112 protein-coding genes and 1 tRNA gene are annotated in these 108,273 nt (G+C 63.9%); 47 read left to right on the forward strand and 66 right to left on the reverse strand.

Annotated features, from left to right (window positions below; translation table 11 throughout):
• Window positions 1-30: 30 nt before the first annotated feature.
• The 4 genes from AC07UX_RS17535 to AC07UX_RS17550 form a co-directional block, all read right to left on the reverse strand.
• Window positions 31-1,230, reverse strand: coding sequence for a hypothetical protein (locus AC07UX_RS17535; RefSeq protein WP_495193263.1), 1,200 nt, complete (start codon window positions 1,228-1,230; stop codon window positions 31-33).
• Window positions 1,231-1,423: 193 nt separating this feature from the next.
• Entirely contained in the window at window positions 1,424-2,377 is a 954-nt protein-coding gene (locus tag AC07UX_RS17540) for a phytanoyl-CoA dioxygenase family protein (RefSeq protein ID WP_495193264.1), read from the reverse strand.
• Entirely contained in the window at window positions 2,374-3,201 is an 828-nt protein-coding gene (locus AC07UX_RS17545) for a DUF5672 family protein (RefSeq protein WP_495193265.1), read from the reverse strand. The genes AC07UX_RS17540 and AC07UX_RS17545 overlap by 4 nt, the downstream gene beginning before the upstream one ends.
• Window positions 3,201-4,769 carry a glycosyltransferase family 2 protein gene (locus AC07UX_RS17550; protein ID WP_495193266.1) on the reverse strand — a complete coding sequence of 523 codons (1,569 nt, stop codon included), beginning with the start codon at window positions 4,767-4,769 and terminating at the stop codon, window positions 3,201-3,203. Before AC07UX_RS17550 ends, AC07UX_RS17545 begins: the two co-directional genes overlap by 1 nt.
• A gap of 200 nt (window positions 4,770-4,969) precedes the next feature.
• On the opposite strand from AC07UX_RS17550, the gene AC07UX_RS17555 reads away from it, so the two are divergent.
• The 3 genes from AC07UX_RS17555 (at window position 4,970) to AC07UX_RS17565 (ending at window position 6,991) form a co-directional block, all read left to right on the forward strand.
• Window positions 4,970-5,668 (forward strand): ParA family protein, encoded by a 699-nt coding sequence (locus tag AC07UX_RS17555; RefSeq protein WP_495193267.1) that lies wholly within the window; start codon window positions 4,970-4,972, stop codon window positions 5,666-5,668.
• A gap of 198 nt (window positions 5,669-5,866) precedes the next feature.
• Window positions 5,867-6,013, forward strand: a complete 147-nt coding sequence (locus tag AC07UX_RS17560; RefSeq protein ID WP_495193268.1) for a hypothetical protein — start codon at window positions 5,867-5,869, stop codon at window positions 6,011-6,013.
• 96 nt (window positions 6,014-6,109) lie between these two features.
• A complete protein-coding gene (locus tag AC07UX_RS17565; RefSeq protein WP_495193364.1) occupies window positions 6,110-6,991 on the forward strand; it encodes a UTP--glucose-1-phosphate uridylyltransferase in 882 nt (293 codons plus the stop codon).
• A 37-nt stretch (window positions 6,992-7,028) separates the two neighbouring features.
• Here AC07UX_RS17565 and AC07UX_RS17570 read toward each other — a convergent pair whose 3' ends face one another.
• The 3 genes from AC07UX_RS17570 to AC07UX_RS17580 all read right to left on the reverse strand — a co-directional run bounded on the left by AC07UX_RS17570 (window position 7,029) and on the right by AC07UX_RS17580 (window position 9,262).
• Window positions 7,029-7,304 (reverse strand): hypothetical protein, encoded by a 276-nt coding sequence (locus tag AC07UX_RS17570; protein ID WP_495193269.1) that lies wholly within the window; start codon window positions 7,302-7,304, stop codon window positions 7,029-7,031.
• A gap of 574 nt (window positions 7,305-7,878) precedes the next feature.
• The gene (locus tag AC07UX_RS17575) at window positions 7,879-8,910 is read right to left on the reverse strand and encodes a tyrosine-type recombinase/integrase (protein ID WP_495193270.1); all 1,032 of its coding nucleotides are present in this window, start codon (window positions 8,908-8,910) and stop codon (window positions 7,879-7,881) included.
• A gap of 260 nt (window positions 8,911-9,170) precedes the next feature.
• Window positions 9,171-9,262 (reverse strand) — tRNA-Ser (locus AC07UX_RS17580).
• Window positions 9,263-9,496: 234 nt separating this feature from the next.
• Here AC07UX_RS17580 and AC07UX_RS17585 point away from each other — a divergent pair.
• Window positions 9,497-10,312 (forward strand): DUF1134 domain-containing protein, encoded by an 816-nt coding sequence (locus AC07UX_RS17585; RefSeq protein WP_495193271.1) that lies wholly within the window; start codon window positions 9,497-9,499, stop codon window positions 10,310-10,312.
• Window positions 10,313-10,394: 82 nt separating this feature from the next.
• Here the strand turns inward: AC07UX_RS17585 and dinB are convergent, their stop codons facing one another.
• The 4 genes from dinB to AC07UX_RS17605 are packed head-to-tail and all read right to left on the reverse strand — an operon-like array spanning window position 10,395 to window position 13,095.
• Window positions 10,395-11,483, reverse strand: coding sequence for a DNA polymerase IV (gene dinB / locus AC07UX_RS17590; RefSeq protein ID WP_495193272.1), 1,089 nt, complete (start codon window positions 11,481-11,483; stop codon window positions 10,395-10,397).
• Window positions 11,484-11,524: 41 nt separating this feature from the next.
• Window positions 11,525-12,034, reverse strand: coding sequence for a hypothetical protein (locus tag AC07UX_RS17595; RefSeq protein WP_495193273.1), 510 nt, complete (start codon window positions 12,032-12,034; stop codon window positions 11,525-11,527).
• A gap of 9 nt (window positions 12,035-12,043) precedes the next feature.
• Window positions 12,044-12,568 (reverse strand): DUF177 domain-containing protein, encoded by a 525-nt coding sequence (locus tag AC07UX_RS17600; RefSeq protein WP_495193365.1) that lies wholly within the window; start codon window positions 12,566-12,568, stop codon window positions 12,044-12,046.
• A 2-nt stretch (window positions 12,569-12,570) separates the two neighbouring features.
• Complete coding sequence (locus AC07UX_RS17605) at window positions 12,571-13,095, reverse strand: ubiquinol-cytochrome C chaperone family protein (protein WP_495193274.1); 525 nt, start codon at window positions 13,093-13,095, stop codon at window positions 12,571-12,573.
• A gap of 164 nt (window positions 13,096-13,259) precedes the next feature.
• Between AC07UX_RS17605 and AC07UX_RS17610 the strand changes: the two genes are divergently transcribed.
• Window positions 13,260-13,772 (forward strand): outer membrane protein assembly factor BamE, encoded by a 513-nt coding sequence (locus tag AC07UX_RS17610; protein ID WP_495193275.1) that lies wholly within the window; start codon window positions 13,260-13,262, stop codon window positions 13,770-13,772.
• 58 nt (window positions 13,773-13,830) lie between these two features.
• On the opposite strand, the gene AC07UX_RS17615 is transcribed toward AC07UX_RS17610, so the two are convergent.
• The 7 genes from AC07UX_RS17615 to AC07UX_RS17645 form a co-directional block, all read right to left on the reverse strand.
• A complete protein-coding gene (locus AC07UX_RS17615) occupies window positions 13,831-15,231 on the reverse strand; it encodes an efflux transporter outer membrane subunit (protein ID WP_495193276.1) in 1,401 nt (466 codons plus the stop codon).
• Complete coding sequence (locus AC07UX_RS17620; protein WP_495193277.1) at window positions 15,224-16,132, reverse strand: efflux RND transporter periplasmic adaptor subunit; 909 nt, start codon at window positions 16,130-16,132, stop codon at window positions 15,224-15,226. The genes AC07UX_RS17615 and AC07UX_RS17620 overlap by 8 nt, the downstream gene beginning before the upstream one ends.
• Window positions 16,129-16,344 (reverse strand): DUF1656 domain-containing protein, encoded by a 216-nt coding sequence (locus AC07UX_RS17625; RefSeq protein ID WP_495193278.1) that lies wholly within the window; start codon window positions 16,342-16,344, stop codon window positions 16,129-16,131. Before AC07UX_RS17625 ends, AC07UX_RS17620 begins: the two co-directional genes overlap by 4 nt.
• Window positions 16,341-18,395, reverse strand: coding sequence for an FUSC family protein (locus AC07UX_RS17630; RefSeq protein ID WP_495193279.1), 2,055 nt, complete (start codon window positions 18,393-18,395; stop codon window positions 16,341-16,343). Before AC07UX_RS17630 ends, AC07UX_RS17625 begins: the two co-directional genes overlap by 4 nt.
• Window positions 18,392-18,841 (reverse strand): MarR family winged helix-turn-helix transcriptional regulator, encoded by a 450-nt coding sequence (locus AC07UX_RS17635; RefSeq protein WP_495193280.1) that lies wholly within the window; start codon window positions 18,839-18,841, stop codon window positions 18,392-18,394. The genes AC07UX_RS17630 and AC07UX_RS17635 overlap by 4 nt, the downstream gene beginning before the upstream one ends.
• 194 nt (window positions 18,842-19,035) lie before the next feature.
• Window positions 19,036-19,338 carry a hypothetical protein gene (locus AC07UX_RS17640; protein WP_495193281.1) on the reverse strand — a complete coding sequence of 101 codons (303 nt, stop codon included), beginning with the start codon at window positions 19,336-19,338 and terminating at the stop codon, window positions 19,036-19,038.
• Window positions 19,339-19,366: 28 nt separating this feature from the next.
• The gene (locus AC07UX_RS17645; protein WP_495193282.1) at window positions 19,367-22,270 is read right to left on the reverse strand and encodes a M16 family metallopeptidase; all 2,904 of its coding nucleotides are present in this window, start codon (window positions 22,268-22,270) and stop codon (window positions 19,367-19,369) included.
• 167 nt (window positions 22,271-22,437) lie between these two features.
• On the opposite strand from AC07UX_RS17645, the gene AC07UX_RS17650 reads away from it, so the two are divergent.
• Together AC07UX_RS17650 and clpB are read left to right on the forward strand one after the other, a co-directional pair.
• Window positions 22,438-24,099 carry a M28 family metallopeptidase gene (locus AC07UX_RS17650; protein WP_495193283.1) on the forward strand — a complete coding sequence of 554 codons (1,662 nt, stop codon included), beginning with the start codon at window positions 22,438-22,440 and terminating at the stop codon, window positions 24,097-24,099.
• A gap of 74 nt (window positions 24,100-24,173) precedes the next feature.
• Window positions 24,174-26,753: an ATP-dependent chaperone ClpB gene (clpB, locus tag AC07UX_RS17655; RefSeq protein ID WP_495193284.1), complete on the forward strand. Its 2,580-nt coding sequence runs from the start codon at window positions 24,174-24,176 to the stop codon at window positions 26,751-26,753.
• 64 nt (window positions 26,754-26,817) lie between these two features.
• On the opposite strand, the gene AC07UX_RS17660 is transcribed toward clpB, so the two are convergent.
• Together AC07UX_RS17660 and AC07UX_RS17665 are read right to left on the reverse strand one after the other, a co-directional pair.
• Window positions 26,818-27,066 (reverse strand): hypothetical protein, encoded by a 249-nt coding sequence (locus tag AC07UX_RS17660; protein WP_495193285.1) that lies wholly within the window; start codon window positions 27,064-27,066, stop codon window positions 26,818-26,820.
• A 163-nt stretch (window positions 27,067-27,229) separates the two neighbouring features.
• Complete coding sequence (locus AC07UX_RS17665; RefSeq protein WP_495193286.1) at window positions 27,230-28,498, reverse strand: aspartyl/asparaginyl beta-hydroxylase domain-containing protein; 1,269 nt, start codon at window positions 28,496-28,498, stop codon at window positions 27,230-27,232.
• Between the two features lie 105 nt (window positions 28,499-28,603).
• Between AC07UX_RS17665 and AC07UX_RS17670 the strand changes: the two genes are divergently transcribed.
• Entirely contained in the window at window positions 28,604-29,635 is a 1,032-nt protein-coding gene (locus tag AC07UX_RS17670; RefSeq protein WP_495193287.1) for a hypothetical protein, read from the forward strand.
• A 156-nt stretch (window positions 29,636-29,791) separates the two neighbouring features.
• On the opposite strand, the gene AC07UX_RS17675 is transcribed toward AC07UX_RS17670, so the two are convergent.
• The gene (locus tag AC07UX_RS17675; RefSeq protein WP_495193288.1) at window positions 29,792-32,746 is read right to left on the reverse strand and encodes a TonB-dependent receptor domain-containing protein; all 2,955 of its coding nucleotides are present in this window, start codon (window positions 32,744-32,746) and stop codon (window positions 29,792-29,794) included.
• 393 nt (window positions 32,747-33,139) lie between these two features.
• Here AC07UX_RS17675 and AC07UX_RS17680 point away from each other — a divergent pair, with 393 nt between their 5' ends.
• Window positions 33,140-33,688: a hypothetical protein gene (locus AC07UX_RS17680; RefSeq protein ID WP_495193289.1), complete on the forward strand. Its 549-nt coding sequence runs from the start codon at window positions 33,140-33,142 to the stop codon at window positions 33,686-33,688.
• A gap of 15 nt (window positions 33,689-33,703) precedes the next feature.
• Here AC07UX_RS17680 and AC07UX_RS17685 read toward each other — a convergent pair whose 3' ends face one another.
• The 3 genes from AC07UX_RS17685 to xseA are packed head-to-tail and all read right to left on the reverse strand — an operon-like array spanning window position 33,704 to window position 36,275.
• Entirely contained in the window at window positions 33,704-34,552 is an 849-nt protein-coding gene (locus tag AC07UX_RS17685) for a M23 family metallopeptidase (protein WP_495193290.1), read from the reverse strand.
• On the reverse strand, window positions 34,549-34,761 hold the full coding sequence (locus AC07UX_RS17690) for a DUF2093 domain-containing protein (RefSeq protein WP_495193291.1): 213 nt from the start codon (window positions 34,759-34,761) through the stop codon (window positions 34,549-34,551). Before AC07UX_RS17690 ends, AC07UX_RS17685 begins: the two co-directional genes overlap by 4 nt.
• A gap of 23 nt (window positions 34,762-34,784) precedes the next feature.
• Entirely contained in the window at window positions 34,785-36,275 is a 1,491-nt protein-coding gene (xseA, locus tag AC07UX_RS17695; protein WP_495193366.1) for an exodeoxyribonuclease VII large subunit, read from the reverse strand.
• A 7-nt stretch (window positions 36,276-36,282) separates the two neighbouring features.
• Here xseA and purD point away from each other — a divergent pair, with 7 nt between their 5' ends.
• Complete coding sequence (gene purD / locus AC07UX_RS17700; RefSeq protein WP_495193292.1) at window positions 36,283-37,566, forward strand: phosphoribosylamine--glycine ligase; 1,284 nt, start codon at window positions 36,283-36,285, stop codon at window positions 37,564-37,566.
• Between the two features lie 67 nt (window positions 37,567-37,633).
• A complete protein-coding gene (locus AC07UX_RS17705; protein WP_495193293.1) occupies window positions 37,634-38,245 on the forward strand; it encodes a helix-hairpin-helix domain-containing protein in 612 nt (203 codons plus the stop codon).
• Here the strand turns inward: AC07UX_RS17705 and AC07UX_RS17710 are convergent.
• A complete protein-coding gene (locus AC07UX_RS17710; RefSeq protein WP_495193294.1) occupies window positions 38,242-38,985 on the reverse strand; it encodes an acyltransferase family protein in 744 nt (247 codons plus the stop codon). The two genes, AC07UX_RS17705 and AC07UX_RS17710, sit on opposite strands and share 4 nt — an antisense overlap.
• On the reverse strand, window positions 38,958-39,203 hold the full coding sequence (locus AC07UX_RS17715; RefSeq protein ID WP_495193295.1) for an acyltransferase family protein: 246 nt from the start codon (window positions 39,201-39,203) through the stop codon (window positions 38,958-38,960). Before AC07UX_RS17715 ends, AC07UX_RS17710 begins: the two co-directional genes overlap by 28 nt.
• 119 nt (window positions 39,204-39,322) lie before the next feature.
• Here AC07UX_RS17715 and AC07UX_RS17720 point away from each other — a divergent pair, with 119 nt between their 5' ends.
• On the forward strand, window positions 39,323-40,024 hold the full coding sequence (locus AC07UX_RS17720) for a GDSL-type esterase/lipase family protein (RefSeq protein ID WP_495193296.1): 702 nt from the start codon (window positions 39,323-39,325) through the stop codon (window positions 40,022-40,024).
• A gap of 3 nt (window positions 40,025-40,027) precedes the next feature.
• Here the strand turns inward: AC07UX_RS17720 and AC07UX_RS17725 are convergent, their stop codons facing one another.
• From AC07UX_RS17725 to AC07UX_RS17750, 6 genes are read right to left on the reverse strand one after another with little or no spacing between them, the layout of a single operon-like run.
• On the reverse strand, window positions 40,028-40,645 hold the full coding sequence (locus AC07UX_RS17725; RefSeq protein ID WP_495193297.1) for a LutC/YkgG family protein: 618 nt from the start codon (window positions 40,643-40,645) through the stop codon (window positions 40,028-40,030).
• Window positions 40,642-42,036 (reverse strand): lactate utilization protein B, encoded by a 1,395-nt coding sequence (locus AC07UX_RS17730; RefSeq protein ID WP_495193298.1) that lies wholly within the window; start codon window positions 42,034-42,036, stop codon window positions 40,642-40,644. The genes AC07UX_RS17725 and AC07UX_RS17730 overlap by 4 nt, the downstream gene beginning before the upstream one ends.
• Complete coding sequence (locus tag AC07UX_RS17735; RefSeq protein WP_495193367.1) at window positions 42,033-42,791, reverse strand: (Fe-S)-binding protein; 759 nt, start codon at window positions 42,789-42,791, stop codon at window positions 42,033-42,035. The genes AC07UX_RS17730 and AC07UX_RS17735 overlap by 4 nt, the downstream gene beginning before the upstream one ends.
• Window positions 42,785-43,765, reverse strand: coding sequence for an alpha/beta hydrolase (locus AC07UX_RS17740; protein WP_495193299.1), 981 nt, complete (start codon window positions 43,763-43,765; stop codon window positions 42,785-42,787). Before AC07UX_RS17740 ends, AC07UX_RS17735 begins: the two co-directional genes overlap by 7 nt.
• A gap of 42 nt (window positions 43,766-43,807) precedes the next feature.
• Complete coding sequence (gene lra1, locus AC07UX_RS17745) at window positions 43,808-44,572, reverse strand: L-rhamnose 1-dehydrogenase Lra1 (protein ID WP_495193300.1); 765 nt, start codon at window positions 44,570-44,572, stop codon at window positions 43,808-43,810.
• A 21-nt stretch (window positions 44,573-44,593) separates the two neighbouring features.
• Window positions 44,594-45,442, reverse strand: a complete 849-nt coding sequence (locus tag AC07UX_RS17750) for an IclR family transcriptional regulator (RefSeq protein WP_495193301.1) — start codon at window positions 45,440-45,442, stop codon at window positions 44,594-44,596.
• A 188-nt stretch (window positions 45,443-45,630) separates the two neighbouring features.
• Between AC07UX_RS17750 and rhmD the strand changes: the two genes are divergently transcribed.
• The 6 genes from rhmD (at window position 45,631) to AC07UX_RS17780 (ending at window position 51,419) form a co-directional block, all read left to right on the forward strand.
• On the forward strand, window positions 45,631-46,815 hold the full coding sequence (gene rhmD / locus AC07UX_RS17755; RefSeq protein WP_495193368.1) for an L-rhamnonate dehydratase: 1,185 nt from the start codon (window positions 45,631-45,633) through the stop codon (window positions 46,813-46,815).
• Window positions 46,816-46,837: 22 nt separating this feature from the next.
• Complete coding sequence (locus AC07UX_RS17760) at window positions 46,838-47,695, forward strand: 2,4-didehydro-3-deoxy-L-rhamnonate hydrolase (RefSeq protein WP_495193302.1); 858 nt, start codon at window positions 46,838-46,840, stop codon at window positions 47,693-47,695.
• Window positions 47,692-48,441, forward strand: coding sequence for an SDR family NAD(P)-dependent oxidoreductase (locus AC07UX_RS17765; RefSeq protein WP_495193303.1), 750 nt, complete (start codon window positions 47,692-47,694; stop codon window positions 48,439-48,441). The genes AC07UX_RS17760 and AC07UX_RS17765 overlap by 4 nt, the downstream gene beginning before the upstream one ends.
• A gap of 199 nt (window positions 48,442-48,640) precedes the next feature.
• The gene (locus AC07UX_RS17770; RefSeq protein WP_495193304.1) at window positions 48,641-49,543 is read left to right on the forward strand and encodes an amidohydrolase family protein; all 903 of its coding nucleotides are present in this window, start codon (window positions 48,641-48,643) and stop codon (window positions 49,541-49,543) included.
• Window positions 49,540-50,601 (forward strand): L-rhamnose/proton symporter RhaT, encoded by a 1,062-nt coding sequence (gene rhaT / locus AC07UX_RS17775; RefSeq protein ID WP_495193305.1) that lies wholly within the window; start codon window positions 49,540-49,542, stop codon window positions 50,599-50,601. The genes AC07UX_RS17770 and rhaT overlap by 4 nt, the downstream gene beginning before the upstream one ends.
• The gene (locus tag AC07UX_RS17780) at window positions 50,601-51,419 is read left to right on the forward strand and encodes an alpha/beta hydrolase (protein ID WP_495193306.1); all 819 of its coding nucleotides are present in this window, start codon (window positions 50,601-50,603) and stop codon (window positions 51,417-51,419) included. The genes rhaT and AC07UX_RS17780 overlap by 1 nt, the downstream gene beginning before the upstream one ends.
• Before the next feature lie 21 nt (window positions 51,420-51,440).
• On the opposite strand, the gene AC07UX_RS17785 is transcribed toward AC07UX_RS17780, so the two are convergent.
• The 7 genes from AC07UX_RS17785 to AC07UX_RS17815 form a co-directional block, all read right to left on the reverse strand.
• A complete protein-coding gene (locus tag AC07UX_RS17785; protein ID WP_495193307.1) occupies window positions 51,441-52,490 on the reverse strand; it encodes a LacI family DNA-binding transcriptional regulator in 1,050 nt (349 codons plus the stop codon).
• Window positions 52,491-52,766: 276 nt separating this feature from the next.
• Window positions 52,767-53,282 (reverse strand): peptidoglycan-associated lipoprotein Pal, encoded by a 516-nt coding sequence (gene pal, locus AC07UX_RS17790; protein WP_495193308.1) that lies wholly within the window; start codon window positions 53,280-53,282, stop codon window positions 52,767-52,769.
• 117 nt (window positions 53,283-53,399) lie between these two features.
• Window positions 53,400-54,734, reverse strand: a complete 1,335-nt coding sequence (gene tolB, locus AC07UX_RS17795) for a Tol-Pal system beta propeller repeat protein TolB (protein WP_495193309.1) — start codon at window positions 54,732-54,734, stop codon at window positions 53,400-53,402.
• Window positions 54,731-55,744, reverse strand: a complete 1,014-nt coding sequence (tolA, locus tag AC07UX_RS17800) for a cell envelope integrity protein TolA (protein WP_495193310.1) — start codon at window positions 55,742-55,744, stop codon at window positions 54,731-54,733. Before tolA ends, tolB begins: the two co-directional genes overlap by 4 nt.
• An 18-nt stretch (window positions 55,745-55,762) precedes the next feature.
• On the reverse strand, window positions 55,763-56,221 hold the full coding sequence (tolR, locus tag AC07UX_RS17805) for a protein TolR (RefSeq protein ID WP_495193311.1): 459 nt from the start codon (window positions 56,219-56,221) through the stop codon (window positions 55,763-55,765).
• Window positions 56,222-56,288: 67 nt separating this feature from the next.
• Entirely contained in the window at window positions 56,289-56,993 is a 705-nt protein-coding gene (tolQ, locus tag AC07UX_RS17810; protein ID WP_150426320.1) for a protein TolQ, read from the reverse strand.
• Window positions 56,990-57,460, reverse strand: a complete 471-nt coding sequence (locus AC07UX_RS17815; RefSeq protein ID WP_495193312.1) for a YbgC/FadM family acyl-CoA thioesterase — start codon at window positions 57,458-57,460, stop codon at window positions 56,990-56,992. Before AC07UX_RS17815 ends, tolQ begins: the two co-directional genes overlap by 4 nt.
• A 163-nt stretch (window positions 57,461-57,623) precedes the next feature.
• Here AC07UX_RS17815 and AC07UX_RS17820 point away from each other — a divergent pair, with 163 nt between their 5' ends.
• A complete protein-coding gene (locus tag AC07UX_RS17820; protein ID WP_495193313.1) occupies window positions 57,624-58,502 on the forward strand; it encodes a 3-hydroxybutyryl-CoA dehydrogenase in 879 nt (292 codons plus the stop codon).
• 92 nt (window positions 58,503-58,594) lie between these two features.
• Here AC07UX_RS17820 and pspF read toward each other — a convergent pair whose 3' ends face one another.
• Window positions 58,595-59,626: a phage shock protein operon transcriptional activator gene (gene pspF / locus AC07UX_RS17825; RefSeq protein WP_495193314.1), complete on the reverse strand. Its 1,032-nt coding sequence runs from the start codon at window positions 59,624-59,626 to the stop codon at window positions 58,595-58,597.
• Window positions 59,627-59,809: 183 nt separating this feature from the next.
• On the opposite strand from pspF, the gene AC07UX_RS17830 reads away from it, so the two are divergent.
• From AC07UX_RS17830 to AC07UX_RS17865, 8 genes are all read left to right on the forward strand, one after another.
• A complete protein-coding gene (locus AC07UX_RS17830; RefSeq protein ID WP_495193315.1) occupies window positions 59,810-59,983 on the forward strand; it encodes a hypothetical protein in 174 nt (57 codons plus the stop codon).
• Between the two features lie 85 nt (window positions 59,984-60,068).
• Entirely contained in the window at window positions 60,069-60,737 is a 669-nt protein-coding gene (gene pspA, locus AC07UX_RS17835; protein WP_495193316.1) for a phage shock protein PspA, read from the forward strand.
• A 4-nt stretch (window positions 60,738-60,741) separates the two neighbouring features.
• Window positions 60,742-61,011 carry an envelope stress response membrane protein PspB gene (gene pspB / locus AC07UX_RS17840; RefSeq protein WP_495193317.1) on the forward strand — a complete coding sequence of 90 codons (270 nt, stop codon included), beginning with the start codon at window positions 60,742-60,744 and terminating at the stop codon, window positions 61,009-61,011.
• 1 nt (window position 61,012) lies between these two features.
• The gene (gene pspC, locus AC07UX_RS17845) at window positions 61,013-61,393 is read left to right on the forward strand and encodes an envelope stress response membrane protein PspC (RefSeq protein ID WP_495193318.1); all 381 of its coding nucleotides are present in this window, start codon (window positions 61,013-61,015) and stop codon (window positions 61,391-61,393) included.
• Window positions 61,394-61,431: 38 nt separating this feature from the next.
• Window positions 61,432-61,722, forward strand: coding sequence for a hypothetical protein (locus tag AC07UX_RS17850; RefSeq protein ID WP_495193319.1), 291 nt, complete (start codon window positions 61,432-61,434; stop codon window positions 61,720-61,722).
• A 26-nt stretch (window positions 61,723-61,748) separates the two neighbouring features.
• Window positions 61,749-62,060 carry a hypothetical protein gene (locus AC07UX_RS17855; RefSeq protein WP_495193369.1) on the forward strand — a complete coding sequence of 104 codons (312 nt, stop codon included), beginning with the start codon at window positions 61,749-61,751 and terminating at the stop codon, window positions 62,058-62,060.
• Window positions 62,061-62,089: 29 nt separating this feature from the next.
• Window positions 62,090-62,347 carry a hypothetical protein gene (locus tag AC07UX_RS17860; protein ID WP_311269435.1) on the forward strand — a complete coding sequence of 86 codons (258 nt, stop codon included), beginning with the start codon at window positions 62,090-62,092 and terminating at the stop codon, window positions 62,345-62,347.
• Window positions 62,348-62,376: 29 nt separating this feature from the next.
• A complete protein-coding gene (locus AC07UX_RS17865) occupies window positions 62,377-62,616 on the forward strand; it encodes a hypothetical protein (RefSeq protein WP_495193320.1) in 240 nt (79 codons plus the stop codon).
• Between the two features lie 198 nt (window positions 62,617-62,814).
• Here the strand turns inward: AC07UX_RS17865 and pheT are convergent, their stop codons facing one another.
• From pheT to hisN, 6 genes are all read right to left on the reverse strand, one after another.
• The gene (pheT, locus tag AC07UX_RS17870) at window positions 62,815-65,232 is read right to left on the reverse strand and encodes a phenylalanine--tRNA ligase subunit beta (protein WP_495193321.1); all 2,418 of its coding nucleotides are present in this window, start codon (window positions 65,230-65,232) and stop codon (window positions 62,815-62,817) included.
• The gene (gene pheS / locus AC07UX_RS17875; protein WP_495193322.1) at window positions 65,229-66,320 is read right to left on the reverse strand and encodes a phenylalanine--tRNA ligase subunit alpha; all 1,092 of its coding nucleotides are present in this window, start codon (window positions 66,318-66,320) and stop codon (window positions 65,229-65,231) included. Before pheS ends, pheT begins: the two co-directional genes overlap by 4 nt.
• A 70-nt stretch (window positions 66,321-66,390) precedes the next feature.
• The gene (locus AC07UX_RS17880; RefSeq protein ID WP_495193323.1) at window positions 66,391-67,011 is read right to left on the reverse strand and encodes a LysE family translocator; all 621 of its coding nucleotides are present in this window, start codon (window positions 67,009-67,011) and stop codon (window positions 66,391-66,393) included.
• Between the two features lie 174 nt (window positions 67,012-67,185).
• A complete protein-coding gene (rplT, locus tag AC07UX_RS17885) occupies window positions 67,186-67,548 on the reverse strand; it encodes a 50S ribosomal protein L20 (protein WP_224546488.1) in 363 nt (120 codons plus the stop codon).
• A 13-nt stretch (window positions 67,549-67,561) separates the two neighbouring features.
• Window positions 67,562-67,765 (reverse strand): 50S ribosomal protein L35, encoded by a 204-nt coding sequence (gene rpmI, locus AC07UX_RS17890; RefSeq protein WP_056690492.1) that lies wholly within the window; start codon window positions 67,763-67,765, stop codon window positions 67,562-67,564.
• A gap of 147 nt (window positions 67,766-67,912) precedes the next feature.
• Window positions 67,913-68,734: a histidinol-phosphatase gene (gene hisN / locus AC07UX_RS17895; protein WP_495193324.1), complete on the reverse strand. Its 822-nt coding sequence runs from the start codon at window positions 68,732-68,734 to the stop codon at window positions 67,913-67,915.
• A 68-nt stretch (window positions 68,735-68,802) separates the two neighbouring features.
• On the opposite strand from hisN, the gene AC07UX_RS17900 reads away from it, so the two are divergent.
• Window positions 68,803-69,225 (forward strand): VOC family protein, encoded by a 423-nt coding sequence (locus AC07UX_RS17900; RefSeq protein ID WP_495193325.1) that lies wholly within the window; start codon window positions 68,803-68,805, stop codon window positions 69,223-69,225.
• Window positions 69,226-69,275: 50 nt separating this feature from the next.
• Window positions 69,276-69,512 (forward strand): hypothetical protein, encoded by a 237-nt coding sequence (locus tag AC07UX_RS17905; protein ID WP_495193326.1) that lies wholly within the window; start codon window positions 69,276-69,278, stop codon window positions 69,510-69,512.
• 8 nt (window positions 69,513-69,520) lie between these two features.
• Here the strand turns inward: AC07UX_RS17905 and AC07UX_RS17910 are convergent, their stop codons facing one another.
• On the reverse strand, window positions 69,521-70,456 hold the full coding sequence (locus AC07UX_RS17910; protein ID WP_495193327.1) for a ribose-phosphate pyrophosphokinase: 936 nt from the start codon (window positions 70,454-70,456) through the stop codon (window positions 69,521-69,523).
• A gap of 131 nt (window positions 70,457-70,587) precedes the next feature.
• Between AC07UX_RS17910 and AC07UX_RS17915 the strand changes: the two genes are divergently transcribed.
• Together AC07UX_RS17915 and gltX are read left to right on the forward strand one after the other, a co-directional pair.
• Complete coding sequence (locus AC07UX_RS17915; protein ID WP_495193328.1) at window positions 70,588-72,249, forward strand: NAD+ synthase; 1,662 nt, start codon at window positions 70,588-70,590, stop codon at window positions 72,247-72,249.
• 28 nt (window positions 72,250-72,277) lie between these two features.
• A complete protein-coding gene (gene gltX, locus AC07UX_RS17920) occupies window positions 72,278-73,606 on the forward strand; it encodes a glutamate--tRNA ligase (protein ID WP_495193329.1) in 1,329 nt (442 codons plus the stop codon).
• 50 nt (window positions 73,607-73,656) lie between these two features.
• Here gltX and AC07UX_RS17925 read toward each other — a convergent pair whose 3' ends face one another.
• From AC07UX_RS17925 to hemC, 4 genes are all read right to left on the reverse strand, one after another.
• Entirely contained in the window at window positions 73,657-74,421 is a 765-nt protein-coding gene (locus tag AC07UX_RS17925; protein WP_495193330.1) for an esterase/lipase family protein, read from the reverse strand.
• A gap of 128 nt (window positions 74,422-74,549) precedes the next feature.
• Complete coding sequence (locus AC07UX_RS17930; protein ID WP_495193331.1) at window positions 74,550-75,431, reverse strand: hypothetical protein; 882 nt, start codon at window positions 75,429-75,431, stop codon at window positions 74,550-74,552.
• 28 nt (window positions 75,432-75,459) lie between these two features.
• On the reverse strand, window positions 75,460-76,131 hold the full coding sequence (locus AC07UX_RS17935; protein WP_495193332.1) for a uroporphyrinogen-III synthase: 672 nt from the start codon (window positions 76,129-76,131) through the stop codon (window positions 75,460-75,462).
• Window positions 76,128-77,069: a hydroxymethylbilane synthase gene (hemC, locus tag AC07UX_RS17940; RefSeq protein ID WP_495193333.1), complete on the reverse strand. Its 942-nt coding sequence runs from the start codon at window positions 77,067-77,069 to the stop codon at window positions 76,128-76,130. Before hemC ends, AC07UX_RS17935 begins: the two co-directional genes overlap by 4 nt.
• Before the next feature lie 44 nt (window positions 77,070-77,113).
• Here hemC and tsaD point away from each other — a divergent pair, with 44 nt between their 5' ends.
• Genes tsaD through AC07UX_RS17955 form a run of 3 tightly spaced genes read left to right on the forward strand, consistent with a single transcriptional unit; the run spans window position 77,114 to window position 80,691 of the window.
• Window positions 77,114-78,148: a tRNA (adenosine(37)-N6)-threonylcarbamoyltransferase complex transferase subunit TsaD gene (gene tsaD / locus AC07UX_RS17945; protein WP_495193334.1), complete on the forward strand. Its 1,035-nt coding sequence runs from the start codon at window positions 77,114-77,116 to the stop codon at window positions 78,146-78,148.
• Window positions 78,145-79,116, forward strand: coding sequence for an NAD(P)H-dependent glycerol-3-phosphate dehydrogenase (locus tag AC07UX_RS17950; RefSeq protein WP_495193335.1), 972 nt, complete (start codon window positions 78,145-78,147; stop codon window positions 79,114-79,116). The genes tsaD and AC07UX_RS17950 overlap by 4 nt, the downstream gene beginning before the upstream one ends.
• A 54-nt stretch (window positions 79,117-79,170) precedes the next feature.
• A complete protein-coding gene (locus tag AC07UX_RS17955) occupies window positions 79,171-80,691 on the forward strand; it encodes a lipopolysaccharide biosynthesis protein (protein ID WP_495193336.1) in 1,521 nt (506 codons plus the stop codon).
• A 45-nt stretch (window positions 80,692-80,736) separates the two neighbouring features.
• Here AC07UX_RS17955 and AC07UX_RS17960 read toward each other — a convergent pair whose 3' ends face one another.
• The gene (locus AC07UX_RS17960; RefSeq protein ID WP_495193337.1) at window positions 80,737-81,738 is read right to left on the reverse strand and encodes an adenosine kinase; all 1,002 of its coding nucleotides are present in this window, start codon (window positions 81,736-81,738) and stop codon (window positions 80,737-80,739) included.
• A 112-nt stretch (window positions 81,739-81,850) separates the two neighbouring features.
• Here AC07UX_RS17960 and AC07UX_RS17965 point away from each other — a divergent pair, with 112 nt between their 5' ends.
• On the forward strand, window positions 81,851-82,525 hold the full coding sequence (locus AC07UX_RS17965; RefSeq protein ID WP_495193338.1) for an EI24 domain-containing protein: 675 nt from the start codon (window positions 81,851-81,853) through the stop codon (window positions 82,523-82,525).
• Window positions 82,522-82,896 (forward strand): hypothetical protein, encoded by a 375-nt coding sequence (locus tag AC07UX_RS17970; RefSeq protein ID WP_495193339.1) that lies wholly within the window; start codon window positions 82,522-82,524, stop codon window positions 82,894-82,896. Before AC07UX_RS17965 ends, AC07UX_RS17970 begins: the two co-directional genes overlap by 4 nt.
• A gap of 315 nt (window positions 82,897-83,211) precedes the next feature.
• Here the strand turns inward: AC07UX_RS17970 and queG are convergent, their stop codons facing one another.
• Window positions 83,212-84,237 carry a tRNA epoxyqueuosine(34) reductase QueG gene (queG, locus tag AC07UX_RS17975; RefSeq protein WP_495193370.1) on the reverse strand — a complete coding sequence of 342 codons (1,026 nt, stop codon included), beginning with the start codon at window positions 84,235-84,237 and terminating at the stop codon, window positions 83,212-83,214.
• Between the two features lie 55 nt (window positions 84,238-84,292).
• On the opposite strand from queG, the gene AC07UX_RS17980 reads away from it, so the two are divergent.
• The 3 genes from AC07UX_RS17980 to msrB are packed head-to-tail and all read left to right on the forward strand — an operon-like array spanning window position 84,293 to window position 86,953.
• Window positions 84,293-85,270 carry an ABC transporter ATP-binding protein gene (locus tag AC07UX_RS17980; protein WP_495193340.1) on the forward strand — a complete coding sequence of 326 codons (978 nt, stop codon included), beginning with the start codon at window positions 84,293-84,295 and terminating at the stop codon, window positions 85,268-85,270.
• Window positions 85,267-86,457, forward strand: a complete 1,191-nt coding sequence (locus AC07UX_RS17985; RefSeq protein WP_495193341.1) for an ABC transporter permease — start codon at window positions 85,267-85,269, stop codon at window positions 86,455-86,457. Before AC07UX_RS17980 ends, AC07UX_RS17985 begins: the two co-directional genes overlap by 4 nt.
• A 19-nt stretch (window positions 86,458-86,476) precedes the next feature.
• Window positions 86,477-86,953 (forward strand): peptide-methionine (R)-S-oxide reductase MsrB, encoded by a 477-nt coding sequence (msrB, locus tag AC07UX_RS17990; protein ID WP_495193342.1) that lies wholly within the window; start codon window positions 86,477-86,479, stop codon window positions 86,951-86,953.
• On the opposite strand, the gene AC07UX_RS17995 is transcribed toward msrB, so the two are convergent.
• From AC07UX_RS17995 to htpX, 11 genes are all read right to left on the reverse strand, one after another.
• Window positions 86,940-88,697, reverse strand: a complete 1,758-nt coding sequence (locus tag AC07UX_RS17995) for a hypothetical protein (protein ID WP_495193343.1) — start codon at window positions 88,695-88,697, stop codon at window positions 86,940-86,942. The genes msrB and AC07UX_RS17995 overlap by 14 nt on opposite strands.
• Window positions 88,675-89,073, reverse strand: a complete 399-nt coding sequence (locus AC07UX_RS18000) for a GtrA family protein (RefSeq protein WP_495193344.1) — start codon at window positions 89,071-89,073, stop codon at window positions 88,675-88,677. The genes AC07UX_RS17995 and AC07UX_RS18000 overlap by 23 nt, the downstream gene beginning before the upstream one ends.
• A 5-nt stretch (window positions 89,074-89,078) precedes the next feature.
• A complete protein-coding gene (locus AC07UX_RS18005) occupies window positions 89,079-90,614 on the reverse strand; it encodes an NAD(P)/FAD-dependent oxidoreductase (RefSeq protein ID WP_495193345.1) in 1,536 nt (511 codons plus the stop codon).
• Between the two features lie 166 nt (window positions 90,615-90,780).
• Window positions 90,781-91,113, reverse strand: coding sequence for a UrcA family protein (locus AC07UX_RS18010; protein WP_495193346.1), 333 nt, complete (start codon window positions 91,111-91,113; stop codon window positions 90,781-90,783).
• A gap of 173 nt (window positions 91,114-91,286) precedes the next feature.
• Window positions 91,287-92,876 carry a bifunctional phosphoribosylaminoimidazolecarboxamide formyltransferase/IMP cyclohydrolase gene (purH, locus tag AC07UX_RS18015; RefSeq protein WP_495193347.1) on the reverse strand — a complete coding sequence of 530 codons (1,590 nt, stop codon included), beginning with the start codon at window positions 92,874-92,876 and terminating at the stop codon, window positions 91,287-91,289.
• Between the two features lie 170 nt (window positions 92,877-93,046).
• Complete coding sequence (locus tag AC07UX_RS18020; RefSeq protein WP_495193348.1) at window positions 93,047-94,813, reverse strand: heparinase II/III family protein; 1,767 nt, start codon at window positions 94,811-94,813, stop codon at window positions 93,047-93,049.
• The gene (rpe, locus tag AC07UX_RS18025; protein WP_495193349.1) at window positions 94,810-95,472 is read right to left on the reverse strand and encodes a ribulose-phosphate 3-epimerase; all 663 of its coding nucleotides are present in this window, start codon (window positions 95,470-95,472) and stop codon (window positions 94,810-94,812) included. The genes AC07UX_RS18020 and rpe overlap by 4 nt, the downstream gene beginning before the upstream one ends.
• 89 nt (window positions 95,473-95,561) lie before the next feature.
• A complete protein-coding gene (locus AC07UX_RS18030; RefSeq protein ID WP_495193350.1) occupies window positions 95,562-96,053 on the reverse strand; it encodes a diguanylate cyclase in 492 nt (163 codons plus the stop codon).
• A gap of 50 nt (window positions 96,054-96,103) precedes the next feature.
• A complete protein-coding gene (locus tag AC07UX_RS18035) occupies window positions 96,104-97,414 on the reverse strand; it encodes an RsmB/NOP family class I SAM-dependent RNA methyltransferase (protein WP_495193351.1) in 1,311 nt (436 codons plus the stop codon).
• Window positions 97,415-97,439: 25 nt separating this feature from the next.
• Entirely contained in the window at window positions 97,440-97,745 is a 306-nt protein-coding gene (locus tag AC07UX_RS18040) for a hypothetical protein (protein ID WP_495193352.1), read from the reverse strand.
• The gene (gene htpX, locus AC07UX_RS18045) at window positions 97,745-98,698 is read right to left on the reverse strand and encodes a zinc metalloprotease HtpX (RefSeq protein ID WP_495193353.1); all 954 of its coding nucleotides are present in this window, start codon (window positions 98,696-98,698) and stop codon (window positions 97,745-97,747) included. Before htpX ends, AC07UX_RS18040 begins: the two co-directional genes overlap by 1 nt.
• Window positions 98,699-98,788: 90 nt before the next feature.
• On the opposite strand from htpX, the gene AC07UX_RS18050 reads away from it, so the two are divergent.
• From AC07UX_RS18050 to AC07UX_RS18060, 3 genes are all read left to right on the forward strand, one after another.
• Window positions 98,789-98,962: a DUF1674 domain-containing protein gene (locus AC07UX_RS18050; RefSeq protein WP_495193354.1), complete on the forward strand. Its 174-nt coding sequence runs from the start codon at window positions 98,789-98,791 to the stop codon at window positions 98,960-98,962.
• Between the two features lie 158 nt (window positions 98,963-99,120).
• On the forward strand, window positions 99,121-99,588 hold the full coding sequence (locus tag AC07UX_RS18055; protein ID WP_495193355.1) for a hypothetical protein: 468 nt from the start codon (window positions 99,121-99,123) through the stop codon (window positions 99,586-99,588).
• 176 nt (window positions 99,589-99,764) lie between these two features.
• The gene (locus AC07UX_RS18060) at window positions 99,765-100,640 is read left to right on the forward strand and encodes a UTP--glucose-1-phosphate uridylyltransferase (protein WP_495193356.1); all 876 of its coding nucleotides are present in this window, start codon (window positions 99,765-99,767) and stop codon (window positions 100,638-100,640) included.
• Between the two features lie 15 nt (window positions 100,641-100,655).
• Here AC07UX_RS18060 and AC07UX_RS18065 read toward each other — a convergent pair whose 3' ends face one another.
• Both AC07UX_RS18065 and ssb read right to left on the reverse strand, forming a co-directional pair.
• Window positions 100,656-100,859, reverse strand: coding sequence for a hypothetical protein (locus AC07UX_RS18065; protein ID WP_495193357.1), 204 nt, complete (start codon window positions 100,857-100,859; stop codon window positions 100,656-100,658).
• 59 nt (window positions 100,860-100,918) lie between these two features.
• Window positions 100,919-101,518 (reverse strand): single-stranded DNA-binding protein, encoded by a 600-nt coding sequence (gene ssb / locus AC07UX_RS18070; protein WP_495193358.1) that lies wholly within the window; start codon window positions 101,516-101,518, stop codon window positions 100,919-100,921.
• A gap of 544 nt (window positions 101,519-102,062) precedes the next feature.
• Here ssb and AC07UX_RS18075 point away from each other — a divergent pair.
• The 5 genes from AC07UX_RS18075 to AC07UX_RS18095 all read left to right on the forward strand — a co-directional run bounded on the left by AC07UX_RS18075 (window position 102,063) and on the right by AC07UX_RS18095 (window position 108,069).
• A complete protein-coding gene (locus AC07UX_RS18075; RefSeq protein WP_495193359.1) occupies window positions 102,063-102,560 on the forward strand; it encodes an RNA polymerase sigma factor in 498 nt (165 codons plus the stop codon).
• Between the two features lie 84 nt (window positions 102,561-102,644).
• Window positions 102,645-103,613 (forward strand): FecR family protein, encoded by a 969-nt coding sequence (locus AC07UX_RS18080; protein WP_495193360.1) that lies wholly within the window; start codon window positions 102,645-102,647, stop codon window positions 103,611-103,613.
• A gap of 109 nt (window positions 103,614-103,722) precedes the next feature.
• A complete protein-coding gene (locus AC07UX_RS18085) occupies window positions 103,723-106,119 on the forward strand; it encodes a TonB-dependent siderophore receptor (protein WP_495193361.1) in 2,397 nt (798 codons plus the stop codon).
• A gap of 22 nt (window positions 106,120-106,141) precedes the next feature.
• Window positions 106,142-106,879: an energy transducer TonB gene (locus AC07UX_RS18090; protein WP_495193362.1), complete on the forward strand. Its 738-nt coding sequence runs from the start codon at window positions 106,142-106,144 to the stop codon at window positions 106,877-106,879.
• Window positions 106,879-108,069: a PepSY-associated TM helix domain-containing protein gene (locus AC07UX_RS18095; RefSeq protein ID WP_495193363.1), complete on the forward strand. Its 1,191-nt coding sequence runs from the start codon at window positions 106,879-106,881 to the stop codon at window positions 108,067-108,069. Before AC07UX_RS18090 ends, AC07UX_RS18095 begins: the two co-directional genes overlap by 1 nt.
• Window positions 108,070-108,273 lie beyond the last annotated feature (204 nt).

The raw sequence follows: 108,273 nt of genomic DNA on the forward strand, positions 1-108,273 counted from the left end.
GCCACCTCAGGTGTCAGGACAAGCGTCCGCTCAAGAACGGTGGTGCGCCAGATCGGAACGAGGGGGCCTGATGCGATGACCTTCGCGGCCGGTGGAACTCGACCTTTTAAGCGTCGTCATGTGCCGACCGAACCAGGTTAATCCCGCTATGGCAGACAATGCCGCCAGTGCCGCCAGTGCCCAGCGCGACTTGGTGGAGGGCTGCTCCATACTGGATTTGCCAACCGTAGCGACAACGGCTCCGGTTAGTTTTTCATCGGTCAATATGGATTGTTGCATCGTTTCGAAGGTTGCGAGGTCACACTCACCTTTTTCAGAATAGCGGGCTTGAGCAAATTGCATCATAACCTGACCAAAACCGATCGGCAGAACAGCAGGCGAAAGAGCAGCGCAAACTTTGCCGTTAGGATCATTTGACACTAACAGCCGTTCCGTTCCTGCCTGCCAATTCTGCCCTGTCTTCGACAGCGCGGCATATATGTCACCCGTGAGCCGTTTTGCGCCTGCCTTAGTATGATAGACGTTGAACAACAATATCCATTGGTCCGCTATCCTTTGTACTTCGGGATTGGCAACAAATCCCTCGCCAGGATAGGTATAGACAACCTTTTCCTGCCCAACCGCATCACGATTTCCAGACGACTGAATAGAAAATATTTCATTCGGACTTTGACTAGTATTTGAGTAATATATTGTCCACATATCAGCTCGTGGACTTTCCGCTATAACCGAAGGAACAGCAGCGCCATTCGTTTTTATAAAAATTTTTGGAAATAACCATCTTATTCCGTCTTCCGACACAGAAGACCATATTTGATTATCTTTATTAGTCTTGCACGGACTAACGCATACCGTGTAAAACATTGTATATTGGATCTTTTTCGTAATATTATTTATTATTCTTATGACTGATGGATCGTTAACATGATTGGCGGCCACCGGAAGTTCCGTTGGTTTTAAAACCGTCTTTGCTCTACTCCAGCTATTTCTGTCTTTTGAAGTCCTGTAATATATTTTGTCGAATGGGTAATCTGAATTGGTCTGCCAACCGCCATACCATGTCTGATACTCGCCATTTTTCGAGTCATAGGCAAGAGACGGTGAATAAATGTTGCGGCCACTGAAAGCTGTTTTATGCTGTATTGTCTCAGCCAAAATAGAAACTTCACTATTTGACAATAAAACTAGAAATATGCTGACCGACGAGAGATCATTGATAAGGCGAGCCATGATCTTTTTCCATTCATCTGCTTATTTTCGACACAGATTTTCAGCCATTGCCGACTTAGAAATCGGATCAAACCGGTTACGATCGACAACCGATCATATTATCGTATAGAGCGTTTCCAAGCGGATAGAATTATCTGCTGTTTAGATCAAAGAATAGAGCAAGAAAATCAATGCAGGTGGATCAGGGCCTGCTCTAACGCAGCAGGCGCTTGAGCTTACGAGCTAGCGATTTGCGCTGCGCCGGTGGCGATACCGACGCTTCAGGATTGGCAAACTCCTCGCCAAGATAACGGTTCGGTCGTGATTTTCCATCGCCGATCGAGACCAAGTTCCGCAGGTCGAGTTTTCCGATCGCCTCATCCGAAAAGGCCGGAGTATAATAGATGCAGTCATCGAAATAATAATGCGTTACCTGTGACCAACGGGTGAGCGTCGGGTCATTCTGACGGCTACCGCCGTGCAGCAAGTTCGCGCACCAGATCAGCGCTTGTCCCTTGCGGGGCAGGAATATTTCTTCCTGAGCGCGATGAACTTCGCACAGCGCTCGCCAAGCGGCCGCATAAGGATCCTGCGCCGAAGCCATTTCCCGGTCGCTGCCGCGGCGCCCAACCAACGCGTTGGTCATGGCAGGCCACCGATGCGAGCCGGGATAATAGAAGAGCGGCCCTGCATCCGGGCCGATATCCTCCATCGCGAGCCAGACACCGCACATAAAGCGTTCAGGCAAGCTGGAAAAATGGACGAAATCAGTATGCGCATCCTGTTGAGTGCCAACCGGGAAGTTGAGTGTTTGGAATGGGAAGGCCTTGCGTCCGTAAAGCTTACTCAGCAAATTCTGCACAATCTGGTTGGTAGCAATCGCGCGAACATCCTCGTCAAACCGCCAAGCATCCTGGATGCGACGCTCCCCAATAGTCTTGTCGCTATCCGATCGAGAAAAATCAATATCGTAGCGCGGACCAAGATGCGACTTGATCCGGTCTATCCGACTATTCAGGCCATGATCTGGAAAATCGAAAATCGCATAACCTTTTTCATGTAGGTCGTCTGCGATCCGTTCTTCTTCCGTAGTCAACCCCCATTCCGCCTTGATAGTAGGAAAGAGAGGAGATTCGATCAGAGGTAATCCCGGGAAGATATTGGTCAAGAGCATCGGTCCTTTTCAGCGGACAAATGGTGGCGGACAGCATTAACCCCTGCCCTTTGGGTAAGCCAGTCCAGAACGAAGCGCCAAGTTCGTGCCCAGCCACCACGACCCCGGCCTATCTGGTTCAAAATAGTAACAAAGTCATGTCGGATAGTGCCGCAATCGTCCAGTTCGCGATACAGGTTCCAGAACGGCTCCACCCCAATGGCGCCGGGCATCAGCCAAGCGCCATGATAACCAAAACTGTTCGATATATCCCCTGCCCGCTCGGCAGAGAAGAAGTCCGCCAATACGCGAGGCGCAAAGCGCATCCCCCTACTTTCCAGCCAGGCGCGGTTGAGTCGCCCAATAGCGACGTCTTCGGGGTGATCAGGCCGGAAGGCAGGATCGCGGCAGGCATCCATCAGCCGACGACTGCGCAGGGAAAAGCCGCCATTACCTACGTCATAGCCATCCGTGAATTGCGGCCAACTGGCACCAATATAGTCATAATCAAGAAAATCCGGGCGCCAACGCGCCGCGTCTAGAACATGTCCATCCCACTGAACAAGCATGCAATGAGATGTTTCGACATGATCGACCAGTTGTGTCAGGATAAAGTCGGAGTATAGTTTTGACGAGTTAATGCGTGCTATCGGTATCACATCAATTTCTGGATTATCAGGCATGAATGGACTGTCGGTAAAGAATTTACAGGCTGTGACGTCAATCTGCATCAAGCTGGTTTCAAGCGCTCGGATCGTGGCTGCGATATTGACGGAACTGACCGCGCACAGCGTTACTTGGGGCACAGCGATCCGGGAAGAAAGCGCAGATATCACCATCACAGCGCTACCGTAAATTGCTCGCTAGCGCGGCTGAGTTGCGGGTGATGATAGGGATCGCAAATTTCGTCGGTCTTCCAGATCCGCTTGAGCGCCGCCAATTCCCCGGCAAAACGCGCCGCGCCAACTGGATCCTGGTCCAGACCGCGCGACACCGATTCATGATGGACCAACGTGGCACGTGGTTCGTAAAACGACTGCCAGCCATGCCGATTGAGGCGCAAACACAGATCGACGTCATTGAACGCAACCGCAAAGTCCCGCTCGTTCAGGCCACCGACCGCCATGAACTTGGTACGCTCCACCACCAGACAGGCAGCCGTCACCGCGCTGGTGAACTGCGGCAGGTTGTGCCGATGGAAATAACCCTCCTCATCAGGCCGCAAGAAACGATGGGCGTGGCCTGCCGCATTGCCAACGCCGATCACGACGCCGGCGTGCTGGATGCGCCCATCGGGATAGAGCAATCGCGCACCGACAGCACCAACTTCAGGCCGCAGCGCTTGGGTAGCCAAGGTGGCGAGCCAGCGGGTGTCGATCATCTCGACGTCATTGTTGAGCAGGCAGAGCAATGTCCCCCGCGCCCGCTCCGCCGCCCGGTTGTTGATCGCCGAATAGTTGAAGGCGCCGCAATGACGCAAGACCTTGTGCTGTTCAGGGTCCAGTCCAGCCAAATAAGCGAGCGTTTCGGGATCGTCGCTGTCATTGTCCACCACGATGACCTCGACATCGGGATAGTCGGCCGCAGCAACGCCTTCGAGACAGGTACGCAGCAAATCGACCCGATTACGGGTCGGCACGATGATGGAGACGGGAGGTAGATTGCACGCTAACTCGAGTGGCATGGCAGGAAAACGCAGTGTCGGGCGCTGTCGCCGGTGATGGAGCATTTCGCGAAGATGGATCGGCGCACTCGTATCTGCGGCAATACCTATGACCAGTTGCTCGACCCAGTCGATTGTATCAGCTACGGCCTCAAGTTCCGCGCGCGTTGCATGGACTGCGCAGGCACCAGACAGATAATCGCTGTGCTGAAACAGTTCATCATTCCAGTCCGGCTTGAAATAGGGAGCGGAGCGTCGGCGTCCAATTAGGATATCATCGTCGGCATAGATTATCCGCGCCGCATTGTCGGCCATGGCCCGACGATAGGCCGCCGCCGTCCCGGGCGCGATCCTGTCGCCGGATCGAATTGGCAACAACCAGGGATCGCAGGCCCATTCGATCTGGGCAATCGCGGCCGCAACATTAGGCGTTTCCATGGAACCAACGACAACGGCTGTTAGACCTTCAGCCGCCAGGCTTTGGCACGTTGCGTCAAATTCCGTAAGATCGGCGTTGCTGCTCACATCGACAAGCGCAACGATCGAACGACTGGCGTCAAACGGACTATGATCTTGCCTTCCATACTCCTGACGCGTAGCCCAAAGCATATAGGCACGCGGCGATTGCCCAAGCAGGGCCGCAAACTGTCCCCGGGCGCGAACCCGCCTACGCTTTATCCACCACTTCGTCGCTACCATATAGGCGCGCGGATCAGACCAGAAAGCGTCGAAATGAACCGACATAACCAGCCAGGCATCGCCAACCTGCTTCCAACAATGATCTATAGATTTCCGGCGCATTGCGCTTGGCAAATAGCGGTTCTATTCGGGATAACAACGGAAATCCGCGTCTGACAAATGCAATTAGCATATATGGTATCAATAGGATACCATATATGCTATCGGATTGTCTTGCACTATCGGTTAGCGATACAGCTATCTCCATGCCTACCATCGCTTTCATCAGTCCCAAGAGGGGCATCGGAAAGAACACCGCCGCCCTCCTTCTGGCGTCGCAACTCGCTCGCGGCGCCAAGGTTTCGGTAATTGATGCCGATCCCAACCATCCCATCGCCGCATGGGGCAAGGACGCGCAGTTGCCAGCTAATCTGTCGATCGTGGCCGATTTAGACGAAGACAATATCCTGGACCGCATCGAGGAAGCGGCGGTGCAAACGCCCTTCGTCATCGTCGATCTGGAAGGAACGGCAGCCAAGATCGTGCTTCTGGCAGTCAGCCAAGCCGACCTGGTGGTGATCCCGATGCAGGGGTCGCAACTGGACGCCGAACAGGCAAGCCGGGCGATACGGGTGCTGACGCAGCATGAGAAGATGACCGGCAGGGCCGTGCCCTATGGCGTGCTGCTGTCGCGGACTAGCCCCATCATCCGTACCCGCACCATGGGGCATATCCAGGACGGATTGGTCAATGCGGGCGTACCGATGTTCAAGGTCCAGTTGCACAAGCGGGAGGCCTTTCGTGCAATCTTTTCCTTTCGCCAGGCGCTGGAGGAACTGGACCCGAAAGATGTGTCCAATCTGGACAAAGCGATCGCCAATGCCGAACAATTCGCCGTCGAGGTGATCGAGCAGTTGCGCGCCAACCAGAAAAGCGCCGTCAGGGCGGATGACGTGACGTCATGAGCAGGTCCAATCCCTCGGTGATCTGGACGATTTCGGATCGAACCATGCGGCCAACCCGGGCCCCCCGACGCGATCGAGAAAATCGCGCAAAGCAGCGGTTTTCCAAGCCGCGGGGCGGGCTTTGCCGCACCAAGTGAGACTGATGAAGCGCCACCACCCTCCCGAGCCCCGCCGCCGGTCCGGCAACCCCGACGCCATGTGACGGGACGCAACCGCCAGATCAACATCAAGGCGACCGAGGAAACGATTACTGAGCTATATCGGATCGCAGACGCTATGAACCTGCCGTTGGGTGCGGTGCTGGAACAGGCACTGGCGCCTTTGGAGCGGCAAAGCGTACAATAGGATATTCGATAGCTATCCTGTCATGTTCAAGCTTCTGTTGCATATGGGAAGATCATATGGTGTAGGCCCCGTTACAACCAGTCCGGGGGGATCATGATGTTTCGCGGCAAGTCTGTTCGTAAAGCCATTTTTCCTGTCGCCGGTCTTGGGACGCGATTCCTGCCCGCGACGAAGGCGGTGCCCAAGGAATTGCTGCCGGTGGTCGACCGTCCGCTGATCCAATATGCGGTGGATGAAGCGCGCGAGGCGGGGATCGAACAGTTCATCTTCGTCACCGGGCGCGGAAAGGGTGCGATCGAGGATTATTTCGATATCGCCTATGAGGCCGAAGCGACGCAGCGCGAACGGGGCAAGGACCTGTCGGCACTGGAAGGCACGCGGCTCGACCCCGGCAATGCGGTGTTCCTGCGGCAGCAGGAGCCGCTGGGTCTGGGCCATGCCATCTGGGTCGCGCGCGACATCATCGGCGACGAACCCTTCGCCATCCTCCTGCCCGACGAATTCATGAAGGGCACGCCGGGCCAGGGCTGCATGAAGCAGATGGTCGACGCCTATGAAAAGGTGGGCGGCAATCTGGTCTGCGCGCTGCAAATCCCGATGGACCAGACGCCCAGCTATGGCGTGATCGATCCGGGTGCGCGCGACGGCGCGCTGACGGAGGTGAAGGGGCTGGTCGAAAAGCCGGCGCTGGGCACGGCGCCGTCCAACCTGATCGTGCCAGGGCGCTATATATTGCAACCCGAAGTCATGAAGATCCTGGAAACGCAGGAAAAGGGCGCGAGCGGAGAGATCCAGCTGACCGACGCGATGGCCTCGTTGATTGGCAAGCAGCCCTTCCATGGCGTAACCTTCGATGGGCGCCGCTTCGATTGCGGGTCCAAAGCGGGCTATGTCGAGGCCAATTTGGCGCTGGCGCTGGAACGGGCCGACATTGGCGAGCATATTCGCGCCTTCGCCACTGAAGAACTGGCTCGTTGAAAGCGCATATCCCGATATAGTAGCCTGATTTCAGCTTTTAATTGTCGTCTGTCCGACGCAGCATATCGATCATGAAACGCCAGACATTGGCTGCGTCGCTTTGGTGTCCCGCGCTTGTCTCTTCGCTACCGACATGACGGATGATCTCGGATCCAGCCTCTTTCATGATTTGATTGGGTTCATGCAAAGCATCGATCACCAGTCGAACCTGCGCCCGATAGTTCGTCCATCGAGGTGCCCCGGATGATGCATTATCTGCATCTTCCCCTTGAAACAGACATAAGGCGCGAGCGGCTTTTTCGATCGGATCCATAGGGGGATGGTCTGGCAAAGCCGAAAAGTCGTCAAGTCCGATTCAAACTGATACCTATCAGATATTCAATAGCTATCGATCTTCGTCCATTTTCTATCGGCGATTATGAACGGCTCAAATTCGAACCGCTCAAGCCGCTTTCATCCGCTGGAGAGTACTGCGTCAGGTAGCGGCACTTCTTGCTTTGCGGTCCGAGTCGAATCAGTTGTGCAATCGAAGTGATGATGGCCTAAGGCCAAATCCGCACTGGCGGGATCGATCACGCCGATCGCTTTGTCGCTGCCTGGCAGGACAAAGCATGTCAGTTGAAGGCGCTGAAGCGGCATGGCGACACTAATGCGGTCTGGCGCGCAAAGCAGGATGTGCATGCCATGGCCACGGCGCTGCGTCGCGACCGAGCTCGGATCGCTGTTTCGTAATCGCACCAAGTGCCCCGGCCTGGCGTGCCAGAAGGGCGCGTCCATTCCCAAGGCCTCCACCAATGGCTCGACCGCTCCCGTAACCTAGGGATCGGGCTTTCGTGTCCGATCTCATCACCGATATGTCACCTTAATCCGCCGTCCCCAGTGCTGCTTCATTTCGGCCTTCCGCAATGGACCGCCCAGTCCTCCATCAGCTTACGCCGCTTTTCTAAAAGATTGCCGCGACGATAAGCTGCTTCTGTTTTGTCCTTGACCGCGTGAGCCAGCGCCGCCTCTGCGACATCGCCCTGATGGTCGGTTTCCTCGCTTACCCAATCTCTGAAGGCGGACCGAAACCCATGCGCCGTGTAGGGCTGCTTCATCTCCCTTAGCAGCTTCGTTAGAGCCATGTCCGACATAGGCTTGTCGCCACGCATGCCTGGGAAAATGATTGGGCAATGTCGAACCCTCAATTCTGCGCAGCGCTCGATGATACGGATAGCACGCATGCAGAGCGGGATGACATGCTCTCGATTAGCCTTCATACGATCCTTGGCGATCGTCCATAGCTTCTGGTCGAAGTCGATTTCTTTCCACAGCGCCCCTCGCACCTCGCCAGAGCGCGCGGCTGTAAGAATTGCGTATTCCAGCGCCAGACGGCTGTACGATTCTCTGGCCCGAAGCTGCACAAGGAACGCTGGCACCTGCGCGTAAGGCATGGCGGCGAAATGGCCGTCCTTCTTGGGCTGGCGTGGCAGTCCTTTGCTGATGGCCCGCATAGGGGCCTCAGTCTCGCGATAGCCGGAGGCATAGGCCCAGTCCAACACGGTCCCGATCCTCTGACGCACCCGCCGCGCAGTCTCAGGCTTTGCTAGCCAGATTTCCGATAGTACATTGCGGATCATAGGCCCGGTGATCTCGCTTACCTTCACGTCGCCAATCTGGGGGAAGGCGTAGCTGGTTAGGGTCTGAAGCCATTGGCTCTCATGCTTTTCGTTCCGCCAGCTTTTGCGATGAGCAGCAAGAACGTTAGCTGTCGCTTCCTTGAAAGTTGGTATGCCCTGCGCCTTCTTGCGCTCGAACAGAGGATCGAGGCCGGGCTCCATCCAAGTACGAATTTCACGCGCCCTATCGCGGGCCTGCGCAGGCGTCACCTTCGATGCGCTGCCTAGGCCGAAGTCACGCCTATTGTCGTTCTTCGGCACCCGGCAGACCTAACTTTTCGTGCCGCCAGGCTGCACGATGAGAAAGAGCCCGTCGCCGTCGCCTATTCGGCAGGTCGGGATGCGGCTTTGACGCCAGTTGCTGAAAGCTTTCCCATACCCACATTCTCCCACATTTTTTCCCATAAATCCAATCGGATGCCGTTGGAGAACTAAGGAAGAATGTGGACGCGAATCATCCCGAAAAGCCGCAGAAAGCCTAGGCTTTCTCGCCAAATTTAGGATGGTCCAGGATAGAGAATTGGCGGAGACGGAGGGATTCGAACCCTCGGTGGCCCCTTAAGGCCACGACGGTTTAGCAAACCGCTGGTTTCAGCCACTCACCCACGTCTCCGCACGAAATTTGTCCACCTTCACAGGGGGACAATGGCTGGGGAGGGGCTATAGCGGCGGCTTTGCGGCATGGCAACGGGCTGGATCACGAATTTTCTTCTCCGTCGCATTTTTCGTTCCGGCGCGGAATCGACTCGGGTCGCCGTTCGTTCATTGTCGTTTCAGCTTGCTGGTCGCAATGCCTGTACTTAGGCCTGTGTAGGCTATGACGCGCGCTTTTCGGGGAGTATCGGGCATGATCGGCATCAACGGGCAGATGGGCGCCCGCATCGCACGAGCCGGCGCGCTGGTCGCTGCGCTGGCAGCCATGCTGCTCACGCCGCTCGCGGCCTCGGCACAGGTGCGCACGATCGATCCCAACAGCGCGATCGATTCCGATCTCGCCCCGCCACCGCCGGCCAACGGCAATCCTACCGATCCGGGTGTCGATTCCAGCGTGCGTCAGGACGCCGGCCCCGGCACGACGCCCTATGAGCCGAACCTGGATGCCGGCGCGCCTGCCGGCGGGAACACTGCAACCGGTGCGCCTGTTACGCCCAACTCCCCGCCGGCCGCGATCGCGCCGGGCGATTCCTATCAGCAGGACGATCTGATCGGCGCGGCCGAGGGGGTATTCGGCAAGGGTGCCGAGGGGCTGGCCGGGCTCATCGAAAAGGTGCTGAAGGATCAGGGCCGTCCCAACGCCTATATCGCCGGGCGAGAGGCGTCTGGCGCGTTCGTCGTGGGCCTGCGCTACGGTTCGGGTACGCTCAACCACAAGGTGGAGGGCAAGCGCGAAGTCTATTGGACCGGCCCGTCGATCGGCTTCGACGTTGGCGGCAACGCGGCCAATACCTTCGTCCTTGTCTATAATCTCTACGATACGCAGGATCTCTACCACCGCTTCCCGGCGGCGGAGGGCACTGCCTATCTGGTCGGTGGTTTCACCGCTTCCTATCTGCGTTGGGGCAATGTGGTGCTGATCCCGATCCGCCTTGGCGTCGGCTATCGTCTTGGCGTCAACGCCGGCTATATGAAATTCTCCGAAAAGCGGAACTGGTTGCCGTTCTAATGGATGTGCATCCCCGCCTCCTGAGCTTCCCGGCGACGTGCGCTGGTCGCCGCGGGGAGGGGCTTTGGCGAGGCATAACGTTTCACAAACCCAAGGCCAGTTGCTCTCCCTGTTCCGTCTCTTCATCCCCTTCCAGATTATGCACGCCCAGCCCCAATAGCCGCGCGCCCATGCGGAGCGGCAGTTGCGCCAACAGCAATTCCCGCCCGGCCTGCGCCAGCAATTCGGGCGACCGCACCGGCGTTGAAAAGCTGCGCGAGCGCGTGATGATACGAAAATCGGCGAACTTCACCTTCAACACCACCGTTCGCCCCCAAGCCTCGGCCTTCTCGATCCGGGTCCAGAGCGACGTTGCGATTCGGTCTATTTCGGCGACCAGTGCCGCTTCCTCGATCAGATCATCGAAGAACGTATCCTCCACGCTCACCGACTTGCGCCCCTCCCGTTCGCGCACCGGCCGGTCGTCCTGCCCCCGTGCCGCGTGATAATAATAGTCGGCCGAACTGCCGAAATGCTTTAGCAGGAACGCCAGATCCCGGTCGCGCAGATCCGCTCCGGTTGCGATCCCCAGCTCCTGCATGCGCTTGGCCGTCACCGGCCCCACACCATGGATGCGCCGCACCGGCATCGCCGCGATGAAGGCCGGCCCCTCGTTCGGGCGTACCACGCACACGCCGTCGGGCTTGTTCTGGTCCGACGCCAACTTGGCAATCAGCTTGTTGTAGGACACGCCGGCCGACGCGGTCAGCCCCGTCTCCTCGCGGATCATCCGCCGTATGTCTTGGGCTACTTCGGTGGCCGACGCGATGCCCGGCTTGTTCACCGTCACGTCCAGATAGGCCTCGTCGAGCGACAAGGGCTGGATGATGTCGGTGAAGCGACTGAAAATCTCGCGCACCTGCCCCGATACCGCGCGATAGACATCGAATCGCGGCGGGACGAAGATCAGGTCGGGACAGAGGCGCCGCGCCCTTGCACCCGGCATGGCGGACCGCACGCCGAACTTGCGCGCTTCATAGCTGCATGTAGCGACCACCCCCCGCGGCCCGCCCCCGCCCACCGCGATCGGCAGGCCCCGCAGCGAGGAGTCGTCGCGTTGCTCCACCGACGCATAAAAGGCGTCCATGTCGATATGGATGATCTTGCGCAGCGGCGGCAGCGAGGCGTCCATGCGGGTCCCTATGCCATAGCCGGGAACGAAAAGGAAACAGATCAGTCCTGCAACCGCAGATTGTCCAGCAATATCTCCAGATGTGCCCGGCTGATCCGGCTCCACACATTATAGGTGCAGCCCTGACCTTCGACCCGCATGTAGGCGAGCGATTCCAGGCCCTTGCCCAACATATTATCCGCCGGATAGGGCTGCGCGCCGACCAGCCCATAGCCCGCAAATCCGGGGCCGGGCAGGGCGGGAAGATCGCGCCTGTGGGGCCATTGCCTGGTCAGGCGGAGCCGTTGCGCCGCCTCTGCCCCACCATCCATGGCGATGATCCCCGGCCCGGCGAAACCATAGGCGCTGCGCAGCCCCGGCAGATCGAACGCCACTGCCCATCCGCCGCTAAACTGCGCCGGTCGCGCCTTGCCTTTCACCCCACCGTCCGACAGCAAAGCCAGCGGCGCGCATTGGGCCCGATTCTCGGCCATGTCCCATTGCGTCCGTGCCACATCCTCGCCGATCATGGGGGCGGCCGCAGCGGCAACCAGCATCAGCGCGACGAACATGGGGGGCTCCTATGGCTTGTCCTTGAGGCCCAGCAACGCGGCAAAAGGACTGGCCTGCTCCTCGCTCAGCACGCCGGCCTCCTTCAAATACCGGTCTGCGTCCGGTGCGCGGGGGAAGGGCGTCATGGCCAGGGCCATCGTTTCGGCCACCGCCTCCCCCATGTCGATCACATGGCCATCATAGCCGATCGTGTCGCAATCCTCCGCGTCCAGCTCCAGTTCGTCGGCCTCCTGCGCGTCCTCCTTTTCGACTACGAAGCGCAGGACGAAATCGCTGTCGATCGTTTCGGGCACCGGCACGCCGGTCGCCACGCAGGGCTGGGCCAATGCCGCGCGCACCCGGCCGCGTGCGGTGATGGCGTCATCTTCGATTGCCAGGCCATAGACCGCCTCCAGCCGATCGAGCGCCGCCAGTCCAAACCGTTTGGCCAGAGCATCCCGCTCGTCCTGCTTGGCTGCGATCTGAAGTTCGGCGGCCAGACGGCCAATCGCGTCGGCCTTGTGGGTTCGGGAAAATTCCGGTGTCGTTGGCATGTTCATCCTAAATCTCCCGTCAGCAGCGCGTCGTGCGACAGGCAACCCAGCCGCGTCCAGCGCGTCCGCAACGCACCTTCGACATGCGCCAGTGCCGCGTTGCTCACCTCGGCGCCGCGATAGAGGTTGCGCCGCAACGCTTCCGCCAGGTCGGCATCATCCGTCAACGCCGCGCGATAGGCGCTGATCCGTCCGCCCAGCGCGCTCATCATACGGCCGACATGTTTGCCGACCACGACATCGCCCACGCCCTCCTGCCGCAACTGCCCGTCCATATCGTCGACGAACAATTCGGTGAGCCACACGCTCTCCTGCGCGCCATTCTGCTGCTCCAGCCGGATCAGCACCTGCGCCAGGATCGCGACGATCATGTCGAACCGTCCGTCCAGCGTGTCGGGCACCGCGCCTTCCACATACCAGTGCGGCTGGCGACCTTCCTGGATCACGGCATGATAGAGCGGTCGCAACCCCTCCCTGGGATTGGTACGCCGCAGCAGGCGCTGAAGGAAGGGGGGAGAGGCGGGCATGGGGTCACAGCTTTTCTAGTACGGATCGGACGATCATGCACCGTCCGATATTTGCGCCCCTTGCCGGGGCTTGCGCATTTCCATATTGATCGCTGCGTCGCCCAATGCAATGGCGGCATCAGGTTTCTTGAAGGTTCGCGGGCCTGCTCCCGCAGGAGAAGTTCATGCGTCAGTTCAGCCGTCATTCGCCAAGCGGGCGCATCCTGCTCGCCTTGGGCCTCAGTGCGCTGGTGCTGGGTGCATCGGGCTGCACCCGCCTCCGTACGCATCAGGGCTATTCGGTCGACAAGCTGTTGGTCGATTCGGTTCAGCCGGGCATCGACAACCGCGCTTCGGTGGAAGGGACGCTGGGCCGTCCCAGCTTCGTGTCGCAGTTCGGTGAGCAGGACTGGTATTATGTGTCGCGCGATATGCGCGCGCTGGCCTTCTCCAATCCCAAGCCGGTGGAGCAGACGGTTCTGCGCGTCCGATTCGATCCGGCAGGTAATGTGACGGCGATCGATCGCATGGGGCTGGAACAGGTCGCCCATATCTCGCCCATGGGTGACAAGACCCCGACGCTGGGCCGCAACCGCAGCCTGTTCGACGAGATTTTCGGGAATATCGGTGCGGTCGGTGCCGGTGGCATGGGCGGCGGCGGTGCCGGCCCGAACGGTGGCGGTCCCAACGGCAGCTAAGACGGCCTAAAAAAGGCGGAGCCTCCGGAGGCTCCGCTTTTTTTCTGCCTGCGAAATGTCAGTTCCAACCGCCGCCCAGTGCCAGGAACAGGGCAATCTGGTCCTGCACCAACTGCGTGCGGGCCGACGCGGCGCTGACCTCTGCACTGGCAAGGCTGCGCTGCGCATCCAGCAGCGACAGAAAATCGCCCCGGCCAAAGCGGAACAGTTTGCCGGCCTGATTAGCGGAGACCGCCGCGCTGTCGCGCGCTCGGCCCAGCGCCGCCGCCTGTTCGGCATCGCGGCGATAGGTTTCCAGCGCCGTCTCGGTCTGGCGCAGCGCCTCAAGCACGCTACCGTCGAATCCGGCCAGATCGCTCTGCACCTGCGCCTGCGCCTGCGCGATTTGCGCTCGCACCACCGGCCGGTTGGGGAAACTCCAACTGATAAGTGGCCCCAGGCTGAAGCCGAAGGCCGATCCCGATCCGAAATCCTTGAGCGGGCCGGACAGGCCGACCGATCCGCCGATGCTCACCTGCGGGTAAAGATCGGCGGTCGCCACGCCAAGCCGGGCCGTATCCCCGGCTATCGCCCGTTCGGCCTGCCTGATGTCGGGCCGGCGCCGGATCAACGCTGCGCCATCGCCCACCGGCAGAGGGGCATTCAACGTCGGTAGCGCCGCGCAACCTTCTACATCTCGCGGATAATCGGCAGGCGGTCGCCCCAATAGCGTCGCCAGCAGATAGAGGCCATTTTGCCGCTGCGCCTCGAACGCGGGCAGGGCCGCCGCGCTGCTGTCCACCGCTGCCTGTGCCCGGCTGACGTCGAACGCGGTGCCGCGTCCGCCCTTGGCCAGACGCTGCGTGGCGTTGGCGGTATCGCGCTGCAACGCCACCACCTTGCGGTTTACGGCCAAGCTGTAATTCGCGGCGCACACCTGTGCATAGGCCCTGGCGGTCGCCGCCGCCACGCTGACCCGGACATAGTCGCGCGCGGCCACACTCGCCTCGACATCGGCATTGCTCGCCTCGATCGCCCGCTTGATCCGGCCATTCAGGTCCAGCGGATAGGAAGCCGACAGGCCCAGATCATAGGCGACCGTGCCCGGTAAATGCTGGGTCACGCCCGAAGGGCGCGACAAAGTCTCGCCACCACTGATGTCCGTGGTGATGGCGCGCCCGGCCTCCGCTTCGCGCAGTACCGCCTGCGCCCTGGCCAGGTTGGCATCGGCCTGGCGCAGGTCGGCATTAGCCGCCAGCGCCTGCTCGATCAGGCTGTCCAGCTGCGGATCGGCATAGAGCTTCCACCAATGATCGGGCAGATCGGCCTGACTATATTGCCCGCCCTGCGCGGAATGAAAGGCGCCGGTCGCGCCCGGTGCCGTCGCGACGGACTTGTCGGGCAGATGGTAATCCGGCCCGGCCGTCGCGCAGGCCGCCAGCGCCAGCGCCAGCAGCGGCGCGCAGGACAGATTACGCATGGCGGCAATCTCCCGGCTTCCCGTTCTTGTCCTTCTGTGCCGGCTGTACCGTCACCGTCGCGGTCCGGCCGGAAATCAGCCGCAGGCCGGCCGGCACCTTCTCGATCTTCACCCGCACCGGGATGCGCTGGGCCAGCCGCACCCAGCTGAAGGTCGGTTCGACCGCGGGCAGCAAATTGCCGCTGTTGCTGCGGCTATCGTCATTGATGCCGAATGCGATGCTTTCCACCCGGCCATGCACATCCTGCGCTTCGCCCATCAACCGCACCGTCACCGGCGCGCCGATGCAGATCAGCCCCAGCTTGGTTTCCTCGAAATAGCCTTCGACGCGCACCGAATCGCTGTCGATCAGGGCCAGCGCCTGGCTGCCAGCGCCGACATAGTCGCCCGGATGCAGGTCCAGATTGGTGACGACGCCATTGACCGACGCCACCACTTTCGTGCGCTTCAGGTTGAGGGCGGCGGCGTCGCGGCTGCTCAGCGCTTCGGTCAGCGCGGCCTGCGCCGTTTCGACCTTGGCCAGATTCTGCTCATGCGTTTCCGCCGCGACCAGATCGCCCAGCGCCAAGTCGCGCCGCGCCTCGCGCCGGGCCTGCGCCAAAGTCGCCTGCGCGCTGGCAATGCGGGCGCTGGCTTCCTCCAACGCCATGGAATAGCGTGGCGTGTCGATCACGAACAACAGGTCGCCCGCCTTCACCGTCTGGTTGTCATGCACGGCCACGGACGTCACCAGCCCGCTGATATCTGGCGTCACCCGCACCACATCGGAACGGACCCGCCCATCGCGGGTCCAGGGACTGCGTTCATAATGATTCCACATCCAGACCGCGACCAGAGCCGCGGCTATGACGAGGATGATGGTGGCGGCGCTGCGGATCAGCGTCGTAGTCAGGCGGTTCATAGTCGGATTCCAAAGGTGGGGACGAGCAGGGCGAGGCCGCCCAGCAACAGGATGAAGAGGCTAAGGTCCACCGCCGCGCGGTAGGCGAGGAAGCGGTAGAGGCCAAAGGCGCCGATCAACCGGGTGAGGCCCCAGCTCAGGATCAGGGCGATCAGCCCGAGCAGAAGCAATGTGGGCATATAGACGCCGCCCAATGCGATTTCGCCGGTCATGCCGCGATCCTCCGGTAGGCGTCCGCGTCGGGAAAGAGGTTGCGGCGCAGGCTGACCAGCCCCAGCACACCGTCCCGGCGAATGGGCAGGCGCGGATTGGCGGACAGGTCCGCGATCGCGCTGTCGATATTGTCCAGCAATGTCGAGTCGGCCGGCGCAGGTGCATCCGGGTCAAGTCCACGATAATGGCGACTGACTCCGCCCAGAACGGCGGCGAGCGGGGCGCCTTCCTGCGCGGGCAGGTCGAGCCTGAGCTGCCGCAGTTCGCCGATCGCGACGCCGGTGCGGAGGTCGCGCAGGGCATCATAAAGCGGCTGCCCGCTGTCGGCACGGGTCGCCGCCAATCGCGGTGCAAGCAGGGCGATACGGTCCAGCATCCGGTTGATCCATCCCCGCACGTCGGGCGGGCTCATCAGTGTCGCGCGATTGGCGATATCGGTCCAGCCGGCACGCAGCGTCCGACGGATCGCGCGTTCCACGCCGGCCGACTGCAACAGCCCCGCCATCAGGATCGCAAACCAGATGCCCACGATCTGCGCCACCGCCCCGTTGGCATAGCTGGCAAACGCACTGATATAGCGGTCTGACAGCAATACCGGACTGCCCAGCCCCAACAGGGTTGGCAGCGCGATACCCATCCAGCGGGGTGACGCCATCATGGCGCCCAGCAGCAATAGCGGCGGGGAATAGGCCAACGCCAGTTCCGCGAAGCCATCCAGGCGCGGCATGATCGCATAACCATAAACTGCCCCCAACGCCGACGCGGCGACCGTGCCGATCATGAACCCCTTGAGCGGCGCGAGAGGATTATCGACCGCCGCGAACAGCGCCAGGAACACGCCGGCCAGCATGACTGCGCTGCCGCCATCCTTCCATCCGCTCAATATCCAGATGGTACAGCCCACTATGATCGTCGCGAAGGCACTGAACGCGCCGCGCGCCGCGCTGGCATAGTCGCGGTGCAGTTCGCGGTTGCGCCGGCCCTCCAGCAATTCGGCGACTCGTGGCGTCACGGCGGCACGGCTGTGAGTCGCCATCTGGTCATACAGGTCGCGGCAGTCGCGATGTACCGCGATCAATGTGGCAAGCCTGGCATAGAGGCTGAGGCGCATCATGTCGGACCATGACATATCGGGCGTCGCGGCCGGCTCCATCGCTACGCAGCGATCGATCAGCCGCCGGGCATTGTCCGCCCTCACCAGATTATCGCTCACCGGCGTGTCCAGCCACAGGCGCACATCGGCGATCAGCGTTTCCACCTGCGCCGGCACCATGTCGTCATTGGCGGCCTTCAGTTGCGCCAGCCGGTCCTCCGCCGCCGCGCCCAGCGGCAACAGCATGGACAATTGATCCTGCAAGGCCCGGACCGTCCGCACGCGCGGCGCCAGGCGACTGATGTCGAAGGGGAGATGGATCGACATCTGGTGCAGTTCGGTGACGTCCTGCGCCAGCCGTCGACGCTCGGCGTCCAGTCCTGCGACCGGCTCGGTCGCAATCGCGTCGTGGGTCCAGCGTTCGGCGTCGCGCAGCATCCCCTCCACCCGCGTCAGCAACACGCCGGTAATCGACCCCGGCAGGATGACGCCATGGATCAGGCTGCCGCAGGCAATGCCGATCAAAATCTCCTGCACGCGCAGGGAAGCGACAGTGAAGATGGTCTGCGGCGTATCGACGTCCGGAAAAACGATCAGGCAGGCGGTATAGCCCGCCAGCACGAACATATAGCCCCGCGGCGTCCGGTCGAGCAGCGACACGAACACGCACAGACCCAGCCAGGACGCCATGGCCAGCACCAGCAATTCCGGCGCATTGACCAGCGGCGGTACGATCGCCACGGCGAACGTCGCTCCGACCAGCGTGCCTATGGCGCGGAACACGGCCTTGGAAATCACTGCCCCGGCCATGGGCTGTGCGACGATATAGCTGGTCAGGAACGCCCAATAGGGTCGCTCCAGTCCAATGCTATAGGCCACGAACAGCGCCAGCATCGCAGCGGCAAGGCATTTGAGGGAAAAGAGCGCTGCGGGCACGCCATATCGCTCGCCGATCATGCAGCGCTCCGCTTCTCCGCGATCCGCACGCTCAACAGGTCGAGCAGCCAGACCGCCAGTTCGATCGCGTCTTCGGGGACGTCTTTCAGCAATTCGATGCGAAGCCCGTCCAGCTTGCCTTCGATCCGTCCGACCAGATCCTGTCCCGTCGGGGTCAGGCTGATGATGTTGGACCTCTTGTCATCGGGATGCGGGGTCCGCTGGACCAGCCCGCCAGCCTGCACCTGGTCCAGCGTGCGCACCAGCGAAGGCTGGGCGATGTCCAGCGACTCGGCCAGTTCGCTCTGCCTTACCTCGCCGCCCAGTCGATCGATATGGATCAGGCACCAGGCGGTACTGTTGGACACGCCGAATTCCGCCAAGGCGCTGTCGGCCAGCTGCCGCCAGCCGCGGGCGACGGGCGCCATTTTGTGCGCCAGTGCGCGCTTGGGTTCCGATAAAGGCATGTTAGTTAGATAGCTAACTAACGGAATTTGTCAACGGGATGTTGCTGTCCAACTCGCTGTTTCATCAGCGCGAATTTTTGCTGTCTTCTCGGGTCATTCGCTGGGGCAAACAAACAGCGAGGCCCGAATCACCAGGATACGGGCCTCGCCATAGCGACAAATATTTGCGATCCGGCCGATGCCGGACGCCGGGATCAGGCCCGGCGCGTACCGTTGAAGGCCGACGCGCCGAACGCACCCAGCTGCATCGTGCCGGTGATGGTATCGCCAGCCACCGCTGCCTCGCATTCCAGCGTCATCGGCATCGGCATGGTCATTTCCATCTTCCAGGTCAGCGTGCCGCCGTCGATCTTGCCATCGACCACGTCCAGCGATCCCATCATCCCGGCGAAGGTGCCGTTGAAGCGGTCGCCGCTGCTGACGACGGTGAACACGCCCTTCTGGTCGCCCATCGGCGTCTTGGCCACGCAATCATAAGCGCCATCCACTGCTGCCATATCCTGTCTCCTTACGTTTACGTCGGCGTCAATCAGCCAATGTGCCCATTTCCACCGGCAGCCCTACCGCGTCAAGCTGTGGCTTCACCAGCTTGACGTCGCCCACCACGACCCAGATCAGACGATCGGGGTTGATCGCCTCGCGCGCAGCCTTGTCCAGATCGGCAGCGGTCATGGCGCGATAGGTTTTGGGCAGCGTCTCGTAATAATCGTCGGACCGACCGATCAGCGCATTGCGCATCATCGCGCCAAGCAGGTCCGACGACGTCTCGAAACTGCCGGGCAGCGACAATATCTGGCTGTTGATCGTCTGGTTGCGTTCCGCTTCCGTCGTGCCCTTGCTGGTCAGAAACTCGGTCATATCCTTTCGGATCGCCTGGATCGATTCGCCGGTCTTGTCGGTCTGCACCGGGGCATAGACCAGCAGGGGGATGGTTTCCTTCACCCCCGACAGCGCCGTGCCCACGCCATAGGCCCAGCCTTTCGTTTCACGCAGGTCCATCCACAACCGCGAGGATGTCGCACCGCCCAGCACTTCGTTGGCGGTCTGCAACGTCACCGGATTGTCGGTGCCGGACTTGTTGGTCAGGGCGCCGGCCAGGATCAGCGATTGCGGGCTTTGCGGCTTGTCGATCAGAACGATCTTGGCCGGGCGCATCATCCGGTCCATGCGGAACGTCTTGACGCCCTTGGCCACCTTGGGCGCCTTCCAGTCGCCGAACCGCTTTTCCAGCAGCGGCAGCAACTCGGCCAGCGTTGTGTCGCCCGCTACGAAGATGGTCGCATTGTCGGGCCGCAACCATGTGTCGTGAAACGCCATAAGGTCCGCCCGCGTCACTGCCTTGACGCCGGTTTCGGTGCCGGACCCGGTGAAGGGGATGCCATAAGGGTGCGCCTGCCCATAGAGCATGGGCGGCAGCATGCGTTGGGCGATCGACATCGGCGACGTCTTTTCCGCCTGGATACCGGTCAGCACCTGTCCACGCAGCCGCTCCACTTCGGCCGGCGCGAAAGCCGGATTGCGGATCACATCGGCCAGCAGGCCCAGCGACGCATCCAGATTGGGCTTGAGCGCGAACAGGCCGACATTGGTGCGGTCCATGCTGTTGGCCGCGCTGATCGACGCGCCCAGCCGTTCCTGCTCCTCGGCGATCTGCACCGACGACCGGGTCGTGGTGCCTTCGTCCAGCAGCGCGGCGGTCAGGCCCGCCGTGCCCAGCTTCGCCTTGTCGTCGGCAGCATTACCCGCGTCGAAGGCGACCGACACCCGTACCGTCGGCACGGTCGAGCGATGCGCCAGCGCGACCTTGATGCCGTTTTTGAGCGTCGCATGCTCGATGTCGGGGAAGTCCAGATCCTTGACCGGCTCGATCGGCGGCTCGGCGATCTTGGTCGGGGCGGGCGGCGTCGCGGCTTTGGGCGCGGCGGCGTCGGGATCGCGGAAGAAGGCCGGCTTGTGCCCAGCGCCACCGATATTCCCGTTCTCGGCCGTCGCATTGCCTGCCAGCGCATTGTCGGCGGCGCTGCGCTCGCCCGGCGCCACGGTCAGGCGCAGCACCGGCCGGCCCAGCCATTTGCGCGCCGCCGCGGTCACGCTCTGCGGCGTGGCCGACGCATAAACGGCCAGATCCTTCTTATATTTGGCCGGATCGTTGGAATAGACCGCCCCTTCGGCCAGCGTCACCGCCTTGCCGCTGAAGCCGCCGACCTTCTCCAGCCCCGAAATGGTGCCGGCCGCCTGCGTCGTCGCCGCGCGCAGAACTTCATCGGCGCTCGGCCCCTTGGCGAGATAGTCGGCCAGCAGCGCGTCCAGCCGCTTGCCCACGGCCACCGGGTCGGCGCCCGGCTTCACGTCCACCGTGATTTCGGCGATGCTCAGTTTCTCGAACGGCTGGATGCTGGCCTTGACCGCCACGGCGACCTTCTCGTCGCGCACCAGCACATTGTCGAGCCGCGACGACCCTAGGCCGCCGAACACGGTCATGGCCAGATCCAGCTGCCGCAATTCGTCCGAATTGACGCCCGGCACGATCCAGTTGCGATAAAGGCGGGTCGCGGCGACATTGTCGTGCATGACCTTCTCGACATCCTTGTCGAGGGTCGGGACGGTCGCATCCACATCCTTGGGCGCGGGACCGGCGGCGATGTTGCCGAACCACTTCTCGACCTTCGCCTTGGCAGTGGCGACGTCGATGTCGCCCGCCAGCACCAGCACGGCATTGTTCGGCCCATAATGCGTCTTGAACCAGCTTTGTACGTCGGCCAGGCTTGCCGCATTCAGGTCCGCCATCGACCCGATCGTGGAGTGACGATAGGGGTGGCCCGCCGGCAGCATCGCGTCCAGCTGTGCATATTCGACCAGCCCGTACGGCTCATTTTCGCCCATGCGCTTTTCATTCTGCACCACGCCGCGCTGCGTATCCAGCTTGGTCTGGGTAACCGCGCCGAGCAGATGCCCCATGCGATCGGACTCAAGGAACAAGGCCCGGTCCAGCGCGCCGGTCGGCACCGTCTCGAAATAATTGGTGCGGTCGAACCAGGTCGTCCCGTTCCAGTCGGTCGCGCCGATATCCTCCAGCCGGCCGAAGAAGGGGCCATCGGCATTTTCCGAGCCGTAGAACATCAGATGTTCGAACAGGTGGGCAAAGCCCGTCTTGCCCGCCGGCTCGAAGCGCGACCCCACATGATACCAGACCGACACAGCGACCACCGGCGCCTTGCGATCCGTATGCACGATGACGCGCAGCCCGTTCTTCAGCGTGAATTCCTCATAGGGAATATCGACCTGCGACACGAGGCTGGCGACCGGCGCAGGTGCGGCGGCCGTTGCGGGTCTGGCGGCATGGGCCATAGGCGCCAGGACCGGGGAAAGCGCCAGGGCCGACAGGCCCAGCATCAGGGACAGGCGGCGCGACATCGGGGAAAGGGCCATGAGAACCTCATGAAAACGGGAAATTTGCGCATACCGACAGGCTGTCGGCGCGATGGATGGCGCAGCATAGCGGGCCGTTTTAGCATCGCAACACGCTTATTGCTGGACAGGGGCAGGGGGCGGAGGCAAATCGTGCCACATCCCGCAATCAGTGGACCTTATTTCCGATGAAAACCCCCATGGCTCTGGCAGCGATGACCGCGCTGCTCCTTCCCGCAGCCCTTGCCGCGCAGCAGGCGTCTGAACCGGTCTTCACCGCCGCCGCGATGCGCGCGCATGTCGAATTTCTCGCCGACGACCTGCTGCAAGGTCGCGACACGGGCAGCGAAGGGCATGAAATCGCCGCCCGCTATGTCGCCAGCCAGTTTGACGGCCTCGGCCTCAAGCCCGCCGGCGACGCCAATGCAAATGGGGGCAGCTGGCTCCAGCGCATCACTTTCCAGAAGACCGAGTTCGGCAAGACGCCCGCCACCCTGACCGTCAGCGGCCCTGCTGGGGCGAAGAGCTTCACCCATGCCGGTGACGTCATCGTCGGCATCAATGCCGACCAGCCGCATCTGGACGTCACGGCACCGCTCGTCTTCGTCGGCTTCGGCCTTGAAAATGCGCGGCTTGGCCTGAACGATTATGCCGGCCTCGACGTGAAGGGGAAGATCGTCGTTACCCTGCGCGGTTATCCCAAGGGGCTGCCGAGCGAGGAGGGCGCCCACCTCTCCGCCACCAAGGGCAAGATCGCCGAATCCCATGGCGCCATCGGCATGATCGCGCTCAACACGCTCCAGTCGGCCAAGGCTCGCCCCTGGGCGCGCATGGTGCAATTTGCCGACGAGCCGGATTTCACATGGGTATCGCCCCAAGGCGTTCCCTTCAACGCCGCGCCGGGCCTGCGCGCGTCCGCCATGCTGAACGATCCGGCGGCGCAGGCGGTGTTTGCCGGCGCCCCCACGACCATCGCCGCGATCCGCAAGACCGCGGACAAGGCAGGCGGCAAGCCTAAAGGCTTTGCGCTCAAGACCAGCGTGACGATCAAAGCCGATACGGTCAGCCAGCGCGTCACCAGCCCCAATGTCGTCGCCATCCTGCCCGGCAGCGACCCCAAGCTGAAGGACGAATATGTCGTCCTGTCCGCCCATCTCGACCATATCGGCATCAGCCCCGCCAAAGCCGGCGATGCCGCCGACAAGGACCGGATCAACAATGGCGCGCTGGACAATGGCGCCGGCATCGCAACCATGCTGGAGGTTGCCCGTGCCATGGCGCAATCGCCGGATAAGCCGCGCCGCTCGATCATTTTCCTGGCCTCCACCGCAGAGGAAAAGGGGCTGCTCGGCGCCGACTATTTCGCCCGCCACCCCACCGTCCCGGTCAAGCAGATCGTCGGCAATGTCGATCTCGACATGCCGTTGCTGCTCTATCCCTTCACTGACGTCATCGCCTTTGGCGCCGACCATTCGACCCTTGGCCCCATCGTGGCCAAGGCGGTCGACCCGATGGGCGTGAAACTCGCGCCCGATCCGATGCCGCAGGAGACGATCTTCGTGCGCTCCGACCATTATATGTTCGTGAAGCAGGGCGTGCCCGCCGTCTTCCTCGCCACCGGCTATGCCAATGGCGGCGAAAAGGCGTGGGGGGATTTCCTGGGCGGCGCCTATCATCATCCCGGCGACGATATGATGCAGAAGATCGACTGGAACGCCGGCGCCCGCTTTGCCGAGGCCAATTATCGCATCACCCGCGCGATGGCCGATGGCGACGCGCCGCCGCGCTGGTTTGCAAAGGACTTCTTCGGCGACATCTTCGCGCCGCAGGCGGAGAAGGCGACCAGATAAGGAAATTATAGACCGCCCCTTGTGTGGTTTTTGAGCAACACTACATCGCCAGCATCTAGTCTGAGTGGGATGTCATGAACCTCGAAAAATTCACCGACCGCGCCAAGGGCTTTCTCCAATCGGCGCAAACCGTGGCGATCCGCATGAGCCATCAGCGGATCGGCCCGGAACATCTGCTGAAGGCCCTGCTGGAAGACCAGCAGGGTATGGCGTCCGGCCTGATCAAGGCGGCGGGCGGATCGGCCGAAGTTGCGCTGCGCGACACCGATGCCGCGCTGGCCAAGGTGCCGGCCGTTTCCGGCAGCGGCGCGCAACAGACGCCGGGCCTCGACAATGATGCCGTGCGCGTGCTCGACAGTGCCGAGCAGGTCGCGACCAAGGCGGGCGACAGTTTCGTCACCGTCGAACGTTTGCTGCTCGCCCTGGCGCTCGCCACCACCACGACGGCGGGCAAGGCGCTGGCGGCGGCCGGCGTGAAGCCCGAAGCGCTCAACGCTGCGATCAACGCCTTGCGCGGCGGTCGCACCGCCGACACGGCCGGCGCGGAGGATCGCTATGACGCGCTCAAGAAATTCGCCCGCGACCTTACCGAAGCGGCGCGCGCGGGCAAGCTCGACCCGGTCATCGGCCGCGACGAGGAAATTCGCCGCACCATCCAGATTCTCGCTCGCCGGACCAAGAATAACCCGGTCCTGATCGGCGACCCCGGCGTCGGCAAGACCGCGATCGCCGAAGGCATGGCGCTGCGCATCGCCAATGGCGATGTGCCCGACACGCTCAAGGATCGCACGCTGATGGCGCTCGACATGGGCTCGCTGATCGCGGGCGCCAAATATCGCGGCGAGTTCGAGGAACGCTTGAAGGGCGTCCTCGACGAAGTGAAGGGCGCCGACGGTCAGGTCATTCTCTTCATCGACGAAATGCACACGCTGATCGGCGCGGGTAAGAGCGAAGGCGCGATGGACGCCGGCAATCTGCTGAAACCCGCCCTCGCGCGCGGCGAACTCCATTGCATCGGCGCGACGACGCTCGACGAATATCGCAAATATGTGGAGAAAGATCCCGCGCTCCAGCGCCGCTTCCAGCCCGTCTTCGTCGGCGAGCCGACGGTGGAGGACACCATCTCCATCCTGCGCGGCCTGAAGGAGAAGTATGAACTCCATCATGGCGTGCGCATCACCGACGGCGCGCTAGTCAGCGCAGCAACGCTCTCCAACCGCTACATCACCGACCGTTTCCTGCCCGACAAGGCGATCGACCTGATGGACGAGGCCGCCAGCCGCCTGCGCATGGAGGTGGAAAGCAAGCCCGAAGAGATCGAGAATCTCGACCGTCGCATCATCCAGCTCAAGATCGAGCGGGAGGCGCTGAAGAAGGAGACCGACAAGGCATCTGCCGATCGCCTCGACGCCTTGCAGGAAGACCTTGCCAATCTGGAGGAACAGTCGGCCGCGCTCACCACCCGTTGGCAGTCGGAAAAGGACAAGATCGCCGGCGAAGCCAAGGTGAAGGAGCAGCTCGACGCCGCCCGGCTGGAACTGGAGCAGGCGCAGCGCGCCGGCGACCTCGCGAAGATGAGCGAACTGTCCTACGGCACCATCCCCGCGCTCGAAAAGCGCCTGGCCGAAGCGGCGACCGCGTCGGAAGGTGCGATGTTGCGTGAGGAAGTGACGGCGGAGGACATCGCCGGCGTCGTCGCCCGCTGGACCGGCATCCCGGTCGAACGGATGATGACCGGAGAGCGCGAGAAACTGCTGGCGATGGAAGCGACGCTCGGCAAGCGTGTCATCGGGCAGGCGGATGCGGTCAAGGCCGTGTCCACCGCCGTGCGTCGTTCACGCGCGGGCTTGCAAGATCCCAACCGCCCGCTCGGCTCCTTCCTTTTCCTCGGCCCCACGGGCGTCGGCAAGACCGAACTGACCAAGGCGCTCGCCGGCTTCCTGTTCGATGACGATTCAGCGATGGTGCGCATCGACATGAGCGAATTCATGGAGAAGCACTCGGTCGCGCGCCTGATCGGTGCGCCGCCGGGCTATGTCGGCTATGAGGAAGGCGGCGTCCTGACCGAAGCGGTGCGTCGCCGCCCCTATCAGGTCGTCCTGTTCGATGAGGTCGAAAAGGCGCATGGCGACGTGTTCAACATCCTGCTTCAGGTGCTGGACGACGGCCGCCTGACCGACGGGCAGGGGCGCACGGTGGACTTCACCAACACGATCATCGTGCTGACATCGAACCTGGGCAGCCAGTATCTGACCGGCCTGACCGACGACGAACCGGTAGAGAAGGTCGAGGATCAGGTGATGGATATCGTGCGGGGTCACTTCCGCCCGGAATTCCTGAACCGTCTGGACGAAGTGATCCTGTTCCACCGTCTGGGCGCCGCGCATATGGCCCCGATCGTGGATATTCAGGTCGCCCGCATCGGCAAGCTGCTGAAAGACCGCAAGATCGTCCTCGATCTGACCGAAGGCGCGCGCGCCTGGCTCGGCCGGGTCGGCTATGACCCGGTCTATGGCGCGCGCCCGCTGAAACGCGCCGTACAGCGCTACCTGCAAGACCCGCTCGCCGACCTCATCCTGCGCGGCGACGTGCCTGACGGGTCGACGGTGAAGGTCGAGGATGGAGACGGCGCGCTGGCGCTGACCGTAGCCTGATAGAAAAAAGGCTCGCTGAGACGATCAGCGAGCCTTTTTCATCGATCGCTATGCGCGCAGGCTTTCAACCGCTGGGATTCATGCCTGCCCGGCTGCGCGTGATCATGTCATCCGCATCGCGATTCTGCTGTTCGCTGATGGCTCGCCATTCGGCGTTGGTCTTGCAAACGCGCTCCTTGCGCACCAGCGAACCCGTCACATCCAGACGGCGGCACCGAATCGCGCCCGGATCATTCCTGTCCAGCTTGGCAGCCGGCTGCGGCGTTTGCGCGGGAAGGTAGGCCGGGGCGGACAGGATCGAAAGGCCGATCATGATCTGGCCAATACGCAATTTCATTCAAACACTCCTAACGGATCAAAGCCATCTTTGCGGACCTTCAGCGTTCCGTTCCCCAGGAGAGCGGTCTGATCGGCAGGCTATTGCGCAATTGTGATATAAATATCGTGTCCGGGCAATGGCCAATAACTGTCGCAATTCAAGTTTCCGGCCGGTGCGCACTTTGGTCTGCAAACGCGAAATAGCGCCGAAGAAGCTCTTGCTCTCGTTCGGTAAGATACGGATTCCAAACGTCGAAGATCAACACGGCACGCATTGCGTCGCTATTGTTCCAGGCTTCATGCTCGATCGTATCGTCAAATGCGAAGGCCCGGCCTTCCTCCCATGCACGAGTCTCGCCGCCGACGCGGAACCCGCAGTCGGGCGGAACGATCAACGGCAGATGGACGATCGCGCGCATGTTGGTCACCCCGCTATGGGGCGGAATATGCGCCTTGGGCTTGAGCAGCGAGAAGAAGGCCGACGGCGCCCGGCCGTTAATGTCGCTGCGCGGCAGTGTTTCCAATGCCGCAGCGGTTTCGGGGCACAGATCGCAAACCGGATCGTTGCGCACGCCATATTCCCACAGAAAACAAGCCCCCCAGTCGAGCGACTGGTCCAGCGCGCTCCAAACATTGTCCGGAGTCCCGGCATCCAGCCGCACATAGGGACGCAACAGATCCTGCCCCTGCTTCAGCAGGTTGCGCAATTCGCTGCGGATGACATCGGTCTTTGCCTCCAGCTCCGCCATCCAGGGAAAATGTCCTCGGTCGAAAAATTCGTCCGCCGGCAGAAACGGATAATGCATGCCTGAACATTCATTGCGGTATATGCGACGGCGCCCCAGCAGATGATCGATGCTGGCCTGAAAACGCCGAACGTCCGGTGATGGCGCGCCAGCGAAATCGGCCTCGAACTGACCGTCCACCGCATCAGCGAAATCCGCCATGCGCGTGCGCACGAACCGGCGTGCTTCGTCAAGCCGCTCGCGCAATGCTGCGGGCTGGTCCTTCAGTCCATCGGCCAGAGCCAGAACCTGGCTCCAATTCTTCGTAGCCTGCGCCAACTGGCCATTGCGCTCCAGCCATTCTGCCGTGCGCAACTGCGCCATGAAATGCACCCGGTCCAGCTCCAGCACATGGTCGAGTGCGAGCTTTTCCCCCAGCTCGTCGCCCGTGCGCCGGCGCGCCGTGGCCAGGTTCATCCATAAGGCCGGCTGTTTGGGATCGGCCTGCGCCGCGCGCGCGAAGAAGTCGGCGGCATCATCCGACCGGTCCAGCGCCAGCGCCAGCATCCCGCGGCTGTTCAACAATTGCGGGCTGTTGGGCGCGATGGCCAGGGCGCGATCCATCAACGCAGCTTCCTGCGTTCGATCCCCCCTCGCACGAGCCTCATCCGCAGCACGTAGCAAGCCTTCTATACTGTCCATATCTATCCCCCGACCCGAAGGTGCCGAAACGCCGGAACGCGCGCAATAGTCAAATTGCGGCCTATGCTTGCCGCCCGACAGGCAATCATGCGAAGGACCATCGCCATGACTGGTTTCGATCCCGCGCTCCGCCAGCTACTGGCCGATCCGTCTTGGCTGCCGCATCGCTATGACGAACGACAGGATGCTTTCCACCTGTTGCAAGTCGATCGCGCCGGCCGGGCGGGCGTTCCATTCCTGACGGATGAGCATTTACAGGATCGCGTGCCGCGCGTCCTTGATCGGTCGCAGGCGGTCGCGGCTGCATCTGTTGCCGCGCCTGTGCATTTCATCTTCCATTCGGCCTATTGCTGCTCGACCCTGCTGGCGCGGCTGCTCGACATGCCGGGCGTCGCATCGACGCTCAAGGAGCCGGTCCTGCTCAACGACATGGTGGGATGGCGGCATCGCGGTGGGGAAGGGCGCCGTATCGCGATGGTGCTGGATCAGGGCCTGGGGCTGCTGGCGCGGCCTTTCGTTGCGGGGGAGGCAGTGATCATAAAGCCGTCCAATGTCGTGAACGCGCTCATCCCGGCGATGATGGCGATGCGCCCCTTTGCGCGGGCACTGCTGCTTCATGCGCCGCTGGAACAATATCTTTCTTCGATCGCTCGCAAGGGGATGTGGAGCCGCCTGTGGGTACGCGAACTCCTGGTGAAACAGTTGCGTGACGGGATGGTAGAATTGGGCCTGGATGAGACTGCGCTTCTCCAACTCACCGATCTTCAGGTTGCCGCTGTTGGCTGGTTGGCGCAGCAACAGCAATTTGCGAACCTGCTGCGGACATTGGGACCAACGCGGGCGCGATCCTTAAACAGCGAACATCTGATGGCGGATATTCCTGGGTATCTGGACGCACTGGTCCGCCATTTCGGCCTTGACGCAGGGCCTGATGCGATCGCGACGGCACTGGCTGGTCCTGCGCTAGGGGCCGACAGCAAGACCGGCAAGGCTTTCACCGTCGGTCAGCGTGCGCGGCATAAACGGGAATCGCTCGACCTGCACGGCGACGAGATCACGATGGTGTTGCGCTGGGCGTCCGAAATCGCCGCGCGCTTCGCCATCCCCATGACGCTGGACCATCCGGTCGCCGCTTGAACGGTAATCGAAATTAAGGTCCGGGTTGCGCTTGCTTCCGCCGGCACGTGCCAGTCACTGGTTCGATCAGCAGCTATGATCTCCCTTGTTCGACCATAAAAAAAAGGCGGACCAGATGGTCCGCCTCTCTCTTTTCCTAGCGTGTCGCGATGACGATCAGAACTTCATCTTCGCGCTGACGGCGAAGCGGCGGCCCAGCGCGTCGTAGGTCGACGGGTAGGTGTTGCCGCTGTTGTAGCTGGTCGAACCTGCCGAGCCACCGACGATCGGAGGCTTCTTGTCGAACATGTTCATGACGGTGAAGGTCAGGGTCACGTTATCCGACACGGAGGCACGGGCCGTCAGGTCGAAATAGTCGTAAGCCTTGATCTTGCGGAACTGCGGATCGATGGTGCAGCCGTCCGGATCGGCACCGGCCGGATCCGTGCAACCTGCGTCGATACCGGCACCGATATCATCAGCCAACTGCTGCGGCTCGAACCGCACGTTGTCGATGTGGCGCCACAGCAGCGAGAGATCGACATCGCCGAAGGTCAGCGTGGTGCGCTGGCTCCACTGGAACTTCGGCTGGATCGATGCGCAGTTGACCGAATAATAGCCAACGCATTCACGATTCAGCGAAGTCGGCGTCGCCTGGAACTTCGAGCTGTTGGTCCAGTTGCCGTTCAGGCCCAGGGACAGCGTCGCGAAGTTGAACTCATGCTTGTAGTTCAGCGACACGTCGATGCCGTCGGTCTTCAGAGTGCCCAGGTTCGACAGCGGCAGGAACAGGCCGGTGGCCGTACCGTTCAGGCTGCCGTCTTCGCTACGACCGATCGACGTACAGGCAGCGCTGGTGGCGCTGGATGCCGTGATGTTGTCGAAGCAAGCCGCAATCGCATCGCCCGGCGTCGGGGTCGTGATCGCGTTCTTCACCTTGATGTTGTAATAATCGACCGTGGCGCTGAAGCCGCGCAGGAAGGTCGGGGTGATGGTCGCACCGACGCCCCAGCTGTCCGACGTTTCCGGCTTGACGTCCAGGTTGCCGCCGCTGGTGGCATTGGCCTGAGCCGCCGAAGGCTGATCGATGAAGCCGATCTGGGCTGCGGTCGCACCCTGGGCGATACAGACAGCGGTCAGGTTGGCGTTGCCAACCGGAGCCGAGCCGGCGCAGGGGTCGGTCGCCAGGTTGGTCAGACCGGTGTTGAGCGGCGAGAACAGTTCCGAGATGTTCGGTGCGCGAACGGCACGCGAATAGTTACCACGGAACTTGATGTCGTCGACGGGAGCCCAGCTACCTTCAAATTTGTAGGTCCAGGTGTCGAAGCTCGGGCTGGTCGGTGCATCGACCGAGTAGCTCGAATACCGCACGCCGGCGCCAACCGTCAGCAGCTTGGCGAACGGACGGTCTTCGATCAGCGGAGCGATCAATTCGCCGAATGCTTCGTACACGTCGAAGCCACCCGATACGTTGGGCTGCGCACCGCCGGCACCGCCCAGATCGTTCGCCTGCGACAGCAGGTCGGATTCGATCGACGCGGTATATTTGCGATATTCGCCACCGACGGCGAAGCCGATCGGGTTCGATGCCATCGGCGAGGTGACGCCGAAGTCGCCGCTCACGGTCGCATGCGCCTGGGCCAGCGTGGTCTTGGTCGTGATGACGCTGCTGGCGGTCAGGTAATCGACCATGTCCTGCGTGATCGAACCTTCCGGACCGAAGACGTTTACGGGGACGCAGCCGTTGGTGTCGGTCAGGCAGGTCGTGGTGTTGGTCGCGAGCAGAGCCTGACGGAAACGCGAGTTGAGCGTGTAGCCCTTCTGCGTCTGGATATTTTCCGATTCACCGTAGGAACCACCGACGTCCCAGCTGAGGTGCGAACCGATGTCACCCTGGAAGCCCAGCGCGTAATCGAAGAAGGTGGTCTTGAATTCCGAAACGCGCGGACCGGCTTCCACTGCACGACGCGACAGCGAGGTCGTGAAGGTGCGATAGTTCGGATCGGTCGTGCTGGTCGCGGTGGCCGCAGCGGAACACTGGGCGGTGGTCAGGCCGTTCGCGTTACAGAACTGATTGCGGATGCCGGAGGTCAGGTACGGATTGCTGTAGGGGATGACCACCGACAGGGCGAAGGCGCCCGAAGGAGCGATGATCGTGTTGACCTGGTTCTTCGAGAAGATGCCGCGGGTATAGGCCTTGACCGAGTCGCTGATCTCGTAATTGGCCTGCCCGAACATGTTGAAACGCTTGAACGGCGTCTGGAAGATGTTGAACGGGTTGAAGTTGTAGGTCTGGTAGGTGGGAACCAGCGAATTGCCGTCCGCACTGACCTGACGCGTGCCGACGCCCGGCACCGAGAAGCGCGAGGGAACCGAGGTACCCGAACCCTGGCACGAAACGCACTCGGCCAGATAGGATTCCAGATAGGTGTCGGAGAAGGAGCGCGCGCCCTGATAGACGGGGTCGACTTCCTGATAACCGATGCTGAACACGGCGTTACCGCGGCCGTCGTCGAAATTGGCGCCCATGGTGACGTCTGCACGGAAGGCGTTGCCGTCACCCTGCTCGGTCAGCTGGTTCGACACATTGGCTTCGAAGCCGGCGAAATCCTTCTTCAGGATGAAGTTGGCCACGCCGGCGATCGCGTCTGCGCCGTAGGTGGTCGAAGCGCCACCGGTCAGCACATCGACGCGCTCGACCAGAGCAAGCGGGATGTTGTTAAGATCGAAAACGCCGCCCAGGCCGTAGGGGACCATGCGACGACCGTCCACCAGGACGAGGTTGCGGTTGCTGCCCAGGCCACGCAGGTTGAGGGTCGATGCGCCGCCGTTACCGTTGTTCACTGCCGAACCGATGCTGGGAACGACGCCCGGAATTTCACGCAGCAGCTGTTCCGCGTTATTGCTCTGGCGCAGGTCGATTTCGTCCGACGTTGTCGCCAGAACCGGCGTCGACTGCACCAGGTTCGGGTTACGGATCAGCGATCCGGTAACGATGATGGTATCACCGGCATCGGCTTCCGCCGTCTGCGGCGCGTCCTGCGCGAATGCAGCTGTCGCGATCAGCGACGCGCTCAGGATCGCCGGAGCGGCGCTGGCACGCAGAAGTGCCCTCTTCGAAAATGTTTTCACGGTCCAGTCCCTTGCTCTGGAGTTTGGCAGATGATCTGCCACATCAGTGCCCGTACGGAGGGATAAGGTGCCCGACAGCGATCCCCCCATATGGATCGCAGGAAACTGCGCGGGCTACAGGGCGCTGTAAAGCGGGGGAAAAGGGGGAAAGCCGCTTTTGGAGGCGGCTGTATCATAAATGCAACAAGCACTAGGAGCGCCTGTTTTACGGTCGTATTGCAAGATAATTACATGAAGCTACGGCAAGGTGAAGCAATCATGCACCGTTCTGCGTAAAGATCGACCAATTGTGGCGGCCGGACCTGCCAAAATTGCGCAGAGCTGTCATATTGACGTCATGTCAGGCGGGTGCATGCTACGCGCATCAGACGGTTCGGGAAGGGAAGAGCGGATATGAACGGCAATCACAGATGGTTATGGGTGCTCTCCCTTGGCTTGTTGGCGGGGCCGGCGCAGGCTGCGCCAAAACAGCAACAGCCCCGTCCGGAAATTTTCACCAGCTTGCTCCAATGCCGCGCGATCGCGGATAATGGCGCGCGTCTGGCCTGCTTCGATCGGCAGGTCGGCGCCATGGACGCAGCGGCGCAGCGTGACGAAGTCGTGGTGCTCGATAAAAGCGAGCTCAATAAGACACGCAAGACCCTCTTCGGCTTCTCCTTCCCCAAATTACCGTTTCTGGGCGGCGGAGACGATGATGGCGACGACAAGCCGCAGGAAGAGGGCGTCAGCCGGATCGACGCTGTCATCGCCTCGGCGCGCAGCCTTGGCTATGGGAAATGGCAGATCGGGCTGGAAGACGGCGCGCAGTGGATGACCACTGAGGCCGTCACCGGGCGCGATCCCAAAGTAGGACAGAAGGTCGAGTTGAAGCGCGCCGCCATGGGCAGTTTCATCGGCAAGATTGAGGGTGGCCGTGCCGTTCGGATGAAACGGGTGAGCTGACGGCCATAGGCCTTTTTACAACCCGTTCGGCATCGGCCCTGCGATCAGCAAGGGGTCGATCCGGGCATCGTTCCATTTCATGCCCCAATGCAGATGCGGCCCGGTCGCGCGCCCGGTGGCGCCGATCGCGCCGATCCGCTGTCCCTGGGTCACATGGTCCCCCGGCTTCACGTCGATCCGCGAAAGATGCAGGAAAGCGCTGTTGAGGCCATGGCCATGGTCGATCATCAGCAAATGCCCCTCCAGCGTGAAGGGCTTGTCCGCCGCCAATATCACCACCCCGTCGGCTGGCGCCACAACCGGCAGGCCGGTCGCACCCGCCACATCCACGCCGCCATGATAGGCGCCGGCCGCGCCCTGATAGATGCGCTGCGATCCGAACAGGCCGGATATCCGCCCGACCCGTGGCCAGATGAAGCGCTGCCGCCAGCCTTGCGCATCGGTCACGACATCGCGCGCGGCGGCGATCGCTTCCAGTTCCGGCTTGCGCAGCGCCAGAAAGGCTTCCGTGCTTTTGGTCGGTCGCATCGGCGCATCGATCCGCTCGATTCGCCAGGCGCGTGGGGCGACGCTCACCTGCCGCTCGATCGTACGCGCATCGGGCAATCGGGCGACCAGCCGCGCGATCGGCCCTGCATCCCGGTCGAAAGCGATCAGGAATCGGCCATCACCATCCACCGGCACCAGTTGATCGTCCAGTTTCAGCGCTACCGTCCCGGCCGGCGCGATGCCGGTCATGGCTCCGCCCTGCGTCGCCGTCCCGCTCAGCTGGAAGTCCGCGCGCCCCGCTACCGGACGTGGGCCGGGTTGCGCCACTGCCGTCCCGGCACATGCCAGCAGCACCGCAATGCCGATCCGCCTCATCGCGCCCCGCGCGCCTTGAGTTCAGCCTGCACGGACGCATCGGCGCTGGCATAGGGCTCCTGCCGGACGATGCTCCAATAGCGCAGGTCCTGCAACGCGATCCGCTCGCCGGTGACGGCGCACAGGACATGGTCGCCTGCCTGCAACACGCGGAAGCTGTAGGGCATATAATGGAGCCGGGCGATCCGGTCGCGGTTGGACATCAACATGGTTCAGGCCTCTTTACGCAGCATCAGGAAAAGAGATCCTGCTGCGGCTGGTCATCGGCTTCGCGCGTCTTGCGGACGGGCCGGGATGGGCAGGATAGGACAGGCGCAGCCCTCGGCTCAAGCGCGGCATCGCCGATCGCGGCGTTCACCGTACCGTCCTTGAAATGCAACGTCACTACGCCGGCCGCCTGCGCCGCCGTGACCGACTGGACCAACCGGCCCTGCGCCATCACGCGGGCATAGCCCTTCTGCAACGGCCGGTCGGGATCGAGCGAGGCAAAATGGCGCGACACCCGGTCGAAGGCAACGGCCCGTTCCGACAAGGCGCGCTGCAAATAGTCGGGCCGCAGTTGCAACCGGTCCAGCCGCTCCCCTGCGCGCACCACATATTGCTGCAACAAAGCCGGCCGCAGCGCGCCGCCTGCCTGCCCCAGATGTGCCCGCGCGTCGGCCAGCCGATGGCGCAGCCCACTCACCAGCCCGTCCGACAATTGATCCAGCGTCTGCCGCTGGGGCGCCAGCAACATGTCCGGCGACGGCATCAGCCGCACCTGCATCTCCAGCCGTTCGCGCGCCTGACCGGCCCCACGCCGCACGGCCCGCCCGGCGCGCAGGCCCATTTCGGCAAGCCCCGCCAGCAATTCCGCCCGCACCGGCACCGCCATTTCCGCCGCGGCGGTCGGCGTCGGCGCGCGCCGGTCGGCGGCATAATCGCACAAGGTCGTGTCCGTCTCATGCCCCACGGCGGAGATGATAGGGATGGTGCAGTCGGCCACCGCGCGCACCACGATCTCCTCGTTGAAGCTCCACAGATCCTCGATCGACCCGCCGCCGCGCGCCACGATCACCAGGTCCGGCCGGGGCACCGGCCCGCTGCCGTCCATCGCACTGAACCCGCGCACCGCCCGCGCCACCTGCTCGGCCGCGCCCTGTCCCTGCACCAGCACCGGCCACAACAGCACATTGGTCGGGCAGCGATCGGCCAGTCGATGCAATATGTCGCGGATCACCGCGCCGGTGGGCGACGTCACGACGCCGATCGTGCGCGGCAGGAAGGGCAGGGGCTTCTTGCGCTCGACCGCAAACAGCCCTTCGCCCGCCAGCTTGGCTTTCAGCTTCTCCAGCAGCGCCATCAGCGCGCCTTCGCCGGCCAGCTCCATCTTCTCGATGACGATCTGATATTTGGACCGGCCAGGATAGGTGGTCAGCTTGCCGGTCGCGATCACCTCCACCCCGTCCTGCGGGGAAAAGGCCAGCCGCTGCGCGCCGCCCTTCCACATTACCCCGTCCAGCACGGCATTCTCATCCTTCAGCGCCAGATAGAGATGCCCCGACGCCGCCCGCTTGAACCCCGAAATCTCGCCGCGCAGCCGCACAAGGCCGAACCGGTCCTCGACCGTGCGCTTGAGCAGGCCGGACAATTCGCTGACCGACAGCGGCGGCGCGTTGTCCCCCGCGCGTTCCTCCGCTAACAGGCGGCCCGAACTGTCATAGGCATCATATTCCGGGGACATGGGCGACATGAACATCCTTCTGCTTGGCGGCGGTGGCCGCGAACATGCGCTGGCATGGAAACTGGCGCAATCGCCCCGGCTCGATACGCTCTTCGCCGCGCCGGGCAATCCGGGCATAGCCGAGCATGCCACATTGGTCGACCTCGACGCGACGGATCATCGCGCCGTGCTCGATTTCTGTACCCGTCATTCGATCGGCCTGGTGGTGATCGGGCCGGAAGCGCCGCTGGTCGATGGCCTGGCCGACAATCTGCGCACCATGGGCGTGCCGGTCTTCGGTCCCAACAAGAAAGCGGCGCAGCTGGAAGGGTCGAAGGGCTTCACCAAGGATCTGTGCCAGCGCGCGAACATCCCCACCGCCGCCTATATTCGCGTCGCCAGCAAGGACGGCGCCCTTGCCGCGCTTGACGATTTCGCGCTGCCGGTGGTCATCAAGGCGGACGGACTTGCCGCGGGCAAGGGCGTCATCATCGCCGAAACGCGCACCCAAGCGGTCGAGGCGCTGGACACCATGTTCTCCGGCGCATTCGGCGCGGCGGGCGAGGAAGTCGTGCTGGAAGACTATATGACCGGCGAGGAAGCCAGCTTCTTCGCGCTGACCGACGGCAGCGCGATCCTGCCCTTCGGATCGGCGCAGGACCATAAACGTGTGGGTGATGGCGACACTGGCCCCAATACCGGCGGCATGGGCGCCTACAGCCCGGCGCGCGTCCTGACGCCCGAACTGGAAGCCCAGGTGATCGAAACGATCATCCGGCCCACCGTCGATGCCATGGCGGCCGAGGGCATGCCCTATAGCGGCGTGCTCTATGCCGGCCTGATGCTGACAGGCGAAGGACCCAAGCTGATCGAATATAATGCCCGGTTCGGCGATCCGGAATGTCAGGTGCTGATGACTCGCTTCGATGGCGACCTGGTCGATCTGCTGCTCGCCGTGGCGCAGGGGAAGCTGGCCGAACAGGGGCCGGTCCAACTGGCCGATCGCACCGCGCTCACCATCGTCATGGCCGCCAACAACTATCCCGGCACGCCCGAAAAGGGCGGGACGATCGCCGGTATCGACGCCGCGCAACGGGCAGGCGCGAAGGTCTTCCATGCCGGCACGGCGGACAAGGACGGCGTGCTGGTCGCCAATGGCGGGCGCGTGCTGAACGTCACCGCCACCGGCGACACGGTCGGCGCCGCCCAGGCTGCCGCTTATGCAGCGGTGGATGCCATCGACTTCCCGACCGGCTTCTATCGCCGCGATATCGGCTGGCGTGAGGTCGCGCGCGAAGCGGAAAAAGGCTGAACCCTTGCGGCGCGAGGGAAAGCGTCCTTAAATAGCGTATAGTATTGTTGCAGGGAAGAGACGCGCGATGCAGGAATTCTTCATGGACTATGGACTGTGGCTGCTGGTCGGCCTGCTGGTCATTATCGCGCTGGTCTTCCTTCTGTCGGGCAGGCGCAAGGCCGAACAACCGATCGAGCCCGTTTCTGTAGAGCCGACACCGCCGCCTGCGCCGGTGCCCTTCGTCGATCCGATCGTTGCCGCCCCGGTCGCGGCGGCGCCTGTGGTTGCCGAACCGATCGTGGTCGAACCGGTCGCCCCCGCCGCGCCGGTGAATGAAGCGGTGCCCGAACCGGAGGCTGAACCCGTCGTTGCGCCTCAACCGGCCCCGATCGAACCAGCTCTGCCCGTTACGCCTGAACCCATCCCTGCCTCACCGTCGGTCGCAGCCGTCGAAGCGGCGGAGGACGATCTCCTTCGCCTCAAGGGGGTCGGTCCCAAGCTCAAGGCGCTGCTGATCGACCTTGGCGTGACGCGCTATGCACAGATTGCAAGCTGGACGGACACGGACATCGCGACGATCGACGCGAAGCTCGGCACTTTCAAGGGCCGCCCCGTCCGCGATCAATGGGTCGACCAGGCCAAATATCTGGCCGCCGGCGACATTGCCGGGTTCGAGGCGAAATACGGAAAAATCTAGGCTGGCTGCGGTTCCGGTTCCAGCAGCGGCTCCATCTTGCGTGCGCGGATGGTCGGTACGCTGCCAATCCAGCGCCGCAATTGCTGATGATTGGCCGATAGCCGTCCCAGCGCAAACAGGATCGGCACGGACATTGCCAGCGTGACGGCGGCACTGACGCCGGTCGCCATTATCAACCCCATGACCATCGGGTGCCACAAATAGAAGAACAGGCTGTCCCGGCCGATATGGTTGATCGGGGCGAAAGACAGGCGCAGCACAGCAAAATGGGGCAATAGCGCGATCAGGCCAAGGCACATCAGCAGGCGTGCGGGTACGAAGGCCAGGATATCGGGGGCATATTCCAGTTCCGACCACCATCCCATGCCCAGCGCCGCAGCCAGCAGCGCAACGCTCACATAGCGGGTCGGCAACCCTCGTTCGGCCATCAGCATCCCGAAGAAGAAATAGACCGGATAACGCAGATACCGGCTGTCGGGCGACACCAGGCTGGTCCCGATCGCGCCATGTTGCGGGCCGAATCCATACATGATCGACAGGCTGAACGGCACGCCGATCGCCAGCAGCCAGATCGGTCGCAGTGGCACTGCGCGCGCGACCAGGATCAGGAAGAAAAGTACCGGTATGTACCAAAGGTGGAAAGGTGGACGCAGCAGCAGATCGATCGGCGTCCGCCAGGATAGCGGCCAGCCGCTGATGGCCAGATAGGCGATCATTGCCACCAGCCAGGGCAGCAGCATGCGCTCGCCATAACGCCCGAAAAATCGCCCCCCGCTTCGCTGCGCAATCGACCGATATTGAGCAGATAGCCCGATATGCCGATCATCAACGGCATGCGGAATCCAGATCCGATCCACAGCGCCAGATTCTGCGCATGGGCCAGTTCCATGGCATGGCCCACCATCACAAGCAGGATCAAGACCCCCTTCAAGAGGTCGATCGACGGATTCTTGCTCACTGATAAACCCCCGGCCCCTCGGGTTTTTTGCACTCTTCCCCTTTAGGAAGCTTTAAAAAATCTTGGTTAAGCGCCTAAGAAATTATGTGCGCACAGACATCAGCCGAGGGATTGCAGGATTGAGCCGTATCGATGCGTCGCCTTTGGCCAAATTGCTGATGGCCTTGCTTGTCTTCGCGGTCATCATCGTGGGGTGGCGCCTTTACGGCCGCTATCGCGAATCCCACGCGACCCTGCCCGAAGCGGGCGTGGCGAAGGGCGATTGCGCGCTTTGGTTCGTGGGCAGCTCATCCATCCATCGCTGGATCAGCCTGGACAAGGACATGGCTCCATGGGCGACGGAAAATCGTGGCATCAACGGTGCTATGCTGACCGACATTCTGCCTCGCTTCGCCAATATCAAGGCTGGCGAGGGGCGCCCGCGCGCGCTCATTCTCTATGTCGGCGAAAATGACATCGCCAGCGGTGTCCCAGTGCGAACCGTCATGCGGCAACTGGCCCAATTGTTCGACCTGCGCGACCGTTTGCTGCCCAACGTTCCGGTGCTGCTGCTGTCGGCCAAGCCCAGCCCCGGTCGCGCCGCTTTCCTGGGCGAGCAGCGCTTGTTCAACGCAGCGGCGCAGAATTTCCTGCCCCATATGCGCAGCGCCTATTATGGCGACATCACCACGCCGCTCCTCGCCAATGGCAAGCTGGGCGACAATTATCAGCCCGACGGCGTCCATATGAACGGGCATGGCTACACGATCTGGGCCGATGTGGTGCGCCAGCGCCTGCGCGACATCCTGTCGCCCGACGTGATGCGCCATTGCGCACCCTGACGGTCAGTCCACGGCGCCGCGTAGCAGGATGACGTGCAAGAAGCGCGGCCCATGGGCGCCGCGCACATAGGTGCCCTCGATGTCCGTGGTCCCTGACACGCCGGTGATCCAATAATGGGCGCGGGGTTGCGTGCCGGCCAGCGGGGCATCCTCCAGATGCGCGGCAATGTCCTTCACCGCCAGCAGCACGATATGATGCAGCGCCAGGAAATTGGGCAGCATCGGTGCGTGCGGTGCCGTCTCGAACACCAATGACCCGGTTTCGGCGATCCCTTTGCGCGCGATCGCCAGCGCGGCAACTTCATCCGGCGCGGCCGTCTGATGCAGGGTGAAGCCGCTCCAGTCGCATGCGCTCAGGCGCGGATCGGGCGGCAGGCACAGGGTAGGCGGTTCCCCCTGCGCCGCCAGATAGCGCGCGACCGCCGCCGGCAGATCGGCGATCTTGTCGATCGCATCATGGCTGGCGCTCACGCTGGGCAGCGCCAGCCGGGCCAGAAATTCCGCCGCCAGCGCGCCCATGTTGACCATCGGCCGCTCCGGTGCGATCAGCAGCGCGTCGGCTGTCGCCTTGTCCGGCGCAGCGCCCTTCAACCTGGCGAGAATGGCGTCGCGCGCGCTCATTTGCGGCGCTCCTTCTTATATTGGTTCATGAAGGTCTGCGGCGCGGGTTTGGGCATGTCGCGATAGCGGGTCCATCCGCCCGCCAGCGGCAGACGGCCGATCCAGCCCTTGGTCCCCAGCATCTGCATCGCCCGCACCGCCATGCCGGTGCCGAACCGATAGAGAGCAGGGCGCCGCGCGACCCACGCCCAGATGCCCAGCCCCCAGCGCATGGAGGTCGGCTCCAGCCCCTCGCGCCAGCTCTTCTCGCGCCATCCGCGCAGCAAGGTGGGCAGGGGAATGCGTACCGGGCACACTTCCTGGCATTTGCCGTTCAATGTGCAGGCGCTCGCCAGGTCGCGGCTCTGTTTCAGCCCGTCGAACACAGGCGTCAACACCGCGCCCATCGGTCCCGGATAGGTGCCGCCATAGGCATGGCCGCCAATCTGCCGGAACACCACGCAATGATTCATGCACGCGCCACAGCGGATGCAGCGCAGCATCTCGGCCAGCCCCTCTTCGCGCATCTTCGTGCGGCCATTGTCGACCAGCACGATATGCATCTCCTCTGGCCCATCGCGATCTCCCGGCCGCTTCGGCCCGGTATAGAAGGTCGTATATTGGGTCAGCGCCGCCCCGGTGGCCGACCGTGCCAGCATCCGCAGCATATGGATGGCGTGCGGCATGCTCGGCACGATCTTCTCGATCCCCGCCGTCACGATATGGACGCGCGGCGGCACCAGCGACAATTCGGCATTGCCTTCATTGGTGACCGTGCAGACCGCGCCCGTATCCGCGATCAGGAAATTCGCGCCCGATATGCCGACGTCGGCGCCCAGCATCTGCGTGCGCAATTCCCGCCGCGCACTTTCCGCCATGGCGGCGATCGTCTCTTCCTCATGCGGGCTGCGATGCCTGGCCTTGAACAGCGCCGACACCTGCTCGCGCGTCTTGTGCATGGCAGGCCAGATGATGTGCGAGGGCCGCTCGTCCGCCAACTGGATGATATGTTCGGCCAGGTCCGTCTCGACCCGCCCGATCCCCGCCTCGGCCAGCGCATGGGGCAGGCCGATTTCTTCGCCCAGCATCGACTTGGACCGCGCGACGCTTTTTGCGCCCGCCGCCTTGCAGATGTCGATGACGATCCGGCAGGCCTCATCCGCCGTGCTGGCCCAATGGACCTTGGCGCCCGCGGCAATGGCCTTGGCCTCGAACTGCTCCAGATAGGCGCCCAGATGCGCGACGACATGGTCCTTGATCGCCGCCGCCCGGTCGCGCGCCGCCTCGAAATCGGGGAAAGCGTCCACCGCCATGGCGCGCTTGGCTTCGGCCGTACCGGCGGTCCGCTCCACCGCGACCTTCAATGTCCGGTCGGCCAAGGCGGCGTCCGCGCGCTCTGCAAAGCCGCTCATGCCTCTTCCCCGATCGCCGGGCCGTCGCCCATGCCGGCGATCAGCTCGATCGCGTGGAATGCGCGCACCTTGCTCCCCTGCCGGTTCAGCTTCCCCGCCATGTTCATCAGGCAGCCCAGATCGCCCGCCAGCAACAGGTCCGCGCCCGTCGCGTCGATGGCATCGGTCTTCTCACCGACGATCGCATTGGAAATGGCCGGATATTTGACGCAAAAGGTGCCGCCAAAGCCGCAACATGTTTCCTCGCCCTGCAACGGCGCGAAGGACAGCCCGTCGATCTTTCTCAGCAGCCGGCGTGGCTGCGCCTTGATGCCGAGTTCGCGCAGTCCCGAACAACTGTCATGATAGGTCGCCTTCGCATCGACCCGCACGCCCTCCGGCTGCCACCCGCACACCTCGTCCAGATAGGCCATGACCTCGAACGTCTTGCCCGCCACCGCCTGCGCGCGCGGCAACCATTCTGCATCATGTTCGAAAATCTCCGGATAATGGCACCGGATCGTCCCTGCGCACGATCCCGACGGCACCACCACTGCTTCATAGGTCTCCAGCGCCACGATGGTTTGCTTCGCCAGTGCCACCGCATGGTCGCGGTCGCCGCTGTTGAGCGCGGGCTGGCCGCAGCAGGTCTGCCCTTCCGGCACCACCACCTCGCACCCGGCCGCCTCCAGCGCGCGAATGGCGGCAAAGCCGATGCGCGGCCGCATCAGGTCGACAAGACAGGTGACGAAAAGGGCGACTTTACGGGTCATAATCCATGGCGTTTCGCGAAATCGAGGAACAGGTCCGGCCAGGGTGCCGGCGCGGCGGGCGGGGCGACCAGGCCAAAGCCATGCCCGCCATTTTCAAACAGATGGCATTCGACCGCGATGCCCCGCGCCCGCAGCGACGCCAGCATCGCCAGGCTGTTGTCCACCGGCACGGCGGGATCGTCGATCGCATGGACCAGAAAGACCGGCGGCGTCTGCGCGCTGACATTCTGGTCCAGCGAATAGTCGCGCATGCGTTCGGGAGAGGGCGTTTCGCCCAGCAACTGGGTGCGCGACCCGGCATGGACGAACGGCCCCTCCATCTGGATCACCGGATAGATATAGGCGGCGACGGCGGCCCTGATCGGCTCTCGATCCGTCGCATCGACCGGCTTGTAACTTTCCGACGGCGCGCGGCTGGTGAGCCATGCGGCCAGATGCCCGCCCGCCGAAAAGCCCATCACGCCCACTTTGTTCGCATCATACCGTTCGCGTGGCGCCAGTGCCCGCACCAGCCGCAATGCGCGCTGTGCATCCTGCAACGGTGCCTCCGCCCCGGCTGCCCATCCGTCGCCGGGCAGGCGATAGAGCAGCGAGAAACAGGCATAGCCCGCCGCCGCCAGCCGCCGCGCCACATTATAGCCCTCATGGCCGATCGCGACCCGGCTGTAACCGCCGCCGGGGATCAGCAATATCGCCGCGCCATTGGGCTTTGCAGGCCGCAGCAGCGTCAAGGTCGGCGTCACCACATGGGCAAAGACGCCATCGTCCGTGCCGCTATCGGGCCGGCGCAGCGTCTCTACCTCCTGCACCATGACATGCGCGCCACCTGGCGCCTGACCGGGCCAGATTGGGAAGCGCTCGAATCCCTGGGGCAGAGGGAAGGGGCCGACCTTGACCGTCTGGCCCAGCGCCGGCGTCGCCATGGCGGCACTCGCCATGGTCCCGGCGATCAGCATACGGCGGTCAATCATGCTCATCGCCAGTCATCCCTTCGCCCTTTTGCCCGTTGCCTATCGTTCTTACTGCAAATTCACATACATGCCGCCATCGACCAGCAACGCAGCACCCGTAACATAGGCCGCCATGTCGGACGCCAGAAACACGATCGGCCCGGCCAGATCCTCCGGCTGGCCCAGGCGACCGAGCGGCGTGCGCGCTTCCATATATTCGCGCTTCTCCACATCGGCCAGATCATCCTTGTTGATCTCGGTCAGGATGGTGCCGGGCAGCACGCTGTTGCAGCGGATGCCATGCTTGCCCAGCGCGATCGCGGTCGATTGCATCAGCGAATGTACGCCCGCCTTGGTCGGGGTATAATGGGTCTGATATTCCCCGCCGACGAGCGCCGAAATGGACGAAACAGCCACGATCGCCCCGCCATGGCCTTGGCGGACCATCTGCTGCGCGGCTGCCTGCACCATGAAATAGGCGCCATGCAGGTTCACCTTGAAGGTTCGTTCCACCACATCGACCGGCATGTCGAGGAAAGCGTGGAAGGGGCAGATACCCGCATTGCTCACCATCACATCGACCTTGCCGAACGCTTCGACCGCCTTGGCCACGAAATCCTGCGCGGTCTGCGGGTCGGCGACGTCGCCCTTCACCGCGATCGCCCGCCGGCCCAGCGCTTCGATCTCCGCGACGCAGCTCTGGGCCGGGCCGTCGCTATGGGCATAGTTGATCGCTACATCGGCGCCATGTTGCGCCGCACCGATGGCGGCGGCGCGGCCGATGCCGGTGGATGCGCCGGTGACGAGGACGGTCTTGCCTTCAAGCAGCTTCATGGGATCGCTCTTCCTTGATGATTAGCGCCGCACCGGGCGGCGGGGGGATTTTACGTCGGGGGTCCAGCCCAGGTCCGCGCTGATCTTCTGGGCGGTATCGCGAACGGCGGTGCTCAAATCCTGCATCCGTTCGTCGTCCATATATTGCGCCGCGCTCGACAGGCTGATCGCGGCCACGATCGCGCCGGACGCATCGCGGATGGGCGCGGCGACACAGCGAATCTGGTCCTCATTCTCCTCCAGATCGAAGGATCTGCCTTCGCCGACATAGCTGCGCATCCGGTCCAGCCACACGCCATAATCGGCCGCATGGGTGCCGGCTTCATATTCGGCGTCGAACATCCGGCGCCATACCGGTTCCGGATCGTCCAGCATCAACGCCTTGCCAAGGCCGGTGGAGGTCAACGGATGGCGGTCGCCGATCCGGCTGGAGATTTCCACGCGGCGGCGACCGGGGATCTTGTCGAGATAGAGCGCCTGTTCGCCATCCAGCCGCCCCAGATGCACCACATCCTCGCTCGCGGCGGCCAGTATTTCCAGATGCGGCCGGGCGATCTGCACTACGTCGGCCTGGCTCTGTGCCAGAAAACCCAGCTGCAACAGTTTCGGCCCCAGCTGATAGCCCTCGCGCGGCAGGAAGGTCAGGAAACCCCGCTCCACCATCGCATTGGCCAGCCGATGCGTGGTCGACCGGGTCAGGCCCATCCGCTCGGACAGCTCTGCCAGCTTGATCGGCCCGTCGATCACCTGGTCGAGCAGGTCCAGCCCACGGTGCAGCGTCTGCGACCCGCCCGCTTTTGCGGAAGCCTTTTCCTCTCGCGCCAAATTTTCCGGCCCATCCGATTCTGGGTTTGACGTTTTCTGTCTCATCTAATAACACTCTATCCCACAAAATGAGAAAAACAAGAGTGAAGAGAGGCCGACCTGAGTCTTCCGGTCCAGCCAAACTGACACTCTGGTCCCGCTATCTGCGCGACCTATCATATTGTGAAAGTTTTTGCCTGTCGTTCCCACATGTTGGATGCGGGCTGGGTTGAGGGAGTTTTCGCGTGCCGATCGTGACGTTGCCGAAGATCAAGCATGTCCGCGCTTTTACCGTGCGCGGCGGTGGTGCCGACTATCATGACCAGGGCGAAGGCCACTGGATCGACGATCATATCGCGACGCCCATGTCGAAATATCCCGAATATCGCCAGTCGCGGCAAAGCTTCGGCATCAACGTGCTGGGCACGCTGGTCGTGGAGATCGAGGCGGAGGACGGCACGGTCGGCTTCGCGGTGACGACCGGCGGCGAACCGGCCGCCTATATCGTGGAAAAGCATCTTGCCCGCTTCCTCGAAGGCCGCGCGCCGACGGATTATGAGAAAATCTGGGACCAGATGTATTTCTCGACCCAATATTATGGGCGCAAGGGGCTGGTCATAAACGCGATTTCCGGCGTCGATCTGGCGCTCTGGGACTTGCTGGGCAAATTACGGCAGGAACCGGTCTATCATCTGCTGGGCGGCGCGGTGCGCGACGAACTGCAATTCTACGCCACCGGCGCACGTCCGGACAAGGCCAGGGAATTCGGCTTCATCGGCGGCAAGATGGCGCTGCACCATGGCCCGGCCGAAGGTGTCGAGGGCCTCAAGAAGAACATCGCCGAACTGGCCGACATGCGCTCGAAGGTCGGTGACGATTTCTGGCTGATGTGGGATTGCTGGATGGCGCTCGACGTCGACTATGCCACCCGACTCGCCATCGCCGCGCATGACATTGGCCTCAAATGGATCGAGGAGGCGATCAGTCCGGACGATTATTGGGGCTATCAACAGCTCAAGCGCAACGTGCCCAAGGGCATGCTCGTCACTACCGGCGAGCATGAAGCCACCCGCTGGGGCTTCCGCATGCTGCTGGAAATGGACTGCTGCGACATCATCCAGCCCGACGTCGGCTGGTGCGGCGGCGTCACCGAACTCCTGAAGATCAGCGCGCTGGCCGACGCCCATGGCAAGATGGTCGTGCCGCATGGCTCGTCCGTTTACAGCTATCATTTCGTCATCACCCGCCACAATTCGCCCTTCGCCGAATTCCTGATGATGCATCCGGGTCCAACGGAGGTGGTGCCGATGTTCCATCCGCAATTGCTGGGCGAGCCGGTGCCGGAAAATGGCCGGATGAAGGTGACCGCGCTCGACAAGCCGGGCTTCGGCGTGGACCTCAACCCCGACATCACGATGCACCGCCCCTATACCCATTGATCTGACAGAGAGACTGACCCCCATGAAATTCGTTCGTTTCGGCCAGCGTGGCCAGGAAAAGCCCGGCGTCATCGACAGCGACGGCAACATCCGTGACCTGTCGGGCGTCGTGTCCGACCTGACCATCCAAAGCCTCGCCACGGCCAAGGTCGCTGACATCGCCTCGCTCCCCGTCGTGGAAGGCGAACCGCGCTACGGCGTGCCGGTCAAGGGCATCGGCAAGATCGTCGCCATCGGCCTCAATTATGAGGATCATGCGATCGAATCGAACTTGCCCATCCCGACAGAACCGATGATGTTCATGAAGGCGCTGTCCTCGCTGAACGGCCCGAACGACGAAGTCGTGCTGCCGAAAAACAGCACGCATGGCGACTGGGAAGTCGAACTGGGCGTTATCATCGGGCAAACCTGCCGCTTCGTCAGTGAAGAGGACGCCCTGTCGAAGGTCGCGGGCTATACCCTCGTCAACGACGTGTCCGAACGTTTCAACCAGAAGCAGCGCGGCACCCAATGGAGCAAGGGCAAGGGGCATGACACCTTCTGCCCGGTCGGTCCCTGGCTGGTGACGCCCGATGAAGTCGGCGATCCGCACAATCTTAACATGTATCTGAATGTCAATGGCGAACGGATGCAGACCGGCAACACGAAGACGATGATCTTTAACGTCGCCCAGCTTATCTCTTATGTCAGCGAATATATCACCCTCTATCCGGGCGACCTGATGATCACCGGCACGCCGCCGGGCGTGGGGGAAGGCAAGAAGCCCAGCGCCATCTACCTCAAGGCCGGTGACGTCATGGAACTGGGCATCGAAAAGCTGGGCGTCCAGACGCAGAATGTCTCGGAATGGCGTCATCTTGGCGACGTGGTGTTGGGATGAGCGTCTATGCCGGCCGTTTCGCGGGCCGTAACGCGATCATCACCGGCGGCGCGTCGGGCCTTGGCAAGCAGGTCGCCGCGCGCATCGTCGCCGAAGGCGGTCGGGTGGCGCTGTGGGATCTCAATCCCGATGCGCTCGCCGCCACCAGGGATGAAGTCGGCGCGGCCCATGTCGTCGCGCTAGACGTGTCGGACTATGCAGCCGTCGCCGCCGCCGCGAAGAAAACGGCCGCAGCCCTTGGCAAGGTCGATATCCTGATCTGCTCCGCGGGCATCACCGGTGCCACCGCGACGGTGTGGGACTATCCGGTGGACAGCTTCCAGCGGGTGATCGACATCAACCTCAACGGCCTCTTCTACTGCAACCGCGAAGTTGCGCCCTTCCTGCTCGAAAACGGCTATGGCCGGATCGTCAACCTGGCTTCCGTCGCGGGCAAGGAAGGCAATCCCAACGCCAGCGCCTATTCGGCGAGCAAGGCTGGCGTGATCGGCTTCACCAAAAGCCTTGGCAAGGAACTGGCCGGCAAGGGCGTGATCGCCAACGCGCTGACCCCCGCGACCTTCGAAAGCCCGATCCTGGCGCAACTTCCGCAGAGCCAGGTCGATTATATGCGCTCGAAAATCCCGATGGGCCGCCTTGGCCTCATTGAGGAATCGGCCGCCATGGTCTGCTTCATGGCCAGCGAGGAATGCAGCTTCACCACCGCCTCCACCTTCGACACGTCGGGCGGACGCACCACCTTCTGATCAAAGTTGCGCGGCGCGACCGGCCAGCAAGAGCCGGAGCGCCGCATTTTTCCCGGAGAGCGATGTCCTTGACGCCCACCCATGATCGCCGCGCGCTGCTGACCGGATTGCTCGGTTCGGCCTGCGCCATGGGCATGGGGGCATCGCTCCGGCCAATAATATGAAGTCGCGCCCTCAGCGCCTTTCACCGGAGAGGTCCATGATCCCCTTTGTCGATGCCCATATCCATCTGTGGGATCTGAACCACATCCGCTACGACTGGCTCAGCCCGCCATTCTCGGACGATGGCCCCAATGGCAGCGTCGAATCCATCGCCCATGATTATGGCGTCGCGCAGTATCGCGCCGACCTGGCCCGCTGGAATGTAGTGGGTGCCGTCCATGTCGATGCCGGCGCGGCCGCCGACAGCGCGCTGCGCGAAACCCAGTGGCTCGATGGCCTCGCCGCCATTGACGGCCTGCCCACCGGCCTCGTCGCCTTCGCCGCGCTCAATGACCCCGACATCGACACGCTGCTGGAGGCGCAGGCAGCGCACCCGCGCGTCAAGGGCGTCCGCCATATCGTCAACTGGCATCCTGACCCCAAGCGCACCTATGGCCCCGTCGACCTGACTGTCGATCCGCAATGGCAGGCGGGCTATGCCCTGCTCGCCAGACACGGCCTCTCCTTCGATCTGCAATGCTATCCGGGGCAGATGCCGGTGCTGGCAAAGCTGATCGCGCGCCACCCCGATATCCCCGTCATCATCAACCATATGGGCATGCCGGTCCTGACCGACCCCGATGGGCTGGCGGACTGGCGCACCGGCATGAAGGCGCTTGCCGCGCTGCCCCATGTCGCGGTGAAATTGTCGGGCATGGGATTCATCCGCCGCGACTGGAATCTTGACACCATCGGCGGCCTCGTCCGCGAAACCATAGACCTGTTCGGCGTGAACCGCTGCGCCTTCGCCAGCGACACCCCTACCGACAAGCTGTTCGGCCCGATTGACCGCCACATGGAGGCCTATCACGCGATCGTCGCCGACTTCCGCGAAATCGACCGCCGCGCTCTCTTCGCCGGCAACGCCAATCGCCTCTATCGTCTGGGACTTGACCTATGATCGGGAATCCTCTGCTCGGCGTCCTCTTCCACTGGCTGGGCGGCTTCGCCTCGGCCAGCTTCTACGTCCCCTTTCGCGGCGTCAAACGCTGGAACTGGGAAATTTACTGGCTCACGGGCGGCCTCTTCTCCTGGGTGGTCGCGCCCTGGTTCTTCGCCTCGGTCCAGACCAGCGACCTGATGGGCGTGATGGCCCAGGTGCCGTCCTCCATCGCCGGCTGGTGCGTCTTCTTCGGCATCCTCTGGGGCTTTGGCGGGCTCACCTATGGCCTCACCATGCGCTATCTCGGCCTGTCGCTGGGCATGGCGGTGGTGCTGGGCCTGTGCACCGTCTTCGGGACGCTGATCCCGCCTATCTTCGACGGCACCTTCATGACGGAGATTGCCGGAACCCTGCACGGCCAGATCGTGCTTGTCGGCCTCGCCGTCACAGTGCTGGGCATCGTCGTCGTGGCCCGCGCGGGCGCCCGCAAGGATGAGGCGCTCAGCACGGAGCAGAAGGCCGCCGCCGTCGCCGAATTCGATTTCAGGAAGGGCATCGCCGTCGCCATCTTCTCCGGCATCATGTCCAGCTGCTTCGCCTTCGGTCTGGCGGCGGGCGAGCCGGTCAAGGCGCTGTCGGCCGCCGCCGGCACCGGCCCGCTCTGGACCGGGCTGCCCACGCTCTGCCTCGTCATGTTCGGCGGCCTCATCACCAATGCGCTCTGGTGCGGCTGGCTGATCGTGAAGAACAAGTCGGCCGGCCAGTGGTTCGGCGCCCCCGACGCATCGGGTCAGCGCCCCGCCTTGCTCCCCAATGTCCTGCTCTGCGCGCTTGCCGGCACCGCCTGGTATTTCCAGTTCTTCTTCTACACGATGGGCGAAAGCCAGATGGGCCGCTTCGGTTTTTCCAGCTGGACGCTCCACATGGCCTCGATCATCATCTTCGGCACGCTCTGGGGCTTCGCCTTCCGCGAGTGGAAGGATGCCGCGCCAGCCGTCCGCCGCATGGTGTGGAGCGGGGTTGGCCTGTTGATCCTGGCCACCATCATCATCGGCTATGGCAACCGGCTCGCCTGATGCTGGGGGCTGATCTGGTCTGGCCGTTGCACGATGCGGCGACGGGCGGCTTCACGCTGGCGGATGAAGCGACGGTCCCCGAACAGGCTGTCGTCACCGCAGTCGATCGGCCCGTCCTGCTGGGCTACGCGCCGGAAACGCCCAATGGTCGCGCCATGTTGGTCCTGGGCGGTGGCGGCTACACGGCGCTGATGGCGGGGCGGGAGGGGGTGCAGGTCGCCCGCTGGCTGACCGCGCTCGGCTATCATGCCTTCGTCCTCATTCACCGCTTCCCCCATGCCGGCACCGACCCATCCGCGCCGCTGGACGATGCGCTGGCGGCGATGGCCATGATCCGCGCCAGCCCCCTCGCGCCCGAAGGACTGGGCGTGGTCGGCCTGTCCTCCGGCGGCCATCTCGCCGCCTGCCTGATCGCGGATTATCCTTTGGCCTGGGGTCGTGTCCGGCCACAGCGGCCTGACATACTCATCATCGGCTATGCCCCCGTCTCCACCAATGCAAAGGGGCGCACGATCATCGCGGACAAGCCGCCCTTGCCGCCGCTGGAGAAACAGGCGCTCTACGACGCGCTTCAGCCCGATGCGCAGCTTCTGCCCGATCCGCCGCCCAGCTTCATCGTCTATGCCGGCAACGATCCGGTCGTGCCGGTCGCCAATGCCCATCGCCTGCATGACGCGCTGAAGGCCGCGGGCGCCAGCCTTGAATTCCATATCTTCGCCGACGCCCCGCATGGCTTCGCGCTCGATACGCCGGACCTGCCGGTATCGCTCTGGCCCCGCCTGTGCGAAGCCTGGCTGCGGCAGGTGCGGTTCCTTTAAGCGAACAACATCTCCGGAAACTCAATGCCGCGCCGGCACCGCGTCCGACTGGCGGCGGATCAGCTGATAATCCAGCTTCACCTTGCCGATGATCCCGTCCGCCCCCTCATCCTGGCTGCGGAACCGCATCGCCAGCAGGCCGATCGCCTCCCGGCTCATGTCGCGGATCGGCTGGCGGATGGTGGTCAGCGCCGGCCAGATCGCGCTGGCCAGCGGCGTATCGTCGAACCCGCAAATGCTGATCTCGGCCGGGACATTGATCTTGCGCTGATGCGCCACGGTGATCGCGGCGGCCGCCATATCATCGTTGCAGGCGAAGATGGCGGTTGGTCGGTCATCCAGTGCGATCAACCGTTCCGCGGCATCCAGTCCCGACCGATAGCTGAAATCCCCCGGCACGATCAGCGCCTCGTCCAGGTCCAGCGCATGATGCACCAGCGCGTCCTTATATCCCTGCAACCGTCGCGCGCTGGACCGGTGGCGCGGATTGCCCTCGATAAAGCCGATCCTTTTATGTCCCAGCTCGATCAGATGGCGGGTCAGGTCATAGGCGGCATGGCGGTCGTCTGTGCTGACGCTCAGCATGTCGGGCACATCCTGATCGGTGGCGATGGCGACGATGGCGATGTCGCGCGCACGCAGACCATCGACCAGCTCGGCCCAGTCGCATAGCGGCGGCGGCAGGATCACGCCCGCCACATGGGCCTGGGCCACCTGCTCGACGATTTCGGAAGCGAAGGCGCCCGGCGCGCATTGCTCGACCACCAGATGCAGGTGCCGCTGCGGCGCCTCGCTCATCGCGCCGAGCAGCAATTCGCCCAGATAGGCCGATGTGGTCGAATGGCTGTGGAGCAGGGCGACGCGGCGGTCCGCGCTACCGGCCAGCGCTCGCGCCGACGCATTGGGGACATAGCCCAGCGCCTCGACCGCCAGGTCCACCGCCCGTTTCGCCTTGGCGCTGACCAGTGCCTTGCCGTTGACCGCGCGTGATGCGGTCATGACGGACACGCCCGCATGGGCGGCAACTTCCTTGATCGTGGGTGGCTTTTTCTTCGGCTCGCTCTTGTGCATCGGCCATGCCTAGCCGCTTTTACGGCGGGTTAAAATCATGGGATGGGGCTGGATCGTGTATGATCTGTCCTATTTGTCATTGGCCATGATAGATGATCGGAAATTGGATAGTGCAATTGAAATATAATTTCCTATTTTACTTCTAATATTTCAATTTTTGCGGGAAATGTGCGAAGTTAAGCTTTTCTCACATCCTTTGCTGGCCGCTCTCCCGATAAGAAAAAGGCCCGCCGGTCATGCGGACCGGCGGGCCTTCGCTATGTCTCGATCGAACGATCAATATTGGATGGTGACGGTCACCGCGCGGCGATTCTGTGCCCAGCTGGCTTCGTCAGACCCCAGCGCCGCCGGTCGTTCCTTGCCATAGCTGACGGTGGTCAGCCGGCCCGGATCTATCCCCAGCGAGGCGAGGTAATTCTTCGCTGCGTTCGCGCGGCGCTCGCCCAGTGCGATATTGTAATCGCGGGTGCCGCGTTCGTCGGCATGGCCCTCGATCGTGACGCGCACAGACGGATTCTGGCGCAGCCACGCCGCCTGGCTCTGCAAGGTCGCCTGATCTTCCGCATCGACATCATATTGGTCCAGGCCAAAGAAGATGCGGTCGGCCGATACCGAGGCCAGGAAATCTTCCTGGCTGCCCTTGACCGGGCCACCCGTGCCGACCGGGCCGGTGGGGGCCGTCGTGCCGCCGGTACCGCCGGGGGCGGGGGGCAGTTCGGCCGGCGGCTTCTTCGAACAGGCGGCCAAGGCGATGATGGCGGTGGCCATCACCAGCGTCCGGGACAATTTCATCGGGTTCTCCTTTTAATCCTCATGCCCACCCGCGAACATAGAGCGCATGCTTCGTGAAGGTCGTTACGCTGTCAAGACGATTAGGTTCCGCTTAGGGGTAGCAGCCTGAACCCAGCCTTACGGCAACAACGGTCCCCAAGCCGGATCTGATCCGCTGAGCGGCGTCGGGATCCGGCGTTCGTTCACCCCGGTCAGGTCGACCTGCCACACCTGGCTGCTGCCCTGCTTGCCCGGCGTCGTGCGGAAAAATTGCAGCACGCGGCCATTGGGCGACCAGGTCGGCTGCTCATCCTGCCAGCCATTGGTCAGGATGCGTTCATTGTCGCCGCTCGGCGTCATCACCGCGACCTTGAAGTCGCCCGACAGCTTGGTGAACGCGATCAGGTCGCCGCGCGGCGACCATTCGGGCGTCGCATAGCGGCCGCCGCCATGGCTGATCCGGCGCTGATTGGAACCGTCCGCGTTCATGACGTAGATTTGCTGCCCGCCCGACCGGTCGCTTTCGAACACGATCTGGCTGCCGTCCGGCGAATAGCTGCCGCCCACATCGATGCCGGGCGAATTGGTCAATCGCACCGGGGTGCCGCCGTTGGCCGACACGCGGTAGATATCGGTATTGCCCGCCACCGCCATCGAGAAGAGGATGTTGCGACCATCTGGCGACCAGCGTGGCGCGAAGGTCGCGTTGCTGCTTTCCGTCACCAGCTTCTGCTGCCCGGCGCCGATGTCGTAGATATAGAGGCGCACCCGGCTGCCCAGATAGCTGACATAGAGGATCGACTTGTAATCGGGCGAGAAACGCGGCGTCAGCGCCATCGACTGGCCATTGGTGATGAAGCGATGGTTCGCCCCGTCGCTGTCCATGATGGCGAGGCGCTTGACGCGGTTCCCCTTCGGCCCGCTCTCCGCGATGTAGGCGATGCGGCTGTCGAAGAAGGGGCTCTCGCCCGACAGGCGGGCATAGATGGCATCGGCGCACTTATGCGCGGCCCGGCGCCAGTCCCGCGGCGCAACGACATAGCCTTGCCGCGTCAACTCCTGCTTGAGCGCCACGTCGTAGAGATAGCAACCCACGGTAATGTCCGCCTCGCCACCGGTCGTGCGCACGAACCCTTGAACCAGCGCCTGATAGGCACCCCATTTGTCATAGACCGGGTTCGTCACTTCAGGGAAAGCGAGCGCGGGCAACCCGTCCGGACCCGACGGATCGAACAGGCCCGATCCTTTCAGGTCGGACGCGATCACTTCGGCGATCTTGCGGCCCAGCTCGCTGGCCGTACCGGCGGGCGTGGCGACATCCTGCTGCGCGGGGAGCGATGGTACGGCGACTTTGACGTTGCTGTCGATCTCACCGGTCACATCGACCGACAGCTGGGCCATGGCCGGCGCAGACAGGATGGCCGATAGCGCGACGGTGGCCATCGCCAGGCGGCGTAGAATATTGGTCTTCATCGGTTCAGCCTCGCGTCAAAGCGGAGTGGCCGGAGCCATTTCCATTGGTCGTAAAATTCGGGCGGCATGTTGCGGAAGGGGGACGCCAGCTTGACCGCCTGGATCGCCCGTTCCGCATGCAGTTTCGCTTGCGGCCGGTTGCTGGCGGTCACGCCCTGCTGGTCGATCACTTCTGGCGTGCCGATCACCGCGCCGCTCTTGTCCAGCCGCACTTCCAGCAGCGTGACCAGCTGGTCGGCGTCCGCACCCGAAGGCGGGCGCCAGTGCGGCTTCAGCTGACGTCGCAGTTCCGCGTCCAGCGCCGACTTCTGCGCCGGCCCCATGGCGGCGGCGGGTGGCGGCGCGGCCTTGCGCGGCGTATCGTCTTTGGTGTCGATGCCTTTCAGGAAATCCTTGCCCAGCAGAGACCCCCTGGGCTTGTCCGCCTTGCCGGCGCCCGACGCCTTGGCCGGCGCGTCGCTCTTGCCCTTGGCGTCGCTCTTGGCCTTGGACGGCGTGGCGGCTGCCGCTTTCGATTTTTCAGGCGCAGGCTTCGCCTTGGCGGCAGGCTTTTCCGGGGCCGGCTTTGCCTTGGGCGCAGGTTTCTCCGGCGCAGGCTTCGGCTTCGCCGGCGTTTTCGCCACCTCCTTCTTGGCCGGCGCGGGCTTGGGCTGCGGCTTCGGCACTGCCTTCGCCACCGGCTTGGGCGGCGTCGGCTTGGGCAAGGGTTTCGGTTCCGGCTTGGGTTCCGGCGGCGCAGGTGTCGGCTCAGGCGAAGGGGCGGGTTCAGGCGCCGGCTTGGCCTCCTCGGTCGGTCCCTCCTCCGGCGCCACGCTGGGCGGCGGAGGCTGGGTCGAAATCTGCGGCGCGGTCGATTGCAGCGCGACCTCGTCCACCAGGCTGATGTCCATCGGCGGGGACTTGAGCTTCAACGGGTTGGGGGTGGACAGGAAACCGGCAGACAGCAGCCCGAACAGCAGGACATGTCCCGCCGTCGCGACGCCAAGGCCGATCTTTTCCGTACGCTCCATATCGCTGACCTATGGTCCCTATTCTGAACTACCGCTGTCTGAACCGGCATCGGTGCTGACCAGCGATACCTTGTTCAGTCCGGCGCGGTTCAGTTCACCCATCACCCGCATCACCCGGCCATAGTCCAGCGCGGTATCGGCGCGCAGGAAGATTTGCGGCGGTTCGGGCTGGCCCGCATGGGCCGATGCGATCTCCGCCAGGCGATCGGGCAGGTCGGCGTCGCCGATCTGGTCGTCATTGATGAACAGGCCGCCGTCGCGGTCGATCGACACGATCGTCGGCTTGGCGTCTGCGTCCAGCCCCTTGGCCTGCGTTTCGGGCAGGTTCACCGGCACGCCCGTCACCAGCAGCGGCGCGGTCACCATGAAGATGATCAGCAGCACCAGCATGACGTCGACCAGCGGCGTCACGTTGATGTCGGCCATCGGCGCACGCCCGCGTCCGCGCCGGGCGGAGGGAGGACCGGACATCGCCATTACCGCGCTCCCTTGTTTGCAGCGATGCCCAAGGTCATCGCTTCTCTGATTGCAGCGATGCCCAAGTTCATCGCTGTGCCTCCAGCTCACGGCTCAGCGTCGCATAGAAGCTGTCGGCGAAGCGGGTCAGCCCTGCTTCCAGCCGGTTGATGCCATGGCTGAACCGGTTGTAGGCGATCAGCGCCGGGATGGCCGCGAACAGGCCGATGGCGGTCGCGAACAGCGCTTCGGCAATGCCCGGCGCCACGACCGCGAGCGAACTATTCTGCTCGGCCGCGATGCTGGTGAAGGCGCGCATGATGCCCCAGACCGTGCCGAACAGGCCGATGAACGGAGCAGCCGACGCGACCGTCGCCAGGATGTTCAGCCGATCCGACAGCCGGTCCACTTCCGACGCGATCGTGCTCGACATGGATGTCGCCAGCCGGTCGCGCGTACCGTCGCGGTCGATCACCTTCTGCGCGGTCGACCGCCGCCATTCGGTGACACCGGCCGCCATCACCTTGGCGGCCGGAAATTCCGTCTTGCCGCGCGATTCATAAAAGCGGTCGATATCCTCCGCCTTCCAGAAATCAGCCTCGAACTTGCGGCTTTCCTTGCTCGCCTTGCGCAGGCTGAAGCTGAAGCTGATGATGATCGCCCAGGTCCAGATGCTGGCCAGCAACAGGCCCAGCATCACGCCTTTCACGACGATGTCGGCCTGAAGGAACAGGGCCAGCGGGGAAATGGTCGCGGCGTCGGTAATGGCGCCGGCAGGCAGGTTGAGCGTCATGGGTGAAGGTCTTCCCCTTGCAACAGGCGAGTGAAAATGTCGGTCCAGGCCTTGGGCTGCCGCTGCGGACGGCCCTGCGACGTCAGCCAGGCGACGGAAATGCTGGCGTTCGTCAATTCTTCCGCGCCGCACCTGACTGACTGATGAATGACGCAACTGGCGGCGCGCACCGCCGTCACATGGCTCACCACCATCAGGTCGTCATCCAAACGGGCGGGGCGGCGATATTTGATCTGAAGGTCGGTGACGGCATAGACGCCTGCACCCCCTTCATGGTTGGCACGCTGGTCGATGCCCGCGACGCGCAGCATGTCGGACCGGGCGCGCTCCATGTAGCGTAGATAATTGGCATGATAGACGAGGCCGGACAGGTCGGTATCCTCGAAATAGACGCGCACGGGAAAATGATGCACGGCGGCAATGAAGCGTCCGGTGGCCGGCGCAGGCATCATTTCGGAAACAGACATGCCGGGCTTTTAACCATGGCCGCCGCGCAGCGCAAAGCCGGAAATAGCGGCCTCACGCAATCGGTCTGCCATGACGACGCATTCCATCGCCCGCTGCAATGTGCGGTGGCCCCGATGCCGCAGTGCAGTTAGAGAGAGGCATGGCCATAATGGAGAGACAGGCATGACGGATATTCGGACGGTAGGCGTGATCGGCGCGGGTCAGATGGGCGCTGGCATCGCGCAGGTCGCGGCGCAGGCAGGCTATGACGTCATACTGTCGGACGTCGATCTGCCCCGCGCGCAAAAGGGGTTGGCCGGCATCGCCAAGCTGCTTGCCCGCGCCGTGGAAAAGGAAAAGATCGGCCAGACCGACGCCGACGCCGCGCTCGCCCGCATCACCCCGGCTGGCGACATCGCGCCGCTCGCCGATGCCCAACTGGTGATCGAGGCGGCGACCGAGCGGGAAGAGGTAAAGCGCGCCATTTTCGCCAATGTCGGCAAGATCCTCGCTCCCAACGCCATCCTTGCTACCAACACCTCCTCCATCCCCATCACCCGTTTGGCGCAGGCTGCGCCCGATGCGGGCCGCTTTGTCGGCGTTCATTTCTTCAATCCCGTGCCGGTGATGGTGCTGGTGGAGGTCATTCGCGGCCTCGCCACCACGCCGGAAACGGTTGCGGCGGTGGAGGGCTTCGCCGCCAAGATCGGCAAGACCACGGTTCACGCCTTCGACGCGCCGGGCTTCGTGGTGAACCGCATCCTGCTACCGATGTTGAACGAAGCCGTCTTCGTGTTGGGGGAGGGCGTCGGCAGCGTCGTCGATATCGACCAGGGCTGCAAACTGGGCCTCAATCACCCGATGGGACCGTTGACCCTGCTCGATTTTGTCGGTCTCGATACCGCGCTCGAAATCCTCAACGTTTTCCTCACCACCACCGGCGACCCCAAATATCGCCCCGCGCCGTTACTGGTCAAATATGTCGAGGCCGGCTGGTACGGTCGCAAGACCGGCAAGGGTTTCTACGACTATTCGGGGGCGGAACCCGTGCCGACCCGTTAACCCGGTTACTCCGTTCGTTTCGCGCGAAGTCGAGAAACGAGAAGCGTAGTCCTACCTGCTTCTCGACGGGCTCGAAGCGAACGGACCAGGCGTTACCCCGCGCTCAACCCATGTTTCTTCATGCAATGGCGCAATTGGTCATAGGTCAGCCCCAGCCCCTTGGCCGTCGCCCGCTGATTGTAGCGGAACCGGTCCAGCGCGGCGCGGATGATGGCTGCCTCATGCCCATCCACTGCCGCGCGCAGGTCGGTTACATCCTCGAAGGTGACGGATGGCATGCCGGGGGCCGCTGAAGCAGAGGCATCGCTCGCCGGCGCAGCACTAGCCCTTGGCATCATCGGCTTGGGTTTCCAGGGTGACGCAAAGGGATCGAAGGTGATGCGGCTGATCGGCCGCCCCGGCTCGTCCCAGCGATAGACGGCCCGTTCCACCACGTTGCGTAATTCGCGCACATTGCCGGGCCAGCCATAGCCTTCCAGTTCCGCCGCGCAGGCCGCGGTGAAGCCCGGCCATTGCGGCCAGTCCCGCTCGGCTGCCATGCGCCGCCCGAAATGATCCGCCAGGACGGTAATGTCTCCCTCCCGCGCGCGCAGCGGGGGCAGGGTGATGACCTCGAAACTCAACCGGTCGAGCAGATCGGGTCGAAACCGCCCGTCCTGGGCTGCGGCGGGCAAATCCTCATTGGTTGCCGCCACGATGCGCACATCGACCGTCAACGGCCGCGATGCGCCGATCCGCGTCACTTCGCCATATTCGATCACGCGCAGCAGCCGTTCCTGCGCCGCCATCGACAAGGTGCCCAGTTCGTCCAGGAACAAGGTCCCGCCATCGGCATCCTCGAACCGCCCCGGTCGCGCCTTGGTCGCGCCGGTGAAGGCGCCCTGCTCATGGCCGAACAGTTCGGCCTCGATCAGCGTTTCGGGCAGCGCGGCGCAATTCATCGTGATCAGCGGCTCGCCCCAGCGCGGCGACAGATGGTGCAGCCGCTCGGCGATCAGTTCCTTGCCGGTGCCGCGTTCGCCGATCACAAGCACCGGCCGATTGAGTTCGGCCGCGCGGCCCGCCTGCTCGACCGCGTCGAGAAAGGCGAAGCTCTGACCGACAAACTGCGTATTTTTCTCCATGCGCCAACTTATGGTGAAATTTCCCACTCCTTGGCAAGTGGCCTATTGCACCCTTCACGCCAACAATCGTCGAAAGCCGCGGAAATCGGCCATTTTCTGGAATTGGCACGACGTCTGCAAAGCGGAGGACAATCCGCAATCAATCGCGGAACCTATGAAGGCCAAGTTTCAGGGAGTATGACCATGACCAACCAGAGCAACAGCGTTCGCGAAATCGGCCAGCTGATGTCGGTCGCCATCGCCGCCGTCCTGTTCGGATCGACCATGATCCTTTCGGCGGTCGGCCCGGCCCGCGCCAGCGAAGTCACGGTTCTCGCGACGCAGCAGACCCCCGCGACCCTGCGCTATCTCGCGTAGGGCCGCACATCCGGCCGGGGCGGGACTTGCCCCCTCTCGCCCGCCCCGGCACTTGAACCAAGATACGACCAGGAGTGACGTTAAAATGGGTATTTTCTCCCGCACCCGCGACATCATCGCTGCCAATGTGACCGACCTTCTCGACAAGGCGGAAGACCCCGCGAAGATGATCCGCATGATCATCCTCGAAATGGAGGAAACGCTGGTCGAGGTGCGCGCGTCCGCCGCCCGCACCATCGCCGATCAAAAGGAAATGCGTCGCCACATCGCCAAGCTGAACGGCTTGCAGGACAGCTGGACCGAAAAGGCGCAGCTTGCCCTGTCGAAGGATCGCGAAGACCTGGCCAAGGCCGCTCTGGTCGAGCGTCAGAAGGCGGCCGACATGGCCGATCATCTGGGTCATGAGATCGAGACGCTGGACGAAGCGCTGCGCGCCTCGGAAGAGGATATCGCCAAGTTGCAGGGCAAGCTGCGCGAAGCCCGCGCTCGCCAGAACAGCCTGGTCACCCGCATGCAGAGCGCCGAAAACCGCCTGCGCGTTCGCGAAGCCTATGCCGGCGAAAAGGTCAACGACGCCTTTGCCCGCTTCGACATGCTGGAACGCCGTGTGGACATGGCCGAAGGCCGCGCCGACGCGATGAGCCTGGGCGCGCAGCCCAAGACGCTGGAAGAAGAGATTGCGGAATTGAAGTCGGCCGACAAGGTCGATGCCGATCTCGCCGCGCTCAAGGCCAGCATGAACAGGGAAGGCTGATCCGATGGAAGAGGTTTTCCTGCCCGTCATCGTCTGCGGCATGCTGTTCATCGGCATGCCCTGGCTGATCTTCCACTATGTCACCAAATGGAAGCAGGCGCCCAAGATCACCGACGAGGATGAGAAGCTGCTGGACGAACTCCACCTTCTCGCCCGTCGCCTCGAAGAACGGCTCCAGACGGTCGAACGGATCGTCGCCGCCGACAACCCCGATTTCCGCCCGCAGCGCCCGGCCCAGGAGCCGGACGACTATAGCTTCGACCGGAGGAACTGACATGACCGCCCGCCGCACCAAATTCTACCTCGACAAGGCCAATGGCAAATGGATGGGCGTATGCTCCGGCATCGCCGACTATAGCGGGATCGACGTGACCTGGGTTCGCGTCGGGGCCGTGCTCGTCACCCTGATGGGCGCCTTCCCCTGGACTCTGATCGCCTATGTCGTCGTCGCCTATTTCGCCGAGAACAAGCCGAGCGGCCTTTATGCCGATCGCGATGATGAGAAATTCTGGCAAGGCGTGCGCACCAACCCGACCCGCTCGACCCGCGACGTCCGGTCCAAGTTTCGCGACATCGATCGCCGTCTGGCCGACATCGAAATCTATTATACCAGCCGCAATACCCGTCTCGCCAACGAGATCGACAGCCTGCGCTGAGCAGTTGATCGAACGGGATCTGAAAGGGAGCAGACGAGATGAATTTCGCCGGACCCAGCTTCATCGTCGCGATCGTCGCCCTGTCCATGGGCGCGTGGGTGATCACCACCTGGATGCGGGCGAAATATGGCTATCCGTTGACGGATGACAATGGAAACACCGTTCATCGAACGGAACCCGACGCCGGTCGAAAAATAGACCTTTTATCAAGCGAAAACGAAAAGCTGGTTGGCCGCATCAGCCGTCTCGAAGAGCGCATCGCGGTGCTGGAGAGGATCGCCACCGATCCCGCCGCCCGCACCGCACGCGACATCGACGCACTGCGCTGACCGATCAGGCAAGGGGAGTAATCATGATGTTTCCATTTGAAGCCTTTGCGCCGGTCGCGGCAGGATTGGGCATGCTGGCCATTGCCGGCTGGATCTTCACCACCTGGCTGCGCATCAAGCATGGCTATCCGCTGGAAAATAGCTGGGGCAAGGCGGTCTATCCGCAGAAGAATGCGGAAATGGTCGAGCGCATCAAGCTGCTCAGCCAGGAAAATGCCCAGCTTCGTGCGGAAATCGGGTCGATGAAGGATCGCCTGATCGTGGTCGAACGCATCGTCACCGACGGCAGCCACCAGCTCAATCGCGAGATCGAGCAACTGCGCGGCCCCGCCAACTGATCGCACGATATCATCAAGGGACAAGACAGATGATCGACAATCCGTTTTCCATGGTCGTCCTTATCGTGGCGATCATTGCAATCTCGCGGGTTTTGCAGGCCAAATATGGCGTCGTGCGCCACGGCAAGGGCGAAACGCTGATCCAGCGCGGCCCCGATCCGGAAACGGAACGGCTGCGCGCGGAAGTGAAGGCGCTCAAGGACCGCGTGGCCGTGCTGGAGCGGTTGGCGACGGATGGCTCCACCGCACTGGAGCGCGAATTTGAAAAACTCCGGGACCGCGACTGATCGTCGGTTGACCGGGCAGGGAGGCTTATATGCAAGACCCCTATCTCTACATCACCCTGGCGGCGGCCAGCCTGGCCGGCCTCTCCATCCTCACCGCGGCTGGCCTGCGCGGCTGGAACGGCTGGCTGGAGTTGAAGCGCGCAGAACTGATCCGCTACGGCCAGAGCGAAGACAGCGCTCCCCCCACCGCCGCCGCCCGGATCGAGGTCGCCGACCTCAAGGAACGCATCCGCAAGCTGGAAGCGATCGCGGCGGGCGTGGATCTTTAAGCAGCAACCCATCGCTTGGGCTCAGCAAAGCCCTCCACCGGGCGGAGCTTTTATACCGCTACGTTGCCCGGCCTTACGCCGGGAAACGTTCACATGATTTTGCTTTATGGCGTCCGTCTATTGTTTCCCGCACAATCTCAGCAAAATAGGGCGCGATGACGGCTCATCGCGCCCTTCATCTTGCCAAGCAATGCCGGTTCAGCCGCGCAGGCTACCGCCCAGCTTCTGGGCAGCCTTGACCACCGCAGCGCTGATCGTTTCCAGCTCTTCCTGGGAAAAGCTCTTCTTGCCCGGCTGCAACGTCACCTCTATGGCGAGCGACTTATAGCCCTCTTCCACGCCCGGCCCGACGAAAACGTCGAACAGGCGCACGTCGACGATGCTCTTCTTGTCCGCGCCCTTCACGCCACGCACCAGCGCATCGGCCTCGACCGTGTCCGGCACGACGAAGGCAAAGTCGCGTTTCACCGCCTGAAGGGCAGGGGGTGCGTAGGGCGCGCGCATGAAGCCGCTCTTGCGCTTGCCCGGAATGGCGTCGAGGAAAATTTCGCCCGCGACCACCGTGCCGGTCAGCCCGAACTGCTTGGCAAGGCTGGGATGCAGCACGCCATATTCGGCGAGCACCGCCTTTGGCCCCAGCCGCAGCGTGCCGGACTGACCCGGATGATAGGCGGCCGACGCTTCCCCGAAATTCTGGAGATTGCCCACCGGCGCCCCGGCGGCGGCCAGCAGCGCGATAACCTCACCCTTGGCATCGAACGCATCGAAGGCCTGCGCCTTGCCAGCCTGCCAGCCACGCGGGCCCTTCTCACCAGCCAGCACGAAGCCAACGGTCGCCCGCTCGCCCTGCTTGAAGTAGCGACGGCCCAGTTCGAACAGGCGAACGCTCGTTGCGCTGCGATCGACATTGCGCTTCGTCGCCGACAGCAGGCCGGGCAGCAGCGAAGGTCGCATGACCTTCAGATCTTCGGAAATCGGGTTGGCCAGCGTCCAGTCGCCCCCGCCCACCGCAGCGGCTTCCTTTTCGGAAATGAACGACCAGTTGATCGCCTCGGCCAGCCCACGCGCGGCAGCGGTACGGCGCACCCGGCGCTCGACCAGCTGTTCCGGCGTGGCGGTCGGACGGGCGACGCCCGGCACGCGCGGGAGCGGGGTGGAGGGCACATGGTCCAGGCCGACGATGCGCACCACTTCCTCGACGATATCGGGCCAGCCATCGACGTCCCGGCGCCATGTCGGCACCGTGATGGCCCAGTTGGCCGGTACGCTGACGGGCATGCCGTCCTGATATTCGACGCCGCCACCGGTGGCGACGACCGCAAAGCCCAGGCTTTCAAGGATGCGCTGTTGCTCGTCAGCCGGCACATCCACGCCCGCCAGCGCCAGGCACTGGTCGGGCTCGTAGTGCACGATCCTGGGCGTGGCGGGCGCGACACCGGCGCGGGTCGCCTCGCTTGCCACGCCACCGCACAGCTTGACCACCAGATCGGTCGCGATCGACAGGCCATCGTCCAGAAACGCCGGGTCCACCCCGCGCTCGAACCGCCCGCGCGCATCGCTGGTCAGGGTCAGCTTCTGCCCCGTCATCGCGATCCGCTCCGGCGTGAAATAGGCGCATTCGATCAGCACGTCGCTCGTGCCGTCCTGCGCGCCCGAATGTTCGCCGCCCATGATGCCGCCAATGTCATGCACGGCCTCATCGTCGGCGATGACCGTCATCGTCTCATCGACGGTATAGGTCTTGCCATTGAGCGCCAGTACCTGCTCTCCGGCCTTCCCCTTGCGGGCGACCAGGCCGCCCTTCAGGCTCGCCATGTCATAGACATGCAGTGGTCGACCAAGGTCGATCATGATGTAATTGGTGATGTCGACCAAAGTGCTGATCGGCTTCTGCCCTATTGCATTCAACCGCCTGGCCATCCATTCGGGCGAAGCGCCATTGGTCACGCCGCGCACGGTGCGCGCGAAGAAGGCGGGGCAGCCGTCCATATCGTCGGTGCGCACGTCCGGTCCTGGACCCACGCCCTCGATCGCCGGCACGATGATGGCATTGAGCGTACCGAGGCCCGCCGCCGCCAGATCGCGCGCAATGCCGCGCACGCCCATGCAATCCTGCCGGTTGGGCGTGATGGAAACGTCGATGACCGGATCGTTCAGTCCCGCCCAGTCGGCATAGACCTGACCCACCGGCGCGTCGGCGGCCAGTTCGATGATGCCGTCATGATCGTCGCCCAATTCCAGCTCGCGGGTGGAACACATCATGCCGTTGGATTCGACGCCGCGAATGGCTGTCTTCTTCAGCACCATGCCGTTGACCGGCACCACCGCGCCCTCGACCCCGAACACGCCGATCAGGCCGGCACGCGCATTGGGCGCCCCGCACACGACCTGCAAAGGCGTGCCATCGCCATGGTCGACGCTCAGCACCTGCAACTTGTCCGCCTGCGGATGCTTGTCGGCGGTCAGCACCTTGGCGATCTTGAACGCGCCCAGCTTGTCCGCCGGATTCTCCACGCCCTCGACCTCTAGACCGATGGCGTTCAGCGTCTTCAGGATGGTGGGCAGGTCGGCGTCGGTCTTCAGATGCGTCTTGAGCCAGCTTAGGGTGAACTTCATGCGCCGACTCCTCCGCTCAGCGTGGGCACATCCAGCGCCGAAAATCCATAATGTTTCAGCCAGCGCAGGTCGCCGTCGAAGAAGGCGCGCAGGTCGTTCATGCCATATTTGAGCATGGCGAGACGGTCGACGCCGGTGCCGAAGGCAAAGCCCTGCCACTCGTCCGGATCAAGGCCGCATGCTTCGATCACGCGGCGATTGACCATGCCGCTGCCCAGCACTTCCAGCCAGCCGCCGCCCGGCGCATCGCCGTCGCCGCCGATCACGCGCTGGCCGTTGGTCAGCGTGTAGCCCACGTCCACCTCGACCGACGGTTCGGTGAAGGGGAAATAGCTCGGGCGCAGGCGCAGCACGATATCCTCGCGCTCGAAAAAGGCCTTGAGGAAGGTTTCCAGCGTCCATTTCAAATGGCCCAGCGTGATGCCCTTGTCGATCACCAACCCTTCGATCTGGTGGAACATCGGCGTATGGGTCGCATCGCTGTCGCTGCGATAGACGCGGCCCGGCGCGATGATGCGGATCGGCGGCTCTTGCGTCATCATCGTGCGAATCTGCACCGGAGAAGTGTGCGTGCGCAGCAGCATCCGCTTCTGCCCTTCCTCATCCGGGAAGTAGAAAGTGTCGTGCATCGCGCGCGCGGGGTGCGTTTCCGGGATATTGAGCGCGGTGAAATTATGCCAGTCGTCCTCGATCTCCGGACCGGTGGCGACCGAAAAGCCGAGGTCGGCAAAGATTTCGGCCAGTTCGTCCATCACCTGACTGACGGCATGGACACTGCCCTGCGGTCCGATATCGGCGGGCAGGGTCATGTCGACCTTTTCCGACGCCAGCTTCGCGTCGAGCGCGGCCTGCTCCAGCGCGGCCTTCTTCTCCGCCAGCGCGGCGGTCACGCTCTCGCGCAGATCCTGGATCGGCGGACCTTTCTCCATCCGCTCTTCGGGCGACATGGGGCCAAGCGTCTTCAAGAGGCCGGTCACGACCCCGCTCTTGCCCAGCGCCCCCACCCGCAGCGCCTCCAGCGCGTCGAGCGTGTCGGCGGCGGCGATGTCGGCGATCAGGCCGGCTTTCAATGCGCTAATTTCGGTCATTCTTCTTCCAGAGCCTGTGTGGCGGAGATACGCCCGCGGCCTTAGCGACGGCGGGCGCTCAAGGAAAGGGTTAGGCGCGTGCGCTTAGCAACGCCCCGCCAAAGCCGATGAACATCAACCCGGTGCCGCGATTGAACGCACGCTGCCGCCGGGCCGGGGCTAGCCAGCGAGCCAGCTTCACGCCGCCCAGCGCATAAAGGCACTGCCAGCCAAATTCGATCACCACGAAACTGACGACAAGAATGGCCAACTGCATGCCGAAGGGGCGGCCAGTATCGATGAATTGCGGGAAGAGCGCCGCAGCGAAGATAATGAGCTTAGGGTTGGAAAGCCCCGTCAGCAGCCCGGTGCCATAGAGCGCACGTAATGAGCGTGCCCGTGTTGGGCTGACCGCGTCGATATCATCCACCGGCGCGCGCCAGGCCTTGATGCCCAGCCAGACCAGATAGGCGACGCCGGCATAACGCAGCACATCGAACAGGCGCGGAGAGGCTTTCAACAAGGCGCCAAGGCCCAGCGCGGATGCGATTAGGCACAACAGGATCGCGCTCATCAGGCCCGCCATCGTGGCCAACGCCTTGCGCGGGCCGTGGGCGATGCTCTGCGTCATCACATGCAGCATGTTTGGCCCCGGCGTGGCCGAAATCAGGAAAACCGCCGTAACGTACAGCCACCAGAGATGCAGCGACATGGGATGCGCCTTTTGATCTGGCTTCCTTCCTCCGTTCGCTTCGAGCGAAGTCGAGAAGCGTGTGCTCGACCGTTTCTCGACTGCGCTCGAAACGAACGGGCATTGGAAAAACAAAAAGGGCGCCGAAGCATCTGCCCCGGCGCCCTTTTTAAGACGATCTTGCGATCAGTCCGCTCAGGCTGCGGGCAGCGCAGCCTTCGCCTGGGCGATGATGGCGCTAAACGCCTCGCCTTCGTGCATCGCGATGTCGGCCAGGACCTTCCGGTCCAGTTCGACGCCCGCCAGCTTCAGACCGTGCATGAACTGCGAATAGGTCAGGCCTTCGGCGCGAACGCCGGCGTTGATGCGCTGGATCCACAGACCACGGAACGAACGCTTCTTAACCTTGCGGTCGCGATAGGCGTACTGGCCGGCCTTTTCGACAGCCTGGCGAGCGATACGGATCGTATTCTTGCGACGGCCATAATAGCCCTTCGCCTGATCCAAAATCCGCTTATGCTTCGCCTTGGTGGTAACACCACGTTTTACGCGTGCCATGTGCCTCTACTCCTTACTTCAGGCCGTAGGGCGCCCACAGGCGCACATGGGCAACATCGGAATCCGACAGGACGGACGTGCCGCGGTTCTGACGGATATACTTGGCGTTATGGCTGATCAGGCGGTGACGCTTGCCAGCGACGCCATGCTTCACCTTGCCGGTGGCGGTGAACTTGAAGCGCTTCTTCACACCGCTCTTGGTCTTCATCTTGGGCATTTTCGTCTCCTTTGTTGGCGCGACGATTACAGACAGCCCCGGCAGCCCTAGTTAGCCGGGCGGTCTCACTGAATACTCGCGAACGGCGCGCATAGGGGCCTGTGCTGCAAAAGGCAAGCGATTCGCCGCCTTTTTCAGCGCCGCGCTTCAATGACTGTGATGGTGCCCATGATCATGTCCGGCCGCATGCAGCGCCTCCAGCACATCTTCCAGTCGTGCCGGATCGCCCAGCGCCAGCACATGGCCCTCGCTGTCCGCCGTCAGCGGCTCGCCATTCCAGTCGCACATCAGGCCGCCCGCACCCTCGACCACGGGCACCAGCGCCGCGAAATCATAGCTTTGCAGCCCCGATTCGATGACGATGTCCAGAAAGCCGGACGCCAGCAGGCCATAATTATAGCAATCCCCGCCATAGACCGGCCCCTGTCGCGGCGATCCGCCCGACACGGCGGCAACCAGCGCCATATAGTGCGGCACGTCCCCTTCGGCGAAGAGGTGCGGGCTGGTGGTCGCGATCCCCGCGCCCTCCAGCGCCTTGCAAGCCCGCGTGCGCACGGGCTTGCCGTTGAAGGTGGTCGGCTGCCCGCTCATGCCCGCCCAGCGTTCCTGCGCGATCGGCTGGTCGATGATGCCGATGGTCGGCCACCCGCCCTGCGTCAGCGCAATCAGCGTGCCGAATATCGGTCGCCCGGCGATGAAGCTGCGCGTCCCGTCGATCGGATCAAGAATCCACACCCGCTCCGCATCCTCGCGCACCGATCCATATTCCTCGCCGATGATGCCGTCGTCCGGGCGTTCCTTCTCCAGGATCGCGCGGATCGCGGCTTCGGCGGCACGGTCGGCCTCCGTCACAGGCGACTTGTCCGCCTTGATCTCCATATCGTAGCGGGCGCGGAAAAAGGGGCGGATGGCCGCGCCGGCGGCGTCGGCAAGGCGGTTGGCAAGGGCCAGGTCGTCGCGGGTGGTCATGCCTCTCGCCTAGCGGTTGCGCCGCGCTTAGGCTAGACTGAACGGCGCAATAGACAAAGGAGAGCAGCATGCCCGGCTCACCCATCATCCCCTGCCTGCGCTACGCCGACGCCCCCGCCGCGATCGACTTTCTGAGCGCCGCCTTCGGCTTTGCCCGCCACGCCGTCCATCCCGATGAGGCCGACCCCACGATCATCCACCATGCCCAGCTGATCCTGGGCGACGGCATGGTGATGCTGGGCAGTGTCAAGGATATGGAGGGCGAATCGCTCTACACCTGGTCCACCGCTCGCGATCTAGGCGGCATCACGGCCTGCGTCTATATCGTCGTGGCCGATCCTGACGCCCATTGCCTCCATGCCCGCAACGAAGGCGCAGTGGTGGTGAGCGAACCGCATGACAATCCCGGCTATCCGGGACGCGGCTACACCGCGCTCGATCCCGAAGGCAATGTGTGGAGTTTCGGCAGCTACGATCCCTGGACCGATTAAGCCTTCCGCAACCCCGCCGTTCTAGCGTGCGAACGGAAAGGGGTACGTCCATGGCCATGGTCGGCTGGATATTGAGCTTTATTGCGCTGTTCGCAGGGCTGGCCCTGCGTCAGGACATGCCGATCGGCGGCTCGGTGATGCTGTCCAACATGCTGATCGGGCTGGCCGTGCTGGCTTGCCCCATGGTCTGGCAGGGCAAGCCGCTGGGCATATCGCGCGGCCAGCGCATAGTCGTCGCGTTGATCCTCTTTTGTGCTACGCCGCTGGTCTTCTTCCCAGCGGCGTGACGCCCTCGTCAGTCGAACAGGCTCGACACCGAACTTTCGTCCGCAATGCGCTTGATCGCCTCGCCCAGCAGCGGGGCGATGGGTAGGTGGCGGACGCGCTGGGCGTTAATGACCGCGTCTGTGCCCTGGATCGAATCCGTGATGACCAGTTCCAGCAGCTCCGATGCTTCGACGCGCGCGACCGCGCCGCCCGACAGCACGCCATGGCTGACATAGGCGACGACCTCTTCGGCGCCCTGCGCCTTGAGCGCGGCAGCGGCGTTGCAAAGTGTACCGGCCGAATCGACGATGTCGTCGATCAGGATGCAGAAACGGCCCTTCACGTCGCCGATGATGTTCATCACTTCCGATTCGCCGGCACGCTCGCGGCGCTTGTCGACGATGGCCAGTGGGGCGTTGTCCAGCCGCTTGGCCAGCGCGCGGGCACGCACCACGCCGCCGACGTCGGGCGACACGACCATGATATTCTTGTCGCCGAAGCGCGCCTGGATATCGGCCGACATCACCGGCGCACCGAACAGATTGTCGGTCGGAATGTCGAAGAAGCCCTGAATCTGACCTGCATGCAGGTCGACGGACAAGACGCGGTCGGCGCCGGCGGTGGTGATCAGATTGGCGACCAGCTTGGCGCTGATGGGCGTGCGCGGGCCGGGCTTCCGGTCCTGCCGGGCATAGCCGAAATAGGGGACGACGGCGGTGATTCGCTTGGCCGATGCGCGCTTCAGCGCATCGATCATGATCAGCAATTCCATCAGATTGTCGTTGGTGGGATACGCCGTCGATTGAATGACGAACACGTCTTCGCCGCGGACATTTTCATGAATTTCCACGAAAACTTCCTCATCCGCGAAACGGCGGACGCTGGCGTCGGTCAGGGGGATTTCGATATAGTCGGCGATGGCGGCCGCAAGCGGCTTGTTCGAGTTGCCGGTCATGAGTTTCATGGCGAAAATCCCCAGGCTAATTGGCGTGACGAATTGATGACGATGCGCGAAACGCGGCCCCTTTAGCGGCGCATGGCGCATGTGGAAAGGCGCTTTTGCGCCCGTCACCAAAATGCACTAGGGGCCAAGCCATGACCGACAAACTCGTGATCGCGCTTGCACAGATGACACAGTCCATGGGCGACCCCAGGGCCAATGCCGACGCCATGCTGGAATGGCGCGCACGGGCCGGGCATGCGGACCTGGTCGTCTATCCCGAACTTCAGCTGATCGGCTATCCGCCCGAAGATCTGGTCTTGAAGCCCGCTTTGCTCGACCAGGCCAATTATCATCTGGACCGGCTGGCGCAGGAAACCGCCGATGGGGGGCCGGCGATGCTGGTCGGCACCGTCGTCGCGTCGCAAGGCGTGCTGTTCAACGTCGTGGCCTTGCTGGAAAATGGCGCCGTCACCGCGATCCGGCAAAAGCGCGAACTGCCCAATTACGGCACTTTCGATGAAAAGCGGCTTTTTGCACCCGGTCCACTTCCTGCCCCGATCGACTTTCATGGCGTAAAGATCGGCGTCCCCATTTGCGAGGATATCTGGTTCCCCTTCGTCACCGCTCATCTGCGGGCCGAGGGCGCGGAAATCCTCATCAGCCCCAATGGCAGCCCGTTCGAAGTCGACAAGGACGATCGCCGCCTCAACGGGGTTGCGGGCACCCGCGTGCGCGAAACCGGCCTGCCGCTCGTCTATCTGAACCGCGTTGGCGGACAGGACGAGCTGGTGTTCGACGGCGCCTCTTTCGTCATGAACGGCGACCTCAGCGTCGCGCAGCAGCTTCCCGATTGGGAAGAAGCGCTGGTCCTGACGACATGGGAGAAATGGGACGGCCAGTGGGTCTGCCTGCCCGGCGAACGCCACCAGCTCGATCCGCGTCCGGCCGACATCTACAATGCCATGGTGCTCGGCCTGCGCGACTATGTGAACCGCAACCGCTTCCCCGGCGTGGTACTGGGCCTGTCGGGCGGCATAGATTCCGCGCTCTCCGCCGCCGTCGCGGTCGATGCGCTGGGCGCCGACCGCGTCTGGTGCGTCATGATGCCCTCGCGCTTCACCAGCCAGGAAAGCCTGGACGACGCCGTCGAATGCGCCCGCCTGCTCGGCGTCCGCTACGACACGATTCCCATCGAGCCGGCCGTTGCCGCCTTCGACGCGATGCTGGCCCCCGTTTTCGAAGGGCGCAGCCGCGACCTTACCGAAGAAAATATCCAGTCGCGCATCCGTGGCGTCACGCTGATGGGCCTCTCCAACAAATATGGCCATATGTTGCTCACCACCGGCAACAAGAGCGAGATGTCGGTCGGCTATGCGACCATCTATGGCGACATGGCGGGCGGCTATTCGGTGCTCAAGGACGCCTACAAGACGACGGTGTTCGACCTCTGCCACTGGCGCAACGCCAATGTCCCGTCACTGGGCGAAGGCTTCGGCCCGTCCGGCCCGGTGATGCCTGAACGTGTCATCACCAAGCCGCCCAGCGCCGAACTGCGCGACAACCAGCGCGACGACGACAGCCTGCCGCCCTATGAAATACTGGACCCGATCCTCTACGGCCTGGTCGAGGAGGAATTGTCGGTCGACAAGCTGGTCGAGCGCGGTTTCGAGAAGGAGACGGTCGCCCGCATCGAGCGGCTGCTCTACATCGCCGAATATAAGCGCCGCCAGGCCCCCCCGGGCGTGAAACTGGGCATCCGCAATTTCGGCCGCGATCGCCGCTATCCGATCACCAACGGCTTCCGCAGCATCTAACCAACCCCAACGGGTTTAGGATCAGATAATGACCGTCATCACCCGCTTCGCCCCGTCGCCCACCGGCCACCTCCATGTCGGCAATATCCGCGCCGCGCTCCATAACTGGCTATGGGCGCGCAAGTCCGGCGGTCGATTCCTGCTCCGTCTGGACGATACCGATCTCGAACGCTCCCGCCCCGAATATGCGGACTCGATCAAGGCCGACCTCAACTGGCTCGGTCTCCATTGGGACGGCGAAGAGAAACAGTCCGACCGCTTCGCCCTCTACGAAGCGCAGTTCGAGGCGCTCAGAGCGTCCGGCCATGTCTATCCCGCTTATGAAACCGCCCAGGAACTGGACCTGCGCCGCAAGATCCTGCTGGGTCGCGGCCTGCCACCGGTCTATGACCGGGCCGCCCTGTCGCTGACCCCGGACCAGATCGCCGCCTATGAAGCCGAAGGCCGCACTCCGCATTGGCGCTTCAAGCTAGATCATGAACGGCCGATCGTCTGGACCGACCTGATCCGCGGCGACCAGCGTTTCGATCCCAAATTGCTGTCCGACCCGGTTATCCGCCGCGCCGATGGCTCATGGCTCTACATGCTGCCTTCCGTCATCGACGATATCGCCATGGGCGTAACCCACGTCCTGCGCGGCGAAGACCATGTCTCCAACACTGCGACCCAGATCCAGATGTTCACGGCCTTGGGCGCACAACTCCCGGCCTTCGCGCATGAAGCCCTGCTGACCGGCAGCGAGGGCAAATTGTCCAAACGCCTCGGTTCGCTGGGCGTCGCCCATTTCCGCGAGATCGGCCTGGAAGCCATGAGCATCGCTTCCCTGCTCGCCCGCCTCGGCAGTTCGCAGCCCATCGAACCTTTCGCCGATATACAGCCGCTGATCGACAGTTTCGACTTCGCCCATTTCGGCCGCGCGCCCGCACGCTTCGACGAAGCCGAACTGGCGACCCTCAACCAGAAGATCGTCCACCTGCTCCCCTATGAAGCGGTGGCCGATCGCCTGCCCGATGGCATGGACGCGGTGGCATGGACAGCGATCCGCCCCAATCTGGAAACGCTCGCAGGCGCAGGGGACTGGTGGCGAATCGTCACCGGCCCGATCACCGCTCCAGAAGTGGGGGAGGAGGATCGCGATTTCCTGACTAGCGCGCACCGCATCCTGTCCGGCATGCCCTTTGACGCAGACATATGGCGCACGCTGACGAACGCGCTGAAGGACGAGACGGGCCGCAAGGGCAAGACCCTGTTCCTGCCCTTGCGCCGGGCCCTGACGGGACTGGACCACGGTCCCGACATGGGTCAGTTGTTGCCGCTGATCGGCAGGGAAGAGGCTTTACGGCGGCTCCAGTCCTGAACGGACTGCCGACCAAAAAATCATACAAGCCTGCCGAAACCGGTGCCTTTTCAGGCCCGCAGCGCGTCCAGCGCCTTGCCCACCGCCGCAATCCCTTCCGGCGATGCGGCAAAGCCCATATGGGTGCAATCCACCTCGATCGCCTTGTCGCGCTCGCCGGCCCGTCCGCGCGAACATTCGGGCAGGATCACGCCATCCCGCCGCGACCACAAGGCCACGGTCGGCACCGGTGGCTTGACTTCACGGGTGCAGGGAAAGGGCGGGCGATCAACCGGAGAGCCAGATACCAGCTGATAGAGGCGCCAGGCGTGGTTGGCGCGCGGATCGCCGGAAAAGGGCGTGCCCATCGTCACCACGCCACCAACCTTATCGGCGGCGAATTTGGCATATTCGCGCGCATACAGCCCGCCCAGGCTCCAGCCGACCAATGTCACCGGTGCACCGGCCTGCTTGCGGCCAATTCCCCTGCGGATCGCGTCCACGCGCCGGTCGATCTTGTCCAGGCTATCGGGCTTCGGCCCGAAATTGCGGCCCATGCCCCAGTCATGCGCATCATAGCCAGCTGCGTTCAATATATCGCGCAACCAGCCCATACGCTGTTCCGACGCCATCAATCCGGGGATCAACAATATCGACCGCCCATCGCCCTTCATCTGGCCGGCGAGTATCGCCGCCTGCGCCCGCGTCCGCTTCAGGTCGAACGGCACGCTCAGATTGCCCAGCAACTGCTGCACAGGCGGAAGCTGCGCCGCGCGCGGTCCGGGCGCGAGGCGATCTTTCCAGAAACTGCTGACAGCTTGAGCGTAAGGCGGCACGACGATGATGATCCCTGAACCCCGCCGCAGGTTGCACGACGGGAAACGATGACATTATCGTGACAACGCGGGATGCGTCTATCGGTTTCGCCCCATGCGCTCAACGGTTCGTCGTTTGTGACAGGGCCTCACGGGGCGAGCGGCGACGTCTGACTTACCGCTGCGCCTTCCGTCCCGCGCAATTCACGCGGCTCCAGGATCGCCGCCGTCTCGATCAGGTCCAGGGCGCGCCGCGCTTCCAGATAGCGGCGGGTATATTGCATCCATCGGTCCGCCGCGGCCCGGCCCGGCATGCGTTCCACTTCGGCCAGCGCGGCACTGACCCGGCCGCCGTCGATATAGCGCAGCGCCCGGTCCATCGCCACCTGCGGCCGCGGGGAGGGGGACGATGCCTTGCGGATGGTGATGAGTTCGCGTGCCTCATGCTCCAGCGCGTCCCACCATCCGGCATCGGCCGGGGGCGTCGTCAGCTGGACCGACACGTCCATCAACCCACCGCGCAGGTCGGCCAGCGTGATCGGCTCGCGCGCGGCGTTGATGATCGCCGCGACGGCGCGGGGCTGGGCCTGGCCAAAGCGCAACCGCAACTGCCCCTCGATATAGCCGAGCGGCGTCCCGTTATCGAGCGCACGGCGCGCGGCAAAGGCGACCAGCAGCCCTTCGGCTCGCGCGGCATTGCCCGACGCGGCCTGTGCTTCGACGGTGATGCGGTTCAACCGCTCCTCCAACTGGAGGACGCGCCCATCCAGTATCTGCGCGGCGTCTGCGGTCAGGGGGCGGGCGGCCACGGCAGGGTTGCCTGCCCCGATCAGGCCCTGCACCGGCACAGGCGTGGTCGGCTTTGGTTGCGGATCGCCCCAGCGGCGCTGGATCTGCGGCCAGGCCCAGACGGTCAGCGCGACGCCCAGCGCAAAGGCCAGCAGGGTCAGGATAATCAGTGGCAACAGGCTGCGCCGGCGCGCGGGCGGCGGTCCGGCGCCGATCGTGCCGACCCCATCCTCGTCGTTCATGCGGACCCTTTCGTCTGTCATTGCCCCGTCATTCGCACAATCGAAGGGCAAGGGCCAGCATCTCGTCATCAAGGGGCAGGGCAGGGGCCTGCCCACTGGCCCAGCCATTGCCGCATGCAGCCAATGTCGTCGGGCTGATCGCCACGATATGCAGGCTTTTCCGCCCTTCCCGCCCGATCTGTTCGGCCAGCCGCGCGGCAGCACGCGGCGAATGGACGAGCAGGATCGAACCCGGCACCGCATCGGCGATCAGCGCCGGATCGGGCGGCAGGGCGGTCATGCCGTAAACCGCGATCCGTATCAGTTCCAGCGCGCCCGCCTCCATCGGTGCGACCGTCGTGCCGGCCAGATGCAGCACCCGGCCATGCCCGTCGGCGGCGATGCGCGCCGCAATCGCGCTGCCGTCGCTATCGCCGGCAATGATGGTGGGAAATCCGGCCTCTACCAATGCCTGCGCCGTGGCCGCGCCCACCGCATAGACGGGAAGGCCGCGATAATGCAGCAGCGCCGGGCCGGCAAAGGCCACGCCGTTGGCGCTGGTCAGCAGCAGCGCGTCGAAATCTTCCGGTACCGGCGGCGCCCACTCGATCGGCTGGGGCGCGAACAGCGGGTGCACCCGCGCATCCATGCCCAGCGCCGCCGCCTTGGACGCCGTCCTGCCCGCCGCCGGTTCGGGGCGCAGGATCAGGACGCGCGTCACCCCTCGAACAGCGCGCGCAGCGCCGGGCTGGCCCGATCCAGCAACACCCGCCCGATCGATTCGGCTGCGGCCTCGTCCCCACGCAGCAGTCGCGCTTCTTCCCGCACCGTTTCCTGCCCGTCCGGGCTGATGATCTCGGCGATCAGGTACAGGCCATCCGCCTCCACCCGCGCCAGCGCTGCAATCGGCGAATGGCAGGTGCCGCCCAACCCTTTCAGCACGCCGCGCTCTGCCATCACCGCGTCGAACGTGTCGCCATCGTTGATCGCCACGAGCGCCGCGACAACGGCCTCATTGGCGGCCAAAGTCTCGATCCCCACGGCACCTTGCGACGGCGCAGGCAGCATCAGGTCGATCGGAATCGTCACGCCGACGTCGCTCTGGCCCAGCCGATCGAGCCCCGCCGCCGCCAGCAGCGTGGCATGCACCTCGCCCGTCGCCAGCTTGGCCAGCCGCGTCGCGACATTGCCGCGAAACAGGGTGATGGTCGCATCGGGCCGCAGCCGCTTCACCTGCGCGGCGCGGCGCGGCGAACTCGTTCCCACCAGCGGATTGGCGGGCAGCGCGTCGAAACTCGCAACCCCGACCAGCCGGTCGCGCACATCGGCGCGCGGCAGCATGGCGGCGATACGGAAGGCATCCGGGCGCAGCGTCTCCACATCCTTCATGCTATGCACCGCAAAGTCGATCTCGCCCGTCACCAGCGCGCGGTCCAGTTCCTTGGTCCACAGCGCCTTGCCGCCGATATCGGCCAGCGCACGGTCCTGTATCCGGTCGCCGCTGGTCTGGACGGTGACGATCTGCACGGCATCGTCGGCCCAGCCATGGACGGCGCACAGGGCGCGGGCAGTCATATGGGCCTGGGCCAATGCCAGGGGGGACCCTCTGGTGCCGAGGCGCAACGGTCGACCATGATCTCTTTGGGCGGTGAAAAGCATATGCGGCTTGCTCTAATGGCCGTGGGCATTAGATGGAAGCGACAATGACCATCATCCTTGGCCTGGAATCGAGCTGCGACGAAACCGCGGCGGCGCTTGTGACGGCCGATGGCCGAATCTTGGCGCATCGCCTCGCCACGCAGGAGGAGGCGCACCGCCCCTATGGCGGCGTCGTCCCCGAAATCGCCGCCCGCGCCCATGTGGAGGCCCTCAGCCCGTTGATCGAGGCCGCATTGGCGGACGCAAAGATGACTTTGGCGGATGTGGACGTGATCGCCGCCACCGCTGGCCCTGGCCTGATCGGCGGCGTCATGGTCGGCCTTGTCACCGGCAAGGCGCTGGCCCATGCGGCGGGCAAGCCATTGGTCGCCGTCAATCATCTGGAGGGCCATGCCCTCTCGCCGCGCCTCGCGGATCCGACGCTGCAATTTCCCTATCTGCTGCTTCTGGTATCGGGCGGCCATTGCCAGTTGCTCCATGTGAAGGGGCCGGGCGACTATGCGCGGCTGGCCACCACGATCGACGATGCGGCAGGCGAAGCCTTCGACAAGACGGCCAAGCTGCTCGGTCTCGGCTATCCCGGCGGCCCGCAAGTGGAAAAAGCAGCGGCGCAGGGCAATCCCAAGGCCGTACCGTTGCCGCGCCCGCTGGTCGGCACCGCCGAACCGCATTTCTCCTTCGCGGGCCTTAAAAGTGCGGTGATGCGCGCGGTCCAGTCCGGCCAATATGCGACGCAAGACATCGCTGCCTCCTTCCAGCAGGCGGTGATCGACTGCCTGGTCGACCGGACCCGCCGCGCGCTGGAGGCAAGCGAAGGCGTCTCTGCACTCGTCGTGGCAGGCGGCGTGGCCGCCAACCAGCCGATCCGCGCTGCGCTCGAAACGCTGGCGGCTGCGCATGACCTGCCCTTCGTCGCGCCGCCGTTATGGCTGTGTACCGACAATGCGGCGATGATCGCCTGGGCAGGGGCTGAGCGCTTTGCGGTGGGGCTGGTCGACGATCTGACCGTTCCCGCCCGGCCGCGCTGGCCGCTCGACCCGGCGGCGGAAAAGGCGCGTGGAGCAGGAGTGAAGGCATGAAGGCTGGGGTCATAGGGGCAGGTGCCTGGGGCACGGCGCTGGCGCAATTGCTGGCCAGCGACGGCCAACCGGTCGCCCTTTGGGCGCTGGAGCCGGACGTGGTGGATGCGATTAACCGCACCCATGAAAACCCGCTCTATCTCGCCAATATCCCGCTCTCGCCCTCGATTGCGGCGACGGGCAGCATGGCCGATCTGTCGGATTGCGACCTGCTGCTCGTCGTCAGCCCGGCCCAGCATCTGCGCAGCGTCGTGGCGCAGGCGCCGGCCGGCGTGCCGCTCCTTCTGTGTTCCAAGGGGATAGAGGCCGGCACCAGCCTGCTCATGTCGCAGGTCGCGCAAGAAGCGCAGCCGACCTCGCCCATCGCCGTCCTCTCCGGCCCGACCTTCGCCCATGAAGTCGCCAGGGGTCTGCCGACCGCCATAACCCTGGCCTGCGAAGACCGCGACCTGGGTCAGCGCCTCGCCGCCCGGATCGCCCGCCCGGCCTTTCGCCCCTATCTGTCGGACGATGTCATCGGCGCGGAGATCGGCGGCGCGGTCAAGAATGTGCTCGCCATCGCCTGCGGCGTTGCGGACGGGGCGGGCCTGGGCCTCAACGCCCGCGCTGCGCTGATCAGCCGGGGCTTTGCCGAAATGACCCGCTTCGGCCTCGCGCGCGGCGCCCGTGCGGAAACGCTGGGCGGGCTATCGGGTCTGGGCGACCTTGTCCTCACTTGCTCCTCCACCAATTCGCGCAACTTTTCGCTGGGCAAGGGGCTGGGCGAGGGGGGCAGCGCCGCCGACCTCCTGTCCAATCGCCGCACCGTGGCAGAAGGGGCGCATACCGCCCCCGTCCTGCGCGATGCCGCCCGCGCCGCCGGCGTCGAAATGCCGGTGGTGGAGGCCGTGTGCGCCTTGCTGACCGAGGCCGCGCCGCTGGCGCAGGTCATCGACGCGCTGCTCGCCCGGCCGCTGCGCCCCGAATAACCCGTCGCGCTGCCACGGCATTGCGCCTACAACGAACAGATATAGCAACAAAGCATGACACAAGGGGTTCACAGTTCGTTGGCGACAGAGGCGTCCCCATCCAAGGATCAGGATGATATCGCCGCTCTGGCCAAGGGCGGGCGGACCAATATCTTCGGTTTCCTGCTGCGCCTGGCCGCACGCCTGCCCTTCCTGTTCATCGCCGGTCGATGGTATGGCGCCGAAGCGCTGGGCCGCTTCGCTTATGCCGTTCTGGTGGTGGAGTTCGTCGCCCAGATCGCGACGCTGGGCCTGAAACGCGGCCTGGCAGGCGCATTGTCGCAAACGGAGCGGCCGCATAATCATGTCGTGACAGACGCCATGGTCGTGACCCTGCTCGCGGCGTTGCTAGGTTCTGCGATCCTCATCGGCTTCCCGCAGGCGATGTTCCCCAACAGCAACATCAACGGGTTGGACCGTCTGCTGGCGCTGGTGGTGATCGGCGTGGCGGGATCGGACGTGGCGCTCGCTGCCTGTGCCTATCGTTTTGATGTTGGTGCGACCGTCCGGGCGCGCTCGATCATCGAACCCTGGGCAATCAGCATCGGTGCCTTCGCCTTCGCCTTCTATTCGAAGCGTGACGGCCTCATCCTCTCCTATGCCGTATCGATGATCGCGGCTTTCATCGCGTCGATCATTCCGATGGTCCGCCATTATGGCCTGCCCACCGGCTGGCGTCCCGATCCGGGCCGGCTCTGGCGCCTTGCCCGCCGCAACCTGCCGCTCGCGGCGGCCGACGGCGTCGAATGGGGATCGCGCCGGCTCGACATGGCGATATTGGGCTTGTTCGTCAGCCCGGCGGTGATCGGCATCTATTATGTCGCGCAGCAGGTCGCATCGCTGCCGCAGAAATTGAAGACCAGCTTCGACCCGATTCTCGGCCCGGTCATCACCCGCAACCTTGCTGAGAATAATCTGGCCGCGATTGCCAAGCAGGTCAGCCAGGTCGGCTTCTGGATCATCGCCGCGCAGGCGGGCATCGCGCTGGCGCTCGGCATCCCCGGTGAAGCGGTGATGGGTCTGGTCGGGCCGCATTTCGTGGGTGGCACCGGCGCGCTCGCCTTCCTGCTGCTGGCCGAAGTGGTCGCGGCCACCGCCGTCGTCAGCGAATCGGCGCTGGTCTATATCGCCCGGCACCGCAACCTCATGATCTCGCTGGTCATGATCGGCTTGCAGGCGGTCTTCAGCTTCGCGCTCATCCTGATCGGCCGCGACATGCGACTGGACGTCATGTGGATCGCCGCCGCGCCCGCGCTGGCGCTGTGTCTGGCGCTTGGCGTGGGGGCCTTCGTCAAGGCGCGGCTGCTCTCCCGCCTGCTCGACGCGCCGATCAATGCCTGGCGCTGGCCGTTGCTGAGCGCGGCGGGTGTGGCCTGCATCGTCGGCGCGGGCTTCGTCGCCCTGCCGGCCCGGTTCGAATGGGTCGAACTGGCGATCGGCGTCTGGGCGATATTGGGCGCCTATGGCCTCGTCATCTGGCGCTGGGGCTTCGGTTCCGACGACCGCGCCCTGTTCCGCAGGAACAAGCCGGTATAGAAAAAGGCCCGCCTCGCACCGGAGAGGCGGGCCTTTTCGTTCAGGTCAGGCGAATAATGTATCGCGGATCACGCCCAGATCCTCCTCCGGGCGCGCACCCCAATGGGAGATGACTTCGGCAGCGGCGGCGGCGCCCAGCGCCAGCGCATCCTCTACGCTGCGTCCGTCGATATGCGCGGCCAGGAAGCCGGCGGCGAACAGGTCGCCCGCGCCGGTCGTATCGATGATCTGCGCGACCGGGGCCGCCGGCGCTTCATGGCGCACGCCATCGACGATGGCGACCGCACCCTTTTCGCTGCGGGTCGATACCAGCACCGGCACCTTGTCCGCGAAACGGGCCAGCGCGGCATCGAAATCGTCGACCTGCGCCAACGACTGGATCTCGCCCTCGTTCGAAAAGAGGATGTCGATCAGCCCCTGTTCGATCAGGTCGATGAAATCGGCACGATGGCGGTCGATCACGAAATTGTCGGACAGGGTGAAGGCGACCTTGCGGCCGGCGTCACGGGCCGCCTCGATCGCGGCGCGCATCGCTGCGCGCGGCTGGGCCGGATCCCACAAATAGCCTTCCAGATAGAGGATGCCGGCCGAACGGATCATGTCCAGGTCCAGCGCCGCTTCGGGCAGGAATTGCGACGCCCCCAGGAAGGTGTTCATGGTCCGCTGCGCATCGGGCGTCACCAGGATCAGGCAGCGCGCGGTCGGCACGTCGCCCTGTACCGCAGGCGTGTCGAACCGGATGCCCAGCGCGTGGACGTCGTGCGCAAACACCGCGCCCAGCTGGTCGTCATTGACCTGGCCGATAAAACCGCACTTCTTGCCCAGCGCGGCCAGCCCTGCCAGCGTGTTGGCGGCCGATCCGCCGCTGATTTCCTTGGCCTGGCCCATGTCGGCATAAAGCGTCTCTGCCATGTCGGCGTCGATCAGCTGCATGCCGCCCTTGGTCAGCGCATGCTGCGCCAGAAAGGCGTCGTCGCTGCGGGCGATCACGTCGACGATGGCGTTGCCGATCGCGACGACATCAAGCGTGGGGGCAGTGGCGGTCACGCAATATCCTTGTCATTTGGAGGAAATAAAATTTCACGGCCTTTACCGGTCGCACCGGCCGCATGCAACGGTGCTGATTGACCTGGGGGCCGGGCGGTAGGATAGCTGGGCGATGGTCCTGATCGCTGCCCTGCGCGCCTTTCCCTCCATCTTTCACGGTGCGGCGTTGCGCCTGCTGGTCAAGACGATCATCCTGACCCTGCTTATCTTCGCCGGACTGGCGAGCGCCTTCTGGTTCGGCTTCCATGCGCTGCGGCTGCATTTCGGCTGGGGCGGGGACGGCAGCTGGGGCAATTGGGGCGAGGCGACGGCCACCGCCCTGCTGATGATCGCGTCCGGCTGGCTGCTGTTTCGCGCCACCGCGATGGCGGTGATGGGCCTGTTCGCCGACGACATTATCGAGGCGGTGGAGCGGGACGATTATCCCCATGTCACCGCGCGCCCGGTCGGCTGGGCGCGCAGCCTGCGCTTTGCCTGCCGATCGGTCGGGCGGACGATCGGCTGGAACCTGCTCGCGCTGCCGGCCTATATAGTGCTGCTGGTGACGGGGGTGGGCACGATCGGGCTGTTCCTGGCGCTCAATGCCTATCTGCTCGGCCGCGACATGGCCGACATGGTGGAGCCGCGTCATCCCACCCTCCCGCCGCTCAGTCGCGGCAGCCGGTGGCTCATGGGCCTCGTTTCGGCGCTTCTGTTCATGGTGCCGGTCGCCAACCTGCTTGCGCCGATCTTCAGCGCAGCTATGGCGGTCCACATGTTGCTGGGCCGAAAGACGAAGACATCATGAAGACCCTCCGTTCGAGCATGGCGTCCCTGCTGGCCCTGCCGCTGGCGGCCTGCGGCGCCGGGACTGTCGTGCCCCCGGCCCGGCCGATCGCCCCGCCCGCAGGGCCGCCGGCCAGTGCCTTCATGAAGCAGGGGCCGCTGATGGGCACCGACGCGCGTCGGCTGACCCAGATGTTCGGCCAGCCCCGGCTGGACATTCGTGAGACGACGGTGCGCAAATTGCAGTTCGCCAATGGTCGCTGCATCCTGGACGCCTATCTCTACGCGCCCGCGCGCGGCAAGGAGCCGGTCGTCACCCATGTCGATGCGCGCAGCCCCACCGGCACAGACGTCGATCCGGCTGCCTGCGCCACGGCTTTGCAGGCAAGATAGGCACCGCCCGAAGTTCACACCGTTACAGGGCTTTTTGCCCCGAAGCGCTCGCAAAGCGCTCGCGAGGCTCTCCCGAAGCGTCACCGACGCCGCCCCTAGGCGATCCTTCCCATGGGGCGGAATGTGCCTGCCGGATTGCGGCGGGGTCATGGGGCATGGCCGGTCCATCGCAGAGTGTAGATCAGAGCAAATCCTATATTGGAAGGGTTTTGCTTCATATCGACGGCATCAGCCCGGCGAAGGCTGGGCGCTCAGGCGATCTTGCGCGTCATGGCCTGTCGATGACCGTCTTCGCTGGCATGACGCCCAATGCTGCTATTGCGCCAGCTTCCCGATCGCCCAGGCCGCCGCTTCCGCCACGACCGGGTCTTCGTCCGCCAACAGCACTTCCAGCCGCCCGATCAACCGGGGGTCACCGCTATTGCCCGCCGCGATCGCAGCGTTGCGCACCATGCGGTTGCGGCCGATGCGCTTGATCGGCGATCCGGAGAAAATCTCCCGAAAGGTCGCGTCGTCGAGGTCGAGCAGGTCGCCGATCGCCGGCGCGGCCAGTTCGGCGCGGCCGACAAATGCCTTGTTCGCGGCCGCATGGTCGGCGAACTTGTTCCACGGACAGACCGACAGGCAATCGTCGCAGCCATAGACGCGATTGCCGATGCCTGCGCGCAACGCCTCCGGGATCGGCCCCTTATGCTCGATGGTGAGGTAGGATATGCAGCGGCGCGCATCGACCACATAGGGGGAGGGGAAGGCGTCGGTGGGGCAGGCGTTGATGCAGGCGCGGCAACTGCCGCAATGATCGCGTTCGCCGTCATCGGGTTCCAGCGCCATTTCGGTATAGATGGCGCCCAGGAACAGCCAGCTGCCATGGTCGCGGCTGACCAGATTGCTGTGCTTGCCCTGCCAGCCCAGGCCCGCGCCCTGCGCCAGCGGCTTTTCCATGACGGGCGCTGTATCCACGAACACCTTCAATGCGCCGGCCTGCTGCTCCACCAGCCAGCGGGCGAGGCCCTTGAGCGCCTTCTTGACGACGTCGTGATAATCCTTGCCCTGCGCATAGACGGAAAAGCGCGCCCGGTCGGGCACATCCGCCAGCGCCAGCGGATCGCGCCCCGGCGCATAGCTCATTCCCAGCATGATGACGCTGCGCACCTCTGGCCAGAGGCCCTTGGGCGACCCGCGCTGTTCGGCCCGATCCTCCATCCACAGCATGTCGCCATGATGGCCCGCGTCCAGCCATTGGCGCAGCCGCTCCCCGGTTTTGGGCGCGGCGTCGGCGGGCGCGATGCGGCAGGCGGCAAAGCCCAGCCGCGCCGCTTCCGCCTTCAGGCGCTGTTCCAAGGGTTCGGCCAAGGTTTTAATAGGCACGGGCACGGGTCCAGACTATCAGGGCGGGATGATCGGCGACATAACGGCCTCATCCTCCGCCTCCATCCCGGCCTATGCCGTAGAGGGGCATGGGCTTGTCAAGACTTTCGGTAGCTTCCGCGCGGTGGATGGCATCGACATCGCCGTGCCGGCGGGCAGCATCTATGGCGTGCTCGGTCCCAATGGCGCGGGCAAGACGACGCTGCTGCGCACGCTGCTGGGCATCATCGACCCGGATGAAGGGCATCGCACCCTGCTGGGCGAGGCGCAGCCGCTGCGCATGGCGCGCGCAGTCGGCTATCTGCCCGAGGAGCGCGGCCTTTATCCCTCGATGAAGGCTTATGAAGCGGTCGCCTTCATGGGCGCGCTGCGCGGCTTGCCGCTGGCCGAAGGCCGCAAGCGCGCGAAGGCCATGCTGGACGCGCATGGCATGGGCGCGGCGATCGACAAGCCGATCCGGCAATTGTCGAAGGGCATGGCCCAGACCGTGCAATTGTTCGGCACCATCGTCCATGGTCCCCGTCTGATCGTGCTGGACGAGCCTTTTTCCGGCCTCGACGCGATCAATCAGGAGAAATTGGAAGCGCTGATCCGCAGCCAGGCCCGCGATGGCGTCACCATCCTCTTTTCCACCCATGTCATCGCCCATGCCGACCGGCTGTGCGAGCGGATCGCCATCGTCGCGGGCGGGCGCATCCGGTTCGAAGGGACGCCGGGCGATGCGCGCGACCGGCTGCGATCGCAGGTGCGGCTGCGCACGCGGGCGAGCGATGGCGCCTGGCGCCGCGCCTTGCCTGCCGACACGATGGCGCAGGAGGGGACATGGCATTTCGCGCTGCCTGACGAAGGGATCGAACCCTTGTTGCGCGCGCTGATCGACGGGCAGGCGGGAATCGAGAGCCTGTCGATCGAACGGCCGGGCCTGCATGACGCCTTCGTCGCGATCGCTGGGGAAGCGGCGGCGCGGCAGATGCAGGGTGACGTCACGCAGGAGGCGCAGCCATGATGCAATTGTGGCGCGCCGCCTTCGTCATCGCGCGACGGGATTTCACCGCGGTCGTGTTGTCGCGGACCTTCATCCTGTTCCTGCTCGGCCCGATGCTGCCGATCCTGATCGGTTTCGCCTTTGGCGGCCTGGGCGACAAGATCAGCAGCACAGACCTGCGCCCGATCGTGGGCATTGCCATGTCGGCGGCGGATATGTCTGCGCTGGAACGCGCGCATGATCGGCTGGCGCAGCGTATGGGCGACCAGTCCTTGCCCCGCCTGCGCACGGTGGCGTCCGCACTTGCGCCGCGCATCCAGCTCGCCCGGCCGGACTCGGAGGTCGTGGCGATCCTGTCCGGCACGCTGCGTCAGCCGATGCTGACCGGCAAGGCGGAGGATCTGGACAAGTTGCAGGGCGATATCAGCCTGTTGTCCACCGCCGCGCTGGCCGAACGGACGCTGACTTTCGTGACCGTCGAGCGGCAGGAAGTGACCACCAGCCTGGGCGCGCAGGCGCAGGCGCGGTTGCTGATCGGCCGGGTTGCGCAGGTGGTGATGTTTTTCCTGACCATCCTGCTCGCGGGCATGATCCTGTCCAATCTCGTCGAGGAAAAGACCAACAAGATCATCGAGATACTCGCCGCTGCCGTGCCGATTGATGCGATTTTCCTGGGCAAGCTGATGGCGATGCTGGCGATGAGTTTCGTGGGTATCGCTTTCTGGGGCGGGACGGCCTTCGCGATTTTTCTGGCGCTGCATGGCGGCGGCGGGCCGTTGCCGGCGCCGGCGGTGGGCTGGCCGCTCTTCCTGCTGCTGGCGGTACTCTATTTCGCCATGGCCTATACGCTGCTCGGTTCGCTGTTCCTGGGCATCGGGGCGCAGGCCGCTACGGTGCGGGAGGTGCAGACGCTCAACATGCCGATCACCATGGCGCAGATGCTGATCTTCTTCTTCGCCAGCTATGCTGTCGACCATATGGGGTCGCCGGCGGAGGTCGCCGCCTGCATCTTCCCGTTCAGTTCGCCCTTCGCCATGATCGCGCGAGCGGCGCAGGACGGTGCCGTCTGGCCGCATCTGGTGGCGCTCCTCTGGCAGGCGAGTTTCGTGGCGCTCATCATCCGGGTGGGCGTGCTGCTGTTCCGCCGCCATGTGATGCAATCGGGCGGCCGCTGGTGGAAGCGGCTGTTCAGGCCCGCGACAGGCTGAACCGGCTATGCCGCCTGTCATGGATAGGCGGCATTTTCTGGGTGGCGTCACGACTGGCGCCGTGGCGATCGCTCTTTGGCAGTGCATGCCGGATCGGGCGGAGGCGGCCTATCCCTTTGCGCTGAGTGACGCAGAATGGAAGAAGCGGCTCAGCCCATGGGCCTATAAGGTGCTGCGTCAGCAGGCGACCGAATTTCCCGGATCCAGCCCGTTGAACGGCGAACATCGCGCCGGGACGTTCGGCTGCGCCGGCTGCGGACAGAAACTCTTCAGTTCCAGGACCAAATTTGACAGCGGCACCGGCTGGCCGAGCTTCTGGGCGGCACTGCCCGGCGGCGTGGGTACCAGCCGCGACCTCGGCCTCGGCGAAATCCGCACGGAGGTGCATTGCGCGCGCTGCGGCGGGCATCTGGGCCATGTCTTCGACGATGGGCCGCGTCCGACCGGCAAGCGTTATTGCATGAATGGCGTGGCGATGCGCTTCATTCCGGCCTGATCCGCCAGATGCGCAGTGGCGCTTTGGCTGGCATGGGTTCCAGCCAGGCGGGCGTTTTTCCCTGCGCCAGTCGTGCCGCCAATCCGGCGGCATTTTCCTTTCCATATAGCCGATATTCGGTCAGGCCGTCGCACGCGACGATATAGCGCGCGCTCGTCCGGCCGATCACGGCGCGGGCCTTGTCGGGGGCATCGACGAACCCCTCGATCACGGCGGTGATGCCGGCCGCGTTGCGGTGATGCGCGGTGCCGATGACGCTGTGGCGCGTCTGGATCAATATGTCGGGGCCAAGGTCCAGCGGGGCGAACAGGGTATTTGCGCGGATCGCCCTGAGCGGGGCCAGCACGGAGGCTGACCGGCAATTGGCGCTGGCCGCCTTGGCGGGTTCCGGCCTCGCGGCGATGGCTACCCATGCGGCGCACAGGCCTGCGGGCGTCAGCAGCACCAGCGCGACCGATCCCGGCACCCGCACCAGCGCCCTATGGGATGCCTGCGCCCTGCGAAACAGATGCAGCGCCAGCCATGCGATGCCGGGCAGGGCGAAGAGATGGGCGACGGACAAGGCCCGCATCACCATCAAGGATACCGCCATCGCGCCGAGCAGCAGCAAAAGCAGCGTCAGCCAGCGCATCCGCGCTTCGCCATGGGCGTGCCGCGCGGCCATCAGGCTGGCGCAAAGCCCGAGCAGCGGCGGCAGCAGGATCACGCCCTGCATCGACAGGCTCTGTTCCCAGATCGGCCGGCCTTCCATGACTTGCAGATACCAGAGCCGATAGGCGACCGGGCCTAATGCAGCGAAAGGATCGCCCGACAGGCACGGCCCTCCGGTGACGAGGAACGTTGCGATCGCCGCACCTGCGCCGATCGCGGCGATCAGGAAGCGGGATCGGGCAGTTGCGGTGCTGACCAACTGAACTGCGAGCGCGGTCGCCAGCGCCAGCGCGACCAGCGGCCAGAGATAGACGAAGGACAGCGCATCGCACTGGCGCGCCAGCAACGCCTGCGGCCCGCGCAACAAAGCGAGCAGCGGCAAGGCAGCGCCGCCCAGCATCAGCGCAAAGCCGATGAAGCGCGACACCTGATCGCGCGCATGCCAGTGGCGCAGGGCGAAGGTGCCGGCAAACAGCGCGCCATAGGGCAGCGCTTCGCTCGAAATCTGGAGCCAGAGGGCGAGCGCAAGGCCCGCGACGATCCCCCCGCGCAGGGGCCGGGTATCGATCGCGCCGCACAGCGCCAGCGCCGCCAGCATGATCTGCCAGCCATGATGGTCGATCCGCAGCGGGGTGAACTGCACCAATATGCTGGGCGCCGTCAGCAACAGTGCGACGCTTAGCAGTGCGATCCCGCTGCCGGCCACGCGGCGCGCGGCCATGAACAGGGCGGCTGTCAGGCCGCCCAGCAGCAATAGCGGCACGGTCGCGCAGGCGACCAGTTCCGCACCGGCCGCGCCGATCACGGGGGTGAGCAGCAGCATCAATGCCGCAATCGGCATGTCGACGATTCGCGACCAGTGCATCGGGCCGCCGACCGGCGGATTCACGCGATGCTGGCTGACGTCCCAAAAGGCCTGCCCGCCGATCCAGTCGCACACCTGTGCCAGCCGCATCGCATCATCGGGATCGCGAAAGCTCAGCGTCGGCAGGTCGCCCCGGAACAGCCAGAGCATCGCCAGGCTGCACGCCAGCCATAGCAGCAGCGCCCATAAGCTGGCGCGCGGGGGGTCAGGCGCGCGCGAAAATGCCATATTTGCGGATCGCATAGACGGACAGGAAACTGGCTGGCACCGACAACAGCTTGGCGATCGCAGGCGCGATGCCGATAGCGCTCAGCGCGCCGACCAGCGTCATGGTGATGCCCATGCCGACAGCCGCGCTCAGGACGAAGCCGATGCGCTGCGCATGGGTCGGGCCGCGCGCCAGGTCGAAGACGAAGCGGGTGGATATGACCCAATGGACGATCAGGCCGATCAGATAGCCGCCCAGCGCCGCCATCATCGGCGCGGCACCGCCATGGTCCAGCATCAGGAAGGTGGCAATGTCGCTGCCCAGCGCGCAGATGCTCGCCAGCAGATAGCGGGCGAACATCAGCCGTGCCAGCAGCGCGCCGATCGGCGCCGCCATGGGCGTCAGGCTGCCTTCAGGCGCGATGGGACTGCGCGAACGCTGGACAGGGCGGCCTGCGCGTCGGCATCGGCACCCTCATTTTGACCTTCATCGCCGGCCTCATGATATTCGGCATCCTCATTGACCTGCCACACGTCATGGACGCGCGCGCCCGCGACGATGTTGCGCACGGTCAGCATCGCCGTCATCATCGCATGATCCTGATTATTGTAACGGTGCATGCCATTGCGGCCGACCAGATGCAGCGTGGGATAACGCGATTCCAGTTCGCTGCGCATCGCCAGCACATTGGCGGCATAGTCGTCGTCATAGACCGGATAGGCCTTTTCCTGCCGCACCACCGCGCCGCCCACGACATCATGCGGGCTGCACAGGCCAAGCTGCGCCATTTCGCGGGTGGCGAGCGCGATCAGATCGGCGTCGGGCGCGGACCAGAGGCCGTCGCCCTCGAAACAGAAATATTCCAGGCCCACGCAGGCGAGCGAAGGATCGGGCACCATTTCGGGCGACCAGCTGCGGAAATTCTGGATGCGGCCGACCTGCACCTTGCTGTCGTGGATATAGATCCAGTTGTCGGGGAAGATATCCTCCCCCTTCACCATCAGCGCCACGGTCAGGAAGTCGCGATATTTCAGGTCCATCGCCTGCGGCAGCGTGTCGGGCAGGGGGTGGATACGCCCGGCCAGCTCGCGCATCGGCGCGGAGCTGATGACATGGGCTGCGTCGATCGTGACATCGCCGTCCGGCCCGGTCGCGATCAGGCGCCACCGCTCGTTCGCCTTATCCTCTTCCAGCCGCTTGAAGCCATGCGCCATCAGCACCCGGTTGCCGCCCTCGACCACCTTGTCGCGCGCGGCCTCCCACATCATGCCGGGGCCAAGGCGGGGGTAGCGGAATGTTTCCAGCAGCGTCTTGGTCGCCATGCCGTCATTGGGCTTCTTGTTGAGGCCAAGCGAACGCTTCAGCCCATCGACCACCGCGCCCCAGAGCGACAGGCCCTTGATCCGCTGCGCTGCCCAATCGGCCGACATCTCGTTGCAGGGCATGCCCCAGACCTTTTCCGTATAGGTCTTGAAGAAGATGGAGAAAAGCTTGTGGCCAAAGGCATTGACGGTCCAGTCCTGGAAGGACCGGACGTTGCGGTTCGGGAACAGCCGCGCCTTGGCGAAGCTCGCCATGCACAGCGTCGAGCGCCAGATGCCCAGGTTCCACAGCGCTTCGAACGCGCGGAGCGGATAGCTGTAGAATTTGCCCTCATAATAGATGCGGCTCATCCGCGGGCGCTGGATGAAGTCGTCGGGCAAAATCTCGTTCCACAGGTCCACCACCTGTTGCGACTTGGAGAAGAAGCGGTGCCCGCCAATGTCGAATCGGAATCCGTCCAGTTCCACCGTGCGGCTGATGCCGCCGACATAGACCGGGTCTTTCTCGATCACCGTCACGCTAAGTCCCTGCTTCGTCAGCAGATAGGCGGCGGTCAGGCCCGCCGGGCCAGCGCCGATGATGGCAACATCGACACGGTGATCGGTACGCAGCATGGCAGGCAGTTCCCCGAGAGATATTTCGTGTCCCTCGGACTGAAGGAAATCCTCTAAGGAGTGGTTAATGACCGGTAAGCATGGCTGGCCGCACATGGCAAAGGGCCGCTCCACGGTTGTGGAACGGCCCTTCGTCTGTCCCCTGGTGGAGACAATGATGTGCGATTTAGCTCCGGCGCTGGGCCAGGGTGCTCAGATCAGCGCGCGCACCGTCGATCGCGCTGCCAAAGCAGTCGCGATAGCCGTCGGTGACAGGCAGGATCGACCCGTTCACATAACCGCATACCTGCTTGGATGCGCGGACGAGGCGGGAATCGGCACGGCGCATGCCGTTGGTGCTGGCAAGGTTGAGGTCGGCGAGCGACACGGCCATGCTGCGGGTTTCCGTGCCGGCATGGCCGTCCACGATCACATCCATGTCGTTGCTGCCGGCGCTTGCCACACCAGGCAGCGCAAGGGCCATCGTGGCGGCCATCGCCACCAGCATCTTCTTGGTCATCCTATTCTCCTGTCGAACATATTTTTATCGTTCGCCCCACGTCTGACGTGGAAGTAGGGTCGCCCGTGTAGATAAGCGCGCCCGGTCGCGTTGAAAAGAGGCCAGTTGACAAAAATTGGCGGTTTTCTGCGATTTTGCGGGTGCGAAGACTCTGTCTTCGCACCCGCAAAAAATCAGTGGCGGAAGTGGCGCATGCCGGTGAAGACCATGGCGAGGCCGGCTTCGTCCGCCGCCGCGATCACTTCGTCGTCGCGGATCGAACCGCCCGGCTGGATCACCGCCGTCGCACCCGCTTCCACCGCCGCCAGCAGGCCGTCGGCGAAGGGGAAGAAGGCGTCGGATGCGACCGCCGATCCAATGGTGCGCGGGGCCGCCCAGCCGGCCTTTTCCGCTGCGTCCTTCGCCTTCCACGCGGCGATGCGCGCGGATTCCAGGCGGTTCATCTGGCCTGCGCCGACGCCTGCCGTGCTGCCATCCTTGGCATAGACGATGGCGTTGGACTTCACATGCTTGGCGACGGTCCAGGCGAACAGGCAGTCCTTGAGTTCCTGGCTTGTCGGCGCGCGCTTGGTGACGACTTTCAGCGCATCCTGCGTCACCTGGCCATTGTCGCGGCTCTGGACCAGCAGCCCGCCCGCGATGCTCTTGATCTGGAGGCCGGGGCGCGCCGGATCGGGCAGCTCGCCGGTCAGCAGCAGGCGGAGATTCTTCTTCTTGGCAAAGATCGCCCTGGCTTCGTCATCCGCGCCTGGCGCGGCGACGACTTCGGTGAAAATGCCGCTGATCGCTTCGGCGGTCGGGCCGTCGAGCGGGCGGTTGACGGCGATGATGCCGCCAAAGGCCGACACGCTGTCGCAGGCGAGCGCGGCTTCATAGGCTTCGATCAGCGTCTCGCCGGTGGCCACGCCACAGGGATTGGCGTGCTTCACGATCACCACGGTCGGCGGGCCGTCGCGAAATTCGCTGACCAGCTCCAGCGCGGCGTCGGCGTCGTTATAGTTGTTGTAGGACAGCTCCTTGCCCTGAATCTGCTCGGCCTGCGCAATGCCCTTGTCGGAAGGACCGACGGGCAGATAGAGCGCAGCCGACTGGTGCGGATTTTCGCCATAGCGCAGCGTCGAACCAAGCTTGCTCGCGACCGCCAGCGTTTCGGGGAAGGCGACGCCCTGGTCGGCAAAGGCGAACCAGCTGGCGATCATCGAATCATAGGCGGCGGTGGCGGCATAGGCCTTGGCCGCGAGCATCCGGCGGAAGTCGTAGCTGGTCGCGCCGCCCTTTTCCGCCATCTCCGCGATCAGGCGGGCATAGTCGGCCGGATCGGTGACGATCGCGACGCTATCATGATTCTTGGCGGCGGAGCGGACCATGGACGGGCCGCCAATGTCGATATTCTCGATGATCTCGTCGCGGTCCGCGCCCTTGGCGACCGTCGCGGCGAAGGGATAGAGGTTGACGACCACCAGGTCGATCGCGCCGATCGCATGTTCGTCCATCGACGCCACATGCTCCGGGTTGCCCCGCACGGCCAGCAGGCCGCCATGTACCTTGGGATGCAGCGTCTTGACGCGACCGTCCATCATTTCGGGGAAGCCGGTAAGGTCGGAAATATCCTTCACCTCCAGGCCGGCTTCGCGCAGCGCCCTGGCCGTACCACCGGTCGACACTAGTTCGACGCCATGACGCCCAAGCGCCTGCCCCAGTTCGATGAGGCCGGCCTTGTCGGACACGGACAGAAGGGCGCGCTTGATGGAAACGTCGGTCATAAGGGCTGGGGCTTTCCTGTGGCAAAATACGGTACGGCTTTGCGCCGGTCCCTTAGTGCCAGATGGTGGAAAAATACAGCCCTCAGGCGCCCTGGTCTGCCGCAGTTGACGGGATCCGGGATAGAAATCGAAAAAGGAAGGCTTTTCTGCATCGGTGGGGCCGATTGCGCTCAATTCATCCGCTTGAAGATCCAGCCGATGCTCGATCCGCCGGGCAGCGCTTCTGCGGTAACGACCAGTTGGCGGGTTGGATGGGGACGACCGTCGCCATCGACCCACAGGCTGTCTTCGACGCTCAGTGCGCCGGCGCCCGCGCGAAATTGCCAGAGCGGGCCGAGGTCGATGCGCAGCAGCGCGCCCATATTATCGGCGGTCAGGGTTGGTTCGACACCCGGCGCAAGATGGAAGCGCAGCTGCACCGGCTGTTTCGACGGCTTGCGGCGGCGCTCCGCCGGGGTCAGCATATCCTCGCCACGAATTTCCTTGCCGTCGCCGCTCATCAGCAGCAGGCGGCGGTGGACATAGCCCATGCGCCGGACATAGCCGTCATGGGACAGGTCCAGCCGGCTGCCATTGTCCAGCTCCTGCCGATTGAGCTCGACCTCGGTCACGCCCTTGCCCAGCGTACCGTCGGGCAGCAGGGCGGTCGAATTGCTGTCATTGAGGACCAGCGTGCTGTGCGCCGCCGTAGTGCGCAGGCCCTGCGCCAGATCGCGGGGAATCCATGCGCCTTCCAGTGCCGCGCCGCCGCAATTGACGATCAGGCGCAGCGGCCCGTCGCTGATTTCGATCGCACCGGTGGAGGCGCAGCCCGCTTCGGCGAGGCGGGCGACCGGCGGCGGGGCGGCGTCGATCTGCACGATGGTGGCGCCTGCGGCGATCCGCTGATAGCCCCAGTCGCGTGCCTGACGCAGCGGCCGGGCGCGCACGCGGCTGGCGCTTGTCACGGCGGCCACCGCATCCGGCGCGACCGCGCCTGCACCCTGCCAGCTGCCAAGACCGCCATCGCCATGGGTCAGCCCCAGCAGGGCAGGCACCGCCCGCGCCAGCGCTTCGCCCAGGCAAGCGGGCGCCGGTTCGCGCCGTACATCATAGACGGCCTGCACCATGGACAGCAGCATCACCGCTTCCAGCTGCGCCAGCGGGGATCGCGACACGATGCCGCCATCGGCATGGAAGCCGCTTTCGATCGCGCGCTTCAGGCCCGCTTCGCCGAACAGCTTGCGCGGCCCTCCGCCGGGGATCAGCAGCGACGCCGCGACAATGCCGGACCAGGCGATCAGGCGCGGCAGGCCCATCGGCGCCTTGTCGGCGCTGCGGTCGAGATGGCGGGCGGTCCGCGCGATGCAGTTCAGCACCAGCGAGCGATAGACAAGGTCGCTGGATGACAGGATCAACGGCGCATGCGCGGTCCAGAAAAGCAGGCGCCAGCCCGCATTGTCCGCGCGCCAGGCCGGTTCGCTGGGCGTTTCATGATGGGTCGCCAGCCATTTGCGCATGACTGTCTCGGCGATCGGCGCTCCCTGTTCGCGCGATGCGGCGCTGGACAGGTCACGCAGCCAGCGGAAGCTGTGCAGATAGTCGGCAAAGGCCGGACCGACCGTCAACCGGGCGAAGTCCAGCTTCTCGACCGGCAGCTTCTGCCCCCGGAACAGGAAATAGCCCGCGCGCATCGCCGCGCCCGCGCGCCCGTCGCCGGCAATCGCGTCGTCCGGCACGGCCAGCAGCTTGAGCGGATATTTGCCCTTCAGCTTGCGGCCGTGGATCGGCGTCTTCCAGCTGAGCAGATAAAATTGATTGGCGATCTTCTGCGCCAGCGACAGCCCCTTGTCATCCGCGACGCGGATGAGCCGCTTGCCCTGCTCTATGCTGTCGTCGGCCGCCTGCGGGGCGGTGTCGGGCGCGGAGCGGGGAGAGATGCGCCGGGCTTCGCTCACCCGCCCCGCAGCTTCCGGATATTGTCGGCATAGGCTTGTTCGCCGCCGCGGAAGGTGGCAGTGCCGGCAACCAGCACGTCCGCGCCGGCCGCGATCGCCTTGGGCGCTGTCGTGAAATCGATGCCGCCATCGACCTGCAAGTGGATGGCGCGCCCGCTCTTTTCGATCATCTGCCGGCAAGCCTCTATCTTGCGCAGCTGGTTTTCGATGAAGCTCTGCCCGCCGAAACCGGGGTTTACGCTCATCACCAGGATCAGGTCGATATCGTCCATCAGATAGTCGAGCATCTTGGCCGGCGTGCCGGGGTTCAGCACCACGCCCGCCTTCACGCCCAGCGACTTGATATGCTGCACGGTGCGGTGGATGTGCGGCCCGGCTTCGGGATGGACGGTGATGATGTCGGCGCCCGCCGAAGCGAAGGCGTCCAGATACAGGTCCACCGGAGAGATCATCAGATGGACGTCGAACGTCTTTTGCGTGTGCGGGCGCAGCGCCTTCACCACGGCCGGGCCGATGGTGATGTTGGGCACGAAATGCCCGTCCATGACGTCGATATGCACCCAGTCGCAGCCGGCGGCGTCGATGGCGCGGACCTCTTCACCCAGGCGGGCGAAGTCGGCGGACAGGATGGAGGGCGAAATGAGAATAGGGCGGGTCATCAACCGTTCGCCTTAATCACCGCCGGGGCGCAGGGCAACGGACATTTTCGGCCGAGTCGCGATTGTGCGCGCGCGATCCCGCAACAGCTTCAAAGCATGACGAAAATCGTGGGGTCCAGCCGTTGGGAAGCGACCGCTCCCTTGGGCAGCAATTGCTTGACGCCATGCAGGCCGATGACCTCGTCCGCCTCGTTCAGTACCGGCGCGGCGATCAGGCGCATCGCACATGCCCCCATGCCGTCGGCCTGATGGATATCGACGTCCAGCGTGAAGCCCCGTTTATGGCGGATGGCATAGGCGCGCAGCCGCTCCATCGCCTCACGCGAGTCCGGCGCATAAAGGGAGGCGGACAAGGGGCGGGATACGTCGCTGTCCCGTTCCAGCCCGAATATATCATAGACCCCGGCCGTCCAGCGCAGGCTGTTGTCGCTAAGGTCGCAATGCCACAGGCCCAGCCCCCGTTCGGCCAGCGCCGCGTCGTTGCGGGCGATGCTGGAATCGAGCAGGACAGGGGCAAGATGCGCGCGCAGGTCGTAGAGCGGCCAGCTATGATGCAGGGGAAGTGGCTCGATCGGACGCATGGCGCACCTTAAAAACTGGAACCTTTCCATAGGCTGATCTTGGTTAAGGCTTAGTTTGCCTGTCTGGCAAGCCGCGCGATGAAAAATCCGTCGGTGCCGCCCTGTGCCGTCAAGGTGTCGGGCAGGGTACGCAGCCAGCCTTGCTCGCTCGGCGCCATGCCGTCGGGCAGTTCGGCCGGGTCGATCGACAACAGGACGAAGCCGGGATGGGCGGCCAGGAAGCGCTCGATCTGCGCCTCGCCCTCGGCCCGCTCCAGCGAGCAGGTGGCGTAGATGATGCGCCCGCCCGGCTTCAGCCAGCCGGCGGTGCGGGCGAGCAATTCGCCCTGCAACTCGGCCAGTTCCGCAATCTGACGCGGGCCGATGCGGTGCAGCACGTCGGGATGGCGGCGATAGATGCCGGTCGCGGTGCAAGGCGCGTCGAGCAGGATCGCATCGACAGGTTCCTCCGGTTGCCACTGGCGCAGGTCGGCCGCCGCCACATCGGCGGACAGGCCCGTGCGCGCCAGATTTTCGGTCAGCCGCTCCAGCCGTTTCTTCGACTGGTCGATCGCGGTCACGCGCCAGCCGGCGGCGGCCAGTTGCATCGTCTTGCCGCCCGGCGCGGCGCACAGGTCCAGCACCGTGCGATCCTCGCCCGGTCCCAGCAGCCGCGCCGCGCAGGATGCGGCGACATCCTGCACCCACCATGCGCCCTCGGCAAAGCCGGCGAGGTCGGGAATATGCGTGGCTTCGGGCAGACGGACATGGCCAAGCGCGAAGGATGTGCCGCCCAATTGCGCTGTCCATGTCGCTGTCTCGCCGACGTCGCGCAGGCTGACATCGACCGGCGGTCGCACGCCATAGGCATGGGCAGCGGTCTGCGGCATCGCCTCGCCCCATTGGCCGGCCCAGCGCTCCGCGACCTGCGCCGGCAAGGTGGGGGGTACGGGCAGGCGTGGCTCGCCGCGCGTCACCGTGCCGAACACGCCATGGACCAGCTTGCGCGGGCCGCCATCGACCAGTGGCAGGGCGGTGGCGATCGCAGCATGGGGCGGGGTGTCGAGCGCCAATGTCTGCGCCAGCGCGATCCGCAGGACCATCCGCGCCTTGGCATCGTCAGGCAGTATCTGTTTCGTCGCGCCGTCGATCAGCGCGTCGAGATCGGGCAGATGGCGCAGCACTTCGGCGGCGATGGCATGGACCAGCGCGCGATCGGCCGGCGGCAATCCCTGCGCCGCGCCATGCAGCGCCAGTTCCAGCGGATCGCCCCGCCGCAACACCGCATCCAGCAGCTTGAGCGCCGCGCGGCGGGCGGGCAGGCCGGGAACATCGTCGGGGCGAGGGGCTTTGGGGCGGCTACGATCTTGGGGGCGGGGCATCAGCGGCCCCTACGCGCTTTCGCCATCAAAGAAAATGGGAGACGCCAAGGCCGATCCCGAAGAATAGCGCGACCCAGAAGAGGATGCCGATCCACAGCGCCAGCCAGTCCGACCGGCGGGGGCGCGCGGACACGCCCTTTGGCACGGTTCGAAGCGAAGTAGGGATACGTGTGCGTCCCAACGTCAGGATCGCGATCAGCCGCCGCCCGACGCCATGAAAGAAACGGGCGGTATGGCGGGAGAAGATATGATCGACGGTCAGCTCTATGGCAAAGCCGCCCACCTGTCGAAACAGGAAGCCAGCCGCTTCGCCGACAATCTCGTCGACCATCAGCGCCCGTTCGGGTCGAGCGCGCTGCGGCGCCGTGGTTGGTCCTTGGGCGGTGCGGCATGGGGCGAAAGGGCCGAAGCGCGCGGCGCTGCCGTCGGCGCGGTAGCACGAAGCGCAGGCGCACCCATGTCTGCGGCAATATCCTGCAGGGCGGCGATGCGCTTTTCGGTCGCGGGGTGGGTGGAGAACAGTTCGCTCACATGGGTCGGCACGATATAGAGCTGCGCCGCGGCCGGATTGCGCTCCGCCACCGGATTGGGGATGCGCCCGGCCTGTCCCGCGATCTTGGCGAGGGCGGAAGCAAGCGCATGGGGATTGCCGCTGATTTCCGCCCCGGCGCGGTCGGCGCCATATTCGCGGGTGCGGCTGATCGCCATCTGCACGATCATCGCGGCAAAGGGGGCGACGATCACCGCCAGCAGGCTGGCGATGATGTTGCCATGCCCGTCCCGGTCGTTGCCGCGAAAGAAGAGGCCGAAATTGGCCAGCATCGAAATGGCGCCTGCAATGGTCGCCACCATCGTCATGATCAGGGTATCGCGATTCTTCACATGACCCAGTTCATGCGCCATCACGCCGGCGATCTCGTCGCGGCTCAGCATCGCCAACAGGCCTGTGGTCGCGGCGACGGCGGCATTGTCGGGGTTGCGGCCGGTGGCAAAGGCATTGGGCGCATCCTGGTCGATGATATAGACGCGCGGCATCGGCAGCCCGGCCCGCTGCGCCAGGTCGCGCACCAGATTGTAGAAATCGGGTGCGCTCTGGGCATCGACTTCCCGCGCGTCGTGCATGCGCAGCACGATCTTGTCGGCGTTCCAGAAGGTGAAGAGGTTCATGCCCGCCGCTGCCAGCAAGGCTATGATCGCCCCGCCGCTGCCGCCCAGCGTATAGCCCAGCGCCATGAACAGCGCCGTCAGCGCTGCCAGCAACATGGTCGTCTTCATTCCGCTCACTTGCACTCCGCTCCGTTGCGGCCCAGATAGCGGGCCTCAGCCATGAATATGGGGTGGATCGGCCCCGACCGCAATTGAAAGGCCGCACTTATGGGAACCTTCAACGGCAAGCGTCCGGCGCATGTGAAGCCGCCCGCCCATCTTTCGAAAAACCCGCCTGTGCCGCAGGGCGATGCGCCCGATGCGCCCTCGCGCCATCAGGAAGAGCTCAGCCCGGTGCGCTACGGCGATTGGGAGCGCAAGGGCATCGCGATCGATTTCTGACCCTTAAACCTTTGACCTCATTCACCTGACTCCGCTCGCCGCCGATTATGCACGGCTGCCGATGGCCCGTGCCGCCGCTGCGGGGAGCCAAGTCCCCGCACTCTGGCCTTTTCCGCCGCAAAGCCTGAAGGCTGGGAGCCAAGAGGAGATTTTGGGGCGTGGGCGTACAGTTGGTTTCTGACGGAAATGGGAAGACGGTTTCGGGTTATGCGCCGGAAGATGCGGCGCTGCTCTGCGCGGTCGGGCGGCTGGTCTGCGCCTGGACGATGCTGGAACAGAGCCTGGAGGCGAAGATAGGGCTGTTGCGGGAGGGCATGGGCGACGTCCGCGTGGTGGGCGCCCGCACCCGGCCCAGCATGGCCAAGCTGATGACCGAATTGCGCACGATGGTAGCGATGCGCGACCGGCGCAACGCCAGCGCATTGACCGAAATTTCCGCGATCGAGCGCGACATACAGCGGATCGATCGGTTCCGTGCGCTGATCATCCAAGGTTTCCATCACCCCGAAGACGGCGGCTTCACCTGCCGCGATGGACGCAACAATATCCAGCATGTCGCGTTTGAGCATCTGGACGGCGAAATAGCGGCGTTGGAAAGCGTCGCAAACCGTCTGCTCGCTGTCTGAAATCGACATAGCGGTCGTGGCGCTCCGGCGTCATGGTGCCTATCGTGCGATTTCAGACTTATTTGATCACGCTTCTTGCCTGATTTCATAATAGTTTAATGTTTGCGCGGTGCTTGACCTTTTCCGTACGGACGGCAATCCAATGCCGGGTCGCGTCCGCGTGAAGGGAATCCAATTTGAACAAGCCGATTCGCAAAGCCGTTTTTCCCGTTGCCGGTCTGGGAACGCGCTTCCTGCCCGCGACCAAGGCGGTGCCCAAGGAATTGTTGCCGGTGGTCGATCGCCCACTGATCCAATATGCGGTTGATGAAGCGCGCGAGGCGGGGATCGAGCAGATGATCTTCGTCACCGGACGCGGCAAGGGGGCGATCGAGGATTATTTCGACATCGCCTATGAGGCGGAGGCGACCCAGCGTGAGCGGGGCAAGGATCTGTCTGCGCTGGATGGTACGCGGCTTGAACCGGGCCACGCGGTATTCATACGCCAGCAGGAGCCGCTGGGCCTGGGCCATGCCATCTGGTGCGCGCGCGACATCATCGGCGACGAACCCTTCGCCATCCTGTTGCCCGACGAATTCATGAAGGGCGCGCGTGGCAATGGTTGCCTCAAGCAGATGGTCGATGCCTATGAAAAGGTCGGCGGCAATCTGGTCTGCGCGCTGGAAATCCCGATGGAGGATACGCCCAATTATGGCGTCATCGATCCGGGCGCATGCGACGGCGCGTTGACGCAGGTGAAGGGGCTGGTCGAAAAGCCGGCACAGGGGACCGCGCCGTCGAACCTGATCGTTCCGGGCCGCTACATTCTCCAGCCGGAGGTTATGAAGATCCTGGAAACGCAGGAAAAGGGTGCAGGCGGCGAGATTCAGCTGACCGATGCCATGGCGGCCATGATCGGTAGCCAGCCTTTCCACGGCGTCACGTTCGAAGGCCGCCGTTTCGACTGCGGGTCCAAAGCCGGCTATATCGAGGCGAACCTGTCCCTGGCGCTGGAACGGCCCGACCTGGGCGAGCATATCCGCGCCTTCGCGATGCAGGAGCTTGCTCGCTGACAGCGGAGCGGCCGATCAAAAACCCGGCACGAGTCCGGCGATCAGCAGCGCAAGGCCCGACAGGGCTATAAAGCCGCCGATCGCCAGCTGGGCGGGATGAACGATCTGCCGGACCGGCACGGCGATGGCTTTTTCGATTTTGCTCATGATCTCGATATGGGCGCGCAGTGACTGTTTGTCTTGCGCATCCTTCCGTTCACATTGATCGGCGATATCCATCAAAAAAGGCGGCATCCTCCGGGACGCCGCCTTTTTTGATGGATTGGTATGCGACAGGCTCAGAACGGCACTTCGTCATCCAGGTCATTGTCGAAATTGGGGCTGCCGGCACGACTCGCACCGCCTGCGCCCCCCTGCGATCGACCGCCGCCAAAGCCGCCGCCCTGGTTGCCGCCACCTGAGCCACCGCCGAAATCATCATAGTCGCCGCCACCAAAGCCAGCCGATCCGCCCTGCCAGTCGCTAACGCCCTGCTGCGACCGACCGCCGCCGCCATAACCGCCGCCCTGACCGCCACCGCCGCTCGGTGCGCTGTCCAACATGGTCAGGACAGCGCCCGGGCCCGACAAGGACACTTCGGTCGTGTAGCGGTCGTTACCCGACTGGTCCTGCCATTTGCGGGTGCGCAACTGGCCCTCGACATAGATTTTGGAACCCTTGCGCAGGAAACGTTCGGCAACCCCGACCAGTCCTTCGCCGTTGATGACGACGCTGTGCCATTCGGTGCGCTCCTTGCGTTCCCCGGTCATGCGATCCTTCCAGCTTTCGGACGTCGCGATGCGCAGATTGCAAATCTTGCCGCCATTCTGAAAGCTCTTGACCTCCGGATCGGCGCCCAGATTGCCGACCAGAATGACCTTGTTCACACTTCCACTCACTGTCTTATATTCCTTTCATCTAGCGTTCTCAACGCCTTAAGGTGCGTTTCGAGCACCAGAATTGGTCGTCTTTCTATCCCGCAGCCTGGATAACCGGAAGGGTATGGGACTGGCGATCTTGAGTTCCTCGCAATTCTATCCTGAAACCGGGAACCCGTCATTAGAGAACATAAATTTGTGCCTGTCGCCTGCGGTCAGCATGTGCAGACGGACAGAGATCAATATCGAACACGCGTGCGCGGAGGCGCGTCACATGCCTGAAATATGGTGCCGATCCGTTATGTCAAATGCTCCGTGCTCCTCCCGGCTGGCCATAGCCGCGTAAGCCTTGGGGAGGCACGGTGAACCCAGGGTCAGGACTCAATGATGTGATTGACACGATATGATCTAGCTTTTCTGACGAAACTCCTGACCCTGGCGAAAGCAGTCGCGGGCAGGCGGCCAGTCTGCTGTTGTCAATCCATACGCTTGTTGCGAGCCGTTCGCATACTCGCTAACAGGCGATAAGCCTATGAGTATTACTGCATCCGCCCTTACCAGATTGATGATCGACGAACGCGCGTCCCTCGTGCGAAAGGTCGAGCGCATTGTCGGCAACAGGGCTGATGCGGAGGAGGTCACTCAGGCGTTGTGGCTCAAGGTGCAACGTGTGGACGACCATCCGCCGATCCTGCGCAAGCGCGCCTTCCTGTATCGGCTGGCCAGCAACCTGGCGATCGACATGCGGCGCAGCGCGGTACGGCGTTCCGAGGTTAACGAGGAGATCCACGCGCTTCTTGCCGAAACGGACGAATCCCCTGGGGCGGATCGGATCGTCGATTCCCTGCTGACGCTCGGCAGGGTCAAGGCTGCCGCCCAGCAGCTTCCAGAGCCGACGCGAAGCATCTTCAGACTCAACCGGTTTGAAGGCTTGAGCCAGAAGGCGATCGCCGACCAGATGAACCTCAGCACGACCAGCATAGAGAACCACATCCGGCGTGCCCTCGACATATTGGCGCGCGCGCGCGACGGCGGCGAACCCGTCAACCCGGAACGAAGATAAATAATCCGGCTCGAACTTGGGTGCGACAGGCTCCCAAACGTCAAACAGATAATGGACGCATCGTTGCTAGGAGAGAATGGACTGATGGAGCCTGTGTCCGCCAATGACGCGAACGATCCGGGCGGGGAGGCGCGGCGATGGATCGCGCGGCTCGCGTCAGGCGCGGCGACGGCGGAAGACCTCGACCAGTTCCGATCCTGGCTCGCTCAGAATCCGCATAATGATGCCGCGTTTCGTAGGGAGCGGCGAACGTGGCAGGATCTGGCGGTCCTCAAAAATGCCTTCGGTCCCGATGAGGGCGAAGTTACGCCGCGCACTTCGCAACTGCGGTTCGGACAGGTTCACATCGCGTTCGCGGCAGCGGCCTGCATGGCGTTGATGCTGTCAGCGCCATCCATCCTGTCATGGATGGAAGCGGACTATAGCAGCCCCGGCAACCGGGGCATGGCGATCGCACTGGCCGACGGATCGCGCGCGTTTCTGGACGCGGGCAGCGCGCTTGCGGTGGATTTTGATGACGACAAGCGCAATGTCGTGCTCCTGAAAGGCCGAGCGTGGTTTCAGGTTCGCCATGGCGATGCCCGTCCCTTTCGCGTGCGTGCCGGCGATGGCGTGACCCAAGACGTCGGAACGGCCTTCGTCGTTGAGAAGAAGGGCGACGACATACAGGTGGGCGTCACCGAAGGCGCCGTGCAGGTGGCCGGGCAGACAGGCAAGCCGATCGCCATGGCCGCCGGCGGGCAGGCCCGATATTCGGCGGGCGGCGGTGCCATTGCGATGGCATCCCTTGATCCCTCGATGATCGGCGGATGGCGCAATGGCGAATTGCTGCTGCGAAGCACACCCGTCGAAACCGCCATCGCGGAGATCGCACGATACCGCTCGGCGCCCGTGCTTGTCTGGGGCGACCTTTCGTCATCGCCTGCCGTCAGCGGGAGCTTCAGGACCGATCAGCCCGAAGACGCGCTTGAAACGCTGATCGTGATGCGCGGCCTGGAGACGATGCGCCTGCCCGGCGGCATAGTGGTGATCCGTCCACCTTCGGAAAAATAATTCACGTCCCGGCTTGGGTGCGCCGGTCCGTCACTCGTCAACCTCATGACCGCTGCGAATGACACGCAGCATCATAATTTGATTGCGATCATGGGGGGTGTCAGTTTCTATGCATGTTTGTTTCAGGTCGGCCTTTTACGCCTTGCTCTTCAGCGGGGCGGCCACGATCGCGATCGTTCCCGATGCTGCGTCGGCGCAGACGGCCGGCCAGCGCAGCTTCGATATCCCAGCCCAACCGCTGGAGGCCGCGCTGCTCACCTATATGCGTCAGTCCGGTGTTCAGGTCGGCTACGAAGCGGCCGATATCGCTGGCCGGAAGTCCAGCCCCGTTTCCGGTTCGATGTCGGCGGGCGAAGCGCTTTCGAGCCTCCTCAACGGCACGGACCTCACCTACCGGTCGACCGGCGGCACGGCCGTCCGCCTCCAGCGCATGCCGCGGACGGGCGGCGGCGCGACCCAACTCGGGCCGGTACGTGTGCAGGGCGAGGGTGGTGCGGGTTCGGCGCGAACGCCGATCGAGACAGCCACCGGCCCCGTGCCGGGATATCGCGCGACGCTGAGCGCCACCGCGACCCGCACCGACAGCGCGATCCGCGACGTGCCGCAGGCGATCCAGGTCGTCCCCCGCGCCGTGATAGAGGATCAGGCCGCCGTCCGCCTGACCGACGTCGTCCAGAACGTCTCCAGCGTCCAGTTGAACGGCACGGCGGGCAATCGCGCCGAAACCTACAATATTCGCGGTTTCGTCGCATCCCGTTATGCGATCAACGGCTTCCCGCTCACCAACGCGGCCGAGCGCCCCGAAGCCTTTCTCGACCTCGCCAATGTCGAGCGGGTCGAGGTGCTGAAGGGGCCAGCTTCGGTCATGGTCGGCCTGACCGATCCGGGCGGCGTCATCAATATCGTCACGCGCGCGCCGACCCGGACATTCTCGCTCGACGCATCGTTCCAGGGCGGCAGCTTCGATTTCTATCGCGGCGAAGTCTCGGTCAGTGGTCCGCTTAATGCGTCCGGCACGCTCAGCGCGCGCGCGACCGGTGCGATCCAGACCGACGGTGGTTTCCGCGACGAAGCCCGCGCCAGCGAGCGCGTGTTCGGGGCGGCGGCGATCCGCTGGGAGCCCGACGCGCTGACGCGGGTCGATCTGACGGCGGACTATCTGGATTCCAAACAACCGTTCGATCGCGGCCTGTATTCGGACGCGGACGGCAACTACCCGCGTGTCGCGAGCCGCTACCTCGCCGAGCGGTGGTCGACCAACGCATCGGAAAAGCTCGTGCTGGGCCTTGCCGCCCAGCGCCAGTTGACGCCCTGGCTCATGCTGCGCTTTACCGGCCGCTACACCGATGCGACCTCGTTCGACAGCAACGGCGTCGACCTCCAGGGGCTGGAAGCGGATAACCGGACCCTCCGGCGGCGCGTCACGACGCGCACCGAGGCCCCCGAAGATCTGACGATGCGGTTCGAGGCTCTGGCCGACGCCTTCACCGGCGGCATCGAACATCGCATCATGGCGGGCGTCGAGCATAACCGCGGTGACTTCCTGTTCCGGTCGGCCCGCGCGAACATCGGCTCCATCGACATCTATGCGCCGGTCTATGGCGCGACACCGATACCGGTCACCCGCGCCAACGCACGTTACGATCGGGAATCGCGCAACTGGGGCTTTTACCTTCAGGACCAGATCAGCCTGGGCGAGAAATGGAAGGCGCTGCTCGGGCTACGCTATGACCGGGCCAAAAGCTACACTGACGATCTGTTCAACGAAGAGGTCACGCGCACGGATGACGATGCACTAACCTGGCGCGCCGGGCTCGTCTATCAGCCGACAACCGCGATATCGCTCTATGCGAGCTATACGCGCAGCTTCATTCCCCAGCAGGGTCAGCTCGTCGATCGTTCGCCGCTCGATCCCGAGAAGGGCGAGCAATATGAGGCTGGCGCCAAGCTTGAGATCATACCCGACCAGCTGTCGCTGACTGGCGCGGTCTTCCAGATCACCAAGCAGAATGTCGCGACCGAAGATCCTACCGATTCCGACTTCTCGATCCTGACCGGCGAGCAGCGCGTGCGCGGCGTGGAGTTCGACCTCACGGGCGAGATCCTGCCGGGCTGGAGCGTCATCGCCAGTGCGAGCTATCTCGATACCGAGATCACCCGCGACAATGTGTTCACGGTCGGCAACCGGCTGACCGGTGTGCCGGAACTAAGCGGCCGCCTGTGGACCAGCTACAGCGTAGGTCAGGGCGCACTGAAAGGACTGTCAGTGGCAGGCGGCATGCGCGTCGCCGGCAAGCGCCAGATCGACCTCGACAACAGCTACACCATCGCCGGCTACACGACATTCGACGCCTCGATCCGCTACGCCATCGACGAGCATTGGGAGGTTTCGGTCAATGCCCAGAACCTGACCGACCGCTTCTACGTCGAAGGCGTGCAGAGCGAGAGCAACCTTTATGTCGGCACGCCGCGCCGGATCATCGGCACCGTGCGGACCCGCTTCTGAGGATGACAGCATGGGCATTCACATGAAGCCCGAGACAGCAATGCGCCGCGAGGCTCCCTCGGCTCCGGCCGAGGGAGCATTTGCGCGTGGCGAGGGCTATCGCCCCAAGCGCAATTCTCTGGCCGCTGTGGCGCTGACGTTACTGGTGCAGGCGACGCCGTTCGCGATTGCACTTTGGGTCTGGCAGCCAGCGCTGGTCCAGATCGCGCCCGCCCAATCACTCGCAGTGTTCGATGTCCCGATGCCGCAAACGCCGGCTGAGGAGGCGCCGCCGGCCCCTGCGGAGCCACTTTCGGACGAGCGCGTAGAGACGCCGGCTCCACCGGTACAGGCTGTCCCCATTCAGCCGACGATCGCCATCCCCACACGGGCATCTCCATCGCCGGCGGCGATACCTATCGCACCGTCGCCCCCGCCAGCGACGACGGCGCAGCAGGCATCCCCGCCGCGCCCCGCACCAAGCGCGCCATCGGAACAGCCGGCGGATTGGCAGTCGCGCGTGCTGGGTCGCCTGAACGCGGTCAAGGCCTATCCATCGTCTGCGCGTGCGCGCCGGCAGCAGGGCGTCGTCCTGATCCGCTTCACGCTCAGCCGGCGTGGCGAAGTGCTGGGCGTCGCGCTGACACAGAGTTCCGGCTTCGCGCTCCTTGACCGGGAAGCGCTGGCCCTGCCGAAGCGCGCATCGCCGTTGCCTTCGCCACCCGACGATGTGAAAGGCGAGCGGATCGAACTGGTCGTACCCGTCGAGTTCCATTTCTGATGGCGGCGCCGCGAGCGGCCAAAGCCGCAGCGCCGCGTCGGTCAGCCTGGTGGGTCGTCCATCACTGGGCCGGCCTCAAGCTGGGTGTGTTGCTCAGTTTCGTGCTCCTGACCGGTACGATCGCGACCGTCGCCAATGAGATTGACTGGCTCGTCAATCCCGCGATGCGTGCCGCGCCGCAGGCCGGCCCGGTGGCGAGTTGGGGCGCCTTGTATCGCGCGGCGGCAGGCATTCCGGGCTTTACGATCGAAGAGGTTGCCGCCCCCATGGCACCGGGCTTTGCCGTGCGGGTCAAAGGCAAGGACGCTCAAGGCCGATCGCGCTTCGTGCATATCAATCCGTTGAACGCGCGGGTGCAGGGTATCGGTTCGTCTATGACGGTGCAGGACCTTGTCCGCGATCTCCATCGCGCGCTGATGCTGCCGACCAAGGTCGGCATCATCATTGTGACCCTGCTCTCCTTTCCACTTCTGCTGACGCTGGCGACCGCCCCCAAGATCTACAAGAGATGGTGGAAGGGGTTTCTGCGCTTGCCCCGGCCGATGCGCGACAAGGCGAAGGACGCCCGTCGCTACGCCGGGGATCTCCACCGGCTGGCGGGCCTATGGAGCTTCTGGTTCATCGCGTTGATCGGTGTGACTGGCCTTTGGTATCTGGGCGAACGGCTTGGCGTGACGCCCGATGACGTCGAGCCGCCGTCGGTGCCGGTCGTCAAGTCGTCTGTTGGCCCGCCCGATGTCGACGCGATCGTCGCGACAGCGGCCAGGCATTGGCCGGCGTTCAAACCACAGGAAATTGCATTCGACGACGGTGTCGTCACGCTAGCCGGTCAGGCCGGTGCGATCCTCGTGCGCCATCGCGCCAATCAGATGTGGTTCGAAGCGTCGACCGGGCACCCCCTGGGCCGGCACGACGCCACCATGATGACCGCCAATCAGCGTATTGCAGAGGCGGTCGATCCGCTGCACTTCGGGAATTGGGGTGGCCTGCCTACAAAAATCCTGTGGTTTGTCTTTGGGCTGCTGCTCAGCGGCCTGTCGATCACAGGAACAGTGATCTGTGCGCTACGGCTTGGATCACCAGGGAAACGCATCGTCCCGCTGTTCACGCAAATGGGATTCGGGGCTCTGGCTGGCGGTCTTCTCATCATATTGGCGATGGCCAGGCTTACGATCGCATTTGGCAACTGAACAGGGCTTTGGCCAACATGGGAAGGTCGTCATTGGGGACCTTGAGGCGCCTGTCGACCAATATAAACCATTGCGATCCGGTGCTGGTAATGTTCGCTCGCGCCCAGAGCTCCCGTTGGCAAATGCGTACTTCGCCGAACCGTAAGCGCCCACCTAATGCTTGTGGGCAAGCTATGCTTCACGCTTACGGCTCGATCTGATAGG

The organism is Sphingobium sp. GW821-FHT02B05 (genome assembly GCF_059421905.1).

What these genes read in the sequence shown, in the direction of transcription:
- AC07UX_RS17995 (WP_495193343.1), bottom strand. Translation starts at nt 88,697, where the DNA reads ATGGCATTTTCGCGCGCGCCTGACCCCCCGCGCGCCAGCTTATGGGCG.
- AC07UX_RS17850 (WP_495193319.1), top strand. Translation starts at nt 61,432, where the DNA reads ATGAATTTCGCCGGACCCAGCTTCATCGTCGCGATCGTCGCCCTGTCC.
- AC07UX_RS17570 (WP_495193269.1), bottom strand. Translation starts at nt 7,304, where the DNA reads ATGGATCCGATCGAAAAAGCCGCTCGCGCCTTATGTCTGTTTCAAGGG.
- AC07UX_RS17970 (WP_495193339.1), top strand. Translation starts at nt 82,522, where the DNA reads ATGAAGACCCTCCGTTCGAGCATGGCGTCCCTGCTGGCCCTGCCGCTG.
- AC07UX_RS18085 (WP_495193361.1), top strand. Translation starts at nt 103,723, where the DNA reads ATGCATGTTTGTTTCAGGTCGGCCTTTTACGCCTTGCTCTTCAGCGGG.
- AC07UX_RS18005 (WP_495193345.1), bottom strand. Translation starts at nt 90,614, where the DNA reads ATGCTGCGTACCGATCACCGTGTCGATGTTGCCATCATCGGCGCTGGC.
- AC07UX_RS17820 (WP_495193313.1), top strand. Translation starts at nt 57,624, where the DNA reads ATGACGGATATTCGGACGGTAGGCGTGATCGGCGCGGGTCAGATGGGC.
- AC07UX_RS17900 (WP_495193325.1), top strand. Translation starts at nt 68,803, where the DNA reads ATGCCCGGCTCACCCATCATCCCCTGCCTGCGCTACGCCGACGCCCCC.
- AC07UX_RS17605 (WP_495193274.1), bottom strand. Translation starts at nt 13,095, where the DNA reads ATGCCCGCCTCTCCCCCCTTCCTTCAGCGCCTGCTGCGGCGTACCAAT.
- AC07UX_RS17910 (WP_495193327.1), bottom strand. Translation starts at nt 70,456, where the DNA reads ATGAAACTCATGACCGGCAACTCGAACAAGCCGCTTGCGGCCGCCATC.
- AC07UX_RS17950 (WP_495193335.1), top strand. Translation starts at nt 78,145, where the DNA reads ATGAAGGCTGGGGTCATAGGGGCAGGTGCCTGGGGCACGGCGCTGGCG.
- AC07UX_RS18035 (WP_495193351.1), bottom strand. Translation starts at nt 97,414, where the DNA reads ATGCCCCGCCCCCAAGATCGTAGCCGCCCCAAAGCCCCTCGCCCCGAC.
- AC07UX_RS17985 (WP_495193341.1), top strand. Translation starts at nt 85,267, where the DNA reads ATGATGCAATTGTGGCGCGCCGCCTTCGTCATCGCGCGACGGGATTTC.
- AC07UX_RS17600 (WP_495193365.1), bottom strand. Translation starts at nt 12,568, where the DNA reads ATGCCAACGACACCGGAATTTTCCCGAACCCACAAGGCCGACGCGATT.
- gltX (WP_495193329.1), top strand. Translation starts at nt 72,278, where the DNA reads ATGACCGTCATCACCCGCTTCGCCCCGTCGCCCACCGGCCACCTCCAT.
- pheS (WP_495193322.1), bottom strand. Translation starts at nt 66,320, where the DNA reads ATGACCGAAATTAGCGCATTGAAAGCCGGCCTGATCGCCGACATCGCC.
- pspB (WP_495193317.1), top strand. Translation starts at nt 60,742, where the DNA reads ATGGAAGAGGTTTTCCTGCCCGTCATCGTCTGCGGCATGCTGTTCATC.
- AC07UX_RS18075 (WP_495193359.1), top strand. Translation starts at nt 102,063, where the DNA reads ATGATCGACGAACGCGCGTCCCTCGTGCGAAAGGTCGAGCGCATTGTC.
- AC07UX_RS17555 (WP_495193267.1), top strand. Translation starts at nt 4,970, where the DNA reads ATGCCTACCATCGCTTTCATCAGTCCCAAGAGGGGCATCGGAAAGAAC.
- purD (WP_495193292.1), top strand. Translation starts at nt 36,283, where the DNA reads ATGAACATCCTTCTGCTTGGCGGCGGTGGCCGCGAACATGCGCTGGCA.
- AC07UX_RS17815 (WP_495193312.1), bottom strand. Translation starts at nt 57,460, where the DNA reads ATGTCTGTTTCCGAAATGATGCCTGCGCCGGCCACCGGACGCTTCATT.
- AC07UX_RS17725 (WP_495193297.1), bottom strand. Translation starts at nt 40,645, where the DNA reads ATGAGCGCGCGCGACGCCATTCTCGCCAGGTTGAAGGGCGCTGCGCCG.
- pheT (WP_495193321.1), bottom strand. Translation starts at nt 65,232, where the DNA reads ATGAAGTTCACCCTAAGCTGGCTCAAGACGCATCTGAAGACCGACGCC.
- AC07UX_RS17860 (WP_311269435.1), top strand. Translation starts at nt 62,090, where the DNA reads ATGATCGACAATCCGTTTTCCATGGTCGTCCTTATCGTGGCGATCATT.
- AC07UX_RS18030 (WP_495193350.1), bottom strand. Translation starts at nt 96,053, where the DNA reads ATGCGTCCGATCGAGCCACTTCCCCTGCATCATAGCTGGCCGCTCTAC.
- AC07UX_RS17665 (WP_495193286.1), bottom strand. Translation starts at nt 28,498, where the DNA reads ATGGACAGTATAGAAGGCTTGCTACGTGCTGCGGATGAGGCTCGTGCG.
- AC07UX_RS17760 (WP_495193302.1), top strand. Translation starts at nt 46,838, where the DNA reads ATGAAATTCGTTCGTTTCGGCCAGCGTGGCCAGGAAAAGCCCGGCGTC.
- AC07UX_RS17955 (WP_495193336.1), top strand. Translation starts at nt 79,171, where the DNA reads ATGACACAAGGGGTTCACAGTTCGTTGGCGACAGAGGCGTCCCCATCC.
- AC07UX_RS17880 (WP_495193323.1), bottom strand. Translation starts at nt 67,011, where the DNA reads ATGTCGCTGCATCTCTGGTGGCTGTACGTTACGGCGGTTTTCCTGATT.
- AC07UX_RS17620 (WP_495193277.1), bottom strand. Translation starts at nt 16,132, where the DNA reads ATGAACCGCCTGACTACGACGCTGATCCGCAGCGCCGCCACCATCATC.
- pspA (WP_495193316.1), top strand. Translation starts at nt 60,069, where the DNA reads ATGGGTATTTTCTCCCGCACCCGCGACATCATCGCTGCCAATGTGACC.
- AC07UX_RS17770 (WP_495193304.1), top strand. Translation starts at nt 48,641, where the DNA reads ATGATCCCCTTTGTCGATGCCCATATCCATCTGTGGGATCTGAACCAC.
- AC07UX_RS18010 (WP_495193346.1), bottom strand. Translation starts at nt 91,113, where the DNA reads ATGACCAAGAAGATGCTGGTGGCGATGGCCGCCACGATGGCCCTTGCG.
- AC07UX_RS17640 (WP_495193281.1), bottom strand. Translation starts at nt 19,338, where the DNA reads ATGGCAGCAGTGGATGGCGCTTATGATTGCGTGGCCAAGACGCCGATG.
- lra1 (WP_495193300.1), bottom strand. Translation starts at nt 44,572, where the DNA reads ATGAAGCTGCTTGAAGGCAAGACCGTCCTCGTCACCGGCGCATCCACC.
- AC07UX_RS17710 (WP_495193294.1), bottom strand. Translation starts at nt 38,985, where the DNA reads ATGCTGCTGCCCTGGCTGGTGGCAATGATCGCCTATCTGGCCATCAGC.
- hemC (WP_495193333.1), bottom strand. Translation starts at nt 77,069, where the DNA reads ATGCTTTTCACCGCCCAAAGAGATCATGGTCGACCGTTGCGCCTCGGC.
- AC07UX_RS17535 (WP_495193263.1), bottom strand. Translation starts at nt 1,230, where the DNA reads ATGGCTCGCCTTATCAATGATCTCTCGTCGGTCAGCATATTTCTAGTT.
- pspC (WP_495193318.1), top strand. Translation starts at nt 61,013, where the DNA reads ATGACCGCCCGCCGCACCAAATTCTACCTCGACAAGGCCAATGGCAAA.
- AC07UX_RS17670 (WP_495193287.1), top strand. Translation starts at nt 28,604, where the DNA reads ATGACTGGTTTCGATCCCGCGCTCCGCCAGCTACTGGCCGATCCGTCT.
- AC07UX_RS17650 (WP_495193283.1), top strand. Translation starts at nt 22,438, where the DNA reads ATGAAAACCCCCATGGCTCTGGCAGCGATGACCGCGCTGCTCCTTCCC.
- AC07UX_RS18000 (WP_495193344.1), bottom strand. Translation starts at nt 89,073, where the DNA reads ATGGCGGCGCCGATCGGCGCGCTGCTGGCACGGCTGATGTTCGCCCGC.
- AC07UX_RS17630 (WP_495193279.1), bottom strand. Translation starts at nt 18,395, where the DNA reads ATGATCGGCGAGCGATATGGCGTGCCCGCAGCGCTCTTTTCCCTCAAA.
- tolB (WP_495193309.1), bottom strand. Translation starts at nt 54,734, where the DNA reads ATGAAGACCAATATTCTACGCCGCCTGGCGATGGCCACCGTCGCGCTA.
- AC07UX_RS17615 (WP_495193276.1), bottom strand. Translation starts at nt 15,231, where the DNA reads ATGCGTAATCTGTCCTGCGCGCCGCTGCTGGCGCTGGCGCTGGCGGCC.
- AC07UX_RS17865 (WP_495193320.1), top strand. Translation starts at nt 62,377, where the DNA reads ATGCAAGACCCCTATCTCTACATCACCCTGGCGGCGGCCAGCCTGGCC.
- AC07UX_RS17930 (WP_495193331.1), bottom strand. Translation starts at nt 75,431, where the DNA reads ATGAACGACGAGGATGGGGTCGGCACGATCGGCGCCGGACCGCCGCCC.
- hisN (WP_495193324.1), bottom strand. Translation starts at nt 68,734, where the DNA reads ATGACCACCCGCGACGACCTGGCCCTTGCCAACCGCCTTGCCGACGCC.
- msrB (WP_495193342.1), top strand. Translation starts at nt 86,477, where the DNA reads ATGGATAGGCGGCATTTTCTGGGTGGCGTCACGACTGGCGCCGTGGCG.
- pal (WP_495193308.1), bottom strand. Translation starts at nt 53,282, where the DNA reads ATGAAATTGTCCCGGACGCTGGTGATGGCCACCGCCATCATCGCCTTG.
- AC07UX_RS17705 (WP_495193293.1), top strand. Translation starts at nt 37,634, where the DNA reads ATGCAGGAATTCTTCATGGACTATGGACTGTGGCTGCTGGTCGGCCTG.
- rpe (WP_495193349.1), bottom strand. Translation starts at nt 95,472, where the DNA reads ATGACCCGCCCTATTCTCATTTCGCCCTCCATCCTGTCCGCCGACTTC.
- pspF (WP_495193314.1), bottom strand. Translation starts at nt 59,626, where the DNA reads ATGGAGAAAAATACGCAGTTTGTCGGTCAGAGCTTCGCCTTTCTCGAC.
- AC07UX_RS17685 (WP_495193290.1), bottom strand. Translation starts at nt 34,552, where the DNA reads ATGAGGCGGATCGGCATTGCGGTGCTGCTGGCATGTGCCGGGACGGCA.
- AC07UX_RS18065 (WP_495193357.1), bottom strand. Translation starts at nt 100,859, where the DNA reads ATGGATATCGCCGATCAATGTGAACGGAAGGATGCGCAAGACAAACAG.
- AC07UX_RS17690 (WP_495193291.1), bottom strand. Translation starts at nt 34,761, where the DNA reads ATGTTGATGTCCAACCGCGACCGGATCGCCCGGCTCCATTATATGCCC.
- AC07UX_RS17660 (WP_495193285.1), bottom strand. Translation starts at nt 27,066, where the DNA reads ATGATCGGCCTTTCGATCCTGTCCGCCCCGGCCTACCTTCCCGCGCAA.
- AC07UX_RS17595 (WP_495193273.1), bottom strand. Translation starts at nt 12,034, where the DNA reads ATGTTCGTCGCGCTGATGCTGGTTGCCGCTGCGGCCGCCCCCATGATC.
- AC07UX_RS17785 (WP_495193307.1), bottom strand. Translation starts at nt 52,490, where the DNA reads ATGCACAAGAGCGAGCCGAAGAAAAAGCCACCCACGATCAAGGAAGTT.
- AC07UX_RS17625 (WP_495193278.1), bottom strand. Translation starts at nt 16,344, where the DNA reads ATGACCGGCGAAATCGCATTGGGCGGCGTCTATATGCCCACATTGCTT.
- AC07UX_RS17635 (WP_495193280.1), bottom strand. Translation starts at nt 18,841, where the DNA reads ATGCCTTTATCGGAACCCAAGCGCGCACTGGCGCACAAAATGGCGCCC.
- AC07UX_RS17765 (WP_495193303.1), top strand. Translation starts at nt 47,692, where the DNA reads ATGAGCGTCTATGCCGGCCGTTTCGCGGGCCGTAACGCGATCATCACC.
- rhaT (WP_495193305.1), top strand. Translation starts at nt 49,540, where the DNA reads ATGATCGGGAATCCTCTGCTCGGCGTCCTCTTCCACTGGCTGGGCGGC.
- AC07UX_RS17830 (WP_495193315.1), top strand. Translation starts at nt 59,810, where the DNA reads ATGACCAACCAGAGCAACAGCGTTCGCGAAATCGGCCAGCTGATGTCG.
- tolQ (WP_150426320.1), bottom strand. Translation starts at nt 56,993, where the DNA reads ATGACGCTCAACCTGCCTGCCGGCGCCATTACCGACGCCGCGACCATT.
- AC07UX_RS17740 (WP_495193299.1), bottom strand. Translation starts at nt 43,765, where the DNA reads ATGAGCATGATTGACCGCCGTATGCTGATCGCCGGGACCATGGCGAGT.
- AC07UX_RS17855 (WP_495193369.1), top strand. Translation starts at nt 61,749, where the DNA reads ATGTTTCCATTTGAAGCCTTTGCGCCGGTCGCGGCAGGATTGGGCATG.
- AC07UX_RS17730 (WP_495193298.1), bottom strand. Translation starts at nt 42,036, where the DNA reads ATGAGCGGCTTTGCAGAGCGCGCGGACGCCGCCTTGGCCGACCGGACA.
- AC07UX_RS18095 (WP_495193363.1), top strand. Translation starts at nt 106,879, where the DNA reads ATGGCGGCGCCGCGAGCGGCCAAAGCCGCAGCGCCGCGTCGGTCAGCC.
- AC07UX_RS18050 (WP_495193354.1), top strand. Translation starts at nt 98,789, where the DNA reads ATGGGAACCTTCAACGGCAAGCGTCCGGCGCATGTGAAGCCGCCCGCC.
- AC07UX_RS17680 (WP_495193289.1), top strand. Translation starts at nt 33,140, where the DNA reads ATGAACGGCAATCACAGATGGTTATGGGTGCTCTCCCTTGGCTTGTTG.
- AC07UX_RS17905 (WP_495193326.1), top strand. Translation starts at nt 69,276, where the DNA reads ATGGCCATGGTCGGCTGGATATTGAGCTTTATTGCGCTGTTCGCAGGG.
- dinB (WP_495193272.1), bottom strand. Translation starts at nt 11,483, where the DNA reads ATGGACGCCTCGCTGCCGCCGCTGCGCAAGATCATCCATATCGACATG.
- AC07UX_RS18090 (WP_495193362.1), top strand. Translation starts at nt 106,142, where the DNA reads ATGAAGCCCGAGACAGCAATGCGCCGCGAGGCTCCCTCGGCTCCGGCC.
- AC07UX_RS17545 (WP_495193265.1), bottom strand. Translation starts at nt 3,201, where the DNA reads ATGGTGATATCTGCGCTTTCTTCCCGGATCGCTGTGCCCCAAGTAACG.
- AC07UX_RS18040 (WP_495193352.1), bottom strand. Translation starts at nt 97,745, where the DNA reads ATGGTCGACGAGATTGTCGGCGAAGCGGCTGGCTTCCTGTTTCGACAG.
- clpB (WP_495193284.1), top strand. Translation starts at nt 24,174, where the DNA reads ATGAACCTCGAAAAATTCACCGACCGCGCCAAGGGCTTTCTCCAATCG.
- AC07UX_RS18080 (WP_495193360.1), top strand. Translation starts at nt 102,645, where the DNA reads ATGGAGCCTGTGTCCGCCAATGACGCGAACGATCCGGGCGGGGAGGCG.
- rpmI (WP_056690492.1), bottom strand. Translation starts at nt 67,765, where the DNA reads ATGCCCAAGATGAAGACCAAGAGCGGTGTGAAGAAGCGCTTCAAGTTC.
- AC07UX_RS17780 (WP_495193306.1), top strand. Translation starts at nt 50,601, where the DNA reads ATGCTGGGGGCTGATCTGGTCTGGCCGTTGCACGATGCGGCGACGGGC.
- AC07UX_RS17585 (WP_495193271.1), top strand. Translation starts at nt 9,497, where the DNA reads ATGATCGGCATCAACGGGCAGATGGGCGCCCGCATCGCACGAGCCGGC.
- xseA (WP_495193366.1), bottom strand. Translation starts at nt 36,275, where the DNA reads ATGTCCCCGGAATATGATGCCTATGACAGTTCGGGCCGCCTGTTAGCG.
- AC07UX_RS17610 (WP_495193275.1), top strand. Translation starts at nt 13,260, where the DNA reads ATGCGTCAGTTCAGCCGTCATTCGCCAAGCGGGCGCATCCTGCTCGCC.
- purH (WP_495193347.1), bottom strand. Translation starts at nt 92,876, where the DNA reads ATGACCGACGTTTCCATCAAGCGCGCCCTTCTGTCCGTGTCCGACAAG.
- tolA (WP_495193310.1), bottom strand. Translation starts at nt 55,744, where the DNA reads ATGGAGCGTACGGAAAAGATCGGCCTTGGCGTCGCGACGGCGGGACAT.
- tolR (WP_495193311.1), bottom strand. Translation starts at nt 56,221, where the DNA reads ATGGCGATGTCCGGTCCTCCCTCCGCCCGGCGCGGACGCGGGCGTGCG.
- rplT (WP_224546488.1), bottom strand. Translation starts at nt 67,548, where the DNA reads ATGGCACGCGTAAAACGTGGTGTTACCACCAAGGCGAAGCATAAGCGG.
- AC07UX_RS17645 (WP_495193282.1), bottom strand. Translation starts at nt 22,270, where the DNA reads ATGGCCCTTTCCCCGATGTCGCGCCGCCTGTCCCTGATGCTGGGCCTG.
- AC07UX_RS17980 (WP_495193340.1), top strand. Translation starts at nt 84,293, where the DNA reads ATGATCGGCGACATAACGGCCTCATCCTCCGCCTCCATCCCGGCCTAT.
- AC07UX_RS17915 (WP_495193328.1), top strand. Translation starts at nt 70,588, where the DNA reads ATGACCGACAAACTCGTGATCGCGCTTGCACAGATGACACAGTCCATG.
- AC07UX_RS17565 (WP_495193364.1), top strand. Translation starts at nt 6,110, where the DNA reads ATGTTTCGCGGCAAGTCTGTTCGTAAAGCCATTTTTCCTGTCGCCGGT.
- AC07UX_RS17965 (WP_495193338.1), top strand. Translation starts at nt 81,851, where the DNA reads ATGGTCCTGATCGCTGCCCTGCGCGCCTTTCCCTCCATCTTTCACGGT.
- tsaD (WP_495193334.1), top strand. Translation starts at nt 77,114, where the DNA reads ATGACCATCATCCTTGGCCTGGAATCGAGCTGCGACGAAACCGCGGCG.
- AC07UX_RS17550 (WP_495193266.1), bottom strand. Translation starts at nt 4,769, where the DNA reads ATGTCGGTTCATTTCGACGCTTTCTGGTCTGATCCGCGCGCCTATATG.
- AC07UX_RS17750 (WP_495193301.1), bottom strand. Translation starts at nt 45,442, where the DNA reads ATGAGACAGAAAACGTCAAACCCAGAATCGGATGGGCCGGAAAATTTG.